Genomic DNA, 115,343 nt, shown 5'->3' with positions numbered 1-115,343 from the left:
CGCCTCTGTGGCAGATCTGAGGTTCCCGGTGCTGACGGTGGAGGTGTACGGCGCATCAATGAGCTTGCGAAAGGAAGTCATCTGAACGGAAGCAACGAACGAGACGATCACCGTCACCACGGTATTGGGAACCCCTTGTGGAATCAGACCCACGATGAAAAAAATGAAAATTTCCAGCAGTAGAATGGCACGGGCCCAGTCCGGTGTCAGGCGGTGGGTGGATTTTCTCTTAATCCCTTCGGCTATAAAAACACCCAGCGAAAAGGCGATCAGGGGCGGGATATGGGCTAACGCCTGACCCCAGTTTCCCTGAATGGCTTTGACAGCCAGTAATACGATATTGCCTGTCTGAGCATTGGCGAACACGCCATCTCTTCCGACAAACGTATATGTGTCCAGAAAACCCCCTACTAATGAAAGTAAAGCGCCCAGTCGTAACGATTCAGACGTTACTTGATGTAAATGGATTTTGCCTTTCATATTCACGGCAGAAGCCTCCTATGCTACAACGTCGATTCCTCTAACATAGCACGACTATTCCGATTCGACAATTCCATTGGACACTACGGCACGAAAAATAGGTGCAAAAGGAGAAAAAGCCATGGAGAATAAAGGATTTGTGGAGGCAATTCGCAGTATGACTGCGGGCGAACAAAGATTATGGCTGATAGACATCATACAAGTGACAGAAGCTGTGAAACGGAACGAAGCTTCTAAAGATGATTTGTATGAGCAAGTATCAGAGTTATATGATTACTTGCTTGAGACTCAAAACAGACGCTCATGGTGGGAGCCTGACGAGGGTGGCACGCAGGTGCATATCGTGATTGGCGATTCTTTTGCAGGGAGTATGAAAGTAGCACTCAAACAACTGGGATGGGAAGATACACATCGGGTTATTTCTTTTCGGGATAACTATGCCATCGGCCCATTGTGGCAGCTTCAGCAGGAAATGGGGCGCAGGCAACGGCGGGAATGGTTCAGAGATCATATTTCTGATGAGCATGATGAGCATGATGAGGATGCTGAAAGGGATGATTTTCTGTTGCTGGAGCAGTTTACTGCTATTCCAGCGCAGGCGGATATTACGATCTGGACGGGGAGCAATGCCCCTGAGCAGGTGGGGCTTCGTTTGAGCATGTACCTGCTGAGGAATATGTCTAACGATATTTGGATTAAAAATGCGGCAGATGCTTACAGCCGTGTATTTAAACGTACAGATGCTACAGGCTTACGATCAGGCGAGATATCTGCCGACAAACTACAAGCTATTCTAAGTCGAGAGGACAAGGGTATTTCTTTAACACCAGAAGAAAGAGAACGAATGGCGGAAGAATGGTGTGAGCTGGCGATGAAGCCTGAGGTGCTACGTATATGGAAGGATGGGAGCATCGTTAATGTAGAAGAAAACTATTATGATGCCTATATTTTGAGTAAGGTGAATGAGTTGCACAAGCGGCAAGCCCAGCCTGATTTTATCAAATCAGCAAGAGTGATCGGAGAAGCTATGGGGCACCTGGATCAGCAGATGGGAGATGAATTTTTCGAATATCGGCTTCGAGCCCTGATTTATGAGGGAATGCTGGAAATCAAAGGCGTTCCAGGAACCATGAGACGTTATAGTATTAGAAAGAAAGCATCTCCGAGTCCAATAAAAAAAGGGCCTGAAAATGCTTGATCGTATTACCTATAATGTCGGTGGGGATGACGATTTTACCTATTGTAGCTCATAGGGCAATCCGTCATATGAAAAATAGAACGCCTTGCGTGATGAGTACAAATTGTGCTCGGGGCAAAGGCGTTCTTTGGCATGTTAGCAGTCTGTGTCCGTGTTGGTTTAACGCAGGCTATTGTTGCTCAAGTGCTGGCAAAACTTCAACCCAGCGGGTAGCCCAAGTACCGATATGATCAAACAATGGAGCTAAATCGCGTCCCTTATCCGTAAGGGAGTATTCGATCCGAACCGGCTTTTCGGGATAGACCATACGTAGTACAATCCCTTCTTCCTCAAGCTCCTTCAAGCGATCGGAAAGGACCTTCCCGCTTAAATTGGGGATTGAATTCTCAATAGCGACGAAACGTTGTGGACCGTTAGTTAGCTGAAATACGATTAACACCGTCCAACGCTTGCTCAGTAACTCCATAGCTTTTTCAAACCGTGGGCACATTTGCGGAATGTTCATGTGATCACCTCATGCTCCTATTATTAACGATCCACTGTAAAAAGTAAATGATTTTACTTTACATAAATTTATTACTTGACGAAATTGAATGATATAAATATACTCTGTTACATAAAGTAACTTAATGGATTGGACACGAAGATTCATATATACATGATAAAGAAGATTTATATAAATAGAGGATATGAAAAAGTTAAAGTGGGTTAGGTATGGGCTAACAGTTGAGGCCAGTGCTTTGGTATGCAGGAGGAAGTCAGATGAAGCTGGAATGTGAAGTGTGCGTAGTTGGAGGGGGACCAGTCGGGACCTTGTTATCCTGTTTGTTGGCGGAGCAAGGTGTTTCGACGATATTGGTTGAGCGGCAGAGCGTGGCGGGAAAGGCCTTTCGCGGCGAAATTTTAAATGATGAGGGTCTGCAAGTGCTCCAAAAGCATAAGCTGCTCGAACAAATTCATGAGGACTACGTCCTCACTTCGACGAGAATCGAATATTGGGAGCATCAGCAGCAGGTGAAGACGATTGAGCCAGCGGACGGTAATGTGGGTGTTCACATTCCACAGCCCCGTTTTTTAGAGGCTCTGCTGAAGCAGGCGTCAACGTATGCGTCCTTCCGTTGTTTGGCGGGCACGACGGTGACTGCGCTGGAAGGCGACAGCAAGCAAGGCTACACAGGCTTGACCGCCCGCGATAAGAACGGCGATGAGGTTACGATTCGCAGCTCTGTGATTGTCGGGGCAGATGGTCGCTATTCGACCGTGCGCAAGCTGGCGCAGTTGCCAGTGACGATTATCAGACACGGCTATGATCTGCTGTGGGCCAAAATTACGGCACCTGCCGGATGGGAGCCTGTCACACGTCTGGCATTAGTTAATGGACGGCAGTTGTCTTTATTTTCGCAGGCTGAGGGCTATATTCAGATTGGCTGGAATGTAGAGGAAGGCAGCTTTCCTACCTTGTTTAAGCAGTCGTTTGAACCGTTCATACAGTTGTTAGTGGAGGCATTTCCCGATCTGGAGCATAACGTGCATGATCACATTCGTTCGTGGAGGGACTTCGTGCCGTTGGATATTTTCAGTAGCCGCAGTGATACGTGGTCGCAGAACGGACTGGTCCTTATTGGAGATGCGGCGCATACCATGACACCTACTGGAGCTTTTGGCTTGAATGCAGCATTGAAGGATGCCGATGTACTGGCGAGTGAGCTTCTTCGTTTGCGTCAGGAGGGTGGATATACCGCAGCGGGCCTAAAGGCGTTCGAAGACGGGCGGCGGCAGGCTGTCACCGAGCTTCAGGAACGACAGCTTACGATGGAATCCACGTTTCATAGACATTTTTTACAAGCAGAAAATCAAGCCATATAGAAGTAAGCTTATATAAAGGATGGTGTAGAGAGATGAACCAAAAAGACGTAGCTACGCTACTTAACGATAAAATCCAAACGATTCGCGGGGAGCAATCTTCGACAATTTTGGTAGGACCGATCAAGCTGCCAGTTAATTTGGAAGGGGAAACAGTTGTTTTCCAATGGTACTGCTGGTTGCCTGTACGGGATGAGGAAGATCGTCAGGATCTGCTGAATGCTACCGCTGACACGATTGTGAAGCGTTTGTCCACGCTGGATTTGGCAGAAGGACAACAATCGAGCGTATTGGTGTACGGTGATCTTCAGCAGTCGGAAAATGCACTTGTTCGTATGCATAGTATTTGCCATACTGGGGATATTTTTGGTAGCAAGCGTTGTGATTGCGGATTTCAGCTCCACCAGTCCATGAAAATGATTGTGGAGCACGAAACGGGTGCGTTGTTCTATCTGGCGAACCATGAGGGCCGTGGGATCGGCTTGTTTAGCAAAGCGATGGCTTACATTTTGCAGGAGGAAGGCATGGATACCGTCGAAGCTAACCACCAATTGGGCTTTGAAGATGATACCCGCAATTATGCAGATGCGATTAGTGTGCTCCGTCATCTGAGACAAAAACCGGTAACCTTAATTACGAATAACCCTAAAAAGCTGGAAGCCTTGAAGCAATCCGGTATGAATGTCGCAGGACGTATGCCGCTATGGGGCGATGTGTCGCAATATAATGAACGGTATTTGAATACGAAGGTGGAACGGTCCGGCCATTTGCGGGATTTCGATTTCAGGGAGGTTCTATGACCACTCACGAGGAATATATGCGCCTGGCGCTGGAAAATGCCAAAAGTGCCAAGGGACAAACAGAACCGAATCCGCTCGTCGGTTCGGTCATTGTGAACAACGGCCGCATTGTCGGGATTGGCGCTCATCTGAAGCCCGGTGAGCCACATGCGGAGATTCATGCTTTGCGTATGGCGGGTGAACATGCCCAGGGAGCGACCATTTATGTGACGCTGGAGCCGTGTTCCCACCATGGACGGACAGGCCCGTGCGCGGAAGCGATTGTGAAGGCTGGCATTCGTCGGGTCGTTATTGCGGCGCTGGACCCGAACCCGCTGGTTTCGGGCAGAGGGGTACAAATCCTGAAGGATGCGGGTATTGAGGTCATCGTTGGGGTATGTGAGCAGGAATCTGTCCGCATGAATGAAGTGTTTAACAAATATATCGTGAGCAAGCGTCCTTTTATCACGATCAAATCAGCGGTGACGCTGGATGGTAAAATCGCCACCCGGACCTCGGAAAGCAAATGGATTACGTCCGAGGTGGCACGGGAGGATGTGCATCGCCTTCGTAACGAGCATGTAGGGATACTGGTCGGTGTACAGACAGTCATTCACGATAATCCGCAGCTGACGACTCGTCTGCCGGAAGGCCGGAATCCGATTCGCATTATTCTGGACAGCACGCTACGTATTCCTTTGGATGCCCGTGTCATTACAGATGGCGAGGCGCCTACCTGGATATTTACAGGACGTGCTTATGATGAAGGCAAGCGGGATCAACTGGAACAGTTGGGTGTAAAGGTATATCCGACACAGGATGAAAACAGTGATCGGGTCAACCTGCCGCAAATGCTGGATATTTTGGGCGCAGCGGAGGTGTCTTCGGTGTTCGTGGAGGGCGGAGCCGAGGTGAACGCTTCGTTCGTGCAGCAAGGACTGGCTGACAAGCTCGTGCTGTATATTGCGCCGAAGCTGGTTGGAGGGCGTGGAGCACCGGGCTTTCTCGGGGGAGAAGGCGTGTCCGCTATGAGCGATGCGGTGGCGTTGCAGGATTTGAGCGTGACGCAGGTTGGCGTGGATTGGAAAATAGAAGGGTATTTTGGGCGGGAAAAATGAGTGGGGTTGTGGTGGGAGAAAGCGCTCCGCGAAGGGGTTGATCTTTCGATCGCTGTTGCAGTGGGATTCTTCGGATTGTGTAAGACATGTAGAGGTAAGAATCCCACTGCAAAGGCGAACGCTCACGCTTCTCCAGATTCAACCCCTCCGCTCCGCTACTACCCGCCACAAAGTAACTCATTTTTCCGAAATGGTGTGGAGCAATGGGGGAAGGGCAAAAGGACTTAGAGATTTAAAGACTTCGAAGATTCTTTTTTTGTATACTTAACGTTTATTAGGGTGAATGGTTAATGGGATGAATAACTCATAGGGTGAACATCTAATGGTGTGAATGGTTTAGGGAATGAGGAAGTTTACATACATTGCAATATGACAAAAGACACGAGGGAAGCGAATGTGCTTCTCAGGTGTCTTTTTTTGTTTTATTTAGGGGTCGTAATACTTTCGCCATGTTCGTGAGTGCGAGTGTGCGTGATAATGATAAAGGCTGATACAGAAAGATATTACCGAGGTGAGGATTTCGAATGGTCCCGCAGTGCCTGCCTGATCGGGTGAGGTATCCTGTAAATCTGATGTATCCACCAAATTAGGGTTCGAATCCCAATCGCCTTCCACGCGACTCATGGTAGAGTATTCAAAAAATCCAAAAAACCATTACAAAGACCCTAAGAGTATCCCATGTCTGGTCCACATGACAGAGACGGGGAGGTGGCTATGCGGCCAACGGATACCGGGGAGAGCAAGCGCCGACAGGCTCCGAAGCTTCGGGAGATGCGAGTTCACAGTCGAAGTTGGACGGATGGACTCGATCTTTGGGACACGGAAACCTACGGTGACTTCTTTTCTCCTTAAGCTTGGCCCCGCCCGCCACCCCGAGGGATGCTCTGCAAGGGTCACTACCCCTACTACAACGAATAAAAATGAAGAATCCTCATTTTAAAAATGTGTTTTGACTATATTGTGCGAACAGCGGAGCGATCCGTTTGAATCTGAAGAAGCGAAGCGTTCGCCTTTGCAGTGGAATTCCACTGCAACAGCGATCGGAAGATCAAATGGATCGCGGAGCCGCCCTACATAAAAATGCACACTTTTAAGCTGAGGATTTTAATGATTAGGAGTGATACGATGTTTAAGAAAATAACGATTAAATCGGATGAGCGCGGGCTGCTGTTTAAAAAGGGAAGTTATCACAAGCTGCTGCTGCCGGGGACTTACGTATTGAAGACATTTCAGCAGGAGACGGTTGAGATTTTGAATGTTGCTGAACCATTTTTTGTACCAGATCACGATATTCGTTTATTTTTGACGGATTCCGTTCTGCTGGAGCAACTAAATGTTGTGGATGTAGAGGATTATGAATATGTGCTCCATTATGAGGATAATCGGTTCGTGGAGCTGCTGCCTGCTGGTAAATATGCTTTCTGGAACGTGCTCAAGAAGCATCGTTTTGTTCATGCGGATACCCGGCAGCCTGCGATTGACAAGGCGCTGGGGCAAGCCTTTTTGGCCAAGACACAGGGCTTCTGGAAGGCGCTTCAGGTGGCAAGCTATGAGCTGGGCTTCCTGTATTATGATAACGTGCTGCAAGGCGAGCTGAAGCCGGGTAAATATTATTTCTGGATGTCGACGGTGAACACGGAGATCAGAACGATAGATTTGCGACAGCAGCAGATGGACCTGATAGGGCAGGAAATCATGACTGAGGATAAAATCACACTGCGCCTGAACTTCGTCTGTCAGTACCGCATTGTTGACCCACTGCGGGCGCTGGAATTCCGGGCATTCGAGGAACAAATGTACATTATGCTCCAACTGGTGCTGCGTGAGTATGTCGGAATGATGAAGCTGGATGATTTGCTGAAAATGAAGCAGGAAATTGCGGAATATGTCTTGACCCGACTGAACGAGCGGAGCGGCGAATATGGGGTTACTTTTACGTCGGCAGGGGTGAAGGATATCATTTTACCAGGGGATATCAAGGATATTTTGAACACGGTGCTGCTGGCAGAGAAAAAAGCGCAAGCCAATCTCATCACACGGCGCGAAGAGACAGCATCTACTCGCAGTTTGCTAAATACCGCCAAGCTGATGGACGAAAATGCCACCCTCTACCGTCTCAAAGAGCTGGAGTTTCTGGAAAAAATATGTGAGAAGATTGGTACAATTTCACTGACTGGCGGGAATACGCTGCTGGAACAGTTGAACACGCTGGTTCACATGAAGGACGGACAGGGGACCGTATAGAGGGATGGCGTAGGTTTCACGCCCCTTAACGCAAAATACCACCCAAAAGATGAGCGCGAGACCGCTCAAGCTTTGGGTGGTATTTTACATCAATACGCTTAATTCGTCTTGGTCGAAGCGAGAAAAGCGTCCATATCGATCACCGGAACGAGGGCGCCCTGATGCTCCAGTACGGTAGGAAACAGCTCGCGCTGCCACTCTTCCTCGTTGCTTTTCAACTGGCTGTCCAGGGCGGAAGCTGTATCCTCCACCTGATCGACGAGCAGAGCAATTTTTGCCCGGCTGAGCAAAATCATTTTGTCCTCGGAGGACTCGCTTGAAGCAGGGAGCAGCAGTTTTTTGCGCAAATTCAAGATCGTAAATACGTCACCTCGAATAGTGACCATTCCTTCATGCCATGATTCGGAAAAAGGAAGCGGTGTTCCTTTCCTGGCATTCATGACTTCTTCCACTTCTACAAAGTTTAAAGCGAACGTTTTGCTCGCCAGTCTGCACACAATAAATTCGGACATAGGACAATTCTCCTTACATTTCAGATAAGACTACCACAGGTTGTGAAGTGACGTTAAAATGGGTTAACTATTGCGTTTTAACAAATGGAAAGATAAAGTTGAAGGTGCAATGTAGTCAGGTTCTATTCACAGAATATCACAAAATAGCAGTTAAATCTTCCAAATGGCCAAGGCAAGGCGTCTGGTGGCACTACATTTTAAGATAAGCGGGTTGAGGTAGAATGGATCATGAAAAGCAGCGTCTAAGTATCGAGGCAGCCAGATTATACTATCTGAACGACTATAGCCAGCAAGAAATTGCAGTCAGACTCGGGGTATCGCGTCCCACGGTATCGCGGTTGCTTCAAGCTGCCAAGGAACAGGGATATGTGAGAATCAGTATTGTTGATCCGATGGAGGATATGGATGAGCTTGGAGAGCAGGTCAAGAAGAAATACGGGCTGGATACCGTTCTGGTCTGCTATTCGCCGTTAAATGAATATCAGGAGATCAAGAAGCATATTAGCAAAAAAGCTGCCGATTATTTGCATGAAACGGTACAAGATGCGGATATTATTGGAGTGACGTGGGGAACGACGATGCATGCGGTGGCGCTCCATCTCCAGCAAAAGCAGGTGAAGGGCGTCGAGGTCGTTCAGCTCAAAGGAGGCGTAAGCCATTCGCATGTCAACACGTATGCCGTGGAGACGGTGAATTTGTTCGCGGAAGCCTTTCACACGATTGCACGGTACTTGCCGCTACCTGTGATTTTTGATAGTTACGCTGTCAAGAAAATGGTCGAGGAGGATCGGCACATTCAGCGTATCATTGAGCTTGGCAAGCAGGCGAATATTGCCGTGTTTACGGTGGGGACGGTCAAGGAGGATGCGCTGCTATTCAGATTGGGCTATTTTAACCATGAGGAGCAGAAGCTGTTGCGAAAAATTGGGAAGGGCGATATTTGCTCACGCTTTTTTGATGATGAGGGCAATATATGCAGTCAGGAAATTAACAGTCGTACCGTTGGTATTGATCTGCCTGATTTGCGTAAGAAGGAGAAGTCCATTCTTGTAGCTGGAGGACAGCGCAAAGTGGAGGCAATCCGGGCATCGCTCCGTGGTAAGTATGCGAATATTTTGGTGACAGACCAGTTTACGGCACAGGCACTTTTACAGTAGAGCATTTTGCATTAATCAGACTAAACATACAGTTTTGGTGTGCGCCTATGGGTAATTTGAACTGTAGGTAAACGTCTTATGTGGAGGCTTGAACATAATTTCAAAATGTGTTTTACATATGTTCAATGCCGTGCTATGATGGTCTTATCACAGAGAAGTAAAGGACATCAGTCCTCATACTATCTTTTCAATGAAGGAGCGTTTAAAGAATGAACATTGCAGGATTGATCGATCATACATTGTTGCGCGCAGACGCGACGAAGGATGAAATTACGAAGTTGACCGCTGAGGCGAAGAAATATCAGTTTGCTTCCGTATGTGTGAACCCGGCATGGGTAGCTTATTCGGCTGAGCAACTGGCAGGTACAGGCGTGAACATCTGCACCGTTATCGGTTTCCCGCTGGGAGCCAATACGTCGGCAACGAAAGCGTTCGAAACGAAGGATGCTATTGCTAACGGTGCGACTGAAGTGGATATGGTTATTAATATAGGCGCTTTGAAGGCGCGTGATTTACAACTCGTCGAGCAGGATATCCGTGCAGTCGTGGAAGCAGCCGCGGGTACACTGGTAAAAGTAATTATTGAAGCATGCTTGCTGACAGATGAAGAAAAGGTGCTGGCTTGCGAGCTGTCCGTCAAAGCAGGAGCTAATTATGTGAAAACCTCGACAGGCTTCTCTACAGGCGGAGCTACTGTGGAAGATGTGGCTTTGATGCGCAAAACCGTAGGACCTGAGATTGGTGTTAAGGCTTCCGGCGGCGTACGCAGTCTGGAAGACGTACAGAAATTAGTAGAAGCGGGCGCAAGCCGGATCGGTGCAAGTTCCGGTGTGGCGATCATCGAGGGCCAGCAGTCTACATCTTCCTACTAAGTTCATTTTAAAGCCATGGAGGGATTCGCGATGAAGGATCAATTGATTCAGAAAGCGCTTGAGGCGCGTAAACAGGCATATGTTCCGTACTCGAATTTTCAAGTGGGTGCTGCGGTTCTCGGAAGCGATGGCACGATTTATCACGGATGTAATGTGGAAAATGCCTCCTACGGCTTATGCAATTGTGCGGAACGGACAGCGATTTTTAAAATGGTATCCGAAGGCTGCCGTAAAATTGATGCCATTGCGGTTGTAGCAGATACGGAAGGGCCTGTGTCTCCATGCGGAGCCTGTCGTCAGGTGATTTCCGAATTTGCTCAACCAGATACCAAAGTCTATCTGACCAACCTTCATGGCAACACGGAAGAGTGGACGGTGGATCAACTACTGCCGGGAGCCTTTCGACCTGCGGATCTGGGGAAATAAAAAAAAGAATGCCTCTTTCGGAGCGCATTCTTTTTATGGGTAATGTAAGCGCTTAATGTAATAAGGGGGAAATTAAAATGAAATATGTAATCGCTCTGGTGGGACTGCTCGTTGTATTTGCACTTACTTACGTTGCCAGCAGTGACAAACGTAAAATCAGGTATCGCCCGCTAGTGGTTATGGTTGTATTGCAGGCGGCGCTGGCTTTTGTATTGCTGAATACTGGGATTGGTGAATTTCTGGTCAAAGGTTTTGCAAAAGGTTTTAATAGTCTTTTGGCATATGCAACTGAAGGGATTAACTTTGTTTTTGGAGGAATTGCGAATGAAGGAGCAGCACCGTTCTTTATCGGTGTACTGCTGCCAATCGTGTTCATATCCGCGCTGATTGGTATTTTGCAATATGTAAAAGTGTTACCTTTTATTATTAAATATATAGGGCTTGTCTTGAGCAAAGTAAACGGAATGGGTAAACTGGAATCCTACAACGCTGTAGCTTCGGCTATCTTGGGTCAATCCGAGGTGTTTATTTCCGTTAAAAAGCAAATTGGTCTTCTGCCCAAGCATCGACTGTATACGCTATGTGCGTCTGCGATGTCTACGGTGTCCATGTCGATTGTGGGAGCCTACATGCAAATGTTGAACCCCACATATGTGGTTACCGCACTGGTATTGAACCTGTTCGGCGGCTTTATTATCTCTTCGATTATTAATCCGTACAAGATTGAAAAAGAAGATGATTTACTGGAGGTTCAGGAGGAAGAGAAGCAGTCCTTCTTCGAAATGCTCGGGGAGTATATTATGGACGGTTTCAAGGTTGCTATTACGGTAGCTGCGATGCTGATCGGTTTTGTGGCGCTGATTGCCATGGTTAACGGGATTTTCTCCTGGTTGTTTGGAATCAGCTTTCAGGCGTTGCTTGGATATGTGTTTGCGCCATTCGCTTTTGTCATGGGTATTCCGTGGAACGAAGCAGTTCAGGCGGGTAGCATTATGGCTACCAAGCTCGTATCCAATGAATTTGTGGCCATGCTGGATCTGACCAAGCAAACAGGCTTGTCTGAGCGCACGGTCGGGATCGTATCGGTGTTCCTCGTATCCTTTGCAAACTTCTCGTCCATCGGTATCATTTCCGGGGCTGTGAAGGGTCTGCATGAAAAACAGGGAAATGTGGTGGCCCGCTTTGGTCTGAAGCTGTTGTACGGGGCGACGCTGGTTAGCGTGCTGTCGGCAACGATTGCAGGGTTGTTTTTGTAAAAAAAACAGCAAGTTAGGAAAGGAATTTCATCATGTCTAAATTCAAACGGATTCACTTGGTTGTTATGGACTCTGTGGGGATCGGCGAAGCGCCGGATGCTGCCCAGTTTGATGATTACGATGTAGATACACTTGGTCATATTGCCCGCGAACGCGGCGGTCTGAACATGCCGAATATGGGTAAGCTCGGTCTGTCCAATATTCGTTCTATTGAAGGGGTGCAAGCCGCCGAGAAACCTTTGGCGTATTACACCAAAATGCAGGAAGCGTCCAACGGTAAGGATACAATGACCGGACACTGGGAAATCATGGGCCTGAATATTGCGGTTCCTTTCCGCGTATTCCCTGATGGTTTTCCGGATGAGCTGATTCAGCGCATTGAGGAGCATACGGGCCGCAAAGTCATTGGCAACAAGCCTGCCAGCGGAACGGAAATCATTGACGAGCTGGGCGAGGAACATGTGAAAACAGGAGCGCTCATTATCTATACATCGGCAGATTCAGTGCTGCAAATTGCAGCGCATGAGGAAGTTGTGCCTTTGAAGGAGCTTTATGAGATTTGCGAGTTCTGCCGTAAAATCACGCTGGAAGACCCGTACATGCTGGGCCGGATTATTGCGCGTCCGTTTGTAGGTGAGGCGGGGAACTTCTCTCGCACCTCCAATCGCCATGATTATGCGCTCAAGCCGTTTGGTCGTACTACGATGAACGAGCTGAAGGATGCAGGTCTGGATGTGATCGCATTGGGTAAAATCTCCGACATTTATGACGGCGAGGGTGTGACGAAAGCTGTGCGCACCGTGTCCAATATGGACGGTATGGATAAGCTGGTGGCTACGCTGGATGAAGATTTTACCGGATTAAGCTTCTTGAATCTGGTCGATTTTGACGCTGTATACGGTCACCGCCGTAATCCGCAGGGATATGGTCAGGCTTTGGACGATTATGATGCCCGTCTGCCGGAGGTATTCGCTAAAATGACCGATGACGATCTGCTGATCATCACTGCAGACCATGGGAATGACCCGACGTATCGGGGAACGGATCATACACGTGAATATGTGCCTCTGTTGGCGTATTCCCCACGTTTTGCAGTTGGAGGCAAGGAGCTTGCGGTACGTAAAACGTTTGCGGATATCGGAGCTACGGTAGCGGATAACTTTGGTGTGAAGCTGCCTGAACACGGAACAAGCTTTTTGGCAGAGCTTCAATAAGCAGGACGCAAGCAAGAATAATAAGGAAGATCATAAGTAACGATATAAGCACGGACAAATGGGACGGAGGAATAAAAACATGAGTGTACACATTGGAGCCAAGCCTGGAGAGATTGCAGAAACGATTTTGTTGCCAGGAGACCCGCTGCGGGCGAAATTTATTGCTGAAACCTATCTGGAAGACGTGACCTGCTACAACGAGGTGCGCGGAATGCTCGGATTTACGGGAACGTATCAGGGCAAACGTCTGTCTGTACAGGGGACCGGAATGGGACTGCCGTCCATCAGTATTTATGTCAATGAGCTGATTAGCGAGTACGGTGTGAAAAACTTGTTCCGTGTAGGTACGTGCGGCGGGATGAAGGAGCATGTGCATGTACGTGACGTTATTTTGGCACAGGCATCCTGTACGGATTCCGGCATGAACCGCCATATCTTTGGCGGCTATGATTATTCGCCGATTGCCAGCTTCCCTTTGTTGAAGGGCGCTTATGATCGCGGTGTTGCCAAGGGCTTGAAGATGCATGTCGGCAACGTGTTCAGCTCGGACAGCTTTTATCGTGATGACAAATCAATTACACAAAAGCTGATGGAATACGGCGTACTGGGTGTCGAGATGGAGACTTCGGCATTGTACACGCTGGCGGCCAAATTTGGCGTAAATGCGTTGACGATTCTGACGGTAAGCGATCATTTGCTGACAGGTGAGGAAACGACAGCGGAAGAACGGCAAACGACCTTTAAAGAAATGATGGAAGTTGCACTGGATACAGCAATATCCCTGTAAACGATCATACGTACAGTGAGGAGAAATGACATATGAGAATGGTAGACTTGATCGAGAAAAAGCGTGATGGAAAAGAACTGACCACCGAGGAAATTAATTTTATTATCCAAGGCTACACGCAAGGGGAAATTCCTGACTATCAGGTAAGTGCGTTGGCGATGTCCATTTTCTTCAAAGATATGACCGAGCGCGAACGCGCGGATCTGACGATGGCAATGGTTCATTCAGGTGACACAATTGATCTGTCCGCGATTGAAGGCGTGAAGGTCGATAAGCATTCTACTGGCGGTGTGGGTGATACGACAACGCTGGTGCTGGCTCCGCTCGTAGCGGCTTTGGATATTCCGGTAGCGAAAATGTCAGGTCGCGGCCTCGGACATACCGGAGGAACCATTGATAAGCTGGAGGCTATTGCAGGCTTCCACGTAGAAATCAGCAAGGACGAATTCGTGGATCTGGTCAATCGCAGCAAAATTGCGGTCATCGGACAAAGCGGTAATCTGACACCTGCGGACAAAAAGCTGTATGCGCTGCGTGATGTTACCGCCACGGTAAACTCGATTCCGCTGATTGCCAGCTCGATTATGAGTAAAAAAATCGCTGCAGGTTCCGATGCCATCGTACTCGATGTGAAGACAGGTGCAGGCGCGTTCATGAAAACCGTAGATGATGCCAAACAACTGGCACATGCCATGGTAAGCATCGGTAACAACGTCGGTCGTAAAACGATGGCGGTGATTTCCGATATGAGCCAGCCGCTGGGTCTGGCCATCGGTAACTCGCTGGAAGTCAAAGAAGCGATTGATACATTGCGCGGTGAAGGGCCAAAGGATCTGGAAGAGCTGTGTATGACCTTGGGCAGTCAGATGGTATTTTTGGCTGGTAAAGCAAATTCCCTCGAAGACGCCGAAGAGAAGCTCAAAGAAGTCATTCGCAACGGAAAAGCGCTGGAGAAATTCAAAGAGTTTATTGCCAATCAGGGCGGCGACGCTTCGGTTGTGGATCATCCAGAACGCTTGCCACAAGCGCAGTATCTCATCGAAGTGCCTGCGAAGCAGGATGGTGTGGTCGCTGAAATCGTGGCTGACGAAATCGGTACGGCTGCGATGCTGCTTGGAGCAGGACGCGCAACCAAAGAATCCGAGATTGATCTGGCTGTCGGCCTGATGCTGAACAAAAAGGTCGGCGATGCTGTAAAAGTGGGCGATTCGCTGGTTACCATCCATGCGAACCGTGAAGATGTGGCCCAAGTGCTGGAGAAAATCTACGCCAATATCCGTATTGCGGATCACGCCGAAGCTCCCGTACTGATCTACGGAACAGTGACAGAGTAAAATACAAGTTTGAAAAATATGACAGCCGGACTCATAATAGATATGAGCTCGGCTTTTTTTTGTATGGTAAGGCTGGAGGGCATCACATAGGGGGAGAGACATGATCAAATTATACTGCGATGTCCGGGGAACAGCCTATGAACGGCTGATTGATTATGCTATGAAACGGGCGGCCACATTTATGCTGGGCGTACATGAAGGGGTGACAGAAGACATGGACATTGATTTTGACACGAATTTCATGTTCAAGGAACTGTTACAGCAATTGAATCCATTTTTGCTATCGACGCATTCCTATGAGGAAATGAGAGGAAAACATGCTATAGCCTACACACAAGGAACGTTCTATCGATACCAATGTACGCCGGCGGCGGGGGAGCTGTTAAAGCGAGCCGCGTCCAGCTTGTTTTCCTGGATGCATCCGAAAGTACCTGAGGATTTGTGTTTCCAGAATGCCGAAGGAGAGGATTGGATCATCAACGTTGCTCACGAGCGAATAGGCAGACTGAACATGGGCAGAGAAGAGGCTTCTGCATTGGAGGAGCTTATCCCCGGTGTGTTCATTCACAAGCCTGAGCATCGGGATATAGATGCTTTTCTGAACGATGCCATTCGCCATCAGCCAGATCGGTTGGAGTTGATGGGTTTTGATTTGACGGAGATACCCGAACGGATCAGGGAATTACGTTTATTGAAGCATCTCACTATTTTCGAGCAGGACATACGGACACTTTCGCCCGCTTTATTTGAGTTAGATTCGTTGGAGTCATTGACGATACGAGTAGCGGATCTCGACGAGCTACCACCCGACATTGCCAAGCTAACCCGACTCAAAGGCTTGAGTATCGGTTGTGGAAGCTATGACCGTCCAGCGCCGGATTATAGGGTGATTCCCAAGGAGAAATTGACATTCCGGCATTTGCCACCTGAGATTGGAGAGCTACAGCAGTTGGAGTATCTGGATATTCAATATAGCGGAATTCGTACACTACCCCCTGAAATACAAAACCTGAAAAATCTTCGCTCCTTAAATGTTGTGAACGGATTGATTGAATCTGCCCCCGATTTTATATTCAAAATGACCTGGCTGGATCGTTTTCTTGTGGAAGATAAGCCATTCCATTTGTGTAATCATGGTGACGACTGAATGGTATGAAAATATGAAGGAGGAAATGAAATGGTAGATAAGTGGGTTTGGATGGGGGTTGCAGGGGCAATTGTGGGATATGCCGCTTTTGCCAACTTATCGACGACTACGCATACTACATCCACGGCGAGTGTGACACACTCGGCTGCTCCGTTAAGTGTGCAGAATGAGGAAGGGGGCGTAACGAAGCGCATTGTACATGATCAGACCACGCAATTTGGGGGAGAGGGAGGAATGCCTTTTAGGTTTGAAGAGGGACGAAAGTTGTACGTGAGTATCAAAAATATGGGGAAGCAGCCTATACAGTACAAGATTACATCCTCTGCTACCTCTGGCTTGCAAGATCAAACGGAGGGACTTTCCAGCCGAAGATTGCAGCCGGGAGAACGGCATGATCTGTTGTTTGTGAAGCCGGAGGAGCAGAATGAGGCTGGAAGCCAATCTTCCAACGAGCTGTTTTTACATGTAGTGACTGACGATGGCTCCACAGGAACAGTCAAAACCTTCGCGTATATTACGCTGTAAGCCCCTTCCATATGGGCACGACATGCGGTCATTAGTCTACTTATGTTACAATAGAACGGTTGAAGACTTAATGAACAGAATAGGTCAGAGCAGAAAGCAGAAGCAGAAAGGATGACCCGTTGTGCCCAAAACCCAAGAATACGGTAATCAGAAAATGTCACGGAGGCTGTCCTTCACAGCCATTTTACTTACGCTTACATTCGTAGCTCTCGCTGGCTGCGGCCAGGATAAGAATGCTGAAACTGTCGAGACCGGAAGCAGTACAAGTGCGATTGAAAATGGAGCTGATACGAATCGTAGCGGTTCAGCCGAAAATGAAAAAGCAGCGAAAGAGAGTCAGAGTGCGGAAAACAACGGAACTGATATGAAAAAGTCAAGTCCATCGGCCCCGACCACTTCATCGGATGCTTCTTCTTCCCCAAAACCTGTCAATCCATCCCACAATCCTTTTGAGGTAGCCGGTATTCAGGACCCTAAAGCGTTTTTGAACACGTTCAAAGCGTTGCAGAAGGCTGTTGCCGACAATGACAAGGAGAAGGTGGCTAATTACATTTTCTACCCTTTGCTTGTCAATGACAGCGAAAAGGCGCTAACGATTCCGAACAAGAAAGAGTTCATTGCCAAATATGATCAGATTTTTACGGACGCAATTCGTGAGGCTTTGGTGAATCAAAAGACCGATGACTTGTTTGTGAATTATCAGGGAGTCATGGTTGGCTCGGGCGAGCTGTGGTTGAGAAGAGCTACAAATAATCCGAAGCTTTTTGGAGTTTTTTCGGTCAATCTCGAAACGGTCGCCAATTAAGCAGTTCCTCGTGTATGAAAATAGCTTGTAAGCAGTCGGGAACATCCTATTGTTCCTGACTTTTATCCCCTCTTATTCCCTCAAGCTAGCGAAGCACAGATCATCCATCCCAAAAAAAGGTTTGACAACGCTCGTAAACTCTCGTATTATATCTACATAACTCATTAAACAGGTAGGAATTAAAGAATTAAAGTATAATCTCGCCATTATGGCGGAGAACCTCTAGGAACAGCAGGCAGACACTGTCCACGCGACAGGTTTGACCTATCAGGGCTGCATCAGGGAATTCTCCGCTCTTTTTTTTGAATATGCCTGTCAATAACAGGCGCAAATGAATTTGTTTCTTTAAATTACATAGAATTAGGGGGATCTTGATGAAAGAGAAATGGAAAAGTGGACTTATTCTCGGACTATCTTTGGTTTTGACATTGACGTTAAGTGCTTGCGGAGCAAGTAAGGGAGAAACACAGGCGAATGGCAGCTCTGCTGCTGGCTCCAAGGATGTGGAGCTGCTCAATGTTTCTTATGATCCGACCCGTGAGCTGTATGAGGCGTATAACAAGGCGTTTGCCGCCCACTGGGAGAAGGAGAAAGGACAGAAGGTCACGATTAAGCAATCTCATGGAGGATCTGGCAAACAAAGCCGTTCTGTTCAGGATGGGCTGGATGCGGACGTAGTCACCTTGGCTCTGGGCTACGATATTGATGCGCTACAGGAAAAAGGGATGATTAAAGAGGGATGGCAGGATAAATATGAGCATAACAGCTCTCCATACACTTCAACCATCGTGCTGCTGGTGCGTAAGGGCAATCCGAAAGGAATTAAGGACTGGGACGATCTGATCCGAGGTGATGTGCAGGTTATTACGCCGAACCCCAAGACGTCAGGTGGGGCCCGCTGGAACTACCTTGCGGCATGGGCCTATGCGCTCAAGAAAAATAATAACGATGAAGCTAAAGCCCAGCAGTTTGTACAGGAGCTATACAAGCATGTGCCGGTACTGGACAGCGGAGCGCGTGGAGCGACAACAACCTTTGTAGAGCGCGGGATTGGTGACGTGCTGATCGCTTGGGAGAATGAAGCGCTGCTTTCCGTGAAGGAGCTGGGTACGGATAAATTCGATATCGTGTATCCGTCGATCAGCATTTTGGCCGAACCTCCGGTAGCGGTGGTCGATAAGGTTGTGGATAAAAAAGGTACACGCGAGGTAGCGGATGCGTACTTGAAATATTTGTACAGCGAAGAGGGGCAAACCATTGCTGCCGAGAACTATTATCGTCCAACGCTGGATAGCGTAAAGGCGAAGTTCAAGAATCAATTTCCCGAGCTGGAGCGGGTGACCTTGAAGGATGTATTCGGAACGTGGAAGGAGACGCAGCAAAAGCATTTTAGCGACAAGGGCATCTTTGACCAAATTTATGTACCTGGAAGTTAATGGATTGTAGAGAGGGATGGACAGAACATGAGTCAAGTGCAAGTCACCCGCAAACGCGTACTTCCCGGGTTTGGGTTAACGATGGGATATAGTGTGCTGTACCTCAGTCTGGTAGTGCTGGTGCCTTTATCGGCGCTGCTCCTGAATTCAACCGGATTGACGTGGGAGAAGTTTTGGGATGTGGCGACTGACGTCAGGGTACTGGCTTCTTACAAGGTAAGCTTTTTGTGCGCTGCCGCTGCGGCGCTGATTGACCTGTTCCTCGGCCTGCTGATCGCTTGGGTGCTGGTGCGTTATGAATTTCCGGGAAAACGGATTTTTGATGCGGTGATTGATCTGCCCTTTGCATTGCCTACAGCGGTTGCGGGTGTTGCCTTGACAGCTCTATATGCGCAAAATGGCTGGATCGGCTCGTTGTTCGAACCGCTTGGCTGGAAGATGGCATACTCGCAGACGGGCATTACGCTCGCGCTGATGTTTATCGGCATCCCGTTCGTCGTGCGGACGGTCCAGCCCGTGCTGGAGGAGCTGGACAAGGACGAGGAGGAGGTCGCCGCTACGCTGGGAGCGGGCAGATGGCGTACCTTTCGCAGCGTTATTGTGCCCGAGCTGATACCACCGCTGCTGACGGGCTTTGCGCTCGCCTTTGCCCGTGGCATCGGGGAGTATGGCTCAGTCGTCTTCATTTCCGGCAATATGCCGATGAAGACCGAGATCGCGCCGCTGCTCATTATGTCCAAGCTGGAGCAAAATGACTATGCCGGAGCTACGGCGGTAGCATTGATGCTGTTGGTCATTTCATTCCTGCTGCTGCTGGTGATTAACAGCATTCAGCGCTGGTCGCGGCGGCGTACTGTCTAACGTTATCACGCAGGACAGTATGCGTTTGGTTCACACGATAGCGGTACATCCGCTGTTTAAGGAGGAAGAAACATCATGTCACAAGCGATAACCGGACAGGAGCTTCCCCATGCACCTGTGCCTTCATCTGCACCGCCCAACAGGGTCACAACCGAAGCCCCTTGGGTGAAGTGGTCGCTGATCGGTGCCGCTTTTCTGGCTTTGCTGTGGGTGCTGATACTGCCGCTGATCATCGTACTTACCGAAGCGCTCAAGCAGGGCTGGAGCGTATATGTTGAAGCGTTACGCGACCCAGACGCTATGTCGGCGCTGCGGCTGACGCTGCTGGTGGCGGCGATAACGGTACCGTTGAATACGGTATTTGGCGTAGCCGCCGCCTGGCTGATTACAAAGTTTCAATTTCGCGGCAAGGGCTTGCTGGTCACCCTGATTGATTTGCCCTTTGCCATCTCTCCTGTTGTCGGCGGATTGATGTATGTGCTGGTATTCGGCGCACAGGGATGGCTTGGGCCGTGGCTGGATGAGCATGATATCAAAATTATTTTTGCCTTACCGGGGATTATATTGGCGACGCTGTTCATCACGTTTCCTTTTGTAGCGCGGGAGCTGATTCCGCTAATGGAGGATCAGGGACACCAGGAGGAAGAAGCGGCGGTTACGCTGGGCGCACGCGGCTGGCGTATTTTCTGGAAGGTGACGCTGCCGAATATCAAATGGGGTCTGCTGTATGGCATTATTTTGTGTAATGCGAGAGCGATGGGTGAATTCGGGGCGGTGTCGGTCGTTTCGGGACATATCCGTGGAGAGACGAACACATTGCCGCTCCATGTGGAAATTTTGTATAACGAATATCAGTTCTCGGCATCCTTTGCGGTGGCTTCGCTGCTGTTGTTACTGGCTCTCGCCACCTTGGTGCTTAAAAGCTGGTTTGGGCGCAAACGGGTTCATTAATGAAACGCAGGAACGTGCTTGATTCCACAGGGTCTCTCTTCGCGTCTATCGTCGATGCTTGGCGATAAGATGGGAAGGGAGACCCTTGTTCTAAGATGACTTATATGGATTCAGTCCTACCGTCAGCTATATTTCCGTGAGCGAATTGCTGGAATTTTCTATGGAGTATGGCCGCCGCAAAGGGTTAAGCATACGTTTGCCTTCCGGGGAAGGAGCCTTACCTGGCCTCATCGCTGTTGAGGTAGCCGATGCATCGGCGGTTGAAAGCCGCTTGAGAAGTCAAAATATCCCGGCACGGAAGGATGTGATCCGCGTGGCTCCGCATTTTTTGAATATGAAAAGCCTCTTCTGAGTAATGGGAGTGTAACGTTGTCCCTTTTACACAGGAGAGGCTTTTTTGGCATTTTTAATGCCTATTGATTATACAATCCGCTTGCGCAGCCAGCCGGAGATCAGATCCGTTAAAATGATTAGAACCACAATGCCCAGCAAAATGACACCTACACGGTTCCAGTTGCGCATTTGGAGCGCAAACAGCAGCGGAGTACCGATACCGCCTGCACCGACCAGACCGAGCGTGGTAGCGGAACGGATGTTAATTTCAAAACGGTAGAGCGAATACGAAAGAAACTGTGGAATCACCTGCGGCAGCTCGGCGAAGGAAATCACCTGCAAACGGTTGGCACCACAGGCGATCAAGGCTTCCTGCGGTCCGTGATCGACGCTTTCGATCGTTTCCGAAAATAGCTTCGCCAGCATGCCGATCGAGTGAATACCGAGGGCAAGCACACCCGCAAACGAGCCGGGTCCAACGGCCTTGATGAACAGGATCGCGACGATCATTTCAGGAAATACCCGAATGACGCTGAGTACAAATTTACCGCTGCCTGACAAGGGGCGCAAACGGGTCATATTGCTGGATGCCCAGAAGGCAAACGGAAGACAGATGAATGCGGATACGAAGGTTCCGAGAACGGAGATAACCAGCGTATCCAGTAGCCCGCGCAGCAAGTCCTCTCCTTCAGGAATGTACACAAATGACCAGTCAGGATGAAGAAAGCCGTCCAGTATAGCGAGAGAGACGTTTTTGGCGGTTCCCTGCAATCCTTCGAACTGCATCCCACGGAAAGCCCAAATATAAATGATGATCAGCAGAATGGCTATCGCCCATAAACGCAGTCTGGAGCGAAGAGGTCTGCGAAGTGTGGAATCATTCATAATAGTTTCCTCCGTAGCATGTTACTGCCGTAATCAATCGCCAGAACGATGACGAGGGTCAGTAGAATGATGATGCTTGCCCGGTCATACCGGAACAGGCCAAGCGAACGGTCAAGCAGCAGGCCGATACCACCCGCGCCGACCAGTCCCAGAACAGATGCTGCGCGCACATTGACCTCAAAGGTGTACAACAAATAGGACACAAAATAGGGCAATGCCTGCGGTACGACACCGAAGGCAATCACCTGAATGCGGCTCGCGCCAACGGCGGTCATGGCTTCCAGCGGGCCGGGATCAACGGCTTCAATGGCCTCGAACGTCAGCTTCGCTATGATGCCGAAGGAGAAGAAGAGCAGGGCGAGCATCCCTGCGAACGGTCCGATGCCGAACACCGCCACAAAGATGGAGGCAAACAGCAGATCGGGAACCGTCCGCACGAGGTTCAGGATCGTGCGCATCGGCAGCGAGATCAGCTTGCGCGGCATGACATTGTAGGCGCACAGCAGGGCGACGGGAATAGCCAGCAGCGCACCCAGCGTCGTGCCCACAATGGCAATCTGGATGGTTTCCAGCATCGGCTTCCAGATGGTGGGCAGGTAGCTCCAGTCAGGCGGGAACATTTCGCCCAGCAATTTGCCCATCTCCGGCAAGCCGACGATCAACTGGTAAGGCGTAGCATCCGTATGAATGGAGCAGGCAACCAGCACCACGATAAAGATCATCCAGGTGGCGTAACGCTTGTAACGCCCCGGCAGGGGCGGCCCTGCGGGCGGCTTGGATTGCTGCGGCTGCGGCGGTCCGGCTTGCGGTGACGGCGGCGTCGAAGAGAGCAGCTGGACGGTGGAGTCAGGCTTCATGATCCGACTCCCAGCAGCTCATCATGCTTGATGGCCCGGCCGTAGATTTCCGCAAAGGCATCATCCGTAGCTTCCTCCGGCGTGCCGTCAAAGACGACCTCTCCGGCACGCAATCCAATGATCCGCGTCGCATATTCGCGCGCCAGATCAATGAAATGCAGATTAACGATGGTTGTAATCTGCATTTCACGGTTGATCCGCTGGAGGTCGTCCATGACCTGGCGGGTAGTCAGCGGATCAAGTGATGCGACAGGCTCGTCCGCGAGAATGATCTTGGCCTCCTGCGCCAGAGCACGGGCAATGGATACGCGCTGCTGCTGCCCACCGGACAGCTCATCGGCCCGGCTATAGGCTTTTTCACGAATGTTCACGCGTTCCAGCGCGGTTAGTGCCAGCTCGATATCCTCCTTCGGAAAGAGACCGAGGATGGTCCGAAGCGTCGAATGATAGCCGACCCGACCGGAAAGCACGTTGCGGAGTACGGTGGAACGCTTGACCAGATTGAAGCTCTGAAAAATCATGCCGATATCACGGCGAATGCGGCGCAGCTCGCTGCTTCCGGCAGATGTGACAGACCTGCCGCCTACAACAATGTCGCCGGAGGTAATATCATGCAGTCGATTAATGGAACGTAGCAGAGTGGACTTGCCCGCACCGGACAAGCCGACAATGACGACCATTTCGCCCTCTTTAATCGTCAGGTTAATATTGTTCAACCCTTTGGTGCCGTTCGGGTATGTTTTCGATACATTGCGGAATTCGATCATATGCTCCCAACTTTCTCCCCCGGTGGGGTGGAATGAAAACAACACCGTCATGAATACATGGACGGTGCTGCCCTGTCATTCGTAAAGCCTGTTTCGTAGCTACAGCTTCGTTTAATCCAATTACTTAACCGCTTGGCCGACGGCTTTGGCATATTCACGAACAGAATCGAAGTTTTTATCGTCGCCCTTTTCATAGCCTACATGCGTATAAATTTCTTTAATGATTTGGCCGCCCTCCGGGTCTTTGGCGATATCTATAAAGGCTTGGCTGATTTTGTCTCTCCACGCCTGATCCATATCGGAACGAACGCTGACCGTGTCATTCGGAATTTTAGCGGTGTAATGAATGACGCGTGTTTTTTCGAATACATCCGGAATTTCCTTCTTCACCGTGTTGCGGGCATCCTGGAAAACAGCTACAGCATCAACCTGACCGTTCAGCAGCGCCAGGATAGCGGCATCATGGCCTTTGATCGTTACGCCCTGCACATCCGTGTCCGGGTCCACGCCAGCTTTCTTCAGCTCTGCTGCGGGATACACATAGCCTGCGGAGGAGGTTACATTTTGCCAGCCGACTTTTTTGCCTTTCAGGTCAGCCAGGCTTTGAATCGGAGAATCCTTTTTCACCACGATCATCGATTTATAAAAGTTTACTTTTTCAGTTGTGTCCTTGCCTGTGGCATCATCAATGCCGTAGCGTTGGGCTTGCAGCAGCAAATCGGCTGCTTTACGGTTATCGTGTGCCAGAACATAGGCATTCGGTGGAAGGAAACCTACATCTACCTGTTTGGAAGACATGGCTTCCACAATCGTGTTGTAGTCAGGAGAAACGGTTACTTTTACCGGAATTCCGAGCTTGTCGCCCAGCAGCTTTTCGAGCGGCTTGGCTTTGGCTTCGAGCGTATCTGCATTTTGGGAAGGAACGAACTGTACTTTTAACTCTGTAGGAACATAGGCTGTGCTTTCGCTTTTCGTGCCATCTGTGCCTGGAGTGGACGCGCTGTTGTTATTGCTCGCATTGGAGCCGCATGCTGCGAGACCCGCAGCCAGTGTGAAAGTCATGCACAAGGTCAGTGCTTTTTTAAACAAAATAATTTCCCCCTAAAAATAGTAATAACGAAAAATTGAAAAAGTCTGTAAATTCTGTGACAAACCAAATCTTAACAGCTAGTCCGGTCACTAGGGTAAAAACCATTCCTGACTTTGGTAAAAAGTATGTAAAATATATCTTATACTCTCTCATTTCTATTCATTTAACATTCTCTTAACAGTACCCTGTTAGACTTGTTCAAGCTCTATGACCGAAGCTGAGGGAGAGAACAGGATTGGATATTTCAGATATCAATAAAGAGGTACAACAGCAGACGCTATGTCCTGTGAGGGTGAAATTCCGTGTTATGGTTACGACCGATCTGCATGTCAGCTTGTGGAATTACGATTATTATACGGATCGGGAAACGTTGCAGTACGGTCTTGCGCAAACAGCCAGTCTAATCCAGGTGGCTCGGTCCGAGGTACCTAACCACCTGCTGCTGGATAACGGGGATGTTATTCAAGGCAATCCGATGGGGGATTATGCAGTACAACATCTCCAACAGGACCCCAACGCCGTGCATCCTGCCTACAAAGCGATGAATCTGCTTGGGTACGAAGCGGGCAATATCGGGAATCACGAATTTAACTATGGATTGGAATATTTGCAGACTTGCCTTCAAGGAGCCAAGTTTCCTTATATCAATGCCAACATCTATATTCAGGCGGATACAGATATAGATACGAAGAAAGATATTTTTACAGATAGCCATACAGTCGTGGAAAAAGAACGAAATTACTTTACACCTTATCTGATACTGGACAAGACGGTGGAGGATGAAGCAGGCTTCAAGCATCTGTTGAAGGTGGGGATTATCGGCTTTGTGCCTCCGCAAATTATGCAATGGGACAAGGCTTGGCTGGAAGGGAAAATCATCGTCAAGGACATGCTGGAGACCGCGAGACGGTTTATTCCACAAATGAAGTCCGAGGGAGCCGACCTGATCATTGCCATGCCTCACGCGGGCTTCGAAGATATTCCTGAAACGCCATATATGGAAAATGCGGTGCTGCATCTGAGCAATGTAGAAGGGATCGACGCTATTTTGTTTGGTCATGCACATAAAGTATTCCCCGGCCCTTCGTTCGTTGGTAAAACGGGTGTGGACGCGGAGCGAGGCACCATCCATGATATTCCGGCGGTGGAGCCGGGCTTTTGGGGAGATCATCTGGGTATCATTGATTTGGACCTAACCCTTATGGACGGAACGTGGCAAGTGGCTACCTCTTCTGCGGAGGTACGTCCGGTGTATGATTCGGTACGCAAGCGAGCGCTGGTGCAGCCGGATGCTGCAATTCAGCAGGCGGTTGCGGAAGAGCATGCCGGGACGCTGGAATATATTCGCGCTCCTGTTGGTGGCACAACGGTGGCAGTAAACAGCTATTTTGCCCAGGTGATGGACGACGCTTCTGTTCAACTCGTGAATGATGCGCAAATGTGGTATGTGAAGCAGCAGATGCAGGGGAGTGAGTACGAAGGCTTGCCTGTGCTGTCGGCAGCGGCTCCCTTTAAAACAGGCGGCCGATATGGCCCTTCATATTATACCGATATTCCGGCGGGGACTTTGGCAATCAAGCATATCGCCGATCTGTACAATTTTCCAAACACATTGCATGTCGTTCAGCTGACCGGGGCAGAAATTCGGGAATGGCTCGAATGGTCTGCTGGACAATTCCAACAAATTGATCCGTATGCAGAACAGGAGCAGGAGCTGATTGATTCGGATTTTCCGAGCTTTAACTTTGATATGATCGACGGGATCAGGTACCAGATTGATGTGACGCAGCCTGCCAGATATGATGCTGCCGGAATATTGAAGGAGGCGAATGCGCATAGAATCCTGCATATGACCTTGGATGGAGAACCATTGGATATGCAGCGAAGCTATTTGGTCGTCACGAACAACTATCGCGCGTTTTCCTCTACATTGGTCAATCCGGGCGGGGAACGCATCGTACTCGCTTCACCGGATGAGAATCGGCATGTGCTAACCGAATATGTACGGCATATGAAGATGTTAACGCCCCAAGCAGACGGTCACTGGTCCCTCGCGCCATGGCCGGGCCGCCCGCATGTGACGTTTCTGACCTCTCCGCAGGCAACGGATGCCGCCAAAGCCCATTCAGAGTTGCTTTATGAAGGATTAACCGCAGAGGGATACGCCAAATTCGCCCTGGATTTCGGACGCTCCTGAATTTTTTTTGAAAAAAATTTAAATTTAAAGTGATCCAAACGGAAAGCTCCCCCGTTATACGGTATGTAAGCAACACGTGACAACATATCCAACGAGGGAGTGAATACAATATGAAATTGAAAAAAATGAAAAAATGGATCGCTCCGGTTCTCAGCTTGTCTCTGGTGATTCCGGGAGTAGCAGGTGCTGCTGCCGCTGCCGCACCGACTACAGTCAACATCAGCAAGCCAGCCGTTGCGACTCCAGCCATGGCATCAAATGTTGAGCAAAGACTGTCCTCCGCGGGCGGTCTTTTTGCACACGGATCATTTGAAATCGTACGAAATTCGTAATTTTATATGTCCTGAGTCGCGTTTAAGTTATTGACCTCCGTTATAATTAGACATATACTTTGATTAAACAAATTTTGGTTTAAAAGGTAATGAAAAAGTCGCCATCATTTGATGGAGGGGGTGTCCCTTTGGAAAAAAACACCACGATCCGCGCAGAAATAGAAAAGTATATTCATAATGAAGGCATTTCGATGCAATGTTTCGCAGATGCCTCCAAGGTAAATCCGGGTACACTTAGCGGTATACTTAACCGGAACCCACCACGGCCTATCTCAGTCAATCAGCTTGATCTGATTACCGGGGCGATGGGTTTGGAAGAAGGATCTTTGTTCGAGATGTATGTGGATGAATGTTTTATTCATTCCTTACCACACTGGAGGAGGCTGCGTCCGTTCCTGCTCCGTTGTTCGGAGCTGAACAAGCTGGAATGTATTTGTAGTGTACTTGACTATCTGATGGATGATTTATCGAACATTCCGGCTATTTTTGATACCGCAGAAGCGATGTTTGAGGACGAGAGATATGAAGCGGCCATGCTTCTGTACAATTGTGTTATCGAGAGTGAGAAGTATACCCACTCCGAGCGGTTAGCGATCAGCTATTTCCGTATATTCCAGATTCAGATCAAGGATAACAAGCGGAGCTTGAAGGCTGCTGTGCAATTCCACTTGTACCGTAGTCGGTTGCCGGAAAATTATGCATTGGAAGGCTTACATATGCTATCTCAAGTGTTTGCGTTAAAAATGCAATGGTCCGAGATGGAAATGTATGCGGACGAGCTGCGAGAATTAGCTCATGCGCTATACCGCAATAGGAACCGCTTTGGAGATGAGCATCTGGAGTTGCTCAAACCGCTTGTCTACTATTATGCACAGGGTCATCTGCTCAAGGCCAGCTGCTATGAGTTTCAGGGCAGGTATGAGGAATCCAAGAAATGGATTGATGGGTATGCAGATTTGAGCTGGTTTGAAGGATTGGATGAGGAAGGTCAGAAAGTAGTGGACATGCATCGTGTGTACGCTCAAGGCAATCGGCTTTGTATCGAAATTAAAATGGGCAATACCTCTGCAATTTATGAATATATTACGTATTTGCGCGAGCATCCGGACGAGACGCTGGAAGGCTTGAATACGCTGCTTGAATCAGCGAACAGGTTCGGTTACTTTGTGGATGCCGAGCTGGGACTATTCAGCCAGCAACTCAAGAGCTTCTGGGAGCTTGTACCGGATCAATGGGACACTCACTACCGCAAGCATTTTAATGCATTCCGCTTCGCCTCCTTTTGCAAGGTGTATGCCGAATATCATTTTCGGAAGGGCGCTTATGCAGAGGGACTGGGGCAAACACTGCATTGCTTACAGTTGTCTGTAGACAACAGCTATACTGAGCATATTATCGGTTGCATGGCTTTGTTTGAGCAGCATCGGAACTTTTCTACCCCGGAACAGCAGCATTTGTATCAGAAGTTTTGCCTGGGCGTGCGTGAAAATGAAAAGAATCATGCCTATGATCACAGCACCGGCGGGTACTTGTAATCTTTGGAATTCAAACTTTATATATTCTATTCTTGCGAGGATGCTCCCGGTCAAAAGGGAACGTTCTCGTTTTTTAATTCTACTCTTTTCTGTGACCTTTAGCATAGGTAGAACGCATTGCGCGTTGACAAGTTTCCCATGCGGGATTAGGATAAATGCAGCACAGTAAGTGAAGGAGAGCATGTGAAAATGACGATTCCCAAAACATTAACGATAGCCGGCTCCGACACCAGCGGCGGAGCGGGTATTCAGGCAGACCTAAAAACCTTCCAGGAGCTTGGCGTATATGGAATGACTGTATTGACAACTGTAGTTGCGATGGAACCCAAAACGTGGGACCATCTTGTATATCCTGTTGCGTTGGATGTGGTAGAAGCACAACTACGTACGGTATTGGAAGGTATTGGCTTTGACGCGATGAAAACGGGTATGCTCGGTTCCGTTGATATTATTGAACTGGTTGCCAGCCATCTGCGCAAGCATGATCTTAAACGGGTCGTTATTGATCCGGTTATGGTCTGCAAAGGTACGGATGAAGTGCTTCAGCCGGAAAATACAGAAGCAATGCTGGAATTTTTGATTCCGGGCGCTGACCTGGTCACGCCGAATTTATTCGAGGCTTCGCAACTGGCGAAGAACGGACCCATTACGACGCTGGAACAGATGCAGGAAGCAGCGGCGATTATCCATGAGCGCGGGGCGAAGCACGTGCTGATTAAGGACCGTGGCAAAATCCGTGCAGGTAAAGCGATGGATCTGCTTTATGACGGAATTACCTTCGACTGGTTCGAGGCGGATGTTGTGAAAACAAGCTTCACCCATGGTGCAGGCTGTACAACTTCGGCAGCGGTAACGGCTGGCTTGGCCCAAGGGCTGACTGTACGTGAAGCGGTGGATCAGGCCAAAAAATTCATTACACAGGCGATTGAAGGCAGCTTCAAGCTGAACGAATTCGTCGGCCCGACTCTGCATGCGGCACATCGTTTGCAAAATCACTAAAGCATGAATGCACTTATAAAATGGCTCCATTAGGCAGTGCATCTCCGATAGTTAGCGTTTAGGCTAGAGTCTTTAAGCCGCAATACTTGGTATTGCGGTTTTTGATGTTGTATTTTTTTGGAATTATATCTTCCAGTTTACTCTAGTCGTACTGTATAATAGGCATCAGGTTTATTAAATTTAGGGAGGACTCGAAGCAATGACATTATTCAGTCAAATGGCTTATACCCGACCAGAACAAGCTGAAATTGAACAGCGGTTTAAAACGCTTTTGCAGCAGTTTCGTGAAGCGGACAGCGTAGAGCGTCAAAATGAAGTTATTCATGCCATTAATAAGCTGCGCAGTAACGTGGAAACGCAATTGCAATTAGTAGAGGTTCGGCACTCCATTGATACGGAGGACATATTTTACAAAGCAGAGCAAGAGTACGCTGATGATTTCATGCCAGTCATTCAGGAGTATGTAACCGATTACTATCGTGCATTGGTAGACTCGCCGTTCAGAGCCGAGCTGGAGAGCCAGTGGGGCAGCCAGCTTTTCAGTATTGCCGAGGTATCACTCAAGTCGTTCCACCCGGATATTATTGAGGATTTGCAGCAGGAAAATAAGCTGACCTCCGAATACTCCCAATTGATTGCTTCGGCGAAGATCCCGTTCGAGGGAGAAGAACGTACATTGTCGCAGCTTCTGCCTTTTGAAATGGCTACCAACCGGGAGACACGCAAACAGGCCTCCGAGGCCAAGTATCAATTTATGAGCGAGCATGAGGATGAGCTGGATCGAATTTACGATGAACTGGTTAAGGTACGCACGCGCATGGCGCACAAGCTGGGCTACGATAACTTTGTAGAGCTGGGCTATGCCCGTTTGGGTCGTACCGATTATAATGCCACTATGGTTGCCAATTTTCGCGAACAAGTGCTGAAACATATCGTTCCGCTGGCAACAAAGCTCAAGGAACGCCAACGCGAGCGGATCGGAGTGAATCAGCTTCGCTATTATGATGAAGGCTTTAACTTTTTGTCAGGCAATCCTACACCCAAAGGCGACCCGGAGTGGATCATTCATAATGGAGCGCGTATGTATGAGGAGCTTTCACCGGAAACACATGAATTTTTCAGCTTTATGATCGAACGTGGGTTGATGGACCTGACTAGTAAAAAGGGCAAGCAAAGCGGAGGCTACTGCACATTTTTGAGCGAGTATGGCACGCCGTTTATTTTCTCCAATTTCAATGGTACATCCGGTGATATCGATGTATTGACGCATGAAGCAGGTCATGCCTTCCAGGTCTATGAAAGCCGACATTTTGAAATTCCTGAGTACCATTGGCCAACCATGGAGGCGGCTGAGATCCACTCTATGAGCATGGAGTTTTTCGCATGGCCTTGGATGAAGCTGTTCTTCGAGGAAGATACGGACAAATATCACTTTGAACATTTGTCCTCATCGTTGTTGTTTGTCCCTTACGGAGTAGCTGTGGATGAATTTCAGCATGCCGTATATGAACATCCAGACTGGACGCCAGCCGAACGTAAAAGCGCATGGCGCTCCATTGAACGCAAGTATAAACCGCATTTGGACTATGCAGGCAACGAGTATCTGGAGCAGGGCGCGTTCTGGCATAAGCAGGGACATATTTTCCAATCCCCGTTCTACTATATCGACTACACACTCGCGCAATTGTGCGCATTCCAATTCTGGAAACGTATGAGCATCGACCGGACAGCTGCGTGGGAAGATTACTTGAAGCTGTGCCGTGCCGGGGGAAGTCGTTCTTTTACCGGATTGGTGGAGCTGGCTGGTCTGATCTCGCCGTTCCAGGATGGATGTATCGCTTCTGTGATCGGAGAAATCGAAGCTTGGCTGAATAGTGTGGACGATAAAAAGCTGTAAGCTTAACCAAAAAAGGCATTTCGTTTACCTGTAAAGGCCAAAAGGCTTGCAGATGAGCTGTCCTTTTGGGTGGAAACAGAACTGTTGCATGAAAAAAGCCGGGACCCTCTACATGATGTAGAAGTCCCGGCTTTGTGTGATTTTGGAGTTAATATAACTCTATTAAATCTTGGTGTTCAGCGGTTTGAGGTTGGCTTCAATGGAGGCGCGGCGCGATTCCAAAAATGGCGGTAACGCCAGCGATTCACCCAGAAACTCCAGTTCTTCATCCGTATCAAAGCCGGGTCCGTCGGTCGCCAATTCAAACAAAATGCCGTTCGGCTCGCGGAAATACAATGAACGGAAGTAAAAGCGATCCACGAACCCTGAGCTGGAAATTTGCAGTTGGTTAATACGTTCCACCCACTGTCTAAGCTCTTCCTCTGTCGCAACACGGAAGGCTACATGATGCACACTGCCGCGTCCTGGGCGTTCTTGTGGAAGATCGTTACGTTCTTCCAGATGAACCTCGGTCCCGGTTCCACCTTCGCCGGTTTCATAGATGACCACATCCGGTTGTCCAGCAACGGGGGAAGGATAGGAGCCCTTTTTGCGGAAGCCCATCACCTGCTCCAGAATAAGGATCGTGTTCTCCGCTTTTGGAATGGTCAGATGAACCGGGCCAAGTCCGACGATGCCGTATTCAGCAGGGACAGGACTTTTCTCCCAAGGCGTACCGCCCCGCACTCCGTTGTCATGCTCATCCGAAACCAGAAAGAAGCGCTGTCCCTCAAAATCCTCAAACGAAAGCGCCAAACGTCCCGCTTGATCCGTAATTTCACCATGCTTTACATCCAATTGTTCGAAACGGTTTTTCCAGTAATCCAGTGCCTTGTCATTCGGTACCCGCAGAGAGAGCGCCGAAATGCTGTTATTCCCCGTACGAGTTTGCCCCGCATGTGGGATTTCAAAGAAAGTGACTTCGGTACCAGCCGTTCCGCGCTCATCTCCATAAAAGAGGTGATAAACGCTCACATCATCCTGATTCACCGTTTTCTTAATGAGTCGAAGACCCATTACCTGAGTATAAAAATCAACATTCTTAGCCGCCGCCGCCGTAATCGCCGAAACGTGATGCAATCCTAACAGTTTCATGTCATTGTCCTCCTTGGTTTTATATGATTAGCATGTAAAAGCGAAATGAACAGTAGTAAACGTTGCTTAATATTTATTGTCTTGATATTAAGATATATGATTTTGGAGCGATTGTCAACTCAAATTACGTATCCTGGCTTCAAGAACTGTAGGGGAAAAGAAATACAAAATGATGCATAATCATGTAAAATAAATACTTAAAGGGAGATTGGGAATTTATTTAAAAGGAGTGTGTTCGTTGTATACGAATAAGGATTTAACCATTAGGCCCGTTACAGAAGAAGACTTACAGGCTCTTTGGACGTTAACTTATAAAGAAGAAGCACCGGAATGGAAGCAGTGGGATGCACCTTATTATGAACATAAGACACTTTCTTTTGATGATTATTTAAAAGATAAGGAAAAACGAGTCGAACAAGATGACTTTTGGCTAATTGAAGTGGAAGGTAAGATCATTGGATCGGTTAGCTACTACTGGGAACATCAGCCTTCATATTGGCTTGAAATGGGAATTGGTATTTTTGATCCGCAGTATTGGAGCGGTGGGTTTGGTACCAGAGCCTTGCGGCTGTGGATTACGCATTTGTTTCATACATTACCCTTGGTAAGAGTAGGCTTTACAACTTGGTCAGGAAACTATCGGATGGTAAGAGTTGGGGAAAAGCTGGGAATGACCTTGGAGGCAAGGCTTCGAAAGTGCAGATATTATAATGGACAGTATTATGATTCGATCCGAATGGGGCTTTTGCGGGAAGAGTGGAATTTGTGAAATAGACCGACCCAATTTAGGGCGGTCTATTTTATTACATGTAAAACAGACCTGCATTCAATCGCAAATCTACTCTGACTCCCGAAGCCGCTCCACGATACTCTGTTTGTCGTTCAAAGAATAGACTGCCAGTGGAATGAATATCCCGAGCACAAGCAGAAAAGGCAATAAGGCTACAAGTGGCCATATTATAAAGTGATAGCTCAAAAACCACATCATACTGCTTAGGGGTTTCACAATTGAAATAGAAAATATGATCCCTAATAAAATGGAGAATAGGGCGGTGCCGAGAACATAATATAGCCCTTCATAGATCAGCATACCCCGCAATTGCTTTTTGGTCATGCCAATGCTTTGCAGCATGGCAAACTCCTGACGTCGGGTCAATATACTCGTCAGAATTGCGTTTACAAAGTTGAGAATACCAATCAGGCCGATAATCAGACTGAGCGTGCCCCCGATCATCATGATGGTGTTTTGCATACCGGAGAACTCATTCATTGAAGTAAATTTGGATGTGTAGTTCATTACCGGCTCTGTAGTTTCGGTGTAACTTTTTAAAAAGCTCTCCATGGCCTCTTCCTGATCAGGGGATACATTAAAGGCATAGCTCATCACAGCAGGCTGCTCCGCAAGCGGCTTGTAAATATTCGCCGGAAGATAAAAGTTATACTTATCTGAAAGGCGATCAGAATTGGTCGCATATTTAATTGCAACATGACCAAGCACTGTGAATTCATGCGTAGTATACTCTTTATCCAGCGGAGCTTCTGCTGCTCCCATATAACTGTGAAGCGTGACCTTTTCACCTACCTTATAAAGAGCTTCTTCCATATGGGGGATGTCATTGTCATCTAAATCTAACCCTTCCAATATATATTTACCGGAAGCTAGCTTTTCAAAATCAAGCTCACCGTCTAGCAATTGCAAATGGTGCAGTGGTAAATCTTCCAGCCCATACACTGTCGCCATGAAGTTGCCGCGAGAGTCAGTCACGTCGTCCTCATTGGTGTCTTTTCCATTCTCGACAGTAAGCACTAATTTGCCGCCGTACAAGCGACCGCCCTCTTCAAAGCCGGGCAGTATCTGTACAGCCTGAATAAAACTCTCGGAGGTCTCATTTTCAGGGCCTCTAAAATAGGGGCTATGAAAATATTCAGCATGAGCAATGAGAAAGTCAGTGTCATTGAATTTGGATACAAACTTATTCATATCAATGCTCTGAGACAGGGTGAACGCCGTGTTAAGAAGTACAAGGCTCAACGAAAGACTGATGACTACCAACACGGTACGCTTTGTATTGCGCCCCAAGTTGGAGCGAGCCATGTGGATCATTTTAGCGCCTTCGGTGGATTTTTTCAGCTTACGGCTGCCCTTGGTATTTCCGTCTGTGTATCTTACTGCCTCAACCGGCGAAACAGCTGCCGCAATCCTGCCTGGTTTAAAGGTGCTAATGATTACGGTAATGACCGCGAACAAAGCCGATCCTATAAAAATCCACGGGTTGGGAGATACCGATACCTCGGTACCAGCAAAAGCAGTGTGGTTCATAAGAAGTGGTATAAGTGCTTTACCGACAAAAAAACCTGCTATTAATCCAAACGGGATTCCTATCACTGAAAGAACTAACGCCTGTCTGCGAATGATCCGGCGGATCTGCTTGCCGCTTGTGCCGATCGTCTTTAAAAGACCATAAAAACGAATATCTCGCATCACCGATATTTGAAAAATGTTATAGATGATCAAATAGCCGGTAAATACGATCAGTATCAGGGCGGAAGTAAGTGCCATGATTGTTCCCGCATCCATACTAAAATTGGTCGAGATATATGACCAGTTTACATTATTTGCAATGTAGTTCGGTGCATTTTTGTCAAGGGAATATCCGCTTTCCGTAATAACTTTGTTGAGTTTTCCTTGCAAATCCAAGCTATTGTCGAACATCATGTTCGCACTAATGGTACCGGTATAAAAGTGATCTTTTTTATAGGAGCTTTGTAATTCCTTGGCATGAGCATCCACATAGGATCTGGAGGCCAATATTTGTCCTGCGTTAAACACAGGATCGCTTTTCCACCAGCCGGATAGGATAAAATCACGCTGTACTTCTTTACCTCGTATGTCAAGCTTTAGTCTCAAGGGTGCTCCAACCTCCAGTGGAACACCCAGTAGCTGTAACGTCTTGGAGTCTGCAATCACTTCGTTTTTCGCCGCAGGCTTGTGCCCCTCTTTAAGCTCAATAAAACCAAGCTTCATCCCTACATCGTCGTAATACCAGAACTCCGTCTGGCGTTTTAGAAATTTATCGTTCATAACTCGATCGCTTAATATACGGTTATAAGTTATTTCCTTGATCAACGGATGATCCTTGACATGATTAAATTCGTCATCCGTTATATATTTAAGTACGGCATGTCCATCTCCACCGGCCTGGCGCATGGTCGCCCGTTGTAAGCTTTCCACAGCGCCAAGCCCCATAGTGAACAGTGTTGTAAATAGCAATGAGGTTAGTGCTATGGCAACAATAGCAAAGAGGTTACGGGCTTTGTTTACTTTGAAGCTCTTATCTGCCAGCTTGCGGATTACTTTTTTGTTCTTTACCTTGATCATTTACCTTCACCGCCGACCATTTTACCGTCTTCAATTCGGATGATCCGGTCTGCCATTTGCGCAATTTCCTCGTTGTGGGTAATCATCACTATCGTTTGGCGGAACTGCTGGCTGGATACTTTGATCAGTCCCATCACATCCAGACTCGTTTTACTGTCCAGGTTTCCGGTGGGTTCATCTGCTAAAACAATCGCGGGTTTCGCTGCTAGCGCTCTGGCAATGGCTACACGCTGCTGCTGGCCTCCCGAAAGATGGTTGGGCAGATTATTCAACTTTTGGTCAAGACCCAAGGTATGTACAATTTTATCTATGTGGGTTTTGTCCGGCTCTTTACCATCCAGTTCAATAGGAAGCACAATATTTTCGTAGACATTCAAGACAGGCACCAGGTTGTAATTTTGAAAAACGAAGCCAATCTTTCGTCTGCGAAAAATAGTCAATTCTTCGTCCTTCAATGTAAAAATATCTTTGCCGTCAATTGTAACATTTCCGCTTGTTGGACGATCAAGTCCACCCAGCATATGAAGAAGGGTAGATTTGCCGCTCCCGGACGTACCGACAATGGCGACAAATTCACCGCTTTCCACCTCTAGGTTCACGCCTTCTAAGGCATGAACAGCAGTATCACCATTACCGTAATGCTTCTTTAATGCCTGAATTTTCAATAGAGCCATATACGTTCTCCTCCACAAAAAAAATGTCTGGATCGTAGTCATCTACAGTACAGACATTAACACACTAATCTTTCTACAATCTTTCTGAAATCTAACAGTATTGAAAGAATTAAGTGTCTATAGAAAGAAAAATAGAGAAGGTAGAACCACTGCCGTAGTGTGACCGTACCTTGATGTAACCACCCTCCGCAGCGATGATTTCTCTAGCTAAAAACAGTCCAATACCTACACCCTCCTGCGAGTTAACAGTGGGGGAGCGATAGAAGCGGGTAAAGATCTTCCCTTGTTCTTCTTCTGCAATCCCTATGCCGTTGTCGGTAATATCAATTCGGCAAAACAAATCGTATGCCATCACTTTTATATTCATGCTTCCGCCTGTCTCTGTATATTTTATGGCGTTATCCATAATGTTATAGACAGCCTCATTCGTCCACTTTAGGTCAAAATAAGCATGGATGACTGTATCCTCCATAACAACTGAGATCCCTTTGGCATCTGCTTTTGGCATAATTTGCTCCAGTGCAGCATTAAGCAGCTTTTGAACAGATTCCCGCCTTGGCGATACTGTGATAATCCCCGTTTCAAGGCGCGAAGTTTTCACTAATGCATGGATCAGGAAGTTAAGCTTTTCGGCCTGTGCAGAGAGAGCTTGCACACAAGTGGAGGTATCTTGCGGTAGTTCGTATTCGCTAAGTAGTTGTGAATAAAGCAGGATGTTGGCCACTGGTGTTTTCGTTTGGTGTGAAATATCGGAAATCAGCTCATTTATTTTATTCTTTTCAGTAAGCAGATTTTTGGAAGACACGGAGCAAATAGAAAGAAATTTCGCAAATTTCGCTTCTATTGCTGATAGAACGGATTCATCAAAGACATCCTCTGAGAAGCTGCCGTTTATCGCGGTATCCAGCATGTTCTCAATAGTTTTCATTGTTTTTTGGATGCTCCTGCGATACAGCATAATAGCACACACAGCGGTGCATACAGCAACAACGGCAATTCCAATACATATATATAGGAGTGTTGTCATTTCAACGCCCATGTGTAGCCCAGCCCATAAACCGTTTTAATATATTGTGGGGAGGAAGGATGATCCTCCAATTTATCCCGTAGCCTTTTTATCGTAACCGACAAGGCATTTTCACCTACATACTCAGCTCCGTCAATCCAGATACTGTCTATCAAATGATCACGCGAAACGGTATTTCTTCGATTGTTGATTAGGATGCGCAACAATTTTTGCTCCGTTTTACTTAGTTCAATAGGTGTACCATTTTTAATAAATTCCATCCTCTCGAATGAAAAAGAAAAATTGTCTAGCTGAATGGAGTCTGCAAACGAGTATCTGGATTTCTTTAGCTGAACACCAACTCTTGCTCTCAGTACCATAAGACTGAAGGGTTTGGTGATATAGTCGTCAGCACCCAGCTCAAAACCAGTGACGACATCTGTTTCCATATCATTCGCAGTCAGAACGATGACGGGTATAGTTGTTTTTTTTCGTATATCTGTTAAAAGATCAAGCCCGTTCCCATCTGGTAAATTAATATCAAGGATGATTAAATCAAAAGCAGTGATGTTCAATTGTTCTTTTGCAGCAGCAATGTCATACGTTTGCACAAATACGTTGTTAGGTTCTTTAAGAGCAAGAACAATACCATTACTCAATGCGATATCATCCTCGACAATTAATATATAATTCATTATTTACCTCCTGTTTTTTGATAAGCGTTCGACTAGGATCGGTTTTTTAGAAAGCAGCGAAAGTAAAACGTTAAAGAGGATTATAGGAATATCCTATTTCCAGTTTACAGGATATTGCTCTTAATTGCTCAATGTCTACCTGGACTGTTCGGAAACTCTTCATAAAAAGAGTGAAGGTATTACTGAAATAATAAAAAGCTGGCATCCTATTCTAAAAAAAGGCTGATTTTTACAATAGGGAAGTCTAGGGTTATTTCAATGGTATTTTAGGAGAACATACCTGTCATTACGCGCTGCCTCGACGATTAAAAAAGATCGCAGCCTTCATTCTGACAGGTGGCTCCATTGCTTTTGCAACCGTTATTTTTCAGACGGTTAGAATACTTGGGGTTGTTTTTTTTGTATACTTTTTTCGTATAATAGAGAAATATTAAAAATTTAAAGTTATACGTTATTGGAAGTGAGGGGAGCATAAATGAAGAAAAATCGTCTGGGGTCTTCGGATTTGCTGGTAGGCGAGATTGGCTTGGGCTGTATGTCGGTCGGTACGGAGGAACAGCAAGGTGTCTACCTGATCCATGAAGCGCTGGATCGGGGCGTGAACCTGCTGGATACAGCGGATTTGTACCAACACGGGCGTAATGAGGAAATTGTGGGTGCAGCGATCCGTGGACGGCGACAAGATGTCGTTTTGGCGACCAAGGTCGGTAATCGGCGTATCCCGGGCCAAGAGGGCGGGGGATGGGACCCGTCCAAGGAATATATTCTGTCTGCAGTCAAAGAAAGCCTGCGTCGCCTGGGAACGGACTATATCGACCTGTATCAGCTTCACGGTGGGACGATTGACGATCCCATCGACGAAACGATTGAGGCTTTTGAACAGCTCAAAAGAGAGGGGGTCATCCGTTATTATGGCATTTCCTCGATTCGTCCTCACGTCATCCGTGAATATGTCGAGCGCTCGAATATCGTCAGCGTCATGAATCAATATAGCTTGCTGGACCGTCGGGCAGAGGAAGAGGTACTGTCATTACTTCAGGAGCGGGGAATCAGCGTCATTGCACGCGGGCCTGTCGCCAGCGGCGTATTGACCGACGAAGGAGAAGGCAAGGTAGCCAAGGGCTATCTGGACTACGAAGAGGCAGAGCTGCTGGACATACGTAAGCAACTGAAGGCATTTACGGGTACAGAGCGCAGCATGGGGCAGACGGCAATCCGTTATAGCCTGTCTCACCCGGCTGTCGCTGCTGTCATTCCGGGTGCAAGCTCACTGGGGCAATTGGAGCATAATATCGCAGTAGCCAGTATTCCGCCGTTATCCAGGCAGGAGCGGGAAGCGCTACAGCAAATGAGCCGGGCCAACCGCTATGATGCGCAATACCGCTGATATGAGTACAGGTAGGGCAGAGGGGAATCTTTGTCACACGGTCGGAAATGCGATTTGCCAGCCGATAAATTGGGTCATACTTTCGAACGTGTACTCGCTATAGTTGCAATATATGAAAGAATCATTACAATATAAGAATAGGCTTAGGTTTATAATCCATATTTGAGTATGGAGACGTTCAAAAATATACACTAGGAGGAATCAACAAATGGAACGTATCGAATCACAGCAGCAGTATCAGGATTTGATTAATGGTGACGGCTTGACTGTCGTAAAATTTGATGCAACCTGGTGTCCGGATTGCAAGACACTGGACAAATTCATGGGTGGCATTATTGAGGAAAATGCGGATAAGCGTTTCTTTGCGCTTGATGCTGAGAAATTCCAGCCGATTGCCGAAGAAAATCAGGTACGCGGTATTCCGAGTCTGCTCGTTTTCCGTAACGGCGAAAAAATTGCTCATTTGCACAGCAAATATGCCAAGACGCCAGCACAAATTTCCGAATACCTGACCACGTTGGAATCAAAACAATAATCGAAACTATAGTCAAAGTCGTACGATTCAAGGGATTGAATCAAACGTATCTTTCATTTCGGTAAAATAGAAAAAGGGATATCCCATGGCTGACGAATCACGCTCATGGGATGTCCCTTTTTTTGTCATACGAAACGAACTCTTGTTGCTGAAAAGCATGAAGGCTTTGCGGCAACAAACAACAGCTTACAAAATAATGAAGAAGAACACAGCCGCCAATACGAAGCGGTAGATGGCGAATGAAGTCAGGCTCAAGCGTTTGAGCAGACCGAGGAACGTTTTGATCGCCAGCATTCCAACGATAAAGGCAGTGATAAAGCCTGCCGCGAACACCGGAAAATCGCTCATAGACAGATGGTCCATGCTTTTGATCATATCAATACCCGATGCGCCCAGCATGACCGGAACAGATACTAAAAATGTAAATTCAGCGGCTGCTGTATGGCTTACACGGGCGAATAGGCCCCCGGACATAGTTGAGCCTGAACGGGAGAAGCCCGGCCATAAAGCCAGGACCTGGAACAAGCCAATCGTAAAAGCCTGCTTATACGTAATGTCATCCACCGTATGCGATTTAATGGGCGGATGGAATTTTTCAGCCGCGATCATTAGCAAGCCTCCGATGATCAGACTGTACAGAACAGTTTGAGGGCCAAACAGGTATTGCTTGATTACATCACGGAATAGCACGCCAATCACACCCGCAGGGATCATGGCCAAAATAATATGTAGCAGGTTCAGGCGCGGCTGGGACGAGATTCTGCGTCTGAAATCAAATAAGCTCAGGAACCTGCGCCAGTACAATACGACAACCGCCAGCACAGCACCCAACTGCACAATAACCTCGAACGTTTTGACTGTATCATTCTCCGTGTTTAACCCGAGAAGATCAGCCGTCAGGATCATATGACCCGTCGAAGAGACCGGCAAAAACTCTGTCAGCCCTTCAATAATGCCCATAATAATAGATGATAAAATATCCACTTTATTAGTTCCTCCTTACACGCGTGCAGGGCAAACGCCCTAAGCCGTTTGCCCTGGAAGTATGTCATTTCAGTAGGAGTGAACGCAAGTGTCAAGTGCACAGTGCAAGCCGCTCAGGTCACAGCGGTTCACTCCCGGGAAGAAGTGTCCGATTCCGCTTCCAATTCAGATACAGGAGATTCATTGTGTAGAATAATCTCCACCCGTCGAATACGATTTTTACCCATTTCACGAATGATAAATTTCACATCATCTTCTATGAATTCCTTGCCCTGTCTCGGTTCCGGAACCCGACTATACACCCACCCTCCGACAGTATCCACGTCCTCATCGTCCAACGTCAAGCCAGTCAGATCACTCAGATCGGAAAGCATCACCTTGCCATCCATCAAATAACTGTTCTCCGTCAATTTCTCGATTTCCTTCCGTTCATCCTTGTCAAATTCGTCTCGGATTTCGCCAACAATTTCCTCCAAAATGTCCTCTATGGTAATCAGACCGGAGGTTCCGCCGTATTCATCGACGAGAAGGGCGATATGAACCTGCTCCTTCTGCATGCGTTTGAGCAGCGTGTTGACGGGTATAACCTCCGGAACGGTCAGGATCGGTTGAATCAGAGTATGGAAATCAAGCTCAGGGTTGCAGTCATACTCAAGGAACAATTGCTTGGTATTAATCATACCGATAATCTGATCCTTGCTCTCTGTCGCCACCGGAAAACGGGTATACTGCTCTTCGTGAATGGTTAGCATGTTTTCTTTCAGCGAGCGATTCGTAAACAAGCATACCATATCTGTACGTGGCACCATAATTTCTTTGGCAACGGTCTCGTCAAAAGCAAAGATACGATTCACGTAGCCATATTCGGTGTTATTGATCTTACCACTTTCCACGCTTTCGGACAAAATGATCTGAATTTCCTCCTGAGAGTGCGCTTCCTCATGCTCGCTTGCCGGTTGAAGACCAAACAAACGAACCAGACGGTTGGCCGAGCCATTCAGGAGCCAGATAAACGGATACATAATCCGGTTAAACCATACGATGACCGGGGAGGTCAACAAGCTTACTGCTTCCGCTTTGCGGATCGCCAGCGTTTTGGGAGCCAGTTCACCGATCACCACGTGCAGGTAAGTTACAATGACAAATGAAATAATAAAGGCCAGGATATGTGAAAATTCTCCATTGATGTTGAGCTGTTGAAAGAGAGGCTCCAGCAATTTGACCACGGTCGGTTCACCGAGCCAGCCGAGTCCCAACGCTGTAATCGTAATACCAAGCTGACAGGCGGACAGGTAGCCGTCTAGATTATTGACGACCTTTTGTAGCGCCAGTGCGTTTTTCCGATTTTCCACGACCAGCTGATCGACCCGGCTGGAACGGATTTTAATAATCGCAAACTCGGTAGCCACGAAGAAAGCACTAAATATAATCAACACCGCGAACAAAAATAGACTGACACCTATACCCATATAATTTTCACTCATCCCTTTTTCGTTCAATTTTTAATGAACTCCATTTTAAGTTCACTTGAACTTATTTTAAGAACTTAAAAGCAAATATACAAGGTGCATATCCAATCATAGCAGGTCACCTGCCTTCAATTTGTACGGAAAATAAGGCAAAACAGAACCCGCACGGCTCATTGCTTTACTTTACAAGCCTAGTTTATGGGCGTATGATGAGTTCAAATGAACTTGAAATGGTTTAAAGGGAGGAAAGCAGATGGAGTCTTTTACCCTCACACGCCGTGATATGGCCCATTTGCTGCTGGCGATGGAAGGTCGCCGCGAATTGCAGCCGTTGGCCGTTCTTCAGGATGCCTGGAGACGCACCCATATCCATTCGGGCCGTCCCGGCAGCACGATGCCGACATTTATGTATACTGAGGTAACGCCTGTGCTGGATAAAATTATCAAGGGCAAACACAGCGCAGCTTTTTCGCTACAGGAAATCGTTTCTCTCGGCCAACTGGTCGAGTATAGCCATGTTTCATTGGCCTCTATGCAGAATTGGGTCAAACGTGACTTCAAGGAATTTCTCGGATCGCCGAAGATCGGTAAAAAATATTCAGTCAACCAGGCTGCACTGCTGCTCATTGTGGAGGATTTGAAATCGTGTCTAGATTTTGAATCCATCCGTCAGCTATTTCATATCCTGTTCCAACAGCCGGAGGATGATACGGATGATCTAATTCAGCCGGTCGATTTGTACGCTGCTTATTCAACCTTGTTTGAGGAGTTGGATGCGAATGGAGATCAGCTGCTGGATGTGGCAGGAGCCAGGCTTGCCAAAGAAAACGGGAATTCCGCTACAGGGCAGCAGCGTCAGGAAGGTGCGACCGAGGAATTGCTGATTCAGGCGGCCGATCAATACACCAGCCGTTTGCAGCATTTGACCCCTAACCAGTGTCAAGCCGTTCGGAATACATTGCTGGTAGCTGCGGTATCGGTGCAAAATAGTTATTTTTTGTCCATGGCACGCAGGTATGTGAATGCGACGTTGTTTCTGGACTTTCGAGGGTAGACAGGATTGGCGCTAGAAGCCGATCCTATTTTTTTGCCCTTTTTCGAGTATTGTCTACCCTTTTGGAGACTGAAAAAGTATACAAAAGAGGTATATACACTCAAACGCTGTCAAAGATACAATAAACATATATCATCCAGCAATTGGAAAAATTTTGAATATCTCTTCCAAAGCATCTGGATACACACAGGAGGTAATGGCATGTCCGATGTCTCCATCATCATTTGTACCCGCAATCGGATCGAAGATCTGACACGCTGTATACAATCTATTGCAGGACAGCAGCAACTGGAGCATACGGCTGTAGAGCTGCTGATTGTGGATGACGGCGATATTTCCGACCAACAGGTCGAGCTGTACCGTGACATGGTATCCGGCTTGCCTCAAGGCGTTTTGAAGTATCATAAAAAAAGTCGTCCCGGCGTTTGGTTGTCCCGCTATGAAGCGTTATCTCTCGTACGGTATGATATCGTGCTGTATTTTGACGATGATGCCGAACTGGACGATAAACTCTATATCCGGCGCTTGCTCGATACCTATGATCAGGATGAAACGATTGTGGGTGTTGGAGGGATTGCAAAGGGACTACATTCGAGCCGGGCAGGGAAGCTGCTGGGCATTTTGACATTTCAGATGTCTCCGTCTCTCGGCAAGCTTTCGCCCAGTAGCCTGGCAGGTTCATTGCTGCGCTGGGGAGAAGCGACGGAGGTTTTTGATACGGAATTTTTTCATGGCTGCAACATGTCATTCCGGCGGGATGCGCTTCGGGATATGAAGCCGTATCCGTGGATGACCAGCTATGCCGTGGCTGACGATTTGTACATGTGCCAGTTGGCGAGCCGTTACGGCAAGCTGGTTATCAATCCCGACTTGACGATCATTCATCACGAATCTTCAAGCTCGCGCGATAAGGCGGGCAAAGTAGCCAAGGCTACAGCGATCAATCACTATTATTTTCTTGCTCTGAAAAAGGCGGGAGCCATCCAGTACGGAGCGCTTTTATGGACCTTGTCCTACCTGATGTTCAAGGAAATACTGCGCCGTAACTTTAATGCCGCAGAAGGATACAAGCAGGGGGTGCTGTTCATTCTGAACCCGCGCAAGCAAAAATATAACGAATATTTAGGCCCGGCGGTTCAGTAATCAGAAATCTGTTGTAAACGTGCAGTCTGCGAAAAGCGGGCAGCTTGTGGCTTCATATATTTTCAGGATAAAGGGGGAGTATGATGTTGAGCTTGTCCATTGCCCTGTGCACCCGAAATCGGGTTGACGATCTGACCCGATGCATCAATTCAATTGCTATTGGTGGGGCACCGGAGGCATGTGAAACCGAGCTGTGGATTATTGATGATGGAGAACTGCCGAGGCATGTGCTGGAACGCTATGAGCGTCAATTGGGCAGAGCGGGGATTACCTACCGATACCATCGCAAGGAGCAGCCGGGCTTATGGCTTTCACGTGTAAAAACGGTGGAGCTGGCGCAGGGCGATATCATTTTGTTCCTTGACGATGATGTTGAGCTGCCGAACAACTATTTGAACGAGCTGATACGCACCTATGAGGCTTATCCGCAGGCCGCTGGTGTCGGTGGCATTGCACAGGGCATGAGCAACAGCTTCATGGGAACCATTCGTTGCCTGCTGTCATTCCAACAGTCCTTGTCCAAAGGAAAGCTGTCCCTCAGCGGTCAGTCCGGCTCGATGTACAACTGGCACAAGGCGAAAAGGACGTTTCGAACCGAGTTTTTCCACGGCTGTAATATGTCGTTTCGTCGTGAGGCGATTCGCAGTCTGGAGCCGGTACCTTGGCTGCAAAGCTATAGCGTAGGGGAAGACCTGTTACTGTCGCGCATTGCCATGAAAAGCGGCCCGCTGTACATTAACCCGGCGCTTACGCTGCTTCACCACGAATCGCCGTCCTCGCGCGACAATATGGAGCAGGTGACTTATATGCGGGTGATGAATCATATTCATCTACTGCGGGACGAGCGATCTGGGCCGATCGGTTATGCAGCGTTGTATTGGACGACACTGTATCAAATTTTGAGAGAGAAGCCCAAGAAAAATTATACTGCCATTCAAGGCTACAGAAAAGCGCTGAAGGCGATCTTTTCAGGTCCGAAGGAGCCTGTTGGCGGAGGTCAGCTACCTGAACGCAATTCCAAAAAAACGGTAGGCTGATGGAGGTGCGGCAGGAGCGCGATGTGAACATAGAGACGAGAGGCTTAATAAGGAACAGGAGTTGGACGTAACATGAGCACATGGACAGCAGCAAGGAAAGCATTCACGGGTGACAGTCTCGCCAAAACGATCATGCGTACGAGCTTTAACAATTTTTTCGTGCTGATCGTCACGACCCTGACTTCCATCCTGACCGCACGTATGCTCGGAGTAGAGGGGAAAGGGGAACTGGCGGCGGTTCTGTTCTGGCCTACGCTGATCGGTAGCGTGCTGAGCTTCGGCTTGCCAACGTCGCTGATTTATAACCTCAAGAAGAAAACAGGCACGACAGAGGAGCTGGTGGCGCTGTCGCTGTGGATTCAGTTGCCTGCCAGCTTGCTGGCGGGAGCTGTAGCGTGGATATGCATGCCGCTGTGGCTGAATGGCTATGGTGCGGATATCGTCCACCTGTCACAGCTCTATTGTGCGGCTGCGATACCGTTGGCGGTGCTTACGGCGCTGACAACAGCATTGTCGCAAGGACTGGATCGGTTTAGCGTATATAACGGCCTGCTGTTTTATTATCCGCTGCTGAACTTCATCGGTCTGGTGACGCTGTGGCTGATGGGGCTGCTCAATGTGCAGCTGGCGGGGGCCGTGAATTTTGCCGCGAGTTTCCTTGCGCTGGTATGGGCGTTCCTTCGTTTGCGCAAGCATATGAATTTACGTACTTTTCGCCCGTTCACCAGCCGCCAGGTGCTCCGTCCTTATTATAGCTATGGAGCGAGAGTCTACGGGATGGAATTGATGGGGACGCTGTCCACACAAACGGACAAAATCGTCATTGTGGCGCTGCTGTCACCCAAAGCGTTCGGCCTGTACTCTGTCGTCTACGCCTTGTCTCGTGTGTTCAATGTGGTGCAAAATGCCGTCACGAATGTAACCTTTCCGAAGGTGACGGGGATGGAGCACAGCAAGATTGTCGAAACGGTTGGACGTGCTTTTCGCATCTCCATGGCTGCAATGCTGATCGTCATCGTGCCTGCTTTGTTCATTGGACGATACATGCTGGGTCTGCTGTATGGCCCCGCTTTTCTGGAAGCATCGCTAACGTTCTACCTGCTGTCACTGGAATGTATCATCGGTGGCGGATCATGGATTTTGGCTTCGGCCTTTAACGCGCTGGGACGTCCGGGGCTGGTACTGTTCCGGCAAATTGTGGCATATGCCATTACCGTTGGGCTGTTCTTTATGTGTACCCCGATCTTCGGTCTGGACGGCATTGCCATTGCTTTGCTTGTAGGCGCTTGTGTACGGTTGGCATTCTCGCTGTTTTCATTCCCGATGTTTTTCGATGTTCCGTTATCACGGATCATTTTTGATAAAAGTGATATCACATTTGTCATTCAGACCATACAAAAGAAGCGCAGGAAGGGAGAACTGAAAGATGCCGAATTCGCATCCCATGGCTAAACTGAAAAATAAGCTGAGCGTCATTCTCGACGTAGTCCCCCAAGGTTCGAATATCATTTATGTCGACTATCCCGTTTATAACAACGGTGGGGATGTACTCATCATGAAAGGCACCGAGGCGTTCTTCAAGGATAACAGTATCCGTGTTCGTGCCCGTTACAGTGCTATGGATATTCCCGATCAGCTTCAAATTCCGGGCGACTGGATTATCGTGTGTCACGGAGGCGGTAATTTCGGCGATTTATATTCAAATCACCAAAATCTGCGGGAACGCATCGTGCGGGATTTTCCGAACCACCGTATTGTAATCATGCCGCAGACGATCCATTTTCAATCTGAGCAGAAGGGGAATGAGATCGCTGCGCTGTTCAATGCTCATCCGGATCTACATATGTTTGTGCGGGATACACGTTCATATCAGTGGGCCAAGGAAAAGCTGAATCAGTGCAGCATCACGCTATGCCCGGACATGGCGCACCAACTCTGGCCGTTGAAGCCGACTACGGAAACGGTCAAGGACGTACTGTACTTCCTGCGTACGGATATTGAAACCGTAGGGGGGCAAAAGCAATTCGACGACGAGGCCGATGCGGCCCACCGTCTGGACTGGGACACTCTGTTCACTCCGCTGGAAGTGAAAGGGATCGTCTACTTCCAGAAGTTTTACCGTCTGGACAAGAAAATCGGCGGTCCGCTGCCTACGCGTACTTTTTGGTACAAGTATACTGACCACCTCATGAACAAAGCGGTTACGCTGTTCAGCTCTTACCGCGAGGTTCGCACCTCACGGCTGCACGGTCATATCCTGGCCTGCCTGCTCGATATGCCGCATGTGGTCATTGATAATTCGTACGGCAAAAACTCGCAATATTATAACACCTGGACACAGCCTAATCCCAAGGCGAAGCTGTTCAGCGATACACCCGATGCACTGGAGCAGCCGTCTTAATAGTAAGAAAAGATACGTATGATTAATTCTAAAGGTATGATAACGGCAAAAATCTCCTGACCATTTCATTGGTATAGGAGATTTTTGCTTGGTGCTGAATTAATAAGGATAGTTAAGAGTTAAGCTTGTGAATAATTAAGGCTATTCATATTTAATGGTATGATCGCTCGTTCTTTCTTGGCTACATGATGATACCCTTAATCAAGAAATCTTTGAAAACTATCCGAAAAGGTATCTTAAGTAAATATATGAGAGGTATATGATTTTATTCTAAAAAATGGTACAATTATGAGCGATAAAACAAATGTATTTTACTACTTGTTTCTCAACTACATAATTTATTTAACTATAATAACGATTTTATGCTGAAAGGGTGGCTTATCCATGAAAATCACACCCACGATACGCGCAGAATTAGACAGATACTTAAAACAAGAGGGTTTGAGTCTAACGCAATTTGGATATATTGCAGGCATTAATAGGGGGATAGTAAGTGGTATTGTGACAGGTAATAAGTCTATGTCCGCTAACCAGTTAGATTGCATTACTGAGGCTATGGGTTTACCGGAAGGCTACTTTTACGACTTATTTATAGAAAACTACATCATCGACATTCCCCCGAATATGAGGCGGATCGAGCCATTTTTGTATCGCTGTGCGGAGTTGGACAAGTTTGACTCGATTCGTCGAGTGGCGGAAGCCATCATGGACAATCTACTCTATTCGCCCAAACTGTTTGACATTGCAGAGGCGCTATTAGCACAAGGACGACATGTCGCTGCATTACTACTCTATGAAGGTGTAGCAGAAGCGGAAAAATACCAACATTCGGAACGTTTGGCAATCTGCCATTATCGTATATTCACAATTCAGGTTGGAGACGATCAACGCCAAAATCTCAAGGCAGCTACGATATTTGAAGCTTTTGTTGAGCGCCTAGATGAAATAGACCAGCTTGACGCATTGAAGGACTTGGCGAACGTGTACAGGTCTTTGCGTCAATGGGACAAGGTTGATGAAATGGCAAAAAAAATGAGAGATAAAGCGGAAATCCAATATTCAATGAAGCATCAACAAAAGAATCGAAAGAGCAGGGAGCATAAAAAGGAAACCAGGGGGCCGTTATTTGGATATATTGCTTATGCCGACTTACTGTGTGCCAGTGTTTGTGAAGCCCAAGGCGATTATGAGCAAGCTCTACAATATACATACGCCTACGCTAATTTGGATTGGGTCAAAGAGATTGATGAGGATACCCAACACTGGGTTAACTTGTTCAAAGATTGGGCAGAAGGAAATACGTATGTAAATAAGCTCCTGTCTGGAGATACGAGTGTGCTTTCAGAGTACGTTGAATATATAACAGTAACATCAATCGCCAACAATAATGAGAAGCTCTCAAAGCTGTTGAACGTTATGATAGCAGCTAACCGATATGGAATAGATGTGGATGATGTCCTTTTACGTTTTGAAACGGACATTAATTCTTTTTCTCAACTCCCAGCTTCTACAGATATATATACCCAACAAGTGATACCGGACTATTTTGTATGGTTTGGTTACGAAATGGCCCATTACTATTTACATCAAGGTGTGTACAGTGATGGTTTTAAATATTTGATGAATGCAATGGTAAAAGCGAATATACTAAATAACGAGACATATTTTATAAATTGTATGGGCTTATTTTTACATTTTCAGGATTATGCGGTTCCTGAAACTAAAGCAGGGTTTTTAAATTTTATTGAAAAGGTGTGGTTAAGTAATGTTAAAAAAAATGGCACTGCTAATCGTTGCGAGTAGCTTTTTGTTTTTTTTATCCGTACCCAATCAGACGCACAATCATGATCAGCCTATTCAGACCCTTGTACAGATTGGTGGATTTTAAACGTGTAACAAATTGAATTAAAAGTTCGTTCAAAAATGCACTCCTAAAATAGGTTATTGGAGAGAACCAACAGGTTCAGCCAATGAAATTTTGGGGTGCATTTTTTTTATATATGAGTAATCAATAGTCCTATCATGCCAAGCAGTGGAAGGAACTAGGGGAGGATAACTATTTACAACAAAGCACTCTTGAGAGAGAAGAATTCGTTTATAATGAAATTATGAAAAATAAAGAGCTATTTAATGACGGTGAAATTCTCTCTTCGCAAAAATATATCTATAAATTAAGAAACGGGGAATGACCTCCACTGGGCTGGAAAGGTTTTGAAAATAATGAGTGGAAAGATAAACAAACATCTTACAGCAGAACGAGCAATGCAAATAGCTGAGAACTACAAGGGAAAGTATAACCTTTCTGGAACAATAGACAGTACAAAGGAACGTGCTGCAAAATTTTATAATCAGTTTGACGATTCCAATCTTCCAGTCTGGCTTGTGATGGTAAGTATAATTCCAACCATATTCGAAGCAGATGATGAGTATACCATTGTGATCTCTGATGAAGAGGCGCAGGTTAAATATCTTATTGATCCTAATGGACATTATTATGCTCCTCATATAAAAGAGGATGGATTGACGGACGAAGAGTTTGATAAATTATGGAATGAAGATTCAGAAAACAATTAATCCACTTTGTTCAAAAAACAGGACTATAACACCACCTTGATGATGTTATAGTCCTTAAATTATGAACAGAAATTATTATTTTAACGAAGCATAAATTTTAGAAGAAGAAAGATAAGTAGTATCTCAAAATGTAATCTTGGGGATTTGGACAAGGTACCGGTGTAGAAGTTCCGGAAGCAATAGGCCAATGGAATTTGGTTGGGGTTGCATTGCTTGTTGTGAGAGCCGTCCATGTGTTACTTGAAGCGTTCTTAATTTGAAGGTTTGCAGCTGTAACTTGTGAATCGAATACTTCCCAAGCTGGCATTGTGCTAGGTATTTTGCTATACACATTGCTACCGCCTGTCACAATCAGACGCAAATCTGATACGGTTTGTCCCTTAGTATAAGTCCTATAGGTGTATTTCACTTTTAAAAGCCATATTGTTTAGCTTACACTCCACTGCGGCTTTATTTTGACAATTCATTTCATGAATAGATATAATTTATGGGATAAAACTTGCAGTAAAACCGGGGATTTTACGCATATTTTGCAGGATCACATGAGAGTATATTTATTAATGAATCGAGGCTGATGAATGAGCAATCAACCGATGGAGATGCTTCTCACGAAGGATATCGTACGTGAAGGGGAAACGATTTTGCGTACGAAGGTTGATCCGGTAGACTTGCCGCTGCGAGAAGAGGATCTTCAACAGATGCAATGGATGCTGGATTATCTGAAAAATAGCCAAAATGAAGAGCTGGCCACCCGCTATGAGCTGCGCCCGGGTGTGGGGCTATCCGCCAACCAGGTGGGTCTGAACAAAAGAATGTGTGCTGTCTATTATCAGGATGGAGACAAAACGATAGAGTATGCACTGTTTAATCCCAAGCTGGTCAGTCACTCGACGTCCATGATTTATTTGGAGCAGGGTGAGGGGTGCTTGTCAGTGGATCGTTACATACCCGGATATGTCCCGCGTTATGAAAAAATTCGCATTAAGGCCAATTTGCCGGACGGGACTCAGGAGATACTGACCTTCAAAGGTTATGCAGCGATTGTGGTACAGCATGAGATGGACCATTTGGACGGCATCATGTTCTATGACCATATTAACCCGGACGATCCTCAAAAGCTGCCGCAGGGTGTGCATATTGAACCTTTTGTGCGTGAATAGTTCATGATCCGTAAAGTGTGGTGACTCTGTTCGCCACATTTTTATTTTGCAAAAAAATATAGATATAGAGGTTGCGAAGCTTTAAACTGGAATCATGTACATCGTGATGCGGTGAGTTAAGGAATACATAATAATGTAAGCGCTTATCTAACGGGGGGATGGCATGTTTCGTGGAGTTCGGCATCTGATGAATAATATGCGTATGCGAAATAAGCTGCTGTTCTCCTACGTGCTGATTGTCATGATCCCGGTGCTGGTGGTGGGCGGCTGTGTCACCTTTTATTTACGGGAGCAGGCTTTGGGCAGTGCAATTGCCCAAACGGTGAACAATGTGGAAAAGATCAAGAGCCAGACTGCGAATTTATTGCGCGTTCCCACGGATATATCAAATGGGCTGATGTTCGATAAAAGGCTGAGGGAGATGACGAACCGCCGTTATTCGGGCATGGTAGAGCTGATGAATGCGTATCATCAATACAAGGACTTTAATGAGTATGTACAGCAGTATAGAGAAATTGCTTCCATTCGTTTTTATTCGTATAATCCGACGCTTGTCAATAATCTGGAATTTATCCCTGTAGATTCTGGTATTGAGCAGCAGAAGTGGTTCCAGACGGCCTTGAAGGGGACGGCGATTAACTGGTTTTATATTCAGGATAAGGAGGATAACCCGGTAAACCGGCTGAGTCTGGTGCGGCAAATTCCCTTTCCGGAATACAACACCAAGGGAGTTCTGATGATTGCGCTGAGTCAGACGGAGCTGAACAATATGCTCAGCAAGGAACCGTTTGAAACGCTGATTGTGGATCGTAACGGAATTGTGGTCGCGGCTACCCATACACAGTCCGTGGGTCAAACCTTGGCGGATCTGCATTTGGGCTTTGATGTTCAGGGTGCGGGTAAGGGAATATATGAAGCAAAAATAAACGGGAAATCCTCGAACATTATTGTGGATGAGCTGCTGCCAGCCTCAAGTGTGAGCGGATTGACGATTATCTCGGTGTTTTCGACGGAACATATTGTACAGGGAGCGAACCGGATCAGCTTGATCGGCGCATTGTGTGTTCTTGCGGTGCTGGTCATGGCTTTGATTCTGATTACGATGATTTCCTGGCTGATCACCAAACGGCTACAGCGATTGAGCCATGAGTTGGGTAAGGTGGCTGCGGGGGATTTCCATGTCGTGTCGAGCGTGGAGGGAATGGACGAAATCGGGGATTTGTCCCGCCGCTTCAACTATATGGTCGCTAGCATCCGCCAGTTAATGGGGCAGGTTTATGAAGCGAGTGAGAAAAATAACAGGCTCGAAATGGCACAAAAGGATATCAAGCTGAAAATGATGGCAAGCCAGATTAACCCGCACTTCCTGTTCAATGCGCTGGAGTCTATCCGAATGAAGGCGCATCTGAACGGGGAAGCGGAGATTGCAACAACGGTACGTTTGCTTGGCCGACTGATGCGGCGGAATTTGGAGATTGGAAGCGGTAAAACGACAGTGCGTCAGGAACTGGATATGGTGCGATCCTATTTACAAATTCAGCAGTTCCGGTTTGGAAATCGTTTGATCTATGAAGTGAATTTGGAAGAAAGCGCTGAGGAGATGTCCATTCCTCCATTAATTATACAGCCGCTGGTGGAGAACGCAGTTATTCATGGCCTTGAAAACAAGGAAGAACCGGTTACTGTGAAAGTCGATATTTCGATGGAGCTACGAGAGCTGCAAATAAGAGTGGCCGACGATGGAATTGGCATGGAAACCGAGCAGTTGTCCCGTCTGCTGGACCGCATAACAGGCACGGATGAGCCGGAAGGGAGCAGTATCGGGCTGCGCAATGTTCACCAGCGTCTGACGCTGATGTATGGCGAACGTTATGGTCTGCACATTGAGAGCGTACCGCAGGCAGGAACAACCGTAACCTTTTCAATACCCAGGGAGGAGGAGTCGAATGTATAAAGCGATGATTGTGGATGATGAGCCTGCGATTCGTGAAGGATTGACCTCCATTATTGATTGGAATGACTGCGGCTTCCATATTGTAGATACCGCAGGGAACGGGCGCGAGGCATTGGATAAATTTAAGGAGCATCGGCCGGAGCTGGTCATTGTCGATATACGGATGCCGGGGATGAGTGGGCTGGAGGTCATACGGAGCATACGCGAAATGAACGGCGAGCCGTTTCATTTTCTCATTTTAAGCGGATATGCGGACTTTGATTATGCACGGCAGGCGATGGGCTTTGGCGTGGATGGTTATTTATTGAAGCCTGTGGACGAAGAAGAAATGACGACAGAGCTGAAACGGGTACGGCGAAGCATTGAGAGTGAAAAAGAAGACGGCAAGTGGGGGAGCCCGACTCCCCATGAGCGCGATTGGATCGAAACCCTGCTGTTTCCTGAACATCCTGACCAGTATCCAGCGCCACCCGCTTTGGATTGGGGAAGCTATCAGGTCGTACTGCTGGATCTGCGGATACCCGACTGGGATCGGCAAGCTCGGCAGTCAGCAGCAAAGCTGCAGCTAACGGAAATGTGCGAGGAGCAGGGCAGGGGGATTATATTCGAGGCCGGAATATATACAGGCTTGCTGCTTCCCGCCACGGTGGAAACAGAAGAAAATGCTGTTCGGCTGCTGGCTTCCTGGCGACAGGCATTAAAGCCGTGGACAACGGAAATATACGTAGCTGCTGGTGATCCGGTGGGCAGACTACATGATATTCCAAACTCTTTTGAGCAGGCGCTGCGTCTACTGGAGCGTACTTTCCTGTTCCGTGCGGAAAGGGTGATGCTTACCCGTGACCTGTATGATTTGGAGACCTCGGACGAGGGAATGTGCGAAACGACTGATAAAACCTCGGACCCTATGCGTTATGCAGAAAAGCTATACTACGCACTGGATATGGCGAATCGTGAAGCTGCAATACGTGTATTGAAGGAAATGGAGGTCCAATTTCCTCAGATCTATCGTACAGAAGCTGCAATCAAGGCGGCGTTTGCACAGATATTTACCTTGGCGCTGAACAAGTATGCGGCCGGACAGGAGCAGAGCCGGACCGTGCTGGAGGAGCATTCGCGCTTGATTACGGATGTATATGCTTATTCAACCTTGGGTGAGCTGGTGGATCGGTCGCTGGAGCATGTGCTGCAATGGATTGGTCAGACCGATTCGGGCGGTAAAGAAACGATCATGAAACAATTGATTGATTTCATTCACAGCCATTATGATGAGAACCTGCGCTTGGAGCTGTTGGCGGATATGTTTAATTACAACAGCGGCTATTTGGGCAAATTGTTCAAAAGTCATACAGGCGAAGCCTTTAACGCTTACCTGGACAAGGTGAGGATCGAGCGGGCGAGGGAACTGCTTGCACAGGGAATCAGGGTGCATCAGGTGGCAGGACGTGTCGGATATGCCAACGCCGATTATTTTCATGGAAAATTCAAAAAATATGCGGGGATGTCGCCTTCCTCCTACCGTAATCGGGTTCAGAAGAACGGAGGGACGGAGGGCAGTTGATGGGCTCCCATAGATTAAATTGATGAAGTCTCTCTTACAGATGTCGGAGCAAAAGTCTCCGAACAAAGAGAGCCTTTTTTTATGAAAAAATTTGGATAGATCAATCGCAAATGTCACACTAACTAGAAGATTTGAGTTGTTTTCATAAATTAGCCATCGTTACGACACAGTTTTGACACGATGTTCACACTTTCGATTCTATTTCATTCAAAGCAATTCTATATAATGATGATATTCTGAAGCTGGATCATGAGATCCCGTAGTGAAGATGCCTGAGGGGGCTATTCCTAAAAAGTGATCGTTCCATATGTAATAATGTGAATACTATCACAAGGATAAAAGAAGGCTTCAGAGCCCAATTATTATAACTCATTGTTAAGAGAAGTGCAGAGGGAGGAGCAACATCATGGACGTATTGGATTTGGCACGGTTGCAGTTTGCAACCACAACGATTCTTCACTTTGTTTATGTGCCGATCTCCATTGGATTGTCGTTGTTGGTGGCAATTATGGAGACTATGTATGTTATCAAGAAAAATGATTTGTACAAAAAAATGGCTCAATTCTGGGGAACGTTTCTGCTGATTAACTTTGCAGTGGGCGTCGTCACCGGGATTTTGCAAGAGTTTCAGTTCGGGATGAACTGGTCGGACTTTTCCCGGTTTGTCGGTGATGTGTTCGGTACGCCGCTGGCGATTGAGGCACTGCTTGCCTTTTTCCTGGAATCAACCTTTATCGGATTGTGGGTATTCGGCTGGGAACGTCTGTCCAAAGCAGTCCATTTAATCTGTATGTGGCTGGTATCCATCGGTACGATGCTGTCTGCTTTGTGGATCTTGGCAGCCAATTCATTCATGCAGCGTCCAGTAGGATATGAGATTCAAAATGGTCGCGCAGAAATGAAAGATTTTGCCGCTCTGTTGACGAACGAACAACTGTTGTGGGAGTTTCCTCACACACTGTTTGCTGCTTTTGCGACGGGGGCATTTCTCATCGCGGGTATTAGTGCATGGAAGCTGATGCACAAAAAGAATCTGGATTTTTTCAAGCCTTCTTTTAAATTAAGTATTATTGTTGCATTAATCAGTGCCATTGCTATTCCTTTGTTTGGTCATGGACAGGCTCAATATTTGGTGAAAACACAGCCAATGAAGATGGCTGCCAGTGAAGCTTTGTGGGAAAACAGCGGTGATCCGGCCCCTTGGACGGTTATCGCACGTATTGATCCTGAAAAGAAGGAAAATACCTTTGAGATTAAAGTTCCTTTTGCCCTGAGTTTTCTATCCTATAGTAAATTTTCCGGCTCTGTGCCTGGTATGAATGAGCTTCAGGCAGAATATGAAAAAACCTATGGTCCAGGCGATTATATCCCGCCAGTACGTACTACGTTCTGGAGCTTCCGCATTATGATTGCGGCGGGATGTGCCATGATTGCACTCGCTTTATACGGAGCTTACCTGACTTTCCGTAAAAAGTTGGAGGGCTCGCATCGCTGGTTCTTCCGTCTCATGATATGGGGGATATCTCTTCCATTCATTGGGAATACTGCAGGTTGGATCATGACTGAAATAGGTCGCCAACCGTGGACTGTATTTGGTTTGCTTCAAACCAAAGATTCTGTTTCGCCTACTGTTGTGGCAGGAGAAGTGCTGTTCTCGTTCATTTCATTTACCACATTGTATTTAATTTTAACGGGTGTGCTGGCGTTCCTGTTTTTCCGTACGGCTCGCAAAGGTCCGGATATCGAGACACATCAGCAAACGGTCATTCATGACCCATTTGCTCAAGGGGGTGACACCATTGTCGCTAAATGATTTATGGTTCTTATTGATCGCTGTATTGTTCACCGGCTTCTTTTTTCTGGAGGGTTTTGATTTTGGCGTGGGGATGGCTACAGGATTGGTACCGCGTAATGACCAGCAAAAACGCTTGATGATCAATACGATTGGTCCATTCTGGGATGCGAATGAAGTATGGCTGATCACAGCAGCGGGTGCGATGTTTGCCGCTTTCCCACATTTTTATGCGACCATGTTCAGCGGATATTATCTGGTATTTGTGTTTATTTTGCTAGGCTTGATCTTACGCGGAGTCTCCTTTGAGTTCCGGGGCAAGGCAGAAGGAAAATGGTGGACAGGGACGTGGGATGCCTGCATTCTGATTGGCAGCTTTCTGCCGCCGATGCTGTTCGGTATGGCTTTTGCGGCTTTGGTAAAGGGTGTACCTATTCAGCAAAACATGGACTTGAAAGCCGGATTCTCCGATGTGTTTAACGGATATACGGTATGGATTGGACTGACCGTGGTGGGGATGTGCCTGATGCATGGGCTGACGTTTATTTCCCTGCGGACGATTGGAGAAGTGCGGGATCGTGCCCGTGTGGTTGCGTCTAAATTCCTTCCGATATTAGGTATTTTGCTGGCTGGTATGGTGGTATGTACTTATTTTGCAACAGATGTATTCGCACGTCGTGGCCCTTATATGTATGCCGCAGTTGCAGTGGGGATCGTCGCCTATGTGCTGGCATGGTATTTCCTGAAGCAGCGCCGCGAAGGCTGGGCCTTCGGGATGACGGGGGCTATCATTTTGCTGACATTCGTTTCGTTGTTCATCGGCTTGTTCCCGAGATTTATGGTGAGCTCGATCAACAGTGCATTTGATTTGACGATATATAATGCAAGCTCCAGTCATTACACACTGAAAGCCATGACGATTGTTGCAGCAACGCTTTTACCCTTTGTGCTGGCTTATCAGGCGTGGAGCTACTTTGTTTTCCATAAGCGTCTCAGTGAAAAGGATCATTTGGAATACTAATGGATAAAGCATGGTTTGGATTAAAGGGCATTCGGCCGGTAATGCTGCTGCTGGCCGCCCTTTCCCTGGCCCAGGGGGCCGCTGTGATTGCGCAAGCGATTTTTTTGGCAAAGGCTGTTACGATTTTATTTGAACAAAATCCGCTGGTGATGGCTTGGCCGCCACTGGCCTTGTTTTTCGCGGCTTTTGCTGCGAGGCATACGATGATCTGGCTGCAACGCCGGACAGCAGGCCGTTTTGCCGAAGTATCAGGCGCTTCCTTGCGGGAGCGTCTGCTTGCTCGTTTGTTCGAGCGAGGGCCTGTTTTTGCTGCCAAGGAAGGTAGCGGGAAGCTGGTGACGTTGGCGCTGGATGGAGTGGATCGTTTTCGCACGTATTTGGAGTTGTCCATTCCGCGTATGATTGACATGATGTGTGTGACGATACTTGTGCTAGTGTCTGTTTTCACATTGGATGTAATTTCAGGTGTGATTTTGACGGCTACGATGCCCATCCTGATTGGCTTCTTTATCCTGCTGGGCTTGGCGGCGCGGAAGCAGGCAGATAAACAGTGGCGCTCCTATCGCCTATTGTCGCATCATTTCACGGATTCGTTGCGCGGCCTACAGACGCTGCGTTTTTTGGGCCGTAGCCGAGAGCATGGGGAAACGGTCGGGAAGGTCAGCGACCAGTACCGCACGGCTACGATGCGTACACTGCGGGTCGCGTTCCTGTCCTCTTTTGCTCTCGATTTTTTTAGTATGTTGTCGGTGGCTTTTGTGGCGGTAGGCTTGGGCTTGCGACTGATTACCGGATCGGTGGGACTGGAAGCGGCCCTTGCGATACTCATTCTGGCCCCGGAATATTTTATGCCTGTACGCCAGTTGGGATCGGACTATCATGCCTCGCTGGATGGCAAGGAGGCTTGGGGTGCAATGCGCTCCATTCTCGATACAGAGGATGAAGCGGCTCAGCAAACAGATTCGGTGGATATCCTTACGGGGAGTGGCAGCGCAGACAATGCTAAGGGTGACGGCAATGCCCTAAATATCACGGGACAGGATACGATCAGGCTATCGGATATATGCCTTCTCAACGAGGACGGTTCTGCACGGCTTGACCACATATCCACAAGTGTTGAGCCGTATATGAATATGATCGGCATCGTCGGAGCCAGCGGTGCAGGTAAAACAACGCTGCTCAGTTTGCTTGGCGGCTTCGCTGAACCGACCTCGGGCGAGCTGAATATGAATGGATGGACATTGGCTGGTGATGCCAAAGCCGAATGGCAGCGTCATATTGCCTATATTCCGCAGCATCCGTACCTGTTCAGCGCTTCCTTGGTGGATAATATCCGGTTTTATGAACCGGAGGCGTCCAACGAGCAAGTGGGATGGGCGATTGACGCGGTTGGACTGCGTGAGCTGGTGGATAGTCTTCCGAATGGATGGGAGGAGCCGATTGGTGAAGCGGGCCGGACGCTGAGTGGAGGACAGGCGCAACGGATAGCGTTGGCGCGTGCTTTGCTGAGTAACCGTCCAGTGATTTTGCTGGACGAGCCGACTGCACATTTGGATATTGAGACGGAATGGGAGCTAAAACAGACGATTCTATCTGTTTTGCAACATAAAAGAGTGTTTCTCGCGACCCATCGACTCCATTGGATGCCGGATATGGACTGTGTCTGGATGATGAATCAAGGCCGTCTGGAAGAAGCAGGATCACATAAGCAATTGGTTGCCCGCAAGGGAGGATATTACCGTTTGCTGACGGGAATGACGGAAGGAGGGGACGGACGATATGCGAGCCACGGACAATAGCGGCCAAGGCTGGTTTATATTTTATCTGAGACAATATTTCTGGGCCTTTCTAGCTGCGGCCCTTTTGGGCGCTCTGGCGATTGGATGTGCAGGTGCATTGCTCTTTACGTCCGGTCATCTGATTACCCGTTCGGCTTTAAAACCCGAAAATATATTGATGGTGTACGTTCCGATTGTGCTTGTACGGACGTTCGGTTTTAGTAAAGCAGTCATTCAGTATCTGGAACGGTTGGTGGGGCATGATGCCGCTCTGCGTCTCGTGTCCCGTATGCGGGTGCGACTGTATCGGGCGGTAGAACCGCAAGCACTTATGATTCGCAGTAAGTTTCGTACAGGGGATCTGTTGGGTTTGCTGGCGGAGGATATTGAGCAGCTTCAAAACATATATTTGAAGCTGGTTCTGCCTGCGATATCGGCGTTGCTCATTTATGCATTAGGCATTTCGGCGCTCGGACGGATGGACGGAACCTTTGCCCTGATGATGGCGCTGTATTGCGGATTTTTACTTTTTATCGCCCCGGCCATCTCGCTGTGGACCTCGCTCGCCAAACGGCGAACGTTCAAGCAGGAACGGAGTACAGCCTATCAGGAGCTGACTGATGCATTGTTCGGCATGAGTGATCTCATGCTGAGTGGTCGGACTGGACATTTTCTGGCTTCCTTCACCCAACGGCAAAACAAGGCTGCTGTAGTGGAAAATTCACTTCGGCGGGGCGAATGGCGCTCTCATTGGATCGCACAGTGCGTCGTAGGTGGCGGAATTGTGATGATGACCGTATGGGCTGGAGGACTGGTAGCAGAGAACCGTATAGAGGCAACATGGCTGGCATCCTTTACGCTTGTTGCTTTTCCGCTGCTGGATGCTTTCGTCCGCGCTGGAGAAGCGGTGGTCCATGCGCCGGAATATCAGGATTCGCTTAGGCGCCTGAAAGAGTCAGAGAAGAATACACCTACACATGCTACATCTACATCGGTTTCGGCCTCGGCTTCTGTGAAAGCAGGGCAGCAAGCAGCAGGTGGCACAGTAGACAAAACAGAGGTAGAACATGTGACCGCCCAGCGATCTGGCAACTCAAACGAGCTGCTGCTGAACAACGTGAGCTACCGCTATACAGCAACGCAAGAATGGAGCGTGCGCGACATTTCCCTGCGTGTGCCGCAAGGAGGCAAGGTTGCACTGCTTGGTCGCAGCGGTGCGGGCAAGTCCACGCTGCTGAATCTGATTCAGGGGGCATTGCAGCCGGATGAAGGGAGCGTCACTGTCGCAGGTGCGCCCGTGTATACAGGCGGGGCGTATTCCAGCCTGTTTGCAGTATTAAACCAGCAACCGTATTTGTTCGATACAACGGTAGCAAACAATATTCGGTTGGGGCGGCCCGATGCTACGTTGGAAGAGGTTCGGGCAGTAACGGAGCAGGTGGGACTGGGAACGCTGATTGATTCCTTGCCGGATGGCTACGACACCCGGATGCAGGAAACGGGCCTGCGCTTTTCCGGTGGAGAAAGACAACGAATTGCACTGGCGCGGATTTTGCTTCAAAATCACCCCATTGTTCTACTGGATGAGCCAACGGTGGGACTCGATCCGCTGACAGAGCATGAACTAATGCAGACGATGTTTCGTGTGCTGGAGGGCAAAACGCTCATCTGGATTACACATCATCTGACCGGAATGGAGCATATGGACGAGGTGATCTTTATGGAGCAAGGCGGCATTTCGATGCGAGGCAGTCATGAGCAGCTTTGGCAGGAGCAGCCACGATACCGCAACCTGTATGAACTGGATCATCCCAGTCTGTAAAGAAATAGAGAAGATCAAGCTTCGGTGCAACATAACTCGAATAAAGTATTTTAAATTTTGATTAACTTATATATACTGGTTAGAGTTAAAGTGTTACACGTGAACGATCAACTGGAGGGGACTGACTTGAATGAAAACATTCATCTCTAAGAATTGGCACTTGATGCTGATTGGTTTTGTAGCGCTGACCGTGGGCGGATTTGTCTTGTTTTATTTTGAGGGGAGCGTGTCGTCGTTTCCGGCTAGCCAACCTAAAACCGTTCAAGAAGAGCCGGACAAAGCCAAGTATGAAATTGCTACGGTAAATGTAGAGGGAGACGGTTTTTATCCTAAAAATATTGAAATAAAAGCTGGTGTCCCGACTAAAATTAATTTTAAGAGATCGACATCTTTTACTTGCATAGACGAAGTACAATCGTTGAAGCTTGGAATGGATGTTTTTATGGACCATGAAAATAACTATTTTACCGTCAAAGACCTAAAACCGGGTGTATATGAGTATAATTGCGGTATGTACATGTACTATGGGACGATCACGGTGAAATAAATCAATAGTAGCCTTCCAAAAGGAGGAACTCTTTTCTCCAGACAGACATCCGTTCTCCTGCCAATTAGTTGCAGAATATGATAATAGATTCTAATTCATTGCCCTGACCAGCCTAAATTGCTGGTCTTTTTTATGTTCTATAATTTTAAATTAGAAAATTCACATTAGAACGGAGCAGGCGGAATGGTGCTGGACAAGCGAAGCGGTCGCCTTTGCCCCGGGATTTCTACCATTATGTGCTTATTCAAGAAATCCGGGGGCAACAGCGATGGGAAGCACCATCCGCATGCGTAGTAGCACGAATGTAATTTTCAGCTCCCTCCCCATATATCTAATTTTGAACTGATTTTTCTCCTAATTCGTTGGGTATCAGCTTCTGAGCCAGCCAAGTATGATAATAGTAACTACATACAAGGAGGAGCTTGTTATGGAATCATCAACTGAAACCGCTTCCAATACTGGTGCTACGATTCCTGAGTCTAACAGGGGCAGACCGCGCAAGGTACGCGGGCCGAAGCGCGGGCGTGGAGAAAAAGGCTTGTGGGACAGTGTAAAGCAACAAAAGTACCTTTATTTTATGTCCATTCCTTTCGTCATATGGGTGTTTGTTTTCAGTTATCTTCCGCTGTGGGGCTGGACGATGGCATTTCAAAATTATAAGCCCGCCAAATCCTTTCTGGATCAGAAGTGGGTGGGGCTGGATAACTTTATTGAGCTATTTCAGGACGAACGTTTTTATTTGGTGCTGCGCAATACGCTGGCGATGAGCCTCATGGGGATTATCTTTGGTTTTGTTGTGCCAATCTTTTTTGCCATTCTTCTAAATGAGCTGCGGGGGATGTTGTTCAAGCGATTCGTGCAGACCGTATCCTATCTCCCGCATTTTGTATCCTGGGTTGTTGTTGCCGGGTTGGTTACGAAAATGCTGTCCATCGACGGAGGAATCGTCAACGATATATTGATAGCGCTTCATATTGTGGATGAGCCGATTCAATTTATGGCGAAGGGTAGCTGGTTCTGGTATATTGTAACCGCTTCAGATATATGGAAAGAGACGGGCTGGAACACGATTATTTATTTAGCCGCAATCACCGGGATTGACCAGGAACAGTATGAAGCCTCGCGTGTGGACGGGGCAAGTCGCTGGAGACAGATGTGGCATATTACGCTACCGGGTATCCGTTCGACCATTGCCGTTCTGTTCATTATGGCGATTGGGCATCTGGTGAGCAACGGTTTTGAAAAGCAGTTCTTGCTCGGCAACAGTCTGGTGACGGATTATTCCGAGGTGCTGGATTTGTATGCGCTGAATTACGGGATTAATTTGGGTCGTTTCTCTTACGGGACAGCGATTGGTATTTTCAATTCGTTGGTCAGCATCCTGCTGTTGTTTACGGCTAATGGTATTTTCAAAAAACTGACCAAAGAAAGCATCATGTAGGGAGGGAGATGCGAAATGACGACAAAGGCTTTTAATGCGACCCGGTCTGAAAAGCTGTTTGACCTGTTCAACTATGTCCTGATGGCTTTGATCGTGGTGGTGACATTATATCCGTTTTTGAATGTGCTGGCGATTTCACTGAACAACTCGACGGATACCGTTCGTGGCGGAATCTATATATGGCCTCGCCAATTTACACTCGAAAATTATAAAACGATTTTCCAGTATGACGGTCTCCTTCGAGGCTTGCAGGTATCTATTCTGCGTACGCTGCTCGGTACGGTCTTGGGATTGGTTTGTGCATCCATGCTCGCTTTTACGCTGAGTCGGGTCGATTTCCGCGCCCGTAAATTTATCTCCACGTTTCTGGCGTTGACAATGTATTTTTCCGGCGGGATGGTACCTTTATTTATTTTGATGCGTGATCTGCATTTGCTGGGTTCGTTCTGGGTGTATATTTTTCCGGGACTGATCAGCGCATTTAATGTGTTTGTCATTCGTTCCTTTATGGATGGTTTGCCGTATGCGCTTCAGGAATCCGCCAAGCTGGATGGAGCAAATGATTTTACAATTTACTGGAAAATTATTTTACCGTTGTGCAAGCCTGTATTGGCGACGATTGCTCTCTTTCTGGCGGTAAATCAGTGGAACTCGTGGTTTGATACGTATTTGTATAATGGAGGAACTCCGCAATGGACGACGCTGCAATTTGAGTTAATGAAGGTATTACAAAGTACGCAACAAGGCGGCTCCAGCATGACGAACAGCAATGATATGGCAAAGCAAATGGCACAAATCTCGCCAGAGTCGATCAAAATGGCGATTACGATTACGGTCACGCTCCCCATCCTGCTGGTGTATCCGTTCCTGCAAAAGTATTTTGTAGGCGGCATGACACTGGGAGCGGTGAAATCATAATGCGGTGAAATCATAAAAGCCGGGCTTCCGGTGGTAAAGCAACAGCGATTTGCAGGTTAAGTCATCATAAGAATATAGGAGGTTTTGTTTATGAAAAAGGCTTGGTCCAGATTTGCACTCATTCCCCTGCTCGTGGTATCACTTGCTGCACTGGCAGGCTGCAGTGGAGGTGAGAAAGCAGCCAAGGAAGGCTCATCCAGCGGAACCGATCCGATTACGTTTAGCTTCTTTGGAGCTGACCCAAGCCCACTATGGAACGGAATGAAGGATGAAATAGGCCAGGAAATTACGAAAAAGACGGGCGTAACCCTGAATGCGGAATTTGATGTCAGCGGCGGAGGCGGAAATGATCGTATTTCTTTGATGGCGGCGAGCGGAGAGTACCCGGATTTGGTGTCTGCCAAAGCGAATGTGAGCAAGTTGGTGGATGCAGGAGCAATGATTGATCTGACCGATCTGATCAACGAGCACGCGCCGAATCTCAAAAAGCTGTACGGCCCCTACATGAATCGACTGAAATATAGCAACAAGGATCAGGCTATCTATGTCATCCCTACGTATGCAGGTGTGGGGCAGAAGAACTTTGATGCGACGGGTGGATTTGAAATCCAGCACAGGGTACTCAAGGAACTGGGATATCCGAAGGTAAAAACGCTACAGGATTATGAAAACGTACTCAAAACCTATGTAGCCAAACATCCGACCATTGATGGTAAAAAGACAATTCCCCTCACGCTGGATGCGGATGACTGGAGAATCATGATTACGGTAACCAATCCTGCCTACCAGACGACCGGAGCGTCAGACGATGGAGAATATAATATTGATCCCAAGACATTTGAAGCCAAGCTCCATTTCAAGCGCCCGGTGGAAAAAGAATATTTTCGCTGGTTAAACCACATGTACAATGAGGGACTGCTGGATAAGGAATCCTTTGTACAAAAAAGTGACCAATACAAATCCAAAATCGCCAGCGGGCGTGTTCTCGGTCTAATTGACCAGGAGTGGGGCTACCTCGAAGCTGAAAATGCGTTAAAAACGTCAGGCAAGGCTGATGCCAGCTATGCACATTTTCCAGTTACACTTTCAGAGGAATATAAGGATCATTCCTTTCAGGATACAGGCTTTATGTCCGGTTACGGTGTAGGCATTACCGAGAGCTGCAAGGACCCGGTGCGGGCCATTAAGTTCCTTGATTTTTTAGCCTCCGATGAAGGACAGGTGCTGGTGAACTGGGGAATCGAAGGTAAGCATTATGAGGTCAAAGACGGTAAACGCGTCATTCCGGCTGATGTGCTGGACCAAAAAACGAACAACGCCACCAATTTCAACAAAACAACCGGGCTGGAGCTGTACACGTTGATCAGTGGACACTACGGTGATGGTGTGAAGGACGCTACGGGTAATTATTACACCACCAAATTTCCGGAACAAATTATCGCAAGCTATTCGAAGCCGGAAAAGGAGTCGCTCAAGGCGTATGGCGTAAAAACGTGGAAGGAGCTGTTCCCGAGCGAGAAGGAATTTGATGTGAAGCCATGGGGCGCAGCCTATAATCTGACGACAGACAATGAATCCAATTATAATGTTACGTTCAAAAAAACGACGGATATTATCCGTAAGCGTATACCGGAGGCTATCTTGGCCCCAACATCCAATTTTGACACCGTATACGACAACATGCTTAAAGAGCTGGATGCCGCCGGAGCGGTACAAATGGAACAGCAATACACGCAATTGGTGAAGGACAGAGTGGAGCTATGGAGCGGGAAGGCTTCTAAATAAGGAGTTAACTTAACCGAGCTTTGATATGCCGAAATGATAGAGCGCTTGTCCTTGGGGTCAATACGGGATTGGCGCTCTGTTTAATCTCAATGGGGAGGGTTTGATGTGGGACAACGTGAAAAGCAAAAATCCCTGCGTTTATGGTATCGCCAACCTGCCAAGGTATGGGAGGAAGCATTGCCTATCGGCAATGGAAGGCTGGGCGCGATGATATTTGGGGGGATCGGGGAGGAGCGTCTGCAATTAAACGAGGATACGCTCTGGTCCGGATTTCCCAGGGATGGCGTTCAGTATGACGCATTGCGATATTTGAAGCCCGTTCGGGAGCTGATTGCGGACGGAAAATACAAGGATGCCGAGCATATGATCAATACGAATATGCTGGGCCGGGATACAGAGGCTTATCAGCCTTTGGGCGATTTGTGGATTACACAGCAGGGACTTGGGGAAATTGTGGAGTATGAACGCGAACTGGATTTGACCACCGGAAAGGCTGCGGTCATTTTTCATAGCGGGGGTATCCGTTATACCCGTGAGGTCATCGCTAGCGCGCCGGATGGAATTATTATGGTATCGCTGACTGCGGATAGGACAGGAAAGATCAATGCAATCGTGCGTATAACTACACCGCATCCTTGTGAAGCCGAGACTGGCGAGGATGCACATTTTGGTGATTCATCCCCGTGGGATAGTGACAAGAAAGATGGCTCAGCTGATGAATCAACGAGAAACGTAATTACGTTAACCGGACGAGCGCCGAGTCATGTGGAGTCAAACTATCGCGGGGATCATCCGCAGTCGGTTGTTTACGAGGATGAATTGGGGATGGCTTTTGCGATTCAGGCGCGGGTTATCTCCGAGGGGGGAACGTTGACAGAGGACGCTGACGGAGTGCTGAGTGTATCGGGCGCGGATAAACTCACGGTGTATTTGGCCGCAGCTACCGGATTCCGGGGATTTGATACTCATCCGGACAGTGATGCAGCGGAACCGACAGGCGTATGCCAAGCTACGCTGGATAAAGCAGTCTCGCTTGGATACGAGCAGGTGAAGCAACGGCATGAGCAGGATCATCGGGAACTATTTGGCCGCGTTGAGTTAGAGCTTGGGGATGATGCCGGGACGGATCAAATTACAAAGAGACAAATTCCGACTGACTTGCGATTGGAGCAGTACCGTGAAGGTCAGGCGGACCCGGATTTGGAGGTAACGTTGTTTCAGTATGGACGCTACTTGCTGATAGCCAGTTCTCGTCCGGGCAGTCAGCCCGCCAATCTTCAGGGTATCTGGAATGACCGGGTGCAGCCGCCATGGAACAGTAATTATACAACGAACATTAATACCCAGATGAACTATTGGCCGGTGGAGATATGCAATCTTGCCGAGTGCCATGAACCCTTGCTGCACATGATTGGTGAAGTTAGCCGCACAGGGTGCAGAGTTGCTTCGATCCATTATGGAGCTCAAGGCTGGACGGCCCACCATAATGTAGACGTGTGGAGGTATGCCGGACCGTCAGGAGGCCATGCCAGTTGGGCCTTTTGGCCGCTCGGGGGTGTCTGGCTAACCGCCCATTTATGGGAACGGTATCTGTTTACTCAGGATACGGCTTATTTGGCGGAACAAGCTTATCCGCTGATGAAGGGAGCGGCCGCCTTTTGTATGGATTGGCTCGTGGAAGGCCCGGACGGCTGGCTTGTGACCTCGCCTTCTATATCACCTGAAAACAAATTTAAAACCCCGAACGGAGAGGATTGCAGTATATCCATGGGTTCCACGATGGATATGACGCTAATTCGGGAGCTGCTGGGCAACTGCATCCAGGCTGCGGACCTGCTGGAATTAGACCGTGAATTCCGCAACCGCTGTGAAGAGACGCTGCAACGCCTGCTGCCCTACCAGATCGGTCGTCATGGACAATTACAGGAATGGTTTGCCGATTTTGAGGAAGCGGAGCCGGGACATCGACATGTTTCTCATCTGTATGGATTGTATCCCGGCCGACAAATTCATGTTCGTGATACCCCGGAGCTGGCGGAAGCGGCCCGCATATCGCTGCGCCGACGGCTTGATCATGGCGGTGGTCATACCGGATGGAGCTGTGCCTGGTTGATTAACCTGTACGCTCGGTTGGAGGATGGCGAAGCAGCACATCGGTATGTGCACACATTGCTGTCGCGTTCGACCTATCCGAATTTATTCGACGCTCATCCTCCTTTTCAGATCGACGGCAACTTCGGTGCGACGGCGGGGATTGCGGAAATGCTGCTGCAAAGTCGTCCGGGTGAGCTGACCTTACTGCCTGCCCTGCCTTCGGCATGGTCGGAGGGGAGGGTCAGCGGATTGCGGGGGCATGGCGGGATGACGGTCAGCATGGAATGGTCCGGTTCCCGGCTCGTCCGCGCGGAACTTACCGCATCCGTCCCGACGGGACGCTGCACGATTCGCAGTGCCCACCCGTTCAGTGCAGATGCTCGGCAGGCTCAGCCTGATCCAGAGCAGGGAGGATTCATTTTGTCATGGAATTTTACCAAAGAGCAGGAAACTACGGACAGACATACGATTACTATTGATGGAGAGGAAGAGAAAATATGACCATTTTTCAATTTCCGCAGGACTTTATGTGGGGGACGGCAACGGCAGCCTATCAAATCGAGGGGGCCTATGAGGAGGATGGAAGAGGTTTGTCCATCTGGGATACCTTTGCCCATACGCCTGGCAAGGTGTTCAACGGAGATAACGGGAATGTAGCCTGTGACAGCTATCATCGCTACGAAGAAGATATCCGGCTGATGAAGGAGCTGGGCATTCGTACATATCGTTTTTCGGTGTCTTGGCCGCGTATATTCCCCAATGGTGACGGTGAAGTCAATCAGGAAGGGCTGGACTATTATCATCGTGTAGTGGATATGTTGAACGAAAATGGAATTGAGCCGTTTTGTACGCTGTATCACTGGGATCTGCCGCAGGTGCTTCAAGATGCCGGAGGATGGGAAAACCGTCGCACGATTCAGGCATTCGTTCAGTATGCGGAGACGATGTTCCGCGAGTTCCACGGAAAGATACACCATTGGCTGACGTTCAATGAGCCGTGGTGCATCGCCTTTTTATCCAATATGCTGGGAGTTCATGCTCCCGGTCTGACCAATCTCCAGACAGCCATCAACGTCGGGCACAATTTACTGGTTGCGCATGGTCTATCCGTACGCCGTTTCCGCGAGTTGGGCACCAGTGGTCAGATTGGCATAGCACCGAATGTCTCCTGGGCTGTACCCTATAGCACTTCCGAGGAAGACAAAGCAGCGTGTGCGCGTACGGTTTCCCTGCATAGTGACTGGTTTCTCCAGCCCATCTATCAGGGTTCGTATCCTCAGTTTCTGGTAGACTGGTTCGCCGAGCAAGGAGCTACCGTACCGATTCAAGAAGGAGATATGGACGTTATTAGCGAACCTATTGATCTGATCGGTATAAACTACTACGCTATGTCCGTCAATCGTTTTAATCCCGAAGCTGGATTCCTTCAATCCGAAGAGATTAATATGGGGCTGCCTGTGACAGATATCGGGTGGCCGGTGGAATCGCGCGGGCTGTATGAGGTGCTGCATTATTTGCAAAAGTACGGCAACATCGATATTTACATTACAGAGAACGGGGCTTGTATCAACGATGAGGTCGTAAATGGAAAGGTTCAGGATGACCGACGCATTTCCTATATGCAGCAGCATTTGGTGCAGGTACATCGGGCGATTCATGACGGCCTTCACGTCAAAGGCTATATGGCATGGTCGCTCATGGACAATTTTGAATGGGCGGAAGGGTACAATATGAGATTCGGTATGATTCATGTCGATTTCCGCACTCTGGCCCGTACCCCCAAGGAAAGCTACTACTGGTATCGAAATGTGGTAAGTAACAACTGGCTGGAGACCAGACGCTAAAAGAAAATGTACATTGAGAATAAAGCGAACATTGGCCTGTTTCCGCTCCCTTTTGTTTGAATAACGAGTCCTCTGGGGTAATAATATCCAAGATGAATTGCAGGTTGCTAAAAGTATGGTGAGGCTATTAAGAATTAAATCATAGGAATTGTGCATACTGACAAAAATACCTGAAGAGGACGTTTCAACAATTTTAGACCAAAGGGAGTGGAGGATATGGCTTCGAATTTTAGAAAATCAGGATCGAACGAAAAGCAAATGAGCCGCTCGGTGTCTGTCATCGCCTGGCTCGCTTGGATTGTAGGAATTATTCTTATTTTGTTCAATTTAGGTAATCTAAGTGATCGTAATATATATTTAATGGTGGGTATTGGATGTGTCGTTGGCGGATTTTTTATTTATATGATCGGAAAAGGGCTGGTCATTGCCCGCAAGAAGGAAGATCAGGAGAAGGGCCGCAGTTAAATACGAAGGGTTTTCCAACATCGTAGTCACTTGTAGAACCAAAAAACATCTGTAGAAAAACAACAACGTGGGTCTTCGCACAGTGTGGAATTATAAACTGTCTGGAGCCCCGTTTTTTGCTTCCTGTTAACGCAAGAATAAACTTCAGCTAATGGCGGTCTGTCTTCTCTGAATGGCTTCGAAATAGTTTTTCTTTTGGTCATCTTTGTAGTAATGAAAGATTTTGAATTTGCAAGATAAAATTTATTTTTAGAGAGATTTTTCACAAAAAACGGACAATTAATCGACAATTCTGTTAACAATAAAAAAAATCCCCGCTTTTCTGATATCTTATATAGGGGCAACATTACAGGAATTCGTTAGTATTAAGTTTTTGAGTAATTTATTATTTCAAGGAGAGGGGAACAACATGAACAAAAAACCAAAAGCGATTATTGCGTTGGTTTTGACCGTGCTCACGGTAGCATTGCTCATTTGGACGTGTTTTTATGCTGGCGGAAAATACGTTGTTTTCGATCCGAAAGGACCTATTGGGCAAGCACAAAAAGAGCTGATCATTCTTTCAACGTCTATGGCTGCACTTCTAATTGTACCGGTCATATTTTTGACTTTTTTCATCATTTGGCGTTATCGCGACGCACCGGATAACAAGGCGAAATACCAGCCCCACTGGGACGACAGTAAAAAACTGGAGACCGTATGGTGGAGTATTCCGATTATTGTTATCTTGATTCTTGCGGTTATCACTGTGAGATATACCTACTTGCTGGAGCCTTCGAAACCGTTGGCAAGCACACAAAAGCCTGTAACCATCCAAGTAACTGCACTGGACTGGAAATGGCTCTTTATGTATCCGGAAGAAGGTATTGCTACAGTCAATGAAATTCACATTCCTAAAGGTGTTCCGGTCCGTTTTGAACTGACTGCCGACGCCCCGATGAACTCGTTCTGGATTCCGCAATTGGGCGGTCAGATCTACACCATGTCAGGCATGGCTATGAAGCTGCATTTGCAGGCCGATCAGGAAGGAACTTACTTTGGTTCGGGTGCAAACTTCAGTGGTGAGCATTTTGGACAGATGCGCTTTGATGTAGAGGTTCAGTCGGATGAAGAGTATAAAAACTGGGTCGCTAACATTAAAAAGCAGTCCAAACCGCTGACAAAGGACGGCTATTTGGCGCTTGCAAAACCAGGTTTGTCCCAGCCTGATGAATATTCTTCGATTCCAGACGGATTGTTCCAGGATATTGTGACCAAGTATGTAGTGGAAGGCGCTCCTAATCCTCATGCTGGACATGGCGGAGCATCGACAGAAGGTTCTTCCAAGTCTGGCAGCACTGAACATACTGGCACAATGAGTAATATGAATATGAGCGGACACAATTAAATGAATATAGGGAAGGAGGCCCCCAATGCTTGATAAAATAAAAGAGTTTGCATCCACTTTCTTCGTCACTGGAGATCCGATGATCTATGGAGCGGACGTTTCCATTGCTCTTGCGATGATCGGAATCGTGTTTGTGCTCACTTATTTCAAAAAATGGGGCTGGCTTTGGAAAAACTGGTTGACTACCGTTGACCATAAAAAAGTCGGTATTATGTATATCCTCGCAGCCATCTTGATGCTATTCCGCGGAGGCGTGGATGCATTGTTGATGCGTGTTCAGCTTGCTACACCGGATGTTACACTGCTGCATCCTGAGCATTACAATCAGATCTTTACAACACACGGCACGATCATGATCTTGTTTATGGCGATGCCATTGATGTTTGGTTTGTTTAATATCGCGGTACCTCTTCAAATTGGTGCGCGCGACGTAGCGTTCCCTTTCCTGAACGCACTGAGCTTCTGGCTTTTCTTTATGGGAGCGATGCTGTTCAACCTGTCCTTCGTTATCGGCGGTTCGCCAGATGCAGGGTGGTTGAGTTATCCACCGCTTTCAGAATTGCAATTTAGCCCCGGCGTCGGCCAGAACTTCTATATCTGGGGTATTCAGATTTCTGGTATAGGTTCATTGGCTACGGGTATCAACTTTATTGTTACCATTATTAAAATGCGCGCACCTGGTATGACTTGGATGAAAATGCCTGTCTTTACGTGGTCCGTATTTTCAACATGTGTTATTGTCATTTTCGCGTTCCCGATTCTGACGGTTACTTTAGCTATGCTATTCCTTGACCGTTTCGGAGGAGGACACTTCTTTACCCTTGATTTTGGCGGTAACCCGATGATGTATATCAACCTGGTTTGGATGTGGGGTCACCCTGAGGTATACATCGTAGTATTGCCTGCCTTCGGTATTTATTCCGAGGTCATCAGCGTATTCTCCAAAAAGAAATTGTTTGGCTACAAATCCATGGTTTACGCCATGTTCATAATTGCTATCCTGTCCTTCTTCACCTGGGCGCATCACTTCTTCACGATGGGATCAGGCGCAGATGTTAATGCATTCTTTGCCATTTCGACGATGGTTATCGCAATACCGACAGGGGTTAAAGTATTTAACTGGCTGTTCACGATGTATCGGGGTAAGATCACATTTAAGACACCTATGATGTGGGCAATTGCGTTTATTCCGAACTTCTTGATTGCTGGTTTGACGGGCGTAATGTTGTCTGTAGCACCTGCAGACTTCCAGTTCCATAACAGTTACTTCCTGGTCGCTCACTTTCACTCCGCTCTGATTGGTGGTGTAGTGTTCGGTTACTTGGCAGGTCTGTACTATTGGTGGCCTAAAATGTTCGGTTTCACATTGCCTGAAACGCCTGGTAAATGGGCTTTCTGGTTCTGGAATATCGGTTTCTATGTATGCTTTATTCCGCAATATTCTCTCGGTCTGATGGGGATGACACGTCGTCTGAGCACTTACGGCTGGGATACCGGCTGGCAGCCGCTTAACATGGTTTCTACCGTTGGGGCATTCCTGATGGGAATTGGTTTCTTGTTTCAGGTTCTTCAAATCCTTCTGGGAATCAAAAATTTCCGCAAGCTGAAGGATACAACAGGCGACCCTTGGGGTGGTCATACGTTGGAATGGTCGATTCCTTCACCTGCACCGGAATACAATTTTGCTACCATTCCGCAAGTGGAAGAACGCGATGACTGGTGGGCAGAAAAAGATAAACGTGCAAAAGGTATTTTCAGAAAGCAACTGCCAATTGAAGCGATTCATATGCCGAAAAACTCGGCGATTCCATTCATTATGTCGGTATTCTTTTTCATTGCAGGTTTCGGGTTCGTATTCGGATGGTCGTTCTTCTATATTCCAGGGCTGATCGGTGTGGCAATTTGTATGATTTGTCGTTCGTTCTTCTCTTATGATGGCGACTACTATATCCCTGCGGATGAAGTAAAACGCACGGAAGCGGCAATAAGGGGGTCTGTATAATGGCACAAGCTACAGCACATCAAAGCCATGATCATGACCACGGGCATCACGATCCGCAAGAGTTGAAGATGCTTGGTTTTTGGATCTTCCTCATAACGGACGTAATCCTGTTCAGTACCTTGTTCGCAACCTTCGTCGTCCTTCGGAACAACACAGCCGGAGGACCGGGTGGCGCAGAGCTGTTTAACATGACGGGCGTTATTATTGAAACGTTCCTCTTGCTCACGAGCAGCTTCACAAGTGGTCTGGCTGTGTTGGCCATGAACAAAGGAAGCATGAAGGGATTAATCAACTGGTTAATCGTGACGGCGATCCTGGGTCTTGGTTTTATCGGTTTTGAGGTTTACGAGTTTGTTGAGTTGGTACACGAAGGAGCCAATTTTGGAACGAGTGCATTCTTGTCGGCATTCTTCACTTTGGTCGGAACGCACGGACTTCACGTTTCGTTAGGTCTGGTTTGGATGATTGGACTTATGTTCCAGTTGAAAAAACGCGGGCTTACACCAGAGACGAAGGGGAAAGTTTCGGCATTGAGCTTGTACTGGCACTTTTTGGACGCTGTCTGGATCTTCTTGCTGACAGTCGTCTATTTGATGGGGGTGATGTAGATGGCACAGCATCAAACAGGAGCGGGTTCGCATGGTCATGATGATTCTCACGGTTCAGTGAAATCCTATGTTATCGGGTTTATTCTGTCCATCGTACTGACCATCATTCCTCTCGGTGTGGTTATGAATCATATGTTGAGCCGCACTTCGACCATGGTTGTTATTTTAGCCGCGGCAGTGCTGCAATTTCTGGTTCAGCTTTTCTTCTTCATGCACATTCGTGAAAGCAATGGACCACGCTGGAATGTCATGACTTTGATTTTCGGGGTAGTTATCCTGTTGACCATTGTGGGTGGTTCTGTATGGATTATGGAATACAACATGGTAGCACACTAATAAGTACAAACTAATTAGATTAGAGGAAGCGGAGATAGAGCCGCTTCCTCTTTTTTTGTGTGTAGCATATTGGAATTATAAACTGTGGCTGCTTGAACTCAAGTTTACATATGTGTAAAATGGAATTGTATAGCAGTAGAGTGAAAACGATAATACTAGTGGAGAGCGGAGGAACAAGTAATGAACACAGAATTACTGTTTAAACCTTTTAAGGTAGGTAATTTATCTCTTCCCAATCGGATTGTTATGGCTCCAATGACACGGAATTTTTCTCCTCAAGGTATCCCAGGCCCTGAGGTTGCCGCGTATTATCGTCGCCGTGCGGAAAATGAAGTCGGGTTGATTATTACGGAGGGCACTGCTATTAATCATCCCGCAGCCGTAGAGCATACGGGCATTCCTAATTTTTATGGCGAGGGATTGAAGGGGTGGGCGAAGGTCGTCGAGGAGGTCCATACGGCGGGTGGCAAGATTATACCGCAGCTCTGGCATGTGGGTATGGCCCGTAAAATAGGTGCGGATAACCAACCGAATCCCGAGGCATTGCCTGTCGGTCCGTCCGGTATTTCTCCCGCTGGTGAAAAGGTGGTTGAGCCATTGACGGAGGCGGAGATTGCGGATATTATCTCAGCTTATGCTCAGGCCGCTGCCGATGCCCAGCGAGTGGGTTTTGACGGCATTGAGCTGCATGGAGCACACGGCTATTTAATTGATCAGTTTTTCTGGGACAAAACCAACAAGCGTACCGATCAATACGGAGGCAATTTGGCCCAGCGTACTCGGTTTGCAGTGGAGGTCATTGAGGCTTGTCGTCGTGCAGTGGGGCCGAATTTCCCAATTGTACTGCGATTCTCCCAGTGGAAGATGTACCATTATGAAGAAAAACTGGCCCAAACACCACAGGAACTGGAACAGTTTCTCACTCCATTAGTGAAGGCCGGGGTGGATGTATTCCATTGCTCAAGCCGCCGTTTTTGGGAACTGGAATTTGAAGGGTCTGATCTAAACCTGGCAGCTTGGACCAAAAAGATAACAGGCAAGCCAGTTATTACTGTGGGCTCGATTGGTTTGGAGAAGGCCTTTTTGAGTGATTTGGAAAAAAATAATAATCGTCAGACCGATCAATCCAGTAGTGTAGAGGCAAGATTAGAACAACTCGTGGGGCAAGTAGAACGAGAGGAAGCTGATCTGGTTGCGGTTGGACGGGCTTTGCTGGTTGATCCGGCGTTTGCGGTGAAGTTACGTGATCAACAGATAGAAGAAATTATCCCTTACAGTGATGAAGTATTAAAGACGTTGAATTAAGCTTTATGTAGTGTAAAGCTATAGCGTTAGGCAGGCATTGAGACTTGGAAGTTTTCTGTTACAGGGCAAGCTGCAATATAAGCTATTCGTAAATTCTACGAATTTGCTATAATAGGAGCATCAAGTCGAAATACACGGGGTGAAAAGGATGAATTCTGAAACGGAAGCTTTGGATTGCGAGCCGGCTTGTCACGGTTCAGATCAGGAAATCGAGCGCATAAAATCTTCCCTTGTTGAGGATTCCATCGCATACAAAATGTCGGAGCTGTACAAAGCCTTGGGTGACCCGACACGGATCAAGCTAATCTACGCTTTGGCTCAGAAGGAGCTGTGTGTACATGATCTGACCCAGGTATTGAATATGGGGCAGTCTGCCGTATCTCACCAGCTTCGTTATTTACGCAATCTGCGGATCGTCAAGCGGCGCAAGGAAGGCAAGACGGTGTTTTATTCGCTGGATGATAATCATGTGGAGCAGATATTTTTGCAAACCCACCAGCACATTTCACATCAATGATTGTTGGATAGAAAAAGCAGGGCGCCAGCGAATGGCGCTCTTTTGGTGTTTGTCTGGGGAAGCGGAGTTTTTTTGGCGAAAAGAGGCTAGTGTCATTGACTTTTGACCCTGATCCTGAATATAATGGCCTTAATAAATAATACATGAACAGTTGCTCATGTATAGCTAATTGGAGGCCAATGATTATGGATGCTCTGAAAAGAACGGAACGGCACGAATGGATTTTGGAAGGCTTGGATTGCGCCAACTGTGCTCTGAAGATTGAAAATGGAGTCAGTAAAATAGAAGGTGTACTTGATTGCTCGGTCAATTTTGTGACGAAAACATTGACGATGACAGCAAGCCCGGATCAAAAAGAGGAGATTCTTCGTCAAACGGAACAGAAGGTTCACAGACTGGAGCCTCACGTCCGTATGATCGCAAAAAGCGCACGTGGACGCTCGAGTGAGAACCATCGCAGTGTGGCGGGTGCAGCACAGGCAGGCAGTTCAGGAGAGCGCACCCATAGTCATCAGCATGGTGAAGGACTTACACACGAGAACGGCCAACAATATGGAGCTCACAGCCACACGGGTCATACTCATAGCCATGAAGGGCACCACCATGGCGAACATGCGCATGATCATGGTGATGCTACACATACTCATTCACATTCGCACGGGGATGACAGCCACGCAGGGCATACCCACGATCATGGTACGGCCGGTATGCGCCGGATGATTGCACGCTTGGCTATCGGTGCAGTCGTTGCGGCAGTTGCCTGGTGGTTGCCTGTAGAGGGCCTAGGCAAGCTGGCACTGTTTTTACTGGCATATATCATTGTCGGGGGAGATGTAGTCTTGCAGGCTGTTCGCAGTCTGGTGCGGGGAATGGCTTTTGACGAGTATTTCCTGATGACGGTGGCAACGGTTGGCGCATTTGCAATTGGGCAATATCCGGAAGGCGTAGCTGTCATGTTCTTTTATCAAATCGGTGAGCTATTCCAGGGGGTTGCGGTCAATCGTTCGCGCAAATCCATCAGCGACCTTATGGATATTCGACCGGACTATGCCAACCTGAAGACAACTGATTCAGTAAGTCGTGTGTCACCCGAGGATGTGCGCGTAGGTGATCTGATTGTAATCAAGCCGGGCGAGAAGATTCCGCTGGATGGTAAAGTTGTAGACGGAAAATCGCATGTGGATACCTCGGCGTTGACGGGTGAATCCGTGCCTCGTACCGTGGAGCCGGGAAGCAGTGTGATGAGCGGATTTATAAATACAAACGGACTTTTAACTGTAGAGGTTAGCAAGGAATTCAGCGAATCGGCGGTCTCCAAAATTTTGGAGCTGGTGCAAAATGCGAGCGCCAAAAAAGCGCCGACTGAAAAGTTTATCACCAAGTTTTCCAGATACTATACTCCTGTTGTGGTTATCGTTGCGCTGCTGCTGGCAGTCGTTCCACCGCTCGTCGTACCGGGGGCACTGTTTGCAGATTGGGTATATCGTGCACTTGTTTTCCTCGTCATTTCTTGTCCATGTGCACTGGTCGTATCCATTCCGTTGGGCTTCTTTGGCGGAATCGGGGCAGCCTCTCGTTCAGGTGTGCTGATTAAAGGCGGGAACTATCTTGAAGCACTGAACCATGTAAAATATGCTGTTTTTGATAAAACAGGTACACTCACTAAAGGGGTTTTCCGTGTAACAGGAATTTATCCTGCCGGGGAATTTACGAAGGAAAGCTTGCTGGAAACGGCCGCTTTGGCTGAGCTGCACTCCACACATCCTATTGCCACTTCCCTGCGTGAATCCTATGGTGAGAAGCTTCAAGCCGAGCGGGTTCAGCAATATAGTGAGATTTCTGGTCATGGGATTCAGGCACACATAGATGGTCGTCTGGTATTGGCCGGGAATGCGAAGCTGATGGCGCGGGAGCAAGTCATTTTTAACGACGCACAACGCGCAGGAACACTTGATGAAGGAACGGTCGTTCATGTGGCTGTAGACGGAACGTATGCCGGATGCATCCTGATTTCGGATGAGGTCAAAGAGGACTCGGCACGAACGATTGCTTCACTGAAAAAGCTGGGTATAGTGAAAACGATCATGCTGACAGGTGACAACCGGACGGTTGGAGAGGCCGTAGGACGACAGTTGGGTCTGGACGAAGTACGTGCAGAGCTGTTGCCCCAGCATAAAGCCGAAGCGATTGAACAACTGTCTGCAAGTAAAAAAGCGGGCGACAAGATTTTGTTCGTGGGCGACGGGATTAATGATACCCCTGTGCTGGCGCTGGCAGATGTAGGTGTAGCGATGGGCGGTTTGGGTTCAGATGCCGCGATTGAGGCAGCGGATATCGTGATTATGAACGACGAGCCTTCGAGACTGGTTACAGCGATTCATATCGCCAAGCGTACACGCCGTATCGTATGGCAGAATATTATATTTGCGCTCAGTGTCAAAGTCGTGTTTCTCACGTTGGGTGCCTTCGGTATTGCTACTATGTGGGAGGCTGTATTTTCCGATGTGGGCGTAACACTGCTTGCCGTACTAAATGTTATGCGTGTACTGAAAGTACGTTCTTTCGAATAAAAAAATCAGTGCCCTCGGCTTATCATCGGATGTATTCATCCTGTGAGATCCGGGGGCTTTTTTGCGCTCAATGCTGCGGTTGAATCTATGTTTTCCGATCGTTCTACAGATATGTATAAATGTGGGGTGCGCCTAATACGTTAAGGTAGGGACCTTACAGGTAAGGCTCATTTGAATTCTGCTTGACGTCTAATAAGTAAGCGTTCTCTTTTATGGTGGGAATACTCAAATTCGTGTGTGCCAACTTGCTGACGGGAGAAAGGATGGATTTGTAGCATGGAGGCTAAACTGATGCATGTATTCGCAGAACTGTTGAGTGAAAAAAACAGCCGGGATTGCGAAGACCCCGAGTCGGGGAGTGAGGCCGCTGCTGCACAAAGACTGGCTATCGAGTCGGTGCTCGCAGGGTGCAGTGAAGTATCTGCCTCTCAGGAGGAAGACCCGCTGGGCTGGCTGGTCGGATTAGCCCAACAGGGCATAATCAGTCAAGAGGAGGCGTTGCTGGCTGCGAACTCCGAGCTAATTGGGGAAACGCTGCTGAATAAGGGCAACGATGACAGGGAAGCGATGACCAGACTGCTGGAATGGAGTGATGAATACAGGCGTACATTCATACGTATCTATGCGGATGATCCTGCCCATGTGAATTATACAAGCAAGGAGTCAGCGATAGGAGTAAGTATGGGCAAGCTTGATGGCTATAGTCTTCTGCACGGCCCCTTGTCGCAGTCGTCCAGCCGTGTGGCTGAATTATGCCGTGCCTATCTGGACGCGGCGGAGTCCGGGCATACGATTCATGGTTCTGACGGGGAGCAAGCCCCCCTCCTTATTCCAGGCTCCCGTCCATCAGACACGTACAAAGCCTTTAATCAGGCATCTGGCTTGCCCGGATTGTGTGAGCATCTATCCCGGCGAATTATCGGGCTGCTGGAAACAGAGTATGAAGGCTTGTTCGAGTCTCTGAACGGATTGCCGCTCACGATCGCCCTGATCGAACAGAACAACGTGGTGGGCATCGGAAGCCTGCAAGATATGCAGTTGGAGGCGCTACTGCGTGCAGCGTTGCGAAATGTACAGCAGGGGGGAGAACCGCAGCTAGAGATTGTGGTGCGCAATCCGGCTGACGTGAACCAATTCCGGGCAACCCGTGACTGGATCGACGGCGTTGCGGAGCAGACCTTATGCGGCCGTCTGCGATGCATTCCATATCAGGTAGGCGTGCTTTTGACGGTGGATGCGTCCTCCAAGCTCAACGTCAGCCAAACATGGAACGGGCAGGTCAAACAGTTTCATGAATCTAGCAGCGCCAATCTCCTGCCGGAAGTGAAAGCGGAACAGATCAAGCAGGCGGCTCAGGCCGCAGATATGGCACGTTTTGCCGATGCGGTGATTTTGGAAGCTACGCGGTTTCCTTCATATGATGCGGACGCGGATCTGTCCGATCTGTCTGTCGGCGGTCATGAGGGGACGAGCGATACGATAGAACGCATGACGCAGGCCATCCGGGGCGTGAAGCCCAAACTTCCCGTATGGGCTGCGTTTGACGAAGTCCATACGCTATTGGATGGAGCCGGAATATGGGCAAGCAGGCTGACTGGCATCATTTGCCCGGAAACGGGGGCTATCGCCGCGCGCCTTGCGGCTGCACGTTACGCATTGCTGCAAGACCTAGAGGGGGAATATGGTTCCAACACCTCGCATAACCAAGCACAGCATTTTCCCTTGTAGCCCGAATGTAACGCGAATTTCATTTCATAAAAGATGCTTAAGCTGTATAGAAAGGATATCTGCGCTGTTGCGCGGATATCCTTTTTTCTTGGTGATGGGAAGAAATAAAGTCTGTAATTTAAGGATTCGTTTTTACAATCTGTCACTTATAATATCAGAAAGAATAGAAGAAAAAATATTATGCCTATATAAAGTAATTCTATTGAAGGCATATGAAAGCGTTACAAATACTGGTATTCTAATTCCAGAAATACTATAATGACATTCAGCTAACGGGAAACAATAACACAAAAACCTCCTCGATTTTTTATTTAATAGCACATATGTGTGGTATGTATCGCGATGTCACAGGTTGATGCTGCTACCGAAGTTTCGTCGTTTCCTGTTTCTGTAATAATTTTTATGAACAGCAAATACAACGCAGATACCTATCTGCGTTGTATTTGCCGGTTTACTCGTTTATCGGCATCTTGATTCTTGCGGCGCCCGCTGCAATGGTCCGAATCTTAGCCAGCACGGCATCGTCGAGTTTAACATCCACGGCCGGCAGCGACTTCAGGATATGTTCAGGCTTGCGGACGCCGACGAGCGCGCTCGTTAAAGCCGGATGAGCCAGGACGTAAGCGAGGGCCAGTTGGGCGACTGTAATGCCGAGGTCCGCCGCCACTTCTTTGAGCTGCCCGACTACCGCGATATTTTGCTTGAAGCCTTCTCCGGAATGGGATGGGGACTTGGAGCGCCAATCCTGTTTGTCAAATCGGGTGTCCGCGTTGTAGTTTCCGGAGAGTAGACCCGAGGCTAGCGGGCTATAGGCAATCACGCCGATGCCTTGTTTCTGGCTGTAGGGGAGAAGTTCCTTCTCCGCATCCGCGGCCAGAATGGAGTAGGGCGGCTGTAAGGAATCTACGTGCCGGATCTTCAAGGCCTCTTCCAGCAGCGCAACTGGAAAATTGCTGACTCCGACATAGCGGATTTTACCGTCCTGCAGCAGTTTTTCAAGGGCGCGTATCGTTTCCTCTACCGACGCTTTGGCGTCCGTATCCGGCCAGTGCATTTGATACAGGTCAATATAGTCGGTGCCGAGACGGCGCAGGGAAGCCTCGACCTCGCGAAGGATCGACGCATAGGTGCCGTTGCGCGAGACATCGCCCTGTTCATCCCAAACGAGGCCGAATTTGGTGGCGATGACCGCTTTATCGCGGTCGCCTTTCAGCGCTTTGCCGATCACTTCTTCGGAGTGGCCCAAGCCGTAAACTGCAGCCGTATCGAAGAAATTAATCCCTGCATCCAGCGCCGTGCGGATGCTGTTATGCGATAGCCGATCTTCCTGATTACCCCAGGTGTAATTCCAATTTCCTCCGCCGATGGCCCAAGCGCCGAAGCCGATCACCGAAATGACGGGTCCGTTTTTTCCTAATTTCCGATATTGCATCTTACATCTCTCCTTGAGTTCTTTTGTTTCTGCACAGTATGGCGTGTGCTATGTTATGATTATGGCACGCGTGTCAAAGGGATAACGAGGAGCTTATTTATCATAGGTGTAATAACACCAGTTAGAATGGAACGGCATTTCCCAAATTAACCGGGGATTACTTTGCGGTAAAGGAGTTGATTAAACCTGAGCAAGAACAGTCGTCGAGCTGAGCTAGGGGATTTTTTAAGGACGCGAAGAGAGCGGCTTGACCCGCAGGAATATGGCTTTCCCACAGGAGGAAGACGAAGAACTACTGGGTTAAGAAGAGAGGAGCTCGCGCAGGTTGCTGGCGTCGGTGTTTCTTGGTACACCTGGCTGGAACAAGGGCGCGATATTAACGTTTCGCCGCAGGTGCTGGACAGCGTAGCCCGGGCGCTGCAGCTGGACTGGGTGGAGCGCAGACATATGTTCGATCTTGCAATAGATCCGGCCGCCCGCGAGCTTCCAAACCAGGGACCGACGTATGATCCCGTACTACAAGGCATATTGGATTCCTGGGGGTGGTGCCCTGCATACGCCGTGGACCGCAGATGGAACTATGTGGCCTGGAACGAAGCTGCAAGCGAGGTGTTTGCCGATTATGGGAAGCTTACCGGACGGGATCGCAATTTGGTCTGGTACCTGTTCACTCATCCTTCACAGCGCCAGCTTCTCGTGCATTGGGAGAGGGAAGCACGGAAATGTCTGGCTTTGTTTCGGGCGAGCAGTGATCAGTTTGCGGATGATCCGTGGTTCAGGGAATTCAGCCACGAATTAAGCGAAGCCAGTCCGGAATTTGGGGAATGGTGGCCGCTGCACGATATCCGGATCGCACATACCGGCCATAAAGAGCTGAATCATCCTGTTGCAGGAAAACTGTCCCTGCGACCGACGACACTAATGCCGGCCGAGTTTCCCGAGCTGAAAATTTTATTGTATATACCACTTCCTCAGGAGAATACGGCGGAGAAGCTTCAGCGGCTCGCTCCGTCCGGACGGTAGTCAGGAGCGCTGGAGCTTCAACTTGATCCGGCAAAATCATAAATGGAGTGAAAGATAATCCGAAGGTTCCGAATTAACTTGATCTAAGTTGGTCGGGCCTTCTTTTGCTCCCGGAACCGATTAACCCGAATCACTCAAAATGAACGGATTCCCCTGCATACAAAAAGGTCTTAGTTTGTTCAACTATACCAGCTAATAGCTTGTCAACATTTCCAGCAAAACAATTTAGAAACCTTATGTATAGTGAAAAATAAGCATGCCAAACAACCTTCCAATTCGAGTTGCATTGGAAAGTTATACCATTAAATTTTTGTTATGTCAGACGGAATGATTTCTTACTTTTTAAAATGGCATACAGCCAATGAACCAGCTTATTTACACATGCCACTAGAGCAACTTTGTGAGGCTTTCCTTCGGCTCTTTTGCGGTCGTAAAAATCTTTAATCCGAGTGTTGCGAGAACGGATCAACCCACACTGCACGGTCATAACTAGGACATATCGAAGCTGTATCCACTTCAATCTAAACGTGCGAGAAACACGCAACTGCGAAAAGTAAAAACCGACGCGGCAGATGCATGGCACTTGGCCGATATGTACTATCGGGGCGATGTTACGCCACATCGTACATGGGATGAGCTATATACTGAGCTACAGCATGTGACGAGACAACATGAGTTTATAACCTCGATGTATGTTCAGGCAAAGCTAAACTCGAGAGCTTTACTGGATCAGGTATTTCCCGCGTTTGAGAAGGTGTTCAGTAATCTCTTCTCAGCTACTGCACTTAGAGTGCTGCAGAGTTGTCTGAACGACGAGTTTGAAAAGGTAGAATCTATCATTCAGGAACAAACCGGGAAATCTCATTCGAAAGATGGGGTAGGAGAGAAGGTAAATTAGTTGAGACAAGCATTACTTGAATAGGCCAATAATAAAAGGAGCATAACGCAAAGCATGGCCCTTGTGGGGATGGTAACCCTCCTACTTGAGTTCCAGAAGCAATTAAGTAGGCTGGAAGAAACCATGGAGGAACTTTCCGCGACATTACCGGAAGTGAAACTTTTAAAGACCATTCCGGGAATAGGCGACAAACTTGCTTCGGCGATCATAGCGGAGATCGGAGATGCCCGTCAATTTAGGAGTGCTAAACAACTTGTTGCCTACGCAGGTCTTGATCCAAGTGTCTACAGTTCGGGTAAGTATACGGCCTCTAGAAATCGGATAACGAAGCGAGGATCAAAAAGACTTCGAAGAGCTCTATATTTAGCCGTTCAATGCGGACTACATGGTGGAAGAAATAGCAGATTAAAGGATTATTATGATATGAAAAGAAAAGAGAGCAAGCCCTACAAGGTGGTTGTGATTGTTTGCGCCAACAAGCTTCTCCATCACGTTTACGCCATCCTTAATAAAGACCAACCCTACCACATTTAATTCCCGCAATTATCCATAATCCTTCACGCCAATGAAGGATTATTTGTTGTGCTCAAAAAACAGTATGTCAGTTTTTAAAATATTTTCCACACTGTAGTTTGACAACTATTAGCTGGTTTTCTTGTCCACGGCAAGCTTACGAGCATCGTCGCAAAGCTTCGGTACCGAAGGGGGAATGGACCCAAGAACAGGCTGCACAAATCGAAGAGAAGCTGCATGCGACCGGGTCGCCTGAGCAGGTTGTGGGACGATTCAGGCAGGAAGGCAGGTCCATCAAGTGCTGGAAAGCCATCTATCGTTGGATCTATGAAGGTCGCTTGGCGAACGTCTCCGAAGCTCAGCTTCGGCATCAAGGCACTGGGGTAAATTCCTGTTTACAATCGGAAAAGAAAAGGGTTATAATAAAACAAAAGTTTCTCTAAACCAAAATAATTGTATATACGCAAAAATGATTATCATTCTCATTACTAAACATGCTGCTTCGGGCTTCCCGAAGCAGCATGTGCTATTTTAAGGCACTTAACAATGGATATCATTCTCAATGAGATTCAGTACAACGAACAAAAAACGGAAAGGAACGTGACATGATGCAAGCAGTTCAACAACTTCAAAAGACATTGTCTACCTCAAATCAGATACTTTCAAAAAACAGTGGCAGCGGAAGGCCAGGCCCGAATCGCAAGCCGCAATTCCAGCTCAAAAGCATGCTGAAAAACAAGGAGATGCAGGCTGCCCTGGGCAGTGGAACGCTTATGCTGATGGCATGGGGCGTCTCGCATTGGTCGCAATGGCTGGCGGTCATGCTGTATGTGGTTTCCTACGCCCTGGGTGGCTGGTCTAAAGCCAGAGAAGGCATTGAGACGCTGATCCGTGAACGTGATCTGGATGTCAATCTGCTCATGATCGCAGCGTCATTAGGGGCAGCGGCTATTGGCTACTGGAATGAAGGAGCAATGCTGATCTTCATTTTTGCACTCAGCGGTGCGCTGGAGAGCTATACCACCGAGCGCAGCGGCAAGGATATTTCCGAGCTGATGGCGTTGAAGCCGGAAACGGCTCTGCGTCTGTCCCGCGAGGGGACGGAGATGGTCGGCATTGAGCAACTGCTGCCGGGTGATTTGCTGCTGGTGAAGCCGGGCGAACTGATTCCGGCGGATGGCCGGATTTCCAAGGGCGTTTCGGCGGTGAATCAGGCATCTATTACCGGGGAGTCCATTCCGGTGAACAAAGCGGCGGGTGACGAGGTATATGCTGGCACCATTAACGGCGAAGGCGTCCTGTATGTGGAGGTAAGCCAATCCTCCGAAGGCACTCTATTTTCAAAAATCATCCGTATGGTGGAGGAAGCACAGACAGAGGTCCCCGATTCCCAACGTTTTATCAAAAGGTTCGAGTCGATTTACGCCCGAATTGTTGTTGCTGTCACGCTGATCGTTATTGCAGGTGCGCCAATGGTATTGGGCTGGACGTGGGCAGCGGCGTTTTACAAAGCAATGGTATTTCTCGTTGTGGCCTCACCATGCGCACTCGTGTCGTCCATTATGCCAGTAATGCTGTCGGCTATTTCCAACCGTGCCCGTCGGGGCATCCTGTTCAAAGGTGGTGCGCATGTGGAAAATATGGCGCTGACATCTGTCGTCGCCTTTGACAAAACAGGTACGCTGACCATCGGGTCGCCTGTTGTAACTGACTGGATTACCGCCACAGGCTACGATGCCGATGAGCTGTTACGCATTGTTGCGGCAATAGAAAGCTACTCCATGCATCCGTTGGCACGAGCGATTGTAGCCAAAGCGGACGCCGAATTGGGGCAGCGAGAGCTTCCCGCAGTGGAGCAAGTACAGTCCCTGACCGGATGGGGAATGGAGGGCGTGGTAGACGGGATGAGATGGAAAATCGGGCGCACGGATGCGCTGGATCACGCTAGTCCGCTGGCAGAGCCGGAATGGGTGGAAACACGTTCCCGACTGGAAGCTGAGGGCAAAACCGTATCCATTATCCTCGCGGATGACCGGATTGCCGGGATGCTGGCATTGCGCGACGAGCTGCGGCCACAGGCGCAGGAGGCGGTGAGACGCCTGCAAGCGCAAGGCATCCGGGTCGTCATGCTGACCGGAGATCGCCCAGAAACCGCCGCCGTGATCGCGGCGCAGGCCGGAGTTGATGCAGTATATGCTGGTCTGATGCCAGAGGACAAAGTCAGCCATATTCGCATGCTGCGGGAGCAGTACGGGCATGTCGTCATGGTCGGTGACGGTGTGAATGATGCTCCGGCGCTGGCTGCTGCAACGGTCGGGCTGGGCATGGGTATGCACGGCAGTGGAGCCGCACTGGAGGTCGCGGATGTGGTGCTGATGAACGATGGCATCGAAGAGATTGCCCCGACGGTAGCACTGGCACGAAAGGCACAGCGGGTGGTCAAGCAAAATATGATCTTCGCCGTAAGCGTCATTTTACTGCTCGTCATTAGCAACTTTGTGCAGGATATAGCTCTGCCATTTGGCGTCATCGGGCATGAGGGCAGCACGTTGCTTGTGATTTTGAACGGCTTGCGCTTGCTGCGGTCATAAAAATAAATAAGATCATGATCTTAAGATGATAAATAAGAAGGAGCATTCACATCCCTTAAAGGACAGGGGATGAATGCTCCTTTTTTGCGTGCCAGCCTATCATGTTGCAGGTTTACCTCCGACGAGGTATAGACCGCCGCAAGAACAGGGAGAACAGCAGTCCCGCCAGCGCAATTCCGTAGCAATGATAAAGGCATCGTCATATTGACGGTAGCTCCGACCAACGTGGATACCGTAAAAATATCATACTTAAACATACGGAACTCCAGCATGGGCAGCCTTTTTGTGATACACAGCTATAGCCATTCGGTTAGCCCAATCATCGTAATTAAGCCGAGAATAAAAGAGAATGTGGCGATCCGCTGGTTGCCGTCCCCGTGACTTTCGGGAATCAGTTCCTTGTAGACGATAAACATCATGGCTCCGGCGGCAAAAGCAAGGCCGTAAGGTACCAGTCCGTTAACCCAGCTACTCAAATAAAAACCAATCAGACTCGTAATGATTTCCACGGCTCCAGTGAGGGTAGCGATGCCCAATGCTTTGAAACGGCCGATGTTTTGATTCACGAGGAATAGCGCGACGATAAAGCCTTCCGGGGCGTTTTGCAGGCCGATGGAAAAGGCAATGAGATTGCCAAGATTTTGAGTTTCGCTCGCATAGCTGACTCCAACGGAAAGTCCCTCGGGCAAATTATGTAGTGTAATAGCCGCGATAATGAGAAAAGATTTGGACTCCAGATGAAAGGTTTTGGAATCCGGGTCCTCCAGATCGGCATGTGGAATGTACATTTCCATCACCAGCAGCACAAGACAGCCGAGTAAAATTCCCGCAGTCAGCACGAACCAATTGGAATGCTGGATAGCTTCGGGAATCAGATTATACACGGATGCAGAGGTCATAATCCCTGCGGCATAAGCCAACAAAACATCGCGAAGCCGATGCGTGATATTGCGCATAAACAATATGGGCACGGCGCCGAGTCCAGTGGACAGGGCAGAAATAAGGCTACCTACAAAAACGTCATTCATAATCGGGATAATCCCTCCATACCTGGTTTATCTTAAGCTTCGCTTCATGAAAACTTCATTTGACTGTTTACAGCTATTTCCGCATAATGAAATTAGGATTTAGAATCAGTCTAAGTCATAAGAAGCTACAAAACAAGTGATTCGTTTTTGTAAAATCCGGGTGTCCACATTTTTGAATGAGCGTCTGGCAGAACTACTTTTAGAGTATATGCATTTGCCCATCTCCCGGTACCGAAAACTCGCTATATCATTCTTATCATATTTTAGGAGGAACAAAGATATGTACAAGTCCATTATTATAGGTACCGGCCCTGCCGGTTTAACAGCTGCTATTTATCTGGCACGCGCAAATATGAGTCCACTGGTGATTGAAGGACCACAACCGGGCGGACAATTGACTACAACAACAGAAGTTGAAAACTTCCCTGGCTTTCCTGAAGGAATCATGGGACCCGATCTGATGGATAATATGCGTAAGCAAGCAGAGCGTTTCGGTGCTGAATTCCGCACAGGCTGGGTGAACAAGGTCGATACAGCCGCTCGTCCTTTTACATTGGATGTAGAGGGCATGGGTGAACTGGTTACAGATACGCTGATCATTTCCACAGGCGCGACTGCGAAATACCTGGGTATTCCGGGCGAGCAGGACAACATTGGACGCGGCGTGAGCACTTGCGCAACATGTGACGGATTCTTTTTCCGTGGCAAAGAAATTGTTGTCATCGGTGGTGGAGACTCGGCGTTGGAGGAAGCAAATTTCCTGACACGTTTTGCCTCCAAAGTAACGCTGGTGCATCGTCGTGAAGAAATGCGCGCCTCCAAAATTATGCAGGATCGCGCTCGTGCAAACAGCAAAATTGAGTGGGCACTGAATCGTACTCCTGTAGAAGTGATTGCTGATGAGAACGGGGTAACCGGCTTGAAGGTATTGAATAATGAAACAGGTAAAGAGGAAATCATTACAGTTAGCGGCGTATTCGTGGCGATTGGTCATCATCCGAATACTGGCTTTCTTGGTGGTCAAATCACAACTGATGCGAACGGCTATATCGTCGTAAATCCTGGTACTTCCGAAACAAACGTACCTGGCGTATTCGCTTGTGGCGACGTGCAGGACACACGCTATAGACAAGCGATTACAGCAGCAGGCAGTGGCTGCATGGCTGCTATGGACAGCGAGAAATACATCGAAAGCCTGGAGCACAGCGCACTGGCCCTGTAATATTTCGTTTAAGTATGAATAAATATAATTTACAAAAATAAATTATGAGGTGACATTCATGGAAAAAGCAATTGTATACACATCTACAAACTGTCCGCATTGCCGTCAAGTAAAAAGCTACTTGAGTGAAAAAGGAGTGGAATACGAAGAACGCAACATTGAAACCAATGATGCTTTCGCTCAAGAGGTTTGGGATATGGGCATTCGCGCCGTACCGTTGACCCTGATCGGAGAAGAACGTATTTCCGGCATGAACAAAACCAAGTTTGAAAAAGTGCTCAACGCTTAATCCAACTTCATAACAGACGACGGTCCTGTGATCGTCGTATGATTTTAAAAAAGGCCCTCGCCGCAGTTACGTACTGCGATGGGGGTCTTTTTATAGCTCTTAATCTTTTTGCATAGAGAGAACTTTGTCGAAAAGTGTTGCATCTGTAGATGATCGGTGCTATATTTTAATTGTAAGCGCTTAAGCCCGGGTTGCTTTATGTAAACAGTTAATCAATGAACAATCAATCAATACTTATAATAATAACTAAATAGTACAATATCCAATTAAAGGCGTGTTACTGTTCGGCAGGCAAGACCTAGATTGGGTAGGATATTTTTTCCCTACCCTTTTTAGGTCTTTTTTTGTTCCTTATTTTAAGAAGGAAGGTGTAACTTATGAATTACAGAGATATCGCACAAGCTATTTTTAATAAAGTGGGTGGAAACGATAATATCAACAGTATCATTCATTGCTCTACTCGGTTGCGAATGACGCTCCGTAAGCCGGACCTGGCACAAACAGATGAAATTAAAGCCTTGGACGGTGTTATGGGAGCCGTGAATAGCGGTGGACAATATCAGGTCATCATAGGGAATGATGTAGGCTATGTCTACAATGAGCTGGTCAAATTGCTGGACCCGGATAAATCGTCCTCGGATGAAGCCGAAAAAGTGAAGGCAGACCGAAGTCTTAAGGGATTGTTTAATACCTTTGCGAGCATGATCGCAGGTATTTTCCAGCCCATTATCCCGGCCATTGCCGCTTCCGGGATGCTAAAAGCATTGCTCTTGCTGTGTACAGTAACCGGAATCATGAACAAGGAAAGCCAAACGTACATGGTTTTAAGTGTGATCGCGGATGCGGCATTTTATTTTCTGCCTATGCTGCTGGCTTTCTCCAGCGCACAGAAATTCAAGACCAATCCATTCGTATCCGTACTCCTTGGGGGCGTGCTGCTTCATCCTAACTTAATTAGTTTGTTAGGTGGTGAGAAAGCTGTCACATTTGCGGGCTTGCCCGTTGCTTCTGTACAGTATGCCACCTCTGTTATTCCCATTATTTTGACCATATGGTTTATGTCCTACATTGAGAAATTTGCCGATAAAATCTCTCCTGGACCTGTGAAAATATTTCTAAAACCATTAATCGTCATTCTGATTGTCGCGCCTGTCGCTCTTATTGCTTTAGGACCGCTGGGGACGTATTTGGGTATGGGGATGTCAAACGGTGTATTCTGGATTCAGGAAAGAATCGGCTGGCTTACGGTAGTGTTGATGTCTATCGTGATGCCGCTAATCGTCATGTTTGGCATGCACAAAGTATTTTATCCTATCATATTTGCTGCACTAGCTTCACCAGGATATGAAACATTGGTACTGATTGCCATGTTGGCTTCCAATATGGCACAGGGCGCTGGTGCATTTGCCGTCTCGCTGAAAACAAAAGATCCCAAGTTCAAACAAATTGCTTTGTCCGCAGGTATTTCAGGGGTATTCGGAATTACGGAGCCTGCCTTGTACGGCGTGCATTTACGCCTGAAAAAAACACTATTCGCCTGTATGATTGGAGCCGGGGTTGGCGGATTGTTTGCCGGTCTTATGAATTTAAAAGCTTATGCAGCTGTGGGGCCTGGTTTTGCATCACTGCCGATGTTTATCAGTGAAGATCACTCCAACCTGATATATGCGCTCATAACGATGGCCATTTCGATCATTGTAACGTTTATTGCTGTTTATGTTATCGGCTTTCAAGATACGGTTACCGAACCGGCTAAAACAGAAGCTCGTCCCGAGCCTGCTAAAGCACAAAGTAAAAGCATCAAGTCCAAAACGGTTATTTTCGCACCTATGGAGGGCTCGATTATTCCCTTACAGCAGGTCAAGGATGAAGCGTTCTCTCAGGAAGCGATGGGCAAAGGGATTGCTATTCAACCAAGTAGCGGAAAAGTGGTCGCACCTTTTGACGGCACCGTGGAAACTGTGTTCCGCACCAAGCATTCCATAGGCTTAAAATCGGTTGAAGGTGTGGAGTTGCTCATTCATATCGGTTTGGATACCGTTAAGCTGAAGGGCCAACACTTTACTGTGCTTGTACAAGAAGGTGACGTCATTAAGCATGGACAGCTTCTTATTGAATTTGATCTTGAAGCCATACAAAGGGAAGGGTATGATACGATCACTCCGATCATTGTGACCAACACGCAGGATTATCTGGAAATCATGAGTCATGAAGATTCGGGAAAGACAGGGCCAGAGAAGCCTCTGATTACTGTACTTTAACAGTGTGTTTATTGGGGAAATCAAGCCTGGAAAGCGAGAGGTAGTTGGATATGAAAGTAATAAAAGTTCTCAATACGAGTATTGTTCTTGCCAAACGTGAGGATCACAAGGAAATCATAGTGATGGGTAAAGGCATCGGCTTTAAAAGCAAGCCTGGTGACTTCGTCGATGAGAACGAGATCGAAAAGATATATGTTCTTGAAAATGAAAGTATGTCTTCCGATTTGACAGCCTTAATGAAGGAAACTCCCAAGGAGTATTTGATTATGGCAGATGAAATCATATCTTATGCCAAAAGCGTTCTATCCAGTCACTTGAATGAACATCTATATATTTCCCTGACAGACCATCTGTATATGGCAACCAAACGGTTTAAAGATCACATGACCATTCAGAATCGGATGCTTTGGGAGGTCAAAAAGTTCTATCCAGAAGAGTTTGGCATTGGGCTGTATGCGCTCACCTTGATTGAAAAGCGAATCGGTCTCAAGCTGCCTGAAGAGGAAGCGGCTAATATTGCCTTTCATCTAGTCAATGCCCAACAGACCGATAACAATATGAACCAGGTTTTATTGATGACCAATACGGTCAAAGACATTTTGAACATCATTAAAATTCATTACCGAATCGAACTGGATACCCACAGCATTAACTATTCGCGGTTTTTAACACACCTTCAATTTTTCGTTCAGAGATTACTTGAACATAAAATGTTGGATTCTCAAGACAAGGAATTAATGAGTCAAATTGTGAACAAGTATCCGGAAGAAGAGAAGTGTGCGTTATCGATTCAACAATATATTGAAGCCAAATTCGAACTTTTGATCCCGGATGAAGAACTTATGTATCTGATCATTCACTTAAAACGAGTCATAAGTAGAAATTAAAGAGGAGGAATTAGATGTGACAGAGATCAAAAGAACATTTCCAGAAGGCTTTCTATGGGGAGGAGCTGTAGCCGCGAACCAGGTAGAAGGAGCCTGGAACGTTGATGGTAAAGGGATATCTACAGCAGATATGGCTATTTACAAAAAGAATGTGAGCAAAAGTGATTATAAAAAACACAATTCAATGACCGAGGAACATATCCAAAAGGCGATGCAGGACACGTCAGATCAAGATTATCCCAAACGCCAGGGAATTGATTTCTATCACCGCTATCCCGAGGATTTAGCATTGTTTGGTGAAATGGGATTTAAAACGTTGCGAGTTTCTATTGCATGGACGCGTATTTTTCCAAACGGGGATGAGGACAAGCCCAACGAGGCTGGATTGCAATTTTATGATCGGCTGTTTGATGAAATGCATAAAAATGGGATAGAGCCGCTTGTTACCCTATCTCACTACGAAATGCCGATGTATCTTGTAAACCATTACGGGGGCTGGACCCAACGGAAGGTTGTAGATTTCTTTATCCATTTTTGTAAAACAGTATTTAAAAGATACAAAAATAAAGTAAAGCACTGGATCACTTTTAATGAAATAGATAGTATCGTCCGCCATCCATTTACGAGCGGTGGTATTCTACCGGAGCGTTTTGACAATGTAGTGCAAGCGGTTTATCAGGGTTTGCATCATCAATTTATAGCTAGTGCTCTGGCCGTAAAATACTGCCACGAAATCATTCCGGATTCTAAAATCGGCTGTATGTTAACCCGACTGACAACGTATCCACATACCTGTAATCCGCAGGATATTCTGGCAGCGTTTAAAGATAATCAGTTTAACTATTTTTTCACGGATGTACAGGTTCGCGGAGCGTATCCCCCTTATATGAAACGCTTCTTCCGTGAAAAGGAGATTGTTATTGAAAAGCTTGAGGGTGATGATGAAATTCTAAAAACCCATCCGGTGGATTTCATTTCCTTTAGTTACTATATGTCGCTGGTTGCCAGTGCGGATAGTGTAGGTATGGAAAAAGTCAGTGGCAATACGATTGGCGGCGTTAAAAATCCTTATCTGGAAACGAGTGATTGGGGCTGGCAGGTTGACCCGGTCGGCTTGCGACTTTCTCTGAATGAGCTGTACAGCCGCTATGAAGTACCATTGTTCATTGTAGAAAATGGTTTGGGAGCGTACGACAAGGTGGAGGAAGACGGTAGTATTCAGGATGATTACCGTATTGATTACTTCCGTGCTCATTTTGAACAAATGCATGAAGCTATTCTGGACGGGGTTGAACTCATGGGTTACACCAGTTGGGGAGCGATCGACTTGGTCAGTTATTCCTCATCTGAAATGGAAAAAAGATACGGATTTATATATGTGGACAAAGACAACGACGGTAACGGGACACTTGAAAGAAAACGAAAAAAAAGCTTCTACTGGTATAAAGATGTTATCTCCAATAACGGGTTGTAAGAAAAATGGGGCGTACAGGAACTTTAGTGTTTCTGTACGCCTTTTTTTATAAAGATACACGTACACGCCCGAGAAAAGGAGCTGTTGCTGCATAGGCGGCACCTAACATCGTCGAACGGCTGCCAAGCGTGGAGAAACGGATTTGTAATTGCCGACGATGATAGGGCAGGGCACGTTCATCAATCACTTCACGCATACTTTGCTCCAGCCAAGGTCTGGCTTCCGCCAGCGGGCCACCGATGATGAGCATTCCGGGATTGAGGCTGTTCACGATGTTGGTGATGCCCACACCCAAATATTGCCCGATATCACGAAAGATGCTTAACGTATTCGCGTCACCTTGCCGGGCAAACGGCAGTAAATCCGCTGTGCTGTGCGCAGGCAGCTTGAAAGTAGACGCCGTATACGCCTTTTCCGAAGCATACAGCTCCCAGCAGCCCCGGCTACCGCAGGAGCAAAGCCGTCCGTTCCAGTCAATGGACATATGACCAGTCTCTCCGGCGTACCCCCAAGCCCCTTGATACGGCTTGCCGTCAATCATAATTCCCGCTCCGATCCCGGACCCCGCACTAATGTAGACCAGATCCCGCACCAGCTGCCGATGATCGCTGTCCATACCATAGTACAGCTCGCCTTGCGCACCGGCATTGGCTTCGTTATCCACCACCACGGGAAGGCCAAGCTCTGCCTCAAGCTGTTGCCGCAGCGGAACCTCTTCCCAGCCCAGATTGGGCGCGAACAAAACAGTTCCCGTTTCATCGACCATACCCGGAACCCCTAGCCCAATACCGACGATGCCATGAGGGGAGGGAGGGACCGTCTGTATAAGCTCCTGAACCAGCCTTTGAATCTGTTCCATAACAAAAGCAGGATCATGCTGCGCAAGGGGAAGGGTAAGCTCTGTTTCAATGGTTCCTGCCAAATCGGTCAGAGCACCCTTGATATAATACACGCTGACCTCGATGCCGAATACAAAGCCTGCCCGGCTGTTAAACAGCAGCATTAAGGGCTTGCGCCCGCCGCTGGATTCTCCTAATCCCGTCTCATATATAAGCCCGTCGGTGATTAGCTCCGCCACCAGGTTGGAAACGGTAGCCTTGTTTAACCCGGTTTGACTGGATAATTGTGCCCGGGATAGGGGAGCATGGAGGCGGATACGCTCCAGCACAATGGATTTATTTAGCTTTTTGACAAGCGCCTGATCGCCAGTGACATTCATGTTCTTTTCACTTCCTGTTGGTGTAATTCCCGATATTATATCATAAAAACAAACTTAGTTTAAGCAATAGACAAAGTCTTTTGGCTGTGCTAGAATCTTTTTTGTAAACGTTTACTATAAAGGAGGAACTTATGATGGCATATTTCGAGCAGGTATCCAAAATTAACTTTGAGGGCAAGCAATCCAATAATCCTTTTGCGTTCAAATTTTATAATCCTCAGGAAATTGTGGCTGGGAAAACAATGGAAGAGCATTTACGTTTTAGCATGGCCTATTGGCATACACTCGTTGCAGGTGGCTCCGATCCATTTGGGGTAGAGACGGCGGAGCGTCCGTGGTCCAAGTTTACCGGGCTGGATTTGGCGAAGGCCCGTGTGGAAGCTGCTTTTGAACTGCTGGATAAGCTGAACCTGCCTTATTTTGCTTTTCATGATGTTGATATTGCTCCGGAAGGCGCGTCGCTCAAGGAATTTTACAGCAACCTGGATACCATCGTGGATTTGATCGAAGAGCATATGAAGGCTACGGGGAAAAAACTGCTGTGGAACACGGCGAATATGTTCAGTCATCCACGTTATTTGCATGGAGCTGCGACGACTTGCAATGCAGATGTGTACGCACACGCTGCCGCCCAGATTAAAAAAGGCTTGGAAGTGGGCAAACGTCTAAGCGCGGACAACTATGTTTTCTGGGGAGGCCGTGAAGGCTACGAAACACTGCTGAATACAGATTTGAAGCTGGAGCAGGACAATTTGGGACGAATGTTCCATATGGCCGTGGACTATGCGCGTGAAATTGGCTTTGATGCCCAGTTCCTGATCGAGCCGAAGCCGAAGGAGCCAACCAAGCATCAGTATGATTTTGATGCGGCGACGACAATTGCCTTCCTGCAAAAATATGATCTGGATCAGCATTTCAAGCTTAATCTGGAGGCTAACCATGCAACTTTGGCGGGTCATACGTTTGATCATGAAGTTCGTGTAGCACGGATTAACGGTATGTTGGGATCATTGGATGCAAACCAGGGAGATTTGCTGCTGGGCTGGGATACGGACGAATTCCCGGTTGATCTGTACGATGCAACCCTGACTATGTATGAAGTGCTGCAAAATGAAGGCTTGGGCCGCGGTGGTATCAACTTTGATGCCAAGGTGCGCAGAGCATCGTTTGAGCCAGAAGACTTGTTCCTCGCGCATATCGCAGGTATGGATACGTATGCGAAAGGCCTGAAGGTAGCTGCCAAACTGATTGAGGACCGCGTGTTCGAGGACTTTATCGATAAGCGCTACAGCAGCTTTAAAGAAGGTATTGGGGCAGAAATTGTATCCGGTAAAGCAACGCTTGCTTCGCTGGCTGAATATGCACTGGCGAACGAAGCACCACGCAAAAACGTGTCGGGTCGTCAGGAGTATCTGAAAGCCACATTAAATCAATACATTTTGGCGGATTAATGCCATAACCTATATATGAGACAGCGTCTACACGGTAGCAGAGAAGGAGGAACTTCGATGCAGGAAAAGCAAAAACAGGAGCAAGAGCGCTACGTCATCGGTGTGGACTTGGGTACCAGCGCGGTCAAAACGGTGCTGGTTAACCGCAAGGGGCAGGTGGCTTTTGAAACCTCCCAGTCTTATCCACTCCATCAACCGAAGACAGGGTATAGCGAGCAGCATCCCGAGGATTGGGTCAGCGGTACGTTAACAGCACTGAAGCAGCTCGTGGAAAAGGCCGGGATCGGCGGGTCAGATGCCGTAGACGGCATTAGCTTTTCGGGGCAGATGCATGGGCTTGTGCTGACAGACAAGGAAGGGCAAGTGCTGCGCCCGGCTATTCTGTGGAATGACACGCGTACAACGGCGCAATGTCGCCGCATTGAAGAACAGCTTGGTTCGGAGCTGCTGAGCATTGCACGTAATCGCGCGCTGGAAGGCTTCACGCTGCCCAAGCTGCTGTGGGTGCAGGAGCATGAGCCGGACGTGCTGGCTGGTGCAGCCCATTTTATGCTGCCGAAGGATTATGTGCGGTATCGCCTGACGGGAGAGCTGGCGACGGAGTATTCGGATGCGGCGGGCACGCTGTTGCTGGATGTGGCAAAAAAGCAGTGGAGCCAAGAAATCGCCGCTGCTTTCGAACTGCCGTCGTCTTTGTTCCCGCCGCTGGTGGAATCGTTCGATCAGACAAGTACGCTGCTGCCGGAGATTGCGGAGCAGACCGGACTTGCTCCTGAAACGAAGGTGTATGCGGGTGGCGCGGACAACGCATGTGGTGCGATTGGCGCTGGTATTTTGAGCGAAGGACGCACCTTGTGCAGCATTGGCACATCGGGTGTTGTACTTTCCTATGAGGAACGTAAGGACATTGATGTGCAGGGGCGGGCGCATTTTTTTAACCATAGTGAGCAGGATGCTTATTATATTATGGGCGTTACGCTCGCGGCCGGGTACAGCCTGACGTGGTTTAAGGATACCTTTGCACCGGAGCATTCATTTGATGTGTTGTTGGAGGATGTGAACTCCATTGAGCCCGGCAGCCGAGGGCTGCTGTTCACGCCATATATCGTGGGTGAACGTACCCCTCACCCGGATGCAACCATACGGGGAAGCTTTATCGGGATGGATGCGGGACATAAGCTTGCGCATTTTACACGGGCCGTGCTGGAGGGAATCACTTTTTCGCTCAAGGAATCCATTGATATTCTCCGAGGAACGGGCAAAGAAGTGAAGGAAGTCATCTCCATCGGCGGCGGTGCGCGTAATGAAGCGTGGCTGCAAATGCAAGCAGACATTTTTAACGCGGATATCATCAAGCTGGAAAGTGAGCAAGGGCCTGCCTTGGGGGCGGCGATGCTGGCCGCTTACGGAAGCGGCTGGTTTGAATCGTTGCAAGCATGCGCGGAAGCTTTTCTGCGTGAGGCAGCAAGATATTCACCGAACCCCGAGCGTGTGGCACGTTATGAAGGCTTATATGAGCTGTATCGTGAAGTTTATCTGCACACGCGGGAGCTAAATGAACGTTTGGCGGAATACCGCTAATATTGTGAGTTTGAGAGTAAAGGAAAGCGTCTTCGGGTCAGGATAAACCCGCAGACGCTTTTCCTTTATCAAAAGCCATAATAAAGGTTATTCCTGAAGAGGACATCCTTATTGTGGCTTTTGGATTTTAAGGATGTTAAATGCAAGCGGATTCCCTGTGGAGTGGCTCTTGTAATGAGAGGATACTTGGTAAGGAAGTTAAGGAATAAAGACGCATCAATTGATAACCTATTCCGGACAAACCTAGCCACAGCCCCTGAGAATCTAACGCAGTGGGTAGACCTGTCTTAAATTTACCATGCTCGAAATAATAATTTAACGCCATATTACCTTGTTTCTTTGCCTCCGTAACCCACTCCGGACGATTAAGAGCTTGTCCGGCTAAAATTAACAATTCAATATTTCCGAGGCTTCCATGACAAATACAGTGGCTCTTATTGAATCCATATTTTAAAGTTGTATTAACTGCTATTTCGATATTATGAACGATATCAGGTATTAGACTTGATTTTAAATAAGGCATACATAAGGTTAATCCTAAACCAATTCCACTAGCCCCATGACACCAATTAGCAAGATCATGATTCTCCTTAATACCATGATCAATCCAGTTAAAATAGTCTGGAGAATAGGATTCTGCTAAGTGGGCAAATGCTTTCTCAGCAGTAGCATAGTAGCAATCTTTTTTAGTAACTGCTGCAAGACGAAACAAGGCTGAAGCAATACCAATGCTACCGTGGCCAAAGCCTACATAGGGAGTTGAAGATACACTAGATGTCCATGAAATCACCCCATTATTCTTTTTTCCATGCTTTAACAAGTGCTCTCCGTATTGAATTGCTACTTCTAGAGTCTTAGCCGATTTTGTAAGGTTATGTTCATTTAAAAGAACGTGAATAACACCTGCTGATCCTCCTAAGAGATCGAAGAAAGCATCCTCTTCTACGCTATCTTCCAAATTACTTATAATGTCCGATTTTCGCTTGCTCCAAGTATCGTTAAAACCTAGTAAACTCTCAAAGTGAGAGAGAGTATATAAGAGAGAAGCTTGACCATAGAAGGCGGATGGGAACTTCAAGTGTACGGGTATTTTACTTAGTGCTGTTTCTAATGCAGCGAGAGCTACGCTAGTATATTTCTCATCTTCTGAGATTTTTCCGAGATGAGCTAGAAATAAGGCAATGCCTGCTGTGCCATCATATAATCCAGGGCTTAAGGCGGATAAATAAAGCTGTCCACGATAATTTAAGTTCATTCCAATCCAAGTTACATACTTTTTGCTTGGACTAAAAACTGATTTTTTAATTAACTCATCGCCAAGGATTCTTGCTGTCTCAAGAAATTTTTCAGAGTGTATTGGTTTTGGACTGTAACCGCTTATCATTACTTTTTCATTCTGAGTGGGACCATGCACTTTATGTACATGTTTTCCTAATGATGAGCCTGCTATCGAAGAAGAGATCCAATCGCTGTATAAAGAAATACTGTCAGTACTTAAGGATTTCAATCGATCTTCTACTATTGACATGCTTGTTCGGGTAAACACATCTTTTATACATTTGCCATAGCTATCCCAAAGGTCAAGAGAACTAGGAGTACTAGTGAAATACGGAATATCACCCGCTCGCAAATCTTGTAGTTCAGAAGAAATAATTCGATCATCCAACCAAGAAAACCAAATCCGATCAAGTAAATTCTCTTGATTTAGAGCATCGCGACCATAATCAGGGTGACGAGACTCAAGAAGGAAATTTGTATAAAATTGTGTTGAACGCAATACGATACGCACTGGCGCATCCTTAAAAGTAAAGAGAGGACTCGTTGGGGCTAACAAATCCATTCTGTATTGGAGAAGCATAGAACACAATGATTGAAAACCATTTACAATTTCAGTAGTATAGTCACCTGCATTTTTAAATTCTCCCTCCAATAAAGGGCGATTGTTACCACTTGAAGTGGCTTGAGGCTTCCTAATGTAGCGCATATTATCAGTATTTACATCTATCAAACTCAAAACCGGGTAAGGTGTCATTTGCTTTTCTCCATTTACACCGCTTAATTCAATTCCAAATCCCTTATCATCTTGATGAAACAAGATGGGAAGGAGAGAAGTGCCTAATGGAGAATTACGAATCCTAAACTGAGCTTCTATATCTGCCGAATCGGGTACATCATGGTATACTTGGTTGTGAAAGAGGGTTTCCAAATCAATCAGCATGGGATGCTCCCCAAAAGCAATTAAATTTTCATAATGAAAATCGGTCCCATCCAGTAAATATATAATGGCTAAAAGCGCCCCTAAGCGTGTATAAAAACGTTGGATTTCTTCTTCAGTTTTGCAAGGCTTTGCTTCGATAAATTTTTCATAACCATAGCCTTCTAGTGCGATAACAGAATTTTTTTGGAGAAAAGGAGAAAAACCTTTATCATTAAACCATTGAATTAATTCTTGAAAATGGAGAGAGATATCTAATGGCTTTGGTTTATACATAAACGATTGCCCGTTTGCAAGATATAACCGCATTACTGTGCGACCTTGCTGATGAGAATCACCGAAACCAGCATCAATACGTATAAGTTCTGATGAATGTAAAGAAAATATATCGGTAATCATAGATCTGTTTAAGAGATAACGGTCTAACGTCTCTTTTATTACATTTACAAAAAGTATAGTTCTTTCAGCTAAAGTGCGGGCAATAACTGCATACTCAGAAAAAAATGATACAAGTTGTTTATGTCCTACAAATTTTTTCTCAATGAAAGAGATAAATCGTTCCTCCGGAGTTTGCCCTTCTAATTCTTCCAAAGCTTTAGCTATATTTAGTTCTAAAACAAATGACCGACCAGCGATTTGGGTCAATTGAAAAGACAATGTATGCAAGACCGAATTTATCGTACTCTCATGTAGAATAAAATCCTGGGCGTTATCTATGTTTGCTAAGTGCTGTTTTAATCGATTTCTTGCCCAAATTATAAATGGACGAATAAGAACATCCATTGTTCTAGACTCATTTTGTAAAGCTGGGTGATTTTCATTCATTTTTAGAGCCTCTTCCAAAACTTGAAACCAATCTGCTTGATACTCTTTAATTATTGCTAAATAGTTATCATCCCATTTAAGATTTTCGGTAGATTGAATCAAGGCTCCAAATATCTCTTCATTCATACTTGAAGCTTTAAATCGAGCTTCCTTTTTGGATTCTGTACTAATTAGAGCAAACTTAAACCATTCGTCTATTAGTTCGGTTGTCTTCTCTTTATCTTGTATCCAATTTTTATGATTAAAACCTTGAAAAGCATGATCAACAAGGTTCTTACGTTCATGTAAAAAGAGAGCACGCATGATCTGCTCTTTCATAACTACCCCATCCTCGTTTATGTGAAGTTAAAATACTCAATTTTTAAGAAATAAATAACTTAGGTATACACCAATTAAGGTGTATACCTAAGTGTCATTCACTTATTTTATCCAGCATGCCCTGGAAAGCAAACTAGCACTGTGACACCAACAATAGTAACAGTAACAGTAACAGGAGTAGAATCCGGTTGCACTCCTAAACCGCCATGTACACGAGCAAGCTCATCAGCGCTCAGCTCGATCAAAGCATCACCTGCAGGATGATCAATACCTTCTCCAGCTACACGAAGCTTTGGATTTTTCCACGCTTGGATCATTTCTTGTTTTGTCATTTTTTTTACTCCTCTCAGGAACATAGGGATATAAGACAAATTTAATGATAACCATATGTCCTAAAAATTTGCACTTCATAAAAATGCATTTTTATGTAAATATCTAAAACACTTCAAAAAAACTGAATACATCATATTGATTTATTTTTTGAACTTTACAAATATATTCGCTAAGTATGTATTGAAATTTTTTCTTAATTATGAAAAAATATTTGTAATCTACTAAGGAGGAGTAAAAATTGAGAGAAAATCAAAATTTATCTCCAAAAGAACAGAAAGTTGCAATTTGTATAGCTCAAGGATACAAAGACAGCGAAATCTCCCAGATATTATATATTAGTATGAGACGTACTGCCGAAATTGTGGCTTCAATTAAAGAGAAATGGAATATAAAAACAAGAGTTGAGATAGGTATATTCGCTTATCATTTTGGTTTAGTTTTTTTGACAGAGAGTATGGAGGTGCATTCCTCTGAAATTTCATAAGAGAGTACCTTTTATTGAACAGATGGAACATAGTGAATGTGGATTAGCTTGCTTGGCTATGATTTTGGGTTTTTTTGGACATAATATTTCTTTAACAGAATTAAGAAATCAGGTTGGTGCAGTGCGCGCAGGTATGTCTATGCAACAACTTCAAGAAATAGGGAGTACATATCATTTAACATCACGAGGATATCGGGCAAAGGCATCTCAATTAAATGAGCTAACCGCTCCTTTAATTTTGTTATGGGATAATCAGCATTTTGTGGTTCTTGAGAAAATAAAAAAGAAAAAAGCAATAATCCTTGATCCAGCTTTTGGAAGACTAATTCTTTCCCATCAAGAATTCACAGAGAAATATTCGGGTTTTGCACTTTCATTAAGCCCGGTAAAGGATTTTCGTAATAAAAGAAAGATACCAAAATGGACGTTCTATATCAAATTAGCTTTTAAGAGCAGAAAACTTCTTATATCTGTATTTTTGGTCTCAATACTTCTTCAAGGATTAGGTATTTTAATACCTAAGATCACCCAATTCACTGTCGACAACTTACTAGAATCCCAAAAATATTCTTTCTTAATCACGTTGGGGGCAGCGATTTTTGCTATATTTGTGTTTTCACAGTTATTTCAATTTTTAAGAGGCTACTTGGTTGCCAAGTTACAATCCCAAATGGATACACATATGATGACACAATTCATTGACAAGCTGTTTAAACTTCCTTTTGATTTCTTTGAAAATCGAAAAGGAGGGGAATTGGTATTTAGGGCTAACTCCAATGTAACAATTAGAAGGGTATTATCAAATCGAGTTATAACTATTTTTATTGATGGGCTTTTACTTATAACTTATACAATCTTAATGATAAATCAACTATGGCAAGTTGGATTAGTAGTTACAATTGTAGGCTTCCTAATGTTACTCATTATAGTTTTAAGTTCTTTTATTACTCACCGTTTATCTCGAAAGGAGATTTCGAGCCAGGCTGAGATGCATGGATTCTTATCGGAACATATACATGGAATTGCAGATATAAAAGTTTTAGGGTTCGAAAATAGTGTATTTAACAAGTGGAGGGAGCTTTTTAAAAAACAGCTTATCACTACGGAAAAACGTGTCATTTGGAATACATCACTTGATTCTACTACAGTTAGCATCCAGTTTGTTTTTCCCCTCCTGATTCTATGGATTGGATTTCATTATGTGATTGAGGGAAGGATAACTTTAGGGAGCCTTCTTGGATTACAAACGCTTTCAACTGCTTTTATGGTACCAATTGTTTCTTTAGGATCAACTCTTAGTGAACTCGTCACTGTGGGCTCATATATTCAACGAATTCAAGATGTTATTGAGAGTGTGGAGGAGCCCTCGGGTGCCCATAAACCGAACCATACTTTTAGAGGGTATATTAAGTTTAAGGATGTTTCATTTAATTATTATCGATTTGGAAGATACGCTTTAAAAGATATTAATCTTGAAATATTGCCAGGTGAAAAGGTTGCGATTGTTGGTGCTTCAGGTTCTGGTAAGAGTACTTTGGCGAAGTTAATACTAGGACTCTATAAGGCTTCGTTTGGAGAAGTCAGTATCGATAATATACCACTGAATCAATGGCATCTGAGTGAGCTTCGTCAGAAAATAGGTGTTGTTTTACAAGAAACAAAATTATTCAATGTTTCTATATTGGATAACATCGCCATGAACAATGAAGACTATACCATAGATATGGTAGTTCAGGCAGCAAAGGAAGCGGATATTCATCGTTTTATTATGAGTCTCCCTTTGGGTTATCAAACTGTTGTTTCCGAAAACGGATTAAACTTTTCAGGAGGACAACGGCAGCGTATTTTACTGGCACGTGCTTTTTTGGCAAAACCTCAAATTCTACTTTTAGATGAAGCGACAAGCTCACTTGATAGCGTTTCAGAGCAATTGATAACAGATTTGTTACAAGAAAGACATTGTACACAAATCATTATTGCTCATCGTTTTAGTACAATCCAACGAGCTGATAGAATTATTGTACTTGATCAAGGGGAAATTATTGAACAAGGTAGTCATCAGGATTTAATTGCTTTAAAAGGTCAATATTATAATTTATACAACTCTCAGGAAACTGCTTTTCAGTTTGAGCCAGTTTTGTGACTTGGAGAAGCGAAAAATGACAAGTATAAAGTTATGTGAAATATTGTATGTAAAACAACTCGGAAAACTAACTAAAATGGATGCTGCTTTATTTATTTTTTTATTATTTCTAATCCCTAATGGATTAGCTAATGCTACCTTGAGATTAAACGGTTTAGGTTTTAAACCTATGATGTGGGCTATCATATACGGAATCATTGGTTTTTTGATTCATATTGGTATAAATATATCAACTTCAAAAATAGAAGAAATACGTTTTTTGTGGTCTATAGGAAAGGGGAAATTGTTTCTAACCCAATATACTATGGTAAAAAAAATCCCTTTTTTAATATTACTTTTATGGATCGTAGTTGGTCAGATCTTGTGGGGAGTTCATAACAATCATATTTATAATATGGTTTCAGGATTGATTTTAGGTGTACTTTTTGCCGAGATACTTGGATATATAATAATATTTAGAAAATTCAATGGCTATGCTATAAGCTCGTTTCTTCTATCACTGAATGTAATCTATTTTATATTGCCAATGTCTCTGTCTGTACGTATTTTGACTTGGCTTTTGTTATGCTTAAGCATGGGATATATAGCTTTTTATTTTGCACAACGCTCTTGGTCAGTTTTTTTACAGTATCATGGGCCAAAAAAAACTCTGAGCAGACGCGGATGGCTATCTCAAAGCCCACTTCTAAAAAAAGAATTATTATTCATCATTAAACGAGGCAATCTGTTTCCTTTTTTTATTTTAGCTATGGGAATTGAAATTTTGAACTATTATATCATTAGAGAAAGTTCATTTATTCTTCCAATCAGTAGCGTGGTATTAGCATGGGTTGCTGTTGATATTTGGGCTGTCAAGAGTCTTATTGTAGAGGAAAAAGGATTGCTATTATATAAAACAACGTTATTTGCTTGGAAGAAGATGCTACGCACTAAATGGTTGATCTTATGTGTTTTAAACATAGGAATTATTTTTATGCATCAATGTATTTGGGGAATTTATTTGCATATTAATCCAATTAATTTATCGTCCCAATTTGTATGGAGTATATTCCTTTCAATTACTTTAATTAGCTTTGGTTTGCCTTTGGGTTACAAATTTTTATCTATTGATTATTTAGGACATTACCGAATCAAATTTTTCGGGAACTGGGTCATTGCAATGAGCATGCTATTATTAATGTACCTTCATCAATTTCATGAAGTTCTATTTACAGCTATATCTATTATGATCTATATAAGATTCATCTTTTTTTATAAGAAAGTATCTTAGGAGTGAGTCAACGATGACCCAAGAAAATAAATTATCAATTTTACAACTGGATCAAGTTTCTTTCGGTTATGGCTCTAAAGAAATTCTACATGAAATAAACTGGAATGTCTCAGACCACCAAATTACTGTGTTACTTGGTCCCAATGGAGCAGGTAAATCAACTTTATTAAGTTTAATTGCTGGTCTTCATGAGGCACAAAAAGGTACAATTCGATTCAATCAAACCATTGTCGATTTTGAAAATCAAAACTATAAAACAATGATAGGCTATTTACAAGAATTCCCCTTTTATTATCCCGCACTTTCTGTATCAGAAATGATGCGACTTATTGGGGGATTACGACAGGTACCGAAGGACCAGCTCGAAATACGTATCGCTAAATGGATGGAGAGATTCAAATTAGAAGATTATCAAAATATGAAAATGGAAGAGTTATCTCAAGGAACCAAAAAGAGAGTTGCATTAGCATCAACGCTCTTGCATGAACCTAAAATTCTTATTTTAGATGAACCGACTAACGGACTAGACCCTGATCAAGTGATGATCGTTAGAAGCACATTACGGGAGTATCTCACGGAAGGCAGAGTAATTTTGTTATCCACTCATATTATGGGGTTGGCTGAGAAACTAGCAGATCAAGTTGCTATTCTTCGAAACGGACGGATAACATATGCAGGAAAACCTACAATAGACCTTGAAACCTTATATTTAGCTCATCAACATCTTTAAGTTTATTAGTCCTGACTAAAAGACAGCTAAGGAATAGCGTGACACAGAAAAAAACTAGCGACTCTGTTCTCCTAAAATGTATTGGAAAACAGTCGCTAGTTTTTCCTTACTATTCATCAGATGCTACGTTTAACCTTTGTGAACAACCTTAGTTTTTCCAGTATCTTCCTTCACAGCACTCGTGGCACAGCCCGGACATGACTTGCTTAATGAGCATCCGGCACAAGCACCTTGACGGCTTTTCCGTAAAAAACGAACAAACACCCACGTGCTATAACCGAGAATCACCAATAAAATGATGATATTGATCATGGAATCCACTTCCTTCTATTTACTTTAGGGCCTGACTTAACCCCAGCCTAATAACCTGCCACACTGATAGATCACAACGGCAATAATATACGCCACGGTCAAAGGATAAATCACAGAAAATGCGGTCCAACGCCACGAAAGGGTTTCTTTGCGAATGACCGCTACCGTAGCCAGGCATGGTACATACAACAGAATGAACACCATGAAGCTAAAAGAGGCTAACGGTGTAAAGGCATGTCTGACTTGCATTTCCAGCCCTTGCATGTCCGGAACGTGGTAAATGATATTCATCGTCGATACCACGACCTCCTTGGCCATAAAGCCCGTGAGCAGGGAAGCGCCTGCTTGCCAGGTACCGAAGCCGAGAGGGGCCAGTATGGGGGCAAACCACCCTCCAACAGTGGCAAGCAGGCTATCATTCATGTCTGCACCGAACCCTTGTGGGCCGAAATTGGACAAGAGCCAGATGCCAACGGAGCCTGCAAGAATGATCGTTCCGGCTTTACGGACGAAGCCTTTGACCTTCTCCCATGTGCTTCGAAATAGTGTAAGAGCCTGCGGCACCCGATAGGGAGGGAGTTCCACGATGAAGAGCGAGGGCTCACCCGATAAAATGGATACTTTGGAAAAGATTTTGGCAAGTATAAGCGATACGGTGATTCCTAACACATACATCAGCATGATGATGCTTGCCGCATGTGTTGGAAAAAATACACCCGCAAACAACGCATATACCGGCAGGCGGGCCGAACATGACATAAAGGGCACCAGCAACGTTGTAATAAGGCGTTCTCTGGGCTGTTCAATGGTGCGTGCGGCCATAATTGCAGGGACATTGCAGCCAAATCCGATGATGAAGGGAATGAAGCTTTTCCCGTTCAAGCCAACGGCTTGCATCAGGCGATCCATTAGTATCGTGACCCGTGCCATATACCCGGAGTCTTCAATCACCGAAATAATCAGGAACAAAATAGCGATCTGAGGCAGAAAAACGAGCACGCCCCCAACTCCTGCCACAATACCGTCCACGATGAGACTCTGCGTAAAAGCGGACGCGTTCAAGTGAACGAGCAATTCAGAAATCCAACTGCTTAGTGTCCCTGAAAAAAATCCGTCCAGCATATCTGAAAGAACAGTACCCGCCCAATCGAAGGTGAACTTGAAGGTAGCGTACATCAGCAACAAAAAGATGGGAATCCCCAAATACCGATGGGTTAGCAGTGCGTCCAGCTTGTCTGTCAGACTGTGCGGCTTGAGTTTGGACGTGTCGAGCACCTTTGTACACAGATCAGCGATCCACGCTGTACGTACAGAACGGATATGCTGAGCGGGAGTAGCCGAATAGCCTTCACGGAGAAGTTCTTTCTCGCAACGCTGGATGCGTTCAGTTACTTGTTCACGCTGTACCTCATTCGTCATCCATTCCATAACGACAGGATTGTTTTCCAGACACTGTAGAGCTGCCCACCGAGGGCTTGGCACAGGTGTATTCGTCAGTAAGCTGCAAATATCTGTAATAGCGGCTTCGACGGCAGGGCCGTAATCCAACTGGAAGGAATTTGGCGCACGTCGTACCTCACGAAGTGATGCGAGCATTTGCTTACTGCCGCTGCCCGTGCGTGCCACCATGGGAATGATGGGAACGTTCAATTGATCAGCCAACAATTCCTTGTTTACCCGAAGACCAGTGGCATCGGCTACGTCAGTCATGTTTAAGCCAAGTACAAGCGGACGGCCATATTCCAGTAGTTGTACGGTCAGATACAGATTGCGCTGGAGCTGGGAGGCATCCACGATGTTGATCAGGGCCGCAGGCGGTTCTTCCAGCAAATAACGGGTTGCGACACCTTCATCCAGCGAAAGAGGGAGTAAAGAGTAGGCACCCGGCAAATCCACCAAAACGGCAGACTTGTCGCGCAGCAGGCCTGTTTTCTTTTCCACCGTCACCCCGGACCAGTTCCCTACCTCTGCATACGTACGAGTCAGCTTGTTGAATAATGAGGTTTTCCCCGTGTTGGGATTACCGAATAGAGCGATCATGTCCATGAAGTAACGACCTCCAGTTGTTTTACCTGATTTTGACGGAGGCCGACCAATTGACCGTTGCATTCAATGACAATAGGGCCGCCCAACAGACTGATTTTTTTTAATCGTATAATGGAACCTTCGTCAATCCCCATGTCCGTTAAGCGTCGGCGCAATGAGGGGTGAAGAGAGGCAAGGGATTGCAATCGCACGGGTTGACCCGGTGGAGTACAAAGGAGTGAGATACATTCTGGCATGGTGCTCAGCCTTTCTAATGTAGAATGAGAATCAATATCATTTACTTCCGATGCCAGTACCATAACATGAGGATTACTAGATTGCTGTGATAAAATTCTCTCTGGGAACGACATATTTGCCCATTGTCCGATCTGTTATATAGCCGAGTATGGTGTCACAACCTGTCTTTAACTGCACCCTTACTCGTCTGCAACCGACAAAACTAGAGCGCTTGGGGCAACTGTTTTTATGGTAAGATAGAGCTGTTTACAACTATGCTAAGAAGGGCAGGAACGCTCTGTATGAACAGAAAAATCGGGGTTAGGCTTGTAAAATGCCTGGTGGTGGGTGCAGCGCTGGCTGTGTTGCTGCCGCATGCTGTGGAGTGGGGGAACAATGTATATGCTGCGTCGGTCAAGCCGGCTCCGTCCGTATCGTCACAGCAGCTTCAAAATAAGCTTTTACAGGCAATGGCTACGCGGAGTGAAACGCTGACTTTTACATATCAAGGGCGGGTGAACGGTCTTAAGCAGCAGTTACAGACAGCCATCAAACAGGCGATGGAGAGCGACCCGTATGTGAATTATACGATCAAAAGCTACGCTTTCAGCTATACAGGCACAACCACGTCCGCTGAGGTTACAATCCGTCTGAGTTACCGGGAGACGAAGGAGCAGACCGCATATGTGGATAGCACGGTTAAAGCTGTGCTGGGGGACATCATTACGAAGGGAATGACAGATCATGAGAAGGTGAAGGCCATTCATGACTGGATTGTGGTTCGTTTGAAGTATGATGAAACGCAGCAAAAATACACGGCATACGATGGCCTGAAAACCGGAAGTACGGTGTGTCAGGGCTATTCATTGCTGGCCTACAAAATGCTGGAACGCGCCGGGATTACCAACCGGATTGTGGAGGGAAGAGCAGGAGGCCAACTGCATGCATGGAATCTTGTTTTGCTGGATGGACATTGGTATCACATGGATACGACATGGGATGATCCGACCCCGGATCGTGGCAACGAGGTAAGCACTTCGTATTATCTGCTGACTGATGCCGAAATGCGCCGGGATCACTCCTGGGTTAAACAGTATCCTCAGGCGAACACCTCGTATCGGCAGACATTGTCGGGATTGGTCGCTGTGGGCGGACCCAAGGCTGCTGTGTATCAAAAGCTGTACAATACTCTGGAATATACGCTGCAAGATGGCAAGGGTCTGATTAAATCATCCGCCGAAATCAAGGAGCAGGTTCGCAAAGAGATTAATAAGGGCGGTGCCACGCTTACCTTCGGCTATCAGGGAACAGAGCGAAGTCTCAAAGAAGATTTACAGTCGTTGTATCAGCTTGGGTTAAAATCTATTTCCTACCAGATCACGGATTTAGGCAGCACCGGAAATCTCCGTGTAACCTTGAAATGGACCTGAATATTTTGTTGCAATAGAAAAAGCTACATTAACAAAGGAGTATTCTATTTATATGCACAAGCGTTCCTTTACCTATTTGCTTGGCACGCAGACCATGTCAAATGCGGCCGATATTCTTTATATCATGGCACTGGTGTCTCTGGTGTTTCATGAAACGGACTCGATCTTCTCTTCGGTGCTCGTTCCGTTGCTGCGAATGGGGGCGCAGATGATCAGCGGCTTTTTAGCACCGCTGATTTTGGCCCGATTCCAGCTTCCTTTTATTTTATTTGTTTCCCAGTTTGGTCAACTGGCTTTCTTCGCGCTCCTGCTGGGGCATTTGTGGTCAGCGGGCGCGAGCCCGGTATGGGTGCTTGTATTTACACTGGTAGCAGCGATGTCCTTTCTGGACGGCTGGACCACACCTGCACGTAATGCGCTGATTCCGCGCCTTGCGTCCGGGGAAGGGCTGATGCGGGCGAACAGTCTCGTATCAGTCAGCGATCAGACCGTGCAATTGGCTGGATGGGGGCTTAGTGGTGTGCTCGTAGCCATGCTGGGCTCGGAAAAAACATTGCTGGTGGCTGTCGGACTGTATATGGTAGCGATGATCTTCACCAGCTTGATTCGAGATCCACTAGAGGGCAAAGCCCATTATTTGCTGCAACCCGGAACAAGGGTGCGAAGTGGAGATTCCTTGGCTTCAACCTCTCCTGCACAGTTGGAAGATACACTGTATGGCCCGGAATCAGAGAGCCCGGCGCTACCTCCCAAACGTAAAAAGGAAATACTCCGTGAAGGCTGGAGCCTCATCGGAGCCAGTCGAAGGCTTAAAGCTCTTATTTTCATGGATATGATCGACCTGCTGGGTGGTTCGGTTTGGGTAGGCGCATTCACGCTTGCCTTCGCTCAGCAGGTGCTGCACAAGAGCGAGGCATGGTGGGGATACATTAATGCGGCGTATTTTGCAGGCGCGATTGGCGGTGGGATCATTGTTCTCGCTTGTGTCAAGTATTTGCAGCGCAGACTGCTGCCCGCGATGCTGGCGGGGATGGCTTGCTATGGACTGCTGACGGCTTGGTATGCGCTGAACACATTACCGCCGCTAACGCTGCTGATCGTGCTGTTAATGGGATTGCCTGCGGAAATGTCCGTCGTATCCCGCCGCACGATGATGCAAATGAGCGTATCTGTGCACGATTTACCCAAGGTGCTGTCCGCACAGGCTACGCTGACGAGCATGACGTTTTGCATCTCGCTATTGCTGATGGGCTGGATTGCAGATCATCTGGGCATCGTTAATTTGTATTTGTTTTCTGCACTGCTGACGCTGATTGCTGTAATTTATGGCATCTTTAGCCGTCATGCCTTGTCTATGTCTTTGACAGCTCCGGCTGCTGCTTCTTCCGAATAACAGAAAAAAAGCCCGTCTCCACATATCAGGGAGAAGATACTGATGAACCTGATCTGATCCATAGGACCGTTCATCCGCATTTCCACCTGTATATGCCCAGAGACGGGCTTTTTTACTATTGTTTATTTACCGGAAGACGCATCCGGGTCCAAATCACACTCGTTGAGTGGAACGATTTTGGTACGCTTGATCCATTTGTAGCCGAGCCACAGAAGAAGGAACAGCGGCACACTCATGTACGTAGCGATCATCGTTTTCCAGTCAATGGCTTGCCCAGTAAAGGCATCGGCACCTTGCCCGATAATCACGATGATACACAGTGCGAAGGCAAACAAGGGACCAAACGGGAACCAGCGGGCTTTGTACGGAAGCTCACTCAGACTGCGACCCTGTGCTGTAAAGGCACGGCGGAAACGATAATGGCTGACAGCAATTCCAACCCATGTAATAAATCCGCACATCCCGGAAGCATTCAGGAGCCAGTTGTAGACCACACCGTCCCCATACAGGGAGGCGAGGAAGGCCAGCATACCGACAGCGGTTGTGATCAGCAGTGCATTCATAGGAATGCCGCGTCGATTGATATGTCCGAGGAAACGGGGGGCTTTACCTTCCCGCGCCAAAGCATACAGTACACGTGTTGCCGCGTACATCCCGGAATTACCTGCCGACAATACGGAAGTTAAAATAACGGCGTTCATAACAGAGGCAGCAATGGCAAGCCCCGCTTTTTCAAATACCAGTGTGAACGGGCTGACCCCGATGTCACTGATATCTCCCCGCAGCAAATTCGGATTGGTGTACGGAATAATCAATCCAATGACGAGAATCGCCAGAATATAAAAGAACAGGATGCGCCAAAAGATTTGACGGATGGCACGCGGCACATTTTCACGCGGATTTTCACTCTCTCCGGCGGCTACCCCGATCAGCTCCGTTCCCTGAAAGGAAAAGCCTGCGGCCATGAACACGCCCAATACGGCGAAAAATCCGCCGTGGAACGGGGCATCCCCCACAGTGAAGTTAGCGAAGCCAATCGCTGGACCTCCCATAATACCGAAGATCATCAGCACACCAACAGCGAGAAAGATTACCACGGTCACAATTTTAATCATGGCGAACCAGTATTCGGATTCACCATAGCCTTTGACCGTCAGCGCGTTGAGCGCGAAGATTACGGCCAGAAATAACAGACTCCACCAGGCAGAGTGGCTTTCCGGGAACCAGTATTTGATGAGCACGGTCGCTGCTGCCAATTCGGCGGCAATCGTCACGGCCCAGTTGTACCAGAAGTTCCAGCCCATGGCGAAACCAAAAGCCGGATCGACGAAGCGACCTGCGTAGGTATTAAAAGAGCCGGATTCAGGCATAAACGTAGCCAGTTCGCCGAGGCTGGTCATCAGGAAGTAAACCATGAGGCCGACCGCTGCATAAGCCAACAGGGCGCCTCCGGGACCGGCTTCTGCAACCGCGCCTCCACTGGCGAGGAACAGGCCCGTTCCGATGGAACCCCCGAGGGCGATCATCGTCATATGTCGGGCTTTGAGACTTTTCCGCAAGGTTGCGGCAGGCGTTGCTTTGTGTTGCACGTTCAAACACTCCTTCATGAAATGGTATTTCATGTCAGGGCAAGAGCCAGAAGGAGGGGGATTACAAACGTCAAAAGACCGCAGGGAATACGCCTGCGGCCTTGTCTATGCATTCCGCACCATACCTTCTTCTATAACAAGATAGCTCAACACACGTGTCTGTGTTAGGACATCGCGTGACAGTTCTGCTCCTTTCGGTTAGCAGC

The 115,343-nt window shown here is 47.1% G+C and carries 95 protein-coding genes, 4 pseudogenes and 1 riboswitch (2 of these 100 cut by a window edge); of the genes and pseudogenes, 75 read left to right on the top strand and 24 right to left on the bottom strand.

Annotated elements, in window-relative coordinates:
- Nucleotides 1–486: the 5' portion of a YoaK family protein gene (locus tag AC0WRU_RS21275; protein ID WP_476126228.1), read on the bottom strand. Its footprint begins 219 nt before the window's first position; the window shows 486 of its 705 coding nt (coding positions 1–486); the start codon lies at nucleotides 484–486; the stop codon falls past the left edge of the window.
- Between the two features lie 115 nt (nucleotides 487–601).
- On the opposite strand from AC0WRU_RS21275, the gene AC0WRU_RS21270 reads away from it, so the two are divergent.
- Nucleotides 602–1,678 carry a DUF1835 domain-containing protein gene (locus AC0WRU_RS21270; RefSeq protein WP_476126227.1) on the top strand — a complete coding sequence of 359 codons (1,077 nt, stop codon included), beginning with the start codon at nucleotides 602–604 and terminating at the stop codon, nucleotides 1,676–1,678.
- Between the two features lie 169 nt (nucleotides 1,679–1,847).
- Here AC0WRU_RS21270 and AC0WRU_RS21265 read toward each other — a convergent pair whose 3' ends face one another.
- Nucleotides 1,848–2,183 (bottom strand): winged helix-turn-helix transcriptional regulator, encoded by a 336-nt coding sequence (locus AC0WRU_RS21265; protein WP_025686155.1) that lies wholly within the window; start codon nucleotides 2,181–2,183, stop codon nucleotides 1,848–1,850.
- Nucleotides 2,184–2,440: 257 nt separating this feature from the next.
- Between AC0WRU_RS21265 and AC0WRU_RS21260 the strand changes: the two genes are divergently transcribed.
- The 5 genes from AC0WRU_RS21260 to AC0WRU_RS21240 all read left to right on the top strand — a co-directional run bounded on the left by AC0WRU_RS21260 (nucleotide 2,441) and on the right by AC0WRU_RS21240 (nucleotide 7,682).
- The gene (locus AC0WRU_RS21260; RefSeq protein ID WP_476126226.1) at nucleotides 2,441–3,544 is read left to right on the top strand and encodes an FAD-dependent monooxygenase; all 1,104 of its coding nucleotides are present in this window, start codon (nucleotides 2,441–2,443) and stop codon (nucleotides 3,542–3,544) included.
- A gap of 32 nt (nucleotides 3,545–3,576) precedes the next feature.
- Entirely contained in the window at nucleotides 3,577–4,341 is a 765-nt protein-coding gene (locus tag AC0WRU_RS21255) for a GTP cyclohydrolase II (protein ID WP_476126224.1), read from the top strand.
- Nucleotides 4,338–5,438 (top strand): bifunctional diaminohydroxyphosphoribosylaminopyrimidine deaminase/5-amino-6-(5-phosphoribosylamino)uracil reductase RibD, encoded by a 1,101-nt coding sequence (ribD, locus tag AC0WRU_RS21250; protein ID WP_476126222.1) that lies wholly within the window; start codon nucleotides 4,338–4,340, stop codon nucleotides 5,436–5,438. The genes AC0WRU_RS21255 and ribD overlap by 4 nt, the downstream gene beginning before the upstream one ends.
- A gap of 714 nt (nucleotides 5,439–6,152) precedes the next feature.
- Nucleotides 6,153–6,290: a hypothetical protein gene (locus AC0WRU_RS21245; RefSeq protein WP_245233440.1), complete on the top strand. Its 138-nt coding sequence runs from the start codon at nucleotides 6,153–6,155 to the stop codon at nucleotides 6,288–6,290.
- A gap of 273 nt (nucleotides 6,291–6,563) precedes the next feature.
- The gene (locus AC0WRU_RS21240; protein WP_476126221.1) at nucleotides 6,564–7,682 is read left to right on the top strand and encodes a slipin family protein; all 1,119 of its coding nucleotides are present in this window, start codon (nucleotides 6,564–6,566) and stop codon (nucleotides 7,680–7,682) included.
- Nucleotides 7,683–7,780: 98 nt separating this feature from the next.
- On the opposite strand, the gene AC0WRU_RS21235 is transcribed toward AC0WRU_RS21240, so the two are convergent.
- Nucleotides 7,781–8,194 (bottom strand): chemotaxis protein CheW, encoded by a 414-nt coding sequence (locus AC0WRU_RS21235; protein WP_025686149.1) that lies wholly within the window; start codon nucleotides 8,192–8,194, stop codon nucleotides 7,781–7,783.
- A gap of 221 nt (nucleotides 8,195–8,415) precedes the next feature.
- On the opposite strand from AC0WRU_RS21235, the gene AC0WRU_RS21230 reads away from it, so the two are divergent.
- From AC0WRU_RS21230 to cysW, 13 genes are all read left to right on the top strand, one after another.
- Complete coding sequence (locus AC0WRU_RS21230; protein ID WP_025686148.1) at nucleotides 8,416–9,351, top strand: sugar-binding transcriptional regulator; 936 nt, start codon at nucleotides 8,416–8,418, stop codon at nucleotides 9,349–9,351.
- A 209-nt stretch (nucleotides 9,352–9,560) separates the two neighbouring features.
- Nucleotides 9,561–10,223: a deoxyribose-phosphate aldolase gene (gene deoC / locus AC0WRU_RS21225; RefSeq protein WP_025686147.1), complete on the top strand. Its 663-nt coding sequence runs from the start codon at nucleotides 9,561–9,563 to the stop codon at nucleotides 10,221–10,223.
- Between the two features lie 30 nt (nucleotides 10,224–10,253).
- Complete coding sequence (locus tag AC0WRU_RS21220; RefSeq protein ID WP_025686146.1) at nucleotides 10,254–10,649, top strand: cytidine deaminase; 396 nt, start codon at nucleotides 10,254–10,256, stop codon at nucleotides 10,647–10,649.
- Nucleotides 10,650–10,726: 77 nt separating this feature from the next.
- Entirely contained in the window at nucleotides 10,727–11,905 is a 1,179-nt protein-coding gene (locus tag AC0WRU_RS21215; RefSeq protein WP_476126220.1) for a NupC/NupG family nucleoside CNT transporter, read from the top strand.
- Nucleotides 11,906–11,937: 32 nt separating this feature from the next.
- The gene (gene deoB, locus AC0WRU_RS21210; RefSeq protein ID WP_476126219.1) at nucleotides 11,938–13,119 is read left to right on the top strand and encodes a phosphopentomutase; all 1,182 of its coding nucleotides are present in this window, start codon (nucleotides 11,938–11,940) and stop codon (nucleotides 13,117–13,119) included.
- Between the two features lie 79 nt (nucleotides 13,120–13,198).
- Complete coding sequence (deoD, locus tag AC0WRU_RS21205; protein ID WP_025686143.1) at nucleotides 13,199–13,906, top strand: purine-nucleoside phosphorylase; 708 nt, start codon at nucleotides 13,199–13,201, stop codon at nucleotides 13,904–13,906.
- Between the two features lie 32 nt (nucleotides 13,907–13,938).
- Nucleotides 13,939–15,240 (top strand): pyrimidine-nucleoside phosphorylase, encoded by a 1,302-nt coding sequence (locus AC0WRU_RS21200; RefSeq protein WP_476126218.1) that lies wholly within the window; start codon nucleotides 13,939–13,941, stop codon nucleotides 15,238–15,240.
- Nucleotides 15,241–15,340: 100 nt separating this feature from the next.
- Nucleotides 15,341–16,387 carry a leucine-rich repeat domain-containing protein gene (locus tag AC0WRU_RS21195; RefSeq protein ID WP_476126217.1) on the top strand — a complete coding sequence of 349 codons (1,047 nt, stop codon included), beginning with the start codon at nucleotides 15,341–15,343 and terminating at the stop codon, nucleotides 16,385–16,387.
- Between the two features lie 30 nt (nucleotides 16,388–16,417).
- On the top strand, nucleotides 16,418–16,912 hold the full coding sequence (locus AC0WRU_RS21190; RefSeq protein WP_476126216.1) for a hypothetical protein: 495 nt from the start codon (nucleotides 16,418–16,420) through the stop codon (nucleotides 16,910–16,912).
- A 121-nt stretch (nucleotides 16,913–17,033) separates the two neighbouring features.
- Nucleotides 17,034–17,717, top strand: a complete 684-nt coding sequence (locus AC0WRU_RS21185) for a hypothetical protein (protein ID WP_476126215.1) — start codon at nucleotides 17,034–17,036, stop codon at nucleotides 17,715–17,717.
- A 374-nt stretch (nucleotides 17,718–18,091) separates the two neighbouring features.
- Nucleotides 18,092–19,153, top strand: coding sequence for a sulfate ABC transporter substrate-binding protein (locus AC0WRU_RS21180; RefSeq protein WP_476126214.1), 1,062 nt, complete (start codon nucleotides 18,092–18,094; stop codon nucleotides 19,151–19,153).
- 27 nt (nucleotides 19,154–19,180) lie between these two features.
- Nucleotides 19,181–20,014, top strand: coding sequence for a sulfate ABC transporter permease subunit CysT (gene cysT / locus AC0WRU_RS21175; protein WP_025686137.1), 834 nt, complete (start codon nucleotides 19,181–19,183; stop codon nucleotides 20,012–20,014).
- 75 nt (nucleotides 20,015–20,089) lie between these two features.
- Nucleotides 20,090–20,965, top strand: a complete 876-nt coding sequence (gene cysW / locus AC0WRU_RS21170) for a sulfate ABC transporter permease subunit CysW (RefSeq protein WP_476126213.1) — start codon at nucleotides 20,090–20,092, stop codon at nucleotides 20,963–20,965.
- A gap of 420 nt (nucleotides 20,966–21,385) precedes the next feature.
- On the opposite strand, the gene phnE (AC0WRU_RS21165) is transcribed toward cysW, so the two are convergent.
- The 4 genes from phnE (AC0WRU_RS21165) to AC0WRU_RS21150 form a co-directional block, all read right to left on the bottom strand.
- A complete protein-coding gene (phnE, locus tag AC0WRU_RS21165; protein ID WP_476126212.1) occupies nucleotides 21,386–22,183 on the bottom strand; it encodes a phosphonate ABC transporter, permease protein PhnE in 798 nt (265 codons plus the stop codon).
- The gene (gene phnE / locus AC0WRU_RS21160; protein WP_476126211.1) at nucleotides 22,180–23,040 is read right to left on the bottom strand and encodes a phosphonate ABC transporter, permease protein PhnE; all 861 of its coding nucleotides are present in this window, start codon (nucleotides 23,038–23,040) and stop codon (nucleotides 22,180–22,182) included. The genes phnE (AC0WRU_RS21165) and phnE (AC0WRU_RS21160) overlap by 4 nt, the downstream gene beginning before the upstream one ends.
- Complete coding sequence (gene phnC / locus AC0WRU_RS21155; RefSeq protein WP_044644544.1) at nucleotides 23,037–23,807, bottom strand: phosphonate ABC transporter ATP-binding protein; 771 nt, start codon at nucleotides 23,805–23,807, stop codon at nucleotides 23,037–23,039. The genes phnE (AC0WRU_RS21160) and phnC overlap by 4 nt, the downstream gene beginning before the upstream one ends.
- Nucleotides 23,808–23,927: 120 nt before the next feature.
- The gene (locus AC0WRU_RS21150) at nucleotides 23,928–24,896 is read right to left on the bottom strand and encodes a phosphate/phosphite/phosphonate ABC transporter substrate-binding protein (RefSeq protein WP_476126210.1); all 969 of its coding nucleotides are present in this window, start codon (nucleotides 24,894–24,896) and stop codon (nucleotides 23,928–23,930) included.
- A gap of 236 nt (nucleotides 24,897–25,132) precedes the next feature.
- Between AC0WRU_RS21150 and AC0WRU_RS21145 the strand changes: the two genes are divergently transcribed.
- The 5 genes from AC0WRU_RS21145 (at nucleotide 25,133) to AC0WRU_RS21125 (ending at nucleotide 31,857) form a co-directional block, all read left to right on the top strand.
- On the top strand, nucleotides 25,133–27,094 hold the full coding sequence (locus tag AC0WRU_RS21145) for a bifunctional 2',3'-cyclic-nucleotide 2'-phosphodiesterase/3'-nucleotidase (RefSeq protein WP_476126209.1): 1,962 nt from the start codon (nucleotides 25,133–25,135) through the stop codon (nucleotides 27,092–27,094).
- A 110-nt stretch (nucleotides 27,095–27,204) separates the two neighbouring features.
- On the top strand, nucleotides 27,205–27,426 hold the full coding sequence (locus AC0WRU_RS21140; RefSeq protein WP_476126208.1) for a hypothetical protein: 222 nt from the start codon (nucleotides 27,205–27,207) through the stop codon (nucleotides 27,424–27,426).
- Between the two features lie 128 nt (nucleotides 27,427–27,554).
- The gene (locus AC0WRU_RS21135) at nucleotides 27,555–28,961 is read left to right on the top strand and encodes a DNA-binding protein (protein ID WP_476126207.1); all 1,407 of its coding nucleotides are present in this window, start codon (nucleotides 27,555–27,557) and stop codon (nucleotides 28,959–28,961) included.
- Nucleotides 28,962–29,150: 189 nt separating this feature from the next.
- The gene (pdxK, locus tag AC0WRU_RS21130; RefSeq protein ID WP_134912533.1) at nucleotides 29,151–29,960 is read left to right on the top strand and encodes a pyridoxine/pyridoxal/pyridoxamine kinase; all 810 of its coding nucleotides are present in this window, start codon (nucleotides 29,151–29,153) and stop codon (nucleotides 29,958–29,960) included.
- A 199-nt stretch (nucleotides 29,961–30,159) separates the two neighbouring features.
- Entirely contained in the window at nucleotides 30,160–31,857 is a 1,698-nt protein-coding gene (locus AC0WRU_RS21125) for a M3 family oligoendopeptidase (protein ID WP_476126206.1), read from the top strand.
- Nucleotides 31,858–32,019: 162 nt separating this feature from the next.
- Here AC0WRU_RS21125 and AC0WRU_RS21120 read toward each other — a convergent pair whose 3' ends face one another.
- The gene (locus AC0WRU_RS21120) at nucleotides 32,020–32,991 is read right to left on the bottom strand and encodes a ring-cleaving dioxygenase (protein ID WP_025686125.1); all 972 of its coding nucleotides are present in this window, start codon (nucleotides 32,989–32,991) and stop codon (nucleotides 32,020–32,022) included.
- A 238-nt stretch (nucleotides 32,992–33,229) separates the two neighbouring features.
- Between AC0WRU_RS21120 and AC0WRU_RS21115 the strand changes: the two genes are divergently transcribed.
- The gene (locus AC0WRU_RS21115) at nucleotides 33,230–33,760 is read left to right on the top strand and encodes a GNAT family N-acetyltransferase (RefSeq protein WP_476126205.1); all 531 of its coding nucleotides are present in this window, start codon (nucleotides 33,230–33,232) and stop codon (nucleotides 33,758–33,760) included.
- A gap of 69 nt (nucleotides 33,761–33,829) precedes the next feature.
- On the opposite strand, the gene AC0WRU_RS21110 is transcribed toward AC0WRU_RS21115, so the two are convergent.
- The 4 genes from AC0WRU_RS21110 to AC0WRU_RS21095 form a co-directional block, all read right to left on the bottom strand.
- Complete coding sequence (locus AC0WRU_RS21110; RefSeq protein ID WP_476126204.1) at nucleotides 33,830–36,370, bottom strand: ABC transporter permease; 2,541 nt, start codon at nucleotides 36,368–36,370, stop codon at nucleotides 33,830–33,832.
- On the bottom strand, nucleotides 36,367–37,044 hold the full coding sequence (locus tag AC0WRU_RS21105; RefSeq protein ID WP_476126203.1) for an ABC transporter ATP-binding protein: 678 nt from the start codon (nucleotides 37,042–37,044) through the stop codon (nucleotides 36,367–36,369). Before AC0WRU_RS21105 ends, AC0WRU_RS21110 begins: the two co-directional genes overlap by 4 nt.
- A 109-nt stretch (nucleotides 37,045–37,153) precedes the next feature.
- Entirely contained in the window at nucleotides 37,154–38,071 is a 918-nt protein-coding gene (locus AC0WRU_RS21100) for a sensor histidine kinase (RefSeq protein WP_476128694.1), read from the bottom strand.
- Nucleotides 38,068–38,745: a response regulator transcription factor gene (locus tag AC0WRU_RS21095; protein WP_476126202.1), complete on the bottom strand. Its 678-nt coding sequence runs from the start codon at nucleotides 38,743–38,745 to the stop codon at nucleotides 38,068–38,070. Before AC0WRU_RS21095 ends, AC0WRU_RS21100 begins: the two co-directional genes overlap by 4 nt.
- A gap of 475 nt (nucleotides 38,746–39,220) precedes the next feature.
- Here AC0WRU_RS21095 and AC0WRU_RS21090 point away from each other — a divergent pair, with 475 nt between their 5' ends.
- Both AC0WRU_RS21090 and AC0WRU_RS21085 read left to right on the top strand, forming a co-directional pair.
- Entirely contained in the window at nucleotides 39,221–40,132 is a 912-nt protein-coding gene (locus AC0WRU_RS21090) for an aldo/keto reductase (RefSeq protein WP_476126201.1), read from the top strand.
- 208 nt (nucleotides 40,133–40,340) lie between these two features.
- A complete protein-coding gene (locus tag AC0WRU_RS21085; RefSeq protein ID WP_025684125.1) occupies nucleotides 40,341–40,667 on the top strand; it encodes a thioredoxin family protein in 327 nt (108 codons plus the stop codon).
- 186 nt (nucleotides 40,668–40,853) lie between these two features.
- On the opposite strand, the gene bacA is transcribed toward AC0WRU_RS21085, so the two are convergent.
- Both bacA and AC0WRU_RS21075 read right to left on the bottom strand, forming a co-directional pair.
- Nucleotides 40,854–41,651 carry an undecaprenyl-diphosphate phosphatase gene (gene bacA, locus AC0WRU_RS21080; protein ID WP_476126200.1) on the bottom strand — a complete coding sequence of 266 codons (798 nt, stop codon included), beginning with the start codon at nucleotides 41,649–41,651 and terminating at the stop codon, nucleotides 40,854–40,856.
- Between the two features lie 128 nt (nucleotides 41,652–41,779).
- Nucleotides 41,780–43,150, bottom strand: a complete 1,371-nt coding sequence (locus tag AC0WRU_RS21075; RefSeq protein ID WP_476126199.1) for a hemolysin family protein — start codon at nucleotides 43,148–43,150, stop codon at nucleotides 41,780–41,782.
- Nucleotides 43,151–43,373: 223 nt separating this feature from the next.
- On the opposite strand from AC0WRU_RS21075, the gene AC0WRU_RS21070 reads away from it, so the two are divergent.
- The 30 genes and pseudogenes from AC0WRU_RS21070 to AC0WRU_RS20925 all read left to right on the top strand — a co-directional run bounded on the left by AC0WRU_RS21070 (nucleotide 43,374) and on the right by AC0WRU_RS20925 (nucleotide 81,964).
- Complete coding sequence (locus AC0WRU_RS21070; RefSeq protein ID WP_476126198.1) at nucleotides 43,374–44,174, top strand: DUF1836 domain-containing protein; 801 nt, start codon at nucleotides 43,374–43,376, stop codon at nucleotides 44,172–44,174.
- A gap of 201 nt (nucleotides 44,175–44,375) precedes the next feature.
- Complete coding sequence (locus AC0WRU_RS21065; RefSeq protein ID WP_044644529.1) at nucleotides 44,376–45,317, top strand: glycosyltransferase family 2 protein; 942 nt, start codon at nucleotides 44,376–44,378, stop codon at nucleotides 45,315–45,317.
- Nucleotides 45,318–45,400: 83 nt separating this feature from the next.
- Nucleotides 45,401–46,354: a glycosyltransferase family 2 protein gene (locus tag AC0WRU_RS21060; protein WP_476128693.1), complete on the top strand. Its 954-nt coding sequence runs from the start codon at nucleotides 45,401–45,403 to the stop codon at nucleotides 46,352–46,354.
- Between the two features lie 72 nt (nucleotides 46,355–46,426).
- Complete coding sequence (locus tag AC0WRU_RS21055) at nucleotides 46,427–47,806, top strand: lipopolysaccharide biosynthesis protein (RefSeq protein ID WP_476126197.1); 1,380 nt, start codon at nucleotides 46,427–46,429, stop codon at nucleotides 47,804–47,806.
- Nucleotides 47,781–48,755, top strand: coding sequence for a polysaccharide pyruvyl transferase family protein (locus tag AC0WRU_RS21050; protein WP_476126196.1), 975 nt, complete (start codon nucleotides 47,781–47,783; stop codon nucleotides 48,753–48,755). Before AC0WRU_RS21055 ends, AC0WRU_RS21050 begins: the two co-directional genes overlap by 26 nt.
- Before the next feature lie 384 nt (nucleotides 48,756–49,139).
- Nucleotides 49,140–50,558 (top strand): helix-turn-helix domain-containing protein, encoded by a 1,419-nt coding sequence (locus AC0WRU_RS21045; protein ID WP_476126195.1) that lies wholly within the window; start codon nucleotides 49,140–49,142, stop codon nucleotides 50,556–50,558.
- A gap of 224 nt (nucleotides 50,559–50,782) precedes the next feature.
- Nucleotides 50,783–50,944: pseudogene (locus AC0WRU_RS21040) on the top strand (zincin-like metallopeptidase toxin domain-containing protein); the annotation flags it as partial.
- A 31-nt stretch (nucleotides 50,945–50,975) separates the two neighbouring features.
- Nucleotides 50,976–51,329, top strand: coding sequence for a hypothetical protein (locus tag AC0WRU_RS21035; protein ID WP_476126194.1), 354 nt, complete (start codon nucleotides 50,976–50,978; stop codon nucleotides 51,327–51,329).
- Nucleotides 51,330–51,907: 578 nt separating this feature from the next.
- Nucleotides 51,908–52,489 carry a peptide deformylase gene (def, locus tag AC0WRU_RS21030; RefSeq protein ID WP_476126193.1) on the top strand — a complete coding sequence of 194 codons (582 nt, stop codon included), beginning with the start codon at nucleotides 51,908–51,910 and terminating at the stop codon, nucleotides 52,487–52,489.
- A gap of 163 nt (nucleotides 52,490–52,652) precedes the next feature.
- The gene (locus tag AC0WRU_RS21025) at nucleotides 52,653–54,443 is read left to right on the top strand and encodes a sensor histidine kinase (RefSeq protein WP_476126192.1); all 1,791 of its coding nucleotides are present in this window, start codon (nucleotides 52,653–52,655) and stop codon (nucleotides 54,441–54,443) included.
- Complete coding sequence (locus AC0WRU_RS21020) at nucleotides 54,436–56,004, top strand: response regulator (RefSeq protein ID WP_476126190.1); 1,569 nt, start codon at nucleotides 54,436–54,438, stop codon at nucleotides 56,002–56,004. The genes AC0WRU_RS21025 and AC0WRU_RS21020 overlap by 8 nt, the downstream gene beginning before the upstream one ends.
- Nucleotides 56,005–56,410: 406 nt before the next feature.
- Nucleotides 56,411–57,817 carry a cytochrome ubiquinol oxidase subunit I gene (locus AC0WRU_RS21015; RefSeq protein WP_476126189.1) on the top strand — a complete coding sequence of 469 codons (1,407 nt, stop codon included), beginning with the start codon at nucleotides 56,411–56,413 and terminating at the stop codon, nucleotides 57,815–57,817.
- On the top strand, nucleotides 57,804–58,817 hold the full coding sequence (gene cydB / locus AC0WRU_RS21010) for a cytochrome d ubiquinol oxidase subunit II (RefSeq protein WP_476126188.1): 1,014 nt from the start codon (nucleotides 57,804–57,806) through the stop codon (nucleotides 58,815–58,817). Before AC0WRU_RS21015 ends, cydB begins: the two co-directional genes overlap by 14 nt.
- A complete protein-coding gene (cydD, locus tag AC0WRU_RS21005) occupies nucleotides 58,817–60,616 on the top strand; it encodes a thiol reductant ABC exporter subunit CydD (protein WP_476126187.1) in 1,800 nt (599 codons plus the stop codon). The genes cydB and cydD overlap by 1 nt, the downstream gene beginning before the upstream one ends.
- A complete protein-coding gene (gene cydC / locus AC0WRU_RS21000; protein ID WP_476126186.1) occupies nucleotides 60,597–62,417 on the top strand; it encodes a thiol reductant ABC exporter subunit CydC in 1,821 nt (606 codons plus the stop codon). The genes cydD and cydC overlap by 20 nt, the downstream gene beginning before the upstream one ends.
- 130 nt (nucleotides 62,418–62,547) lie before the next feature.
- Nucleotides 62,548–62,964: a cupredoxin domain-containing protein gene (locus AC0WRU_RS20995; protein ID WP_025684108.1), complete on the top strand. Its 417-nt coding sequence runs from the start codon at nucleotides 62,548–62,550 to the stop codon at nucleotides 62,962–62,964.
- Between the two features lie 427 nt (nucleotides 62,965–63,391).
- A complete protein-coding gene (locus tag AC0WRU_RS20990) occupies nucleotides 63,392–64,405 on the top strand; it encodes an ABC transporter permease (protein WP_476126185.1) in 1,014 nt (337 codons plus the stop codon).
- Nucleotides 64,406–64,420: 15 nt separating this feature from the next.
- Complete coding sequence (locus AC0WRU_RS20985) at nucleotides 64,421–65,323, top strand: carbohydrate ABC transporter permease (RefSeq protein ID WP_025684106.1); 903 nt, start codon at nucleotides 64,421–64,423, stop codon at nucleotides 65,321–65,323.
- Between the two features lie 90 nt (nucleotides 65,324–65,413).
- Nucleotides 65,414–67,108 carry an ABC transporter substrate-binding protein gene (locus tag AC0WRU_RS20980; RefSeq protein ID WP_476126184.1) on the top strand — a complete coding sequence of 565 codons (1,695 nt, stop codon included), beginning with the start codon at nucleotides 65,414–65,416 and terminating at the stop codon, nucleotides 67,106–67,108.
- Nucleotides 67,109–67,213: 105 nt separating this feature from the next.
- The gene (locus AC0WRU_RS20975; RefSeq protein WP_476126183.1) at nucleotides 67,214–69,703 is read left to right on the top strand and encodes a glycoside hydrolase family 95 protein; all 2,490 of its coding nucleotides are present in this window, start codon (nucleotides 67,214–67,216) and stop codon (nucleotides 69,701–69,703) included.
- Nucleotides 69,700–71,046, top strand: coding sequence for a GH1 family beta-glucosidase (locus AC0WRU_RS20970; protein ID WP_476126182.1), 1,347 nt, complete (start codon nucleotides 69,700–69,702; stop codon nucleotides 71,044–71,046). Before AC0WRU_RS20975 ends, AC0WRU_RS20970 begins: the two co-directional genes overlap by 4 nt.
- Before the next feature lie 216 nt (nucleotides 71,047–71,262).
- Nucleotides 71,263–71,511 carry a hypothetical protein gene (locus AC0WRU_RS20965; protein WP_014278150.1) on the top strand — a complete coding sequence of 83 codons (249 nt, stop codon included), beginning with the start codon at nucleotides 71,263–71,265 and terminating at the stop codon, nucleotides 71,509–71,511.
- 409 nt (nucleotides 71,512–71,920) lie between these two features.
- Nucleotides 71,921–72,898, top strand: coding sequence for a ubiquinol oxidase subunit II (cyoA, locus tag AC0WRU_RS20960; RefSeq protein WP_476126181.1), 978 nt, complete (start codon nucleotides 71,921–71,923; stop codon nucleotides 72,896–72,898).
- A 25-nt stretch (nucleotides 72,899–72,923) separates the two neighbouring features.
- Nucleotides 72,924–74,900 (top strand): cbb3-type cytochrome c oxidase subunit I, encoded by a 1,977-nt coding sequence (locus AC0WRU_RS20955; RefSeq protein WP_476126180.1) that lies wholly within the window; start codon nucleotides 72,924–72,926, stop codon nucleotides 74,898–74,900.
- On the top strand, nucleotides 74,900–75,508 hold the full coding sequence (gene cyoC / locus AC0WRU_RS20950; RefSeq protein WP_476126179.1) for a cytochrome o ubiquinol oxidase subunit III: 609 nt from the start codon (nucleotides 74,900–74,902) through the stop codon (nucleotides 75,506–75,508). The genes AC0WRU_RS20955 and cyoC overlap by 1 nt, the downstream gene beginning before the upstream one ends.
- Nucleotides 75,509–75,844: a cytochrome o ubiquinol oxidase subunit IV gene (gene cyoD, locus AC0WRU_RS20945; protein WP_023990326.1), complete on the top strand. Its 336-nt coding sequence runs from the start codon at nucleotides 75,509–75,511 to the stop codon at nucleotides 75,842–75,844. It abuts the gene before it with no gap.
- 180 nt (nucleotides 75,845–76,024) lie between these two features.
- Nucleotides 76,025–77,149: an NADH:flavin oxidoreductase gene (locus tag AC0WRU_RS20940; protein ID WP_476126178.1), complete on the top strand. Its 1,125-nt coding sequence runs from the start codon at nucleotides 76,025–76,027 to the stop codon at nucleotides 77,147–77,149.
- A 148-nt stretch (nucleotides 77,150–77,297) separates the two neighbouring features.
- Nucleotides 77,298–77,666 (top strand): ArsR/SmtB family transcription factor, encoded by a 369-nt coding sequence (locus AC0WRU_RS20935; protein ID WP_025684098.1) that lies wholly within the window; start codon nucleotides 77,298–77,300, stop codon nucleotides 77,664–77,666.
- A 185-nt stretch (nucleotides 77,667–77,851) separates the two neighbouring features.
- The gene (locus tag AC0WRU_RS20930; RefSeq protein ID WP_476126177.1) at nucleotides 77,852–80,236 is read left to right on the top strand and encodes a heavy metal translocating P-type ATPase; all 2,385 of its coding nucleotides are present in this window, start codon (nucleotides 77,852–77,854) and stop codon (nucleotides 80,234–80,236) included.
- Between the two features lie 276 nt (nucleotides 80,237–80,512).
- On the top strand, nucleotides 80,513–81,964 hold the full coding sequence (locus tag AC0WRU_RS20925) for an aldolase/citrate lyase/malate synthase family protein (RefSeq protein WP_476126176.1): 1,452 nt from the start codon (nucleotides 80,513–80,515) through the stop codon (nucleotides 81,962–81,964).
- 451 nt (nucleotides 81,965–82,415) lie between these two features.
- On the opposite strand, the gene AC0WRU_RS20920 is transcribed toward AC0WRU_RS20925, so the two are convergent.
- Nucleotides 82,416–83,396, bottom strand: a complete 981-nt coding sequence (locus tag AC0WRU_RS20920; RefSeq protein WP_476126175.1) for an aldo/keto reductase — start codon at nucleotides 83,394–83,396, stop codon at nucleotides 82,416–82,418.
- 186 nt (nucleotides 83,397–83,582) lie between these two features.
- Between AC0WRU_RS20920 and AC0WRU_RS20915 the strand changes: the two are divergent.
- Together AC0WRU_RS20915 and AC0WRU_RS20910 are read left to right on the top strand one after the other, a co-directional pair.
- A pseudogene (locus AC0WRU_RS20915) lies at nucleotides 83,583–83,831 on the top strand (helix-turn-helix domain-containing protein); the annotation flags it as partial.
- Nucleotides 83,832–83,843: 12 nt separating this feature from the next.
- Complete coding sequence (locus AC0WRU_RS20910; protein WP_476126174.1) at nucleotides 83,844–84,419, top strand: MmyB family transcriptional regulator; 576 nt, start codon at nucleotides 83,844–83,846, stop codon at nucleotides 84,417–84,419.
- Nucleotides 84,420–84,732: 313 nt separating this feature from the next.
- Here AC0WRU_RS20910 and AC0WRU_RS20905 read toward each other — a convergent pair.
- A pseudogene (locus AC0WRU_RS20905) lies at nucleotides 84,733–84,927 on the bottom strand (IS110 family transposase); the annotation flags it as partial.
- A gap of 3 nt (nucleotides 84,928–84,930) precedes the next feature.
- On the opposite strand from AC0WRU_RS20905, the pseudogene AC0WRU_RS20900 reads away from it, so the two are divergent.
- The 3 genes and pseudogenes from AC0WRU_RS20900 to AC0WRU_RS20890 form a co-directional block, all read left to right on the top strand.
- Nucleotides 84,931–85,851, top strand: a pseudogene (locus AC0WRU_RS20900) (IS110 family RNA-guided transposase); the annotation flags it as partial.
- A 216-nt stretch (nucleotides 85,852–86,067) separates the two neighbouring features.
- Complete coding sequence (locus tag AC0WRU_RS20895; protein WP_476126173.1) at nucleotides 86,068–86,217, top strand: hypothetical protein; 150 nt, start codon at nucleotides 86,068–86,070, stop codon at nucleotides 86,215–86,217.
- Between the two features lie 221 nt (nucleotides 86,218–86,438).
- Nucleotides 86,439–88,421, top strand: coding sequence for a heavy metal translocating P-type ATPase (locus AC0WRU_RS20890; protein ID WP_476128692.1), 1,983 nt, complete (start codon nucleotides 86,439–86,441; stop codon nucleotides 88,419–88,421).
- 296 nt (nucleotides 88,422–88,717) lie between these two features.
- Here the strand turns inward: AC0WRU_RS20890 and AC0WRU_RS20885 are convergent, their stop codons facing one another.
- Complete coding sequence (locus AC0WRU_RS20885; protein ID WP_476126172.1) at nucleotides 88,718–89,449, bottom strand: ZIP family metal transporter; 732 nt, start codon at nucleotides 89,447–89,449, stop codon at nucleotides 88,718–88,720.
- 280 nt (nucleotides 89,450–89,729) lie between these two features.
- Here AC0WRU_RS20885 and trxB point away from each other — a divergent pair, with 280 nt between their 5' ends.
- From trxB to AC0WRU_RS20860, 5 genes are all read left to right on the top strand, one after another.
- Nucleotides 89,730–90,671 carry a thioredoxin-disulfide reductase gene (trxB, locus tag AC0WRU_RS20880; RefSeq protein ID WP_025684089.1) on the top strand — a complete coding sequence of 314 codons (942 nt, stop codon included), beginning with the start codon at nucleotides 89,730–89,732 and terminating at the stop codon, nucleotides 90,669–90,671.
- Between the two features lie 58 nt (nucleotides 90,672–90,729).
- A complete protein-coding gene (locus tag AC0WRU_RS20875) occupies nucleotides 90,730–90,960 on the top strand; it encodes a glutaredoxin family protein (protein WP_025684088.1) in 231 nt (76 codons plus the stop codon).
- A 377-nt stretch (nucleotides 90,961–91,337) separates the two neighbouring features.
- Nucleotides 91,338–93,221 (top strand): beta-glucoside-specific PTS transporter subunit IIABC, encoded by a 1,884-nt coding sequence (locus tag AC0WRU_RS20870; protein ID WP_476126171.1) that lies wholly within the window; start codon nucleotides 91,338–91,340, stop codon nucleotides 93,219–93,221.
- A gap of 50 nt (nucleotides 93,222–93,271) precedes the next feature.
- Nucleotides 93,272–94,108 (top strand): BglG family transcription antiterminator LicT, encoded by an 837-nt coding sequence (gene licT, locus AC0WRU_RS20865; RefSeq protein WP_476126170.1) that lies wholly within the window; start codon nucleotides 93,272–93,274, stop codon nucleotides 94,106–94,108.
- 16 nt (nucleotides 94,109–94,124) lie between these two features.
- Complete coding sequence (locus tag AC0WRU_RS20860; protein ID WP_476126169.1) at nucleotides 94,125–95,582, top strand: glycoside hydrolase family 1 protein; 1,458 nt, start codon at nucleotides 94,125–94,127, stop codon at nucleotides 95,580–95,582.
- 46 nt (nucleotides 95,583–95,628) lie between these two features.
- On the opposite strand, the gene AC0WRU_RS20855 is transcribed toward AC0WRU_RS20860, so the two are convergent.
- Nucleotides 95,629–96,801 (bottom strand): ROK family protein, encoded by a 1,173-nt coding sequence (locus AC0WRU_RS20855; protein ID WP_476126168.1) that lies wholly within the window; start codon nucleotides 96,799–96,801, stop codon nucleotides 95,629–95,631.
- A gap of 134 nt (nucleotides 96,802–96,935) precedes the next feature.
- On the opposite strand from AC0WRU_RS20855, the gene xylA reads away from it, so the two are divergent.
- Nucleotides 96,936–98,252: a xylose isomerase gene (xylA, locus tag AC0WRU_RS20850; RefSeq protein WP_476128691.1), complete on the top strand. Its 1,317-nt coding sequence runs from the start codon at nucleotides 96,936–96,938 to the stop codon at nucleotides 98,250–98,252.
- 57 nt (nucleotides 98,253–98,309) lie between these two features.
- The gene (gene xylB, locus AC0WRU_RS20845; protein WP_476126167.1) at nucleotides 98,310–99,833 is read left to right on the top strand and encodes a xylulokinase; all 1,524 of its coding nucleotides are present in this window, start codon (nucleotides 98,310–98,312) and stop codon (nucleotides 99,831–99,833) included.
- A gap of 136 nt (nucleotides 99,834–99,969) precedes the next feature.
- Here xylB and AC0WRU_RS20840 read toward each other — a convergent pair whose 3' ends face one another.
- A complete protein-coding gene (locus AC0WRU_RS20840) occupies nucleotides 99,970–103,191 on the bottom strand; it encodes a type 2 lanthipeptide synthetase LanM family protein (protein ID WP_476126166.1) in 3,222 nt (1,073 codons plus the stop codon).
- Between the two features lie 107 nt (nucleotides 103,192–103,298).
- A complete protein-coding gene (locus tag AC0WRU_RS20835; protein WP_476126165.1) occupies nucleotides 103,299–103,523 on the bottom strand; it encodes a mersacidin family lantibiotic in 225 nt (74 codons plus the stop codon).
- Nucleotides 103,524–103,762: 239 nt separating this feature from the next.
- Between AC0WRU_RS20835 and AC0WRU_RS20830 the strand changes: the two genes are divergently transcribed.
- From AC0WRU_RS20830 to AC0WRU_RS20815, 4 genes are read left to right on the top strand one after another with little or no spacing between them, the layout of a single operon-like run.
- On the top strand, nucleotides 103,763–104,008 hold the full coding sequence (locus tag AC0WRU_RS20830; RefSeq protein ID WP_476126164.1) for a response regulator transcription factor: 246 nt from the start codon (nucleotides 103,763–103,765) through the stop codon (nucleotides 104,006–104,008).
- On the top strand, nucleotides 103,989–106,151 hold the full coding sequence (locus tag AC0WRU_RS20825; RefSeq protein ID WP_476128690.1) for a peptidase domain-containing ABC transporter: 2,163 nt from the start codon (nucleotides 103,989–103,991) through the stop codon (nucleotides 106,149–106,151). Before AC0WRU_RS20830 ends, AC0WRU_RS20825 begins: the two co-directional genes overlap by 20 nt.
- A gap of 16 nt (nucleotides 106,152–106,167) precedes the next feature.
- A complete protein-coding gene (locus AC0WRU_RS20820; RefSeq protein ID WP_476126163.1) occupies nucleotides 106,168–107,421 on the top strand; it encodes a hypothetical protein in 1,254 nt (417 codons plus the stop codon).
- Nucleotides 107,422–107,434: 13 nt separating this feature from the next.
- Entirely contained in the window at nucleotides 107,435–108,151 is a 717-nt protein-coding gene (locus AC0WRU_RS20815) for an ABC transporter ATP-binding protein (RefSeq protein ID WP_476126162.1), read from the top strand.
- Between the two features lie 129 nt (nucleotides 108,152–108,280).
- Here the strand turns inward: AC0WRU_RS20815 and AC0WRU_RS20810 are convergent, their stop codons facing one another.
- From AC0WRU_RS20810 to AC0WRU_RS20800, 3 genes are read right to left on the bottom strand one after another with little or no spacing between them, the layout of a single operon-like run.
- On the bottom strand, nucleotides 108,281–108,463 hold the full coding sequence (locus AC0WRU_RS20810) for a FeoB-associated Cys-rich membrane protein (RefSeq protein ID WP_476126161.1): 183 nt from the start codon (nucleotides 108,461–108,463) through the stop codon (nucleotides 108,281–108,283).
- Nucleotides 108,464–108,499: 36 nt separating this feature from the next.
- Complete coding sequence (feoB, locus tag AC0WRU_RS20805; protein ID WP_476126160.1) at nucleotides 108,500–110,509, bottom strand: ferrous iron transport protein B; 2,010 nt, start codon at nucleotides 110,507–110,509, stop codon at nucleotides 108,500–108,502.
- Nucleotides 110,500–110,745, bottom strand: a complete 246-nt coding sequence (locus AC0WRU_RS20800) for a FeoA family protein (RefSeq protein WP_081750740.1) — start codon at nucleotides 110,743–110,745, stop codon at nucleotides 110,500–110,502. Before AC0WRU_RS20800 ends, feoB begins: the two co-directional genes overlap by 10 nt.
- A 282-nt stretch (nucleotides 110,746–111,027) precedes the next feature.
- Between AC0WRU_RS20800 and AC0WRU_RS20795 the strand changes: the two genes are divergently transcribed.
- Both AC0WRU_RS20795 and AC0WRU_RS20790 read left to right on the top strand, forming a co-directional pair.
- Nucleotides 111,028–112,155, top strand: coding sequence for a transglutaminase domain-containing protein (locus tag AC0WRU_RS20795; RefSeq protein ID WP_476126159.1), 1,128 nt, complete (start codon nucleotides 111,028–111,030; stop codon nucleotides 112,153–112,155).
- Between the two features lie 52 nt (nucleotides 112,156–112,207).
- Nucleotides 112,208–113,548 carry an MFS transporter gene (locus AC0WRU_RS20790; RefSeq protein ID WP_476126158.1) on the top strand — a complete coding sequence of 447 codons (1,341 nt, stop codon included), beginning with the start codon at nucleotides 112,208–112,210 and terminating at the stop codon, nucleotides 113,546–113,548.
- Between the two features lie 122 nt (nucleotides 113,549–113,670).
- On the opposite strand, the gene AC0WRU_RS20785 is transcribed toward AC0WRU_RS20790, so the two are convergent.
- On the bottom strand, nucleotides 113,671–115,137 hold the full coding sequence (locus AC0WRU_RS20785) for an amino acid permease (RefSeq protein WP_149095171.1): 1,467 nt from the start codon (nucleotides 115,135–115,137) through the stop codon (nucleotides 113,671–113,673).
- 134 nt (nucleotides 115,138–115,271) lie between these two features.
- Nucleotides 115,272–115,343, bottom strand: a riboswitch (Lysine riboswitch); it runs 131 nt beyond the window's last position.

This window comes from Paenibacillus sp. 1-8 (assembly GCF_056316205.1).
The sequence above is the reverse complement of the archived record's forward strand: the minus strand, read 5'-3'. Positions and strand labels throughout refer to the sequence as shown.

What these genes read in the sequence shown, in the direction of transcription:
- AC0WRU_RS21270 (WP_476126227.1), top strand. Translation starts at nt 602, where the DNA reads ATGGAGAATAAAGGATTTGTGGAGGCAATTCGCAGTATGACTGCGGGC.
- AC0WRU_RS21265 (WP_025686155.1), bottom strand. Translation starts at nt 2,183, where the DNA reads ATGAACATTCCGCAAATGTGCCCACGGTTTGAAAAAGCTATGGAGTTA.
- AC0WRU_RS21260 (WP_476126226.1), top strand. Translation starts at nt 2,441, where the DNA reads ATGAAGCTGGAATGTGAAGTGTGCGTAGTTGGAGGGGGACCAGTCGGG.
- AC0WRU_RS21255 (WP_476126224.1), top strand. Translation starts at nt 3,577, where the DNA reads ATGAACCAAAAAGACGTAGCTACGCTACTTAACGATAAAATCCAAACG.
- ribD (WP_476126222.1), top strand. Translation starts at nt 4,338, where the DNA reads ATGACCACTCACGAGGAATATATGCGCCTGGCGCTGGAAAATGCCAAA.
- AC0WRU_RS21245 (WP_245233440.1), top strand. Translation starts at nt 6,153, where the DNA reads ATGCGGCCAACGGATACCGGGGAGAGCAAGCGCCGACAGGCTCCGAAG.
- AC0WRU_RS21240 (WP_476126221.1), top strand. Translation starts at nt 6,564, where the DNA reads ATGTTTAAGAAAATAACGATTAAATCGGATGAGCGCGGGCTGCTGTTT.
- AC0WRU_RS21235 (WP_025686149.1), bottom strand. Translation starts at nt 8,194, where the DNA reads ATGTCCGAATTTATTGTGTGCAGACTGGCGAGCAAAACGTTCGCTTTA.
- AC0WRU_RS21230 (WP_025686148.1), top strand. Translation starts at nt 8,416, where the DNA reads ATGGATCATGAAAAGCAGCGTCTAAGTATCGAGGCAGCCAGATTATAC.
- deoC (WP_025686147.1), top strand. Translation starts at nt 9,561, where the DNA reads ATGAACATTGCAGGATTGATCGATCATACATTGTTGCGCGCAGACGCG.
- AC0WRU_RS21220 (WP_025686146.1), top strand. Translation starts at nt 10,254, where the DNA reads ATGAAGGATCAATTGATTCAGAAAGCGCTTGAGGCGCGTAAACAGGCA.
- AC0WRU_RS21215 (WP_476126220.1), top strand. Translation starts at nt 10,727, where the DNA reads ATGAAATATGTAATCGCTCTGGTGGGACTGCTCGTTGTATTTGCACTT.
- deoB (WP_476126219.1), top strand. Translation starts at nt 11,938, where the DNA reads ATGTCTAAATTCAAACGGATTCACTTGGTTGTTATGGACTCTGTGGGG.
- deoD (WP_025686143.1), top strand. Translation starts at nt 13,199, where the DNA reads ATGAGTGTACACATTGGAGCCAAGCCTGGAGAGATTGCAGAAACGATT.
- AC0WRU_RS21200 (WP_476126218.1), top strand. Translation starts at nt 13,939, where the DNA reads ATGAGAATGGTAGACTTGATCGAGAAAAAGCGTGATGGAAAAGAACTG.
- AC0WRU_RS21195 (WP_476126217.1), top strand. Translation starts at nt 15,341, where the DNA reads ATGATCAAATTATACTGCGATGTCCGGGGAACAGCCTATGAACGGCTG.
- AC0WRU_RS21190 (WP_476126216.1), top strand. Translation starts at nt 16,418, where the DNA reads ATGGTAGATAAGTGGGTTTGGATGGGGGTTGCAGGGGCAATTGTGGGA.
- AC0WRU_RS21180 (WP_476126214.1), top strand. Translation starts at nt 18,092, where the DNA reads ATGAAAGAGAAATGGAAAAGTGGACTTATTCTCGGACTATCTTTGGTT.
- cysT (WP_025686137.1), top strand. Translation starts at nt 19,181, where the DNA reads ATGAGTCAAGTGCAAGTCACCCGCAAACGCGTACTTCCCGGGTTTGGG.
- cysW (WP_476126213.1), top strand. Translation starts at nt 20,090, where the DNA reads ATGTCACAAGCGATAACCGGACAGGAGCTTCCCCATGCACCTGTGCCT.
- phnE (WP_476126212.1), bottom strand. Translation starts at nt 22,183, where the DNA reads ATGAATGATTCCACACTTCGCAGACCTCTTCGCTCCAGACTGCGTTTA.
- phnE (WP_476126211.1), bottom strand. Translation starts at nt 23,040, where the DNA reads ATGAAGCCTGACTCCACCGTCCAGCTGCTCTCTTCGACGCCGCCGTCA.
- phnC (WP_044644544.1), bottom strand. Translation starts at nt 23,807, where the DNA reads ATGATCGAATTCCGCAATGTATCGAAAACATACCCGAACGGCACCAAA.
- AC0WRU_RS21140 (WP_476126208.1), top strand. Translation starts at nt 27,205, where the DNA reads ATGAAATTGAAAAAAATGAAAAAATGGATCGCTCCGGTTCTCAGCTTG.
- pdxK (WP_134912533.1), top strand. Translation starts at nt 29,151, where the DNA reads ATGACGATTCCCAAAACATTAACGATAGCCGGCTCCGACACCAGCGGC.
- AC0WRU_RS21125 (WP_476126206.1), top strand. Translation starts at nt 30,160, where the DNA reads ATGACATTATTCAGTCAAATGGCTTATACCCGACCAGAACAAGCTGAA.
- AC0WRU_RS21120 (WP_025686125.1), bottom strand. Translation starts at nt 32,991, where the DNA reads ATGAAACTGTTAGGATTGCATCACGTTTCGGCGATTACGGCGGCGGCG.
- AC0WRU_RS21110 (WP_476126204.1), bottom strand. Translation starts at nt 36,370, where the DNA reads ATGATCAAGGTAAAGAACAAAAAAGTAATCCGCAAGCTGGCAGATAAG.
- AC0WRU_RS21105 (WP_476126203.1), bottom strand. Translation starts at nt 37,044, where the DNA reads ATGGCTCTATTGAAAATTCAGGCATTAAAGAAGCATTACGGTAATGGT.
- AC0WRU_RS21100 (WP_476128694.1), bottom strand. Translation starts at nt 38,071, where the DNA reads ATGACAACACTCCTATATATATGTATTGGAATTGCCGTTGTTGCTGTA.
- AC0WRU_RS21095 (WP_476126202.1), bottom strand. Translation starts at nt 38,745, where the DNA reads ATGAATTATATATTAATTGTCGAGGATGATATCGCATTGAGTAATGGT.
- AC0WRU_RS21090 (WP_476126201.1), top strand. Translation starts at nt 39,221, where the DNA reads ATGAAGAAAAATCGTCTGGGGTCTTCGGATTTGCTGGTAGGCGAGATT.
- AC0WRU_RS21085 (WP_025684125.1), top strand. Translation starts at nt 40,341, where the DNA reads ATGGAACGTATCGAATCACAGCAGCAGTATCAGGATTTGATTAATGGT.
- AC0WRU_RS21070 (WP_476126198.1), top strand. Translation starts at nt 43,374, where the DNA reads ATGGAGTCTTTTACCCTCACACGCCGTGATATGGCCCATTTGCTGCTG.
- AC0WRU_RS21065 (WP_044644529.1), top strand. Translation starts at nt 44,376, where the DNA reads ATGTCCGATGTCTCCATCATCATTTGTACCCGCAATCGGATCGAAGAT.
- AC0WRU_RS21060 (WP_476128693.1), top strand. Translation starts at nt 45,401, where the DNA reads ATGTTGAGCTTGTCCATTGCCCTGTGCACCCGAAATCGGGTTGACGAT.
- AC0WRU_RS21055 (WP_476126197.1), top strand. Translation starts at nt 46,427, where the DNA reads ATGAGCACATGGACAGCAGCAAGGAAAGCATTCACGGGTGACAGTCTC.
- AC0WRU_RS21050 (WP_476126196.1), top strand. Translation starts at nt 47,781, where the DNA reads ATGCCGAATTCGCATCCCATGGCTAAACTGAAAAATAAGCTGAGCGTC.
- AC0WRU_RS21045 (WP_476126195.1), top strand. Translation starts at nt 49,140, where the DNA reads ATGAAAATCACACCCACGATACGCGCAGAATTAGACAGATACTTAAAA.
- AC0WRU_RS21035 (WP_476126194.1), top strand. Translation starts at nt 50,976, where the DNA reads ATGAGTGGAAAGATAAACAAACATCTTACAGCAGAACGAGCAATGCAA.
- def (WP_476126193.1), top strand. Translation starts at nt 51,908, where the DNA reads ATGAGCAATCAACCGATGGAGATGCTTCTCACGAAGGATATCGTACGT.
- AC0WRU_RS21025 (WP_476126192.1), top strand. Translation starts at nt 52,653, where the DNA reads ATGTTTCGTGGAGTTCGGCATCTGATGAATAATATGCGTATGCGAAAT.
- AC0WRU_RS21020 (WP_476126190.1), top strand. Translation starts at nt 54,436, where the DNA reads ATGTATAAAGCGATGATTGTGGATGATGAGCCTGCGATTCGTGAAGGA.
- AC0WRU_RS21015 (WP_476126189.1), top strand. Translation starts at nt 56,411, where the DNA reads ATGGACGTATTGGATTTGGCACGGTTGCAGTTTGCAACCACAACGATT.
- cydD (WP_476126187.1), top strand. Translation starts at nt 58,817, where the DNA reads ATGGATAAAGCATGGTTTGGATTAAAGGGCATTCGGCCGGTAATGCTG.
- cydC (WP_476126186.1), top strand. Translation starts at nt 60,597, where the DNA reads ATGCGAGCCACGGACAATAGCGGCCAAGGCTGGTTTATATTTTATCTG.
- AC0WRU_RS20995 (WP_025684108.1), top strand. Translation starts at nt 62,548, where the DNA reads ATGAAAACATTCATCTCTAAGAATTGGCACTTGATGCTGATTGGTTTT.
- AC0WRU_RS20990 (WP_476126185.1), top strand. Translation starts at nt 63,392, where the DNA reads ATGGAATCATCAACTGAAACCGCTTCCAATACTGGTGCTACGATTCCT.
- AC0WRU_RS20985 (WP_025684106.1), top strand. Translation starts at nt 64,421, where the DNA reads ATGACGACAAAGGCTTTTAATGCGACCCGGTCTGAAAAGCTGTTTGAC.
- AC0WRU_RS20980 (WP_476126184.1), top strand. Translation starts at nt 65,414, where the DNA reads ATGAAAAAGGCTTGGTCCAGATTTGCACTCATTCCCCTGCTCGTGGTA.
- AC0WRU_RS20970 (WP_476126182.1), top strand. Translation starts at nt 69,700, where the DNA reads ATGACCATTTTTCAATTTCCGCAGGACTTTATGTGGGGGACGGCAACG.
- AC0WRU_RS20965 (WP_014278150.1), top strand. Translation starts at nt 71,263, where the DNA reads ATGGCTTCGAATTTTAGAAAATCAGGATCGAACGAAAAGCAAATGAGC.
- cyoA (WP_476126181.1), top strand. Translation starts at nt 71,921, where the DNA reads ATGAACAAAAAACCAAAAGCGATTATTGCGTTGGTTTTGACCGTGCTC.
- AC0WRU_RS20955 (WP_476126180.1), top strand. Translation starts at nt 72,924, where the DNA reads ATGCTTGATAAAATAAAAGAGTTTGCATCCACTTTCTTCGTCACTGGA.
- cyoC (WP_476126179.1), top strand. Translation starts at nt 74,900, where the DNA reads ATGGCACAAGCTACAGCACATCAAAGCCATGATCATGACCACGGGCAT.
- cyoD (WP_023990326.1), top strand. Translation starts at nt 75,509, where the DNA reads ATGGCACAGCATCAAACAGGAGCGGGTTCGCATGGTCATGATGATTCT.
- AC0WRU_RS20940 (WP_476126178.1), top strand. Translation starts at nt 76,025, where the DNA reads ATGAACACAGAATTACTGTTTAAACCTTTTAAGGTAGGTAATTTATCT.
- AC0WRU_RS20935 (WP_025684098.1), top strand. Translation starts at nt 77,298, where the DNA reads ATGAATTCTGAAACGGAAGCTTTGGATTGCGAGCCGGCTTGTCACGGT.
- AC0WRU_RS20930 (WP_476126177.1), top strand. Translation starts at nt 77,852, where the DNA reads ATGGATGCTCTGAAAAGAACGGAACGGCACGAATGGATTTTGGAAGGC.
- AC0WRU_RS20925 (WP_476126176.1), top strand. Translation starts at nt 80,513, where the DNA reads ATGGAGGCTAAACTGATGCATGTATTCGCAGAACTGTTGAGTGAAAAA.
- AC0WRU_RS20920 (WP_476126175.1), bottom strand. Translation starts at nt 83,396, where the DNA reads ATGCAATATCGGAAATTAGGAAAAAACGGACCCGTCATTTCGGTGATC.
- AC0WRU_RS20910 (WP_476126174.1), top strand. Translation starts at nt 83,844, where the DNA reads ATGTTCGATCTTGCAATAGATCCGGCCGCCCGCGAGCTTCCAAACCAG.
- AC0WRU_RS20895 (WP_476126173.1), top strand. Translation starts at nt 86,068, where the DNA reads ATGCGACCGGGTCGCCTGAGCAGGTTGTGGGACGATTCAGGCAGGAAG.
- AC0WRU_RS20890 (WP_476128692.1), top strand. Translation starts at nt 86,439, where the DNA reads ATGCAAGCAGTTCAACAACTTCAAAAGACATTGTCTACCTCAAATCAG.
- AC0WRU_RS20885 (WP_476126172.1), bottom strand. Translation starts at nt 89,449, where the DNA reads ATGAATGACGTTTTTGTAGGTAGCCTTATTTCTGCCCTGTCCACTGGA.
- trxB (WP_025684089.1), top strand. Translation starts at nt 89,730, where the DNA reads ATGTACAAGTCCATTATTATAGGTACCGGCCCTGCCGGTTTAACAGCT.
- AC0WRU_RS20875 (WP_025684088.1), top strand. Translation starts at nt 90,730, where the DNA reads ATGGAAAAAGCAATTGTATACACATCTACAAACTGTCCGCATTGCCGT.
- AC0WRU_RS20870 (WP_476126171.1), top strand. Translation starts at nt 91,338, where the DNA reads ATGAATTACAGAGATATCGCACAAGCTATTTTTAATAAAGTGGGTGGA.
- licT (WP_476126170.1), top strand. Translation starts at nt 93,272, where the DNA reads ATGAAAGTAATAAAAGTTCTCAATACGAGTATTGTTCTTGCCAAACGT.
- AC0WRU_RS20855 (WP_476126168.1), bottom strand. Translation starts at nt 96,801, where the DNA reads ATGAATGTCACTGGCGATCAGGCGCTTGTCAAAAAGCTAAATAAATCC.
- xylA (WP_476128691.1), top strand. Translation starts at nt 96,936, where the DNA reads ATGGCATATTTCGAGCAGGTATCCAAAATTAACTTTGAGGGCAAGCAA.
- xylB (WP_476126167.1), top strand. Translation starts at nt 98,310, where the DNA reads ATGCAGGAAAAGCAAAAACAGGAGCAAGAGCGCTACGTCATCGGTGTG.
- AC0WRU_RS20840 (WP_476126166.1), bottom strand. Translation starts at nt 103,191, where the DNA reads ATGAAAGAGCAGATCATGCGTGCTCTCTTTTTACATGAACGTAAGAAC.
- AC0WRU_RS20835 (WP_476126165.1), bottom strand. Translation starts at nt 103,523, where the DNA reads ATGACAAAACAAGAAATGATCCAAGCGTGGAAAAATCCAAAGCTTCGT.
- AC0WRU_RS20820 (WP_476126163.1), top strand. Translation starts at nt 106,168, where the DNA reads ATGACAAGTATAAAGTTATGTGAAATATTGTATGTAAAACAACTCGGA.
- AC0WRU_RS20815 (WP_476126162.1), top strand. Translation starts at nt 107,435, where the DNA reads ATGACCCAAGAAAATAAATTATCAATTTTACAACTGGATCAAGTTTCT.
- AC0WRU_RS20810 (WP_476126161.1), bottom strand. Translation starts at nt 108,463, where the DNA reads ATGATCAATATCATCATTTTATTGGTGATTCTCGGTTATAGCACGTGG.
- feoB (WP_476126160.1), bottom strand. Translation starts at nt 110,509, where the DNA reads ATGGACATGATCGCTCTATTCGGTAATCCCAACACGGGGAAAACCTCA.
- AC0WRU_RS20800 (WP_081750740.1), bottom strand. Translation starts at nt 110,745, where the DNA reads ATGCCAGAATGTATCTCACTCCTTTGTACTCCACCGGGTCAACCCGTG.
- AC0WRU_RS20795 (WP_476126159.1), top strand. Translation starts at nt 111,028, where the DNA reads ATGAACAGAAAAATCGGGGTTAGGCTTGTAAAATGCCTGGTGGTGGGT.
- AC0WRU_RS20790 (WP_476126158.1), top strand. Translation starts at nt 112,208, where the DNA reads ATGCACAAGCGTTCCTTTACCTATTTGCTTGGCACGCAGACCATGTCA.